The 114270-nt window shown below is 64.0% G+C and carries 105 protein-coding genes, 7 tRNA genes, 1 pseudogene and 1 riboswitch (2 of these 114 only partly in view); of the genes and pseudogenes, 63 read left to right on the top strand and 50 right to left on the bottom strand.

The window, feature by feature from the left end; all coding sequences use genetic code 11:
* The 3 genes from U7114_RS10830 to U7114_RS10820 all read right to left on the bottom strand — a co-directional run.
* A protein-coding gene (locus U7114_RS10830; protein ID WP_323057352.1) for a DUF6421 family protein crosses the window boundary here: on the bottom strand, positions 1-67 show its beginning. It extends 1301 nt beyond the left edge of the window; 67 of the gene's 1368 nt are visible here — the first part of the coding sequence; it begins with the start codon at positions 65-67; its stop codon lies beyond the left edge, outside the window.
* Between the two features lie 143 nt (positions 68-210).
* Positions 211-732 (bottom strand): peptide-methionine (R)-S-oxide reductase MsrB, encoded by a 522-nt coding sequence (gene msrB, locus U7114_RS10825; RefSeq protein WP_157238458.1) that lies wholly within the window; start codon positions 730-732, stop codon positions 211-213.
* Between the two features lie 14 nt (positions 733-746).
* Entirely contained in the window at positions 747-1238 is a 492-nt protein-coding gene (locus U7114_RS10820) for a hypothetical protein (RefSeq protein ID WP_157238457.1), read from the bottom strand.
* Positions 1239-1362: 124 nt separating this feature from the next.
* On the opposite strand from U7114_RS10820, the gene U7114_RS10815 reads away from it, so the two are divergent.
* The gene (locus tag U7114_RS10815) at positions 1363-2643 is read left to right on the top strand and encodes an alpha/beta hydrolase family protein (protein WP_157238456.1); all 1281 of its coding nucleotides are present in this window, start codon (positions 1363-1365) and stop codon (positions 2641-2643) included.
* Here U7114_RS10815 and ybaK read toward each other — a convergent pair.
* From ybaK to U7114_RS10800, 3 genes are read right to left on the bottom strand one after another with little or no spacing between them, the layout of a single operon-like run.
* Positions 2620-3126, bottom strand: coding sequence for a Cys-tRNA(Pro) deacylase (gene ybaK, locus U7114_RS10810; RefSeq protein WP_323057351.1), 507 nt, complete (start codon positions 3124-3126; stop codon positions 2620-2622). The two genes, U7114_RS10815 and ybaK, sit on opposite strands and share 24 nt — an antisense overlap.
* Before the next feature lie 21 nt (positions 3127-3147).
* The gene (locus tag U7114_RS10805) at positions 3148-3606 is read right to left on the bottom strand and encodes a SufE family protein (protein ID WP_197432387.1); all 459 of its coding nucleotides are present in this window, start codon (positions 3604-3606) and stop codon (positions 3148-3150) included.
* Between the two features lie 38 nt (positions 3607-3644).
* On the bottom strand, positions 3645-4568 hold the full coding sequence (locus tag U7114_RS10800; RefSeq protein WP_321215974.1) for a sulfurtransferase: 924 nt from the start codon (positions 4566-4568) through the stop codon (positions 3645-3647).
* Between the two features lie 216 nt (positions 4569-4784).
* On the opposite strand from U7114_RS10800, the gene zapE reads away from it, so the two are divergent.
* Positions 4785-5822, top strand: coding sequence for a cell division protein ZapE (zapE, locus tag U7114_RS10795; protein WP_157238452.1), 1038 nt, complete (start codon positions 4785-4787; stop codon positions 5820-5822).
* Positions 5823-5958: 136 nt separating this feature from the next.
* Here the strand turns inward: zapE and U7114_RS10790 are convergent, their stop codons facing one another.
* From U7114_RS10790 to U7114_RS10765, 6 genes are all read right to left on the bottom strand, one after another.
* Positions 5959-6222: an antitoxin gene (locus tag U7114_RS10790; RefSeq protein ID WP_321215975.1), complete on the bottom strand. Its 264-nt coding sequence runs from the start codon at positions 6220-6222 to the stop codon at positions 5959-5961.
* Between the two features lie 159 nt (positions 6223-6381).
* Positions 6382-6453: transfer RNA gene (locus U7114_RS10785), tRNA-Val, on the bottom strand.
* 40 nt (positions 6454-6493) lie between these two features.
* Positions 6494-6566 (bottom strand) — tRNA-Gly (locus U7114_RS10780).
* Positions 6567-6624: 58 nt separating this feature from the next.
* Positions 6625-6699, bottom strand: a tRNA-Val gene (locus U7114_RS10775).
* A gap of 39 nt (positions 6700-6738) precedes the next feature.
* A tRNA-Cys gene (locus U7114_RS10770) sits at positions 6739-6809 on the bottom strand.
* A 47-nt stretch (positions 6810-6856) separates the two neighbouring features.
* Positions 6857-6929, bottom strand: a tRNA-Gly gene (locus U7114_RS10765).
* Positions 6930-7226: 297 nt separating this feature from the next.
* Between U7114_RS10765 and U7114_RS10760 the strand changes: the two genes are divergently transcribed.
* The 14 genes from U7114_RS10760 to hisF all read left to right on the top strand — a co-directional run bounded on the left by U7114_RS10760 (position 7227) and on the right by hisF (position 18467).
* Positions 7227-7298: transfer RNA gene (locus tag U7114_RS10760), tRNA-Val, on the top strand.
* A 102-nt stretch (positions 7299-7400) separates the two neighbouring features.
* A complete protein-coding gene (locus tag U7114_RS10755; RefSeq protein WP_321215976.1) occupies positions 7401-8261 on the top strand; it encodes a cytochrome in 861 nt (286 codons plus the stop codon).
* A gap of 63 nt (positions 8262-8324) precedes the next feature.
* The gene (gene def, locus U7114_RS10750) at positions 8325-8936 is read left to right on the top strand and encodes a peptide deformylase (RefSeq protein WP_323057350.1); all 612 of its coding nucleotides are present in this window, start codon (positions 8325-8327) and stop codon (positions 8934-8936) included.
* Positions 8933-9853 (top strand): methionyl-tRNA formyltransferase, encoded by a 921-nt coding sequence (gene fmt, locus U7114_RS10745; RefSeq protein ID WP_323057349.1) that lies wholly within the window; start codon positions 8933-8935, stop codon positions 9851-9853. The genes def and fmt overlap by 4 nt, the downstream gene beginning before the upstream one ends.
* Positions 9850-11424: an RsmB/NOP family class I SAM-dependent RNA methyltransferase gene (locus U7114_RS10740; protein WP_323057347.1), complete on the top strand. Its 1575-nt coding sequence runs from the start codon at positions 9850-9852 to the stop codon at positions 11422-11424. Before fmt ends, U7114_RS10740 begins: the two co-directional genes overlap by 4 nt.
* An 18-nt stretch (positions 11425-11442) precedes the next feature.
* Positions 11443-12123 carry a ribulose-phosphate 3-epimerase gene (gene rpe, locus U7114_RS10735; protein WP_323057416.1) on the top strand — a complete coding sequence of 227 codons (681 nt, stop codon included), beginning with the start codon at positions 11443-11445 and terminating at the stop codon, positions 12121-12123.
* A gap of 39 nt (positions 12124-12162) precedes the next feature.
* A riboswitch (FMN riboswitch) is annotated at positions 12163-12312 on the top strand.
* 290 nt (positions 12313-12602) lie between these two features.
* Entirely contained in the window at positions 12603-13670 is a 1068-nt protein-coding gene (gene ribD / locus U7114_RS10730) for a bifunctional diaminohydroxyphosphoribosylaminopyrimidine deaminase/5-amino-6-(5-phosphoribosylamino)uracil reductase RibD (RefSeq protein WP_323057415.1), read from the top strand.
* Complete coding sequence (locus U7114_RS10725) at positions 13670-14314, top strand: riboflavin synthase (protein WP_157238447.1); 645 nt, start codon at positions 13670-13672, stop codon at positions 14312-14314. Before ribD ends, U7114_RS10725 begins: the two co-directional genes overlap by 1 nt.
* Entirely contained in the window at positions 14311-15063 is a 753-nt protein-coding gene (gene ribB / locus U7114_RS10720; protein ID WP_321215980.1) for a 3,4-dihydroxy-2-butanone-4-phosphate synthase, read from the top strand. The genes U7114_RS10725 and ribB overlap by 4 nt, the downstream gene beginning before the upstream one ends.
* Complete coding sequence (gene ribA, locus U7114_RS10715; protein ID WP_321215981.1) at positions 15060-15800, top strand: GTP cyclohydrolase II; 741 nt, start codon at positions 15060-15062, stop codon at positions 15798-15800. Before ribB ends, ribA begins: the two co-directional genes overlap by 4 nt.
* A gap of 68 nt (positions 15801-15868) precedes the next feature.
* Positions 15869-16357, top strand: a complete 489-nt coding sequence (ribH, locus tag U7114_RS10710) for a 6,7-dimethyl-8-ribityllumazine synthase (protein WP_157238444.1) — start codon at positions 15869-15871, stop codon at positions 16355-16357.
* Between the two features lie 101 nt (positions 16358-16458).
* Positions 16459-16722, top strand: a complete 264-nt coding sequence (locus tag U7114_RS10705; RefSeq protein WP_009358176.1) for a phosphoribosyl-ATP diphosphatase — start codon at positions 16459-16461, stop codon at positions 16720-16722.
* A gap of 91 nt (positions 16723-16813) precedes the next feature.
* The gene (gene hisG, locus U7114_RS10700) at positions 16814-17674 is read left to right on the top strand and encodes an ATP phosphoribosyltransferase (RefSeq protein WP_323057346.1); all 861 of its coding nucleotides are present in this window, start codon (positions 16814-16816) and stop codon (positions 17672-17674) included.
* A 16-nt stretch (positions 17675-17690) separates the two neighbouring features.
* The gene (gene hisF, locus U7114_RS10695) at positions 17691-18467 is read left to right on the top strand and encodes an imidazole glycerol phosphate synthase subunit HisF (RefSeq protein ID WP_157238442.1); all 777 of its coding nucleotides are present in this window, start codon (positions 17691-17693) and stop codon (positions 18465-18467) included.
* 73 nt (positions 18468-18540) lie between these two features.
* Here the strand turns inward: hisF and U7114_RS10690 are convergent, their stop codons facing one another.
* Positions 18541-19185, bottom strand: a complete 645-nt coding sequence (locus U7114_RS10690; protein ID WP_157238441.1) for a TIGR03085 family metal-binding protein — start codon at positions 19183-19185, stop codon at positions 18541-18543.
* Between the two features lie 112 nt (positions 19186-19297).
* Here U7114_RS10690 and hisI point away from each other — a divergent pair, with 112 nt between their 5' ends.
* From hisI to pyk, 11 genes are all read left to right on the top strand, one after another.
* The gene (hisI, locus tag U7114_RS10685) at positions 19298-19741 is read left to right on the top strand and encodes a phosphoribosyl-AMP cyclohydrolase (protein ID WP_157238440.1); all 444 of its coding nucleotides are present in this window, start codon (positions 19298-19300) and stop codon (positions 19739-19741) included.
* Between the two features lie 138 nt (positions 19742-19879).
* Positions 19880-21442: an anthranilate synthase component I gene (locus U7114_RS10680; protein WP_321215983.1), complete on the top strand. Its 1563-nt coding sequence runs from the start codon at positions 19880-19882 to the stop codon at positions 21440-21442.
* On the top strand, positions 21439-22074 hold the full coding sequence (locus tag U7114_RS10675) for a Trp biosynthesis-associated membrane protein (protein WP_323057345.1): 636 nt from the start codon (positions 21439-21441) through the stop codon (positions 22072-22074). The genes U7114_RS10680 and U7114_RS10675 overlap by 4 nt, the downstream gene beginning before the upstream one ends.
* 104 nt (positions 22075-22178) lie before the next feature.
* Entirely contained in the window at positions 22179-22466 is a 288-nt protein-coding gene (locus U7114_RS10670) for an HGxxPAAW family protein (RefSeq protein ID WP_157238438.1), read from the top strand.
* On the top strand, positions 22466-23287 hold the full coding sequence (trpC, locus tag U7114_RS10665) for an indole-3-glycerol phosphate synthase TrpC (protein ID WP_321215985.1): 822 nt from the start codon (positions 22466-22468) through the stop codon (positions 23285-23287). The genes U7114_RS10670 and trpC overlap by 1 nt, the downstream gene beginning before the upstream one ends.
* Before the next feature lie 118 nt (positions 23288-23405).
* A complete protein-coding gene (gene trpB, locus U7114_RS10660; RefSeq protein WP_323057344.1) occupies positions 23406-24734 on the top strand; it encodes a tryptophan synthase subunit beta in 1329 nt (442 codons plus the stop codon).
* Positions 24731-25558 carry a tryptophan synthase subunit alpha gene (gene trpA / locus U7114_RS10655; RefSeq protein WP_323057342.1) on the top strand — a complete coding sequence of 276 codons (828 nt, stop codon included), beginning with the start codon at positions 24731-24733 and terminating at the stop codon, positions 25556-25558. Before trpB ends, trpA begins: the two co-directional genes overlap by 4 nt.
* Before the next feature lie 3 nt (positions 25559-25561).
* On the top strand, positions 25562-26716 hold the full coding sequence (gene lgt, locus U7114_RS10650) for a prolipoprotein diacylglyceryl transferase (protein WP_323057341.1): 1155 nt from the start codon (positions 25562-25564) through the stop codon (positions 26714-26716).
* A 264-nt stretch (positions 26717-26980) separates the two neighbouring features.
* Positions 26981-31594, top strand: coding sequence for a glutamate synthase large subunit (gene gltB / locus U7114_RS10645; protein ID WP_321215989.1), 4614 nt, complete (start codon positions 26981-26983; stop codon positions 31592-31594).
* On the top strand, positions 31587-33044 hold the full coding sequence (locus U7114_RS10640; protein ID WP_321215990.1) for a glutamate synthase subunit beta: 1458 nt from the start codon (positions 31587-31589) through the stop codon (positions 33042-33044). Before gltB ends, U7114_RS10640 begins: the two co-directional genes overlap by 8 nt.
* A gap of 63 nt (positions 33045-33107) precedes the next feature.
* Entirely contained in the window at positions 33108-34598 is a 1491-nt protein-coding gene (gene pyk / locus U7114_RS10635) for a pyruvate kinase (protein WP_157238433.1), read from the top strand.
* A gap of 110 nt (positions 34599-34708) precedes the next feature.
* Here pyk and U7114_RS10630 read toward each other — a convergent pair whose 3' ends face one another.
* On the bottom strand, positions 34709-35314 hold the full coding sequence (locus tag U7114_RS10630; protein WP_009358190.1) for an ANTAR domain-containing response regulator: 606 nt from the start codon (positions 35312-35314) through the stop codon (positions 34709-34711).
* Positions 35315-35517: 203 nt separating this feature from the next.
* On the opposite strand from U7114_RS10630, the gene U7114_RS10625 reads away from it, so the two are divergent.
* A tRNA-Leu gene (locus U7114_RS10625) sits at positions 35518-35599 on the top strand.
* Positions 35600-36246: 647 nt separating this feature from the next.
* On the top strand, positions 36247-38397 hold the full coding sequence (locus U7114_RS10620; protein ID WP_323057340.1) for a glycogen debranching N-terminal domain-containing protein: 2151 nt from the start codon (positions 36247-36249) through the stop codon (positions 38395-38397).
* Between the two features lie 362 nt (positions 38398-38759).
* Here the strand turns inward: U7114_RS10620 and U7114_RS10615 are convergent, their stop codons facing one another.
* From U7114_RS10615 to U7114_RS10590, 6 genes are all read right to left on the bottom strand, one after another.
* Positions 38760-39098, bottom strand: coding sequence for a DUF202 domain-containing protein (locus tag U7114_RS10615; RefSeq protein WP_323057339.1), 339 nt, complete (start codon positions 39096-39098; stop codon positions 38760-38762).
* Between the two features lie 12 nt (positions 39099-39110).
* Positions 39111-39503, bottom strand: coding sequence for a YidH family protein (locus tag U7114_RS10610; RefSeq protein ID WP_157238342.1), 393 nt, complete (start codon positions 39501-39503; stop codon positions 39111-39113).
* A 187-nt stretch (positions 39504-39690) separates the two neighbouring features.
* Positions 39691-41130 carry an MFS transporter gene (locus U7114_RS10605; RefSeq protein ID WP_323057337.1) on the bottom strand — a complete coding sequence of 480 codons (1440 nt, stop codon included), beginning with the start codon at positions 41128-41130 and terminating at the stop codon, positions 39691-39693.
* A 76-nt stretch (positions 41131-41206) separates the two neighbouring features.
* Entirely contained in the window at positions 41207-42472 is a 1266-nt protein-coding gene (locus U7114_RS10600) for a CynX/NimT family MFS transporter (protein ID WP_157238341.1), read from the bottom strand.
* 70 nt (positions 42473-42542) lie between these two features.
* A complete protein-coding gene (locus tag U7114_RS10595) occupies positions 42543-43469 on the bottom strand; it encodes an MBL fold metallo-hydrolase (RefSeq protein ID WP_323057335.1) in 927 nt (308 codons plus the stop codon).
* 28 nt (positions 43470-43497) lie between these two features.
* On the bottom strand, positions 43498-44877 hold the full coding sequence (locus tag U7114_RS10590) for an aldehyde dehydrogenase family protein (protein WP_157238340.1): 1380 nt from the start codon (positions 44875-44877) through the stop codon (positions 43498-43500).
* Positions 44878-45035: 158 nt separating this feature from the next.
* Here U7114_RS10590 and U7114_RS10585 point away from each other — a divergent pair, with 158 nt between their 5' ends.
* The 5 genes from U7114_RS10585 to U7114_RS10565 all read left to right on the top strand — a co-directional run bounded on the left by U7114_RS10585 (position 45036) and on the right by U7114_RS10565 (position 49656).
* A complete protein-coding gene (locus U7114_RS10585; protein ID WP_323057333.1) occupies positions 45036-45836 on the top strand; it encodes an SDR family oxidoreductase in 801 nt (266 codons plus the stop codon).
* A gap of 146 nt (positions 45837-45982) precedes the next feature.
* On the top strand, positions 45983-46822 hold the full coding sequence (locus tag U7114_RS10580) for an IclR family transcriptional regulator (RefSeq protein ID WP_157238338.1): 840 nt from the start codon (positions 45983-45985) through the stop codon (positions 46820-46822).
* 164 nt (positions 46823-46986) lie between these two features.
* Positions 46987-47952 (top strand): PDR/VanB family oxidoreductase, encoded by a 966-nt coding sequence (locus U7114_RS10575; RefSeq protein WP_157238337.1) that lies wholly within the window; start codon positions 46987-46989, stop codon positions 47950-47952.
* An 89-nt stretch (positions 47953-48041) separates the two neighbouring features.
* Entirely contained in the window at positions 48042-49241 is a 1200-nt protein-coding gene (locus U7114_RS10570; protein WP_157238336.1) for a cytochrome P450, read from the top strand.
* Positions 49242-49506: 265 nt separating this feature from the next.
* Positions 49507-49656 carry a hypothetical protein gene (locus U7114_RS10565; protein ID WP_157238335.1) on the top strand — a complete coding sequence of 50 codons (150 nt, stop codon included), beginning with the start codon at positions 49507-49509 and terminating at the stop codon, positions 49654-49656.
* Positions 49657-50102: 446 nt separating this feature from the next.
* Here the strand turns inward: U7114_RS10565 and U7114_RS10560 are convergent, their stop codons facing one another.
* Together U7114_RS10560 and U7114_RS10555 are read right to left on the bottom strand one after the other, a co-directional pair.
* Positions 50103-50849 (bottom strand): FadR/GntR family transcriptional regulator, encoded by a 747-nt coding sequence (locus U7114_RS10560; protein ID WP_237429435.1) that lies wholly within the window; start codon positions 50847-50849, stop codon positions 50103-50105.
* A 74-nt stretch (positions 50850-50923) separates the two neighbouring features.
* Positions 50924-52663: an L-lactate permease gene (locus U7114_RS10555; protein ID WP_323057332.1), complete on the bottom strand. Its 1740-nt coding sequence runs from the start codon at positions 52661-52663 to the stop codon at positions 50924-50926.
* Positions 52664-52848: 185 nt separating this feature from the next.
* On the opposite strand from U7114_RS10555, the gene U7114_RS10550 reads away from it, so the two are divergent.
* From U7114_RS10550 to U7114_RS10530, 5 genes are all read left to right on the top strand, one after another.
* On the top strand, positions 52849-53652 hold the full coding sequence (locus tag U7114_RS10550; protein WP_157238333.1) for a (Fe-S)-binding protein: 804 nt from the start codon (positions 52849-52851) through the stop codon (positions 53650-53652).
* Complete coding sequence (locus U7114_RS10545) at positions 53649-55175, top strand: LutB/LldF family L-lactate oxidation iron-sulfur protein (protein WP_254753037.1); 1527 nt, start codon at positions 53649-53651, stop codon at positions 55173-55175. Before U7114_RS10550 ends, U7114_RS10545 begins: the two co-directional genes overlap by 4 nt.
* Positions 55172-55804, top strand: a complete 633-nt coding sequence (locus tag U7114_RS10540) for a LutC/YkgG family protein (RefSeq protein ID WP_157238331.1) — start codon at positions 55172-55174, stop codon at positions 55802-55804. The genes U7114_RS10545 and U7114_RS10540 overlap by 4 nt, the downstream gene beginning before the upstream one ends.
* A 65-nt stretch (positions 55805-55869) precedes the next feature.
* Entirely contained in the window at positions 55870-56208 is a 339-nt protein-coding gene (locus U7114_RS10535; protein WP_157238330.1) for a hypothetical protein, read from the top strand.
* 219 nt (positions 56209-56427) lie between these two features.
* A complete protein-coding gene (locus U7114_RS10530) occupies positions 56428-57126 on the top strand; it encodes a GOLPH3/VPS74 family protein (RefSeq protein ID WP_157238329.1) in 699 nt (232 codons plus the stop codon).
* 760 nt (positions 57127-57886) lie between these two features.
* Here the strand turns inward: U7114_RS10530 and U7114_RS10525 are convergent.
* Positions 57887-59953, bottom strand: a complete 2067-nt coding sequence (locus tag U7114_RS10525; protein ID WP_197432374.1) for a tyrosine-type recombinase/integrase — start codon at positions 59951-59953, stop codon at positions 57887-57889.
* 423 nt (positions 59954-60376) lie between these two features.
* Between U7114_RS10525 and U7114_RS10520 the strand changes: the two genes are divergently transcribed.
* Positions 60377-60556, top strand: coding sequence for a hypothetical protein (locus U7114_RS10520; protein ID WP_197432373.1), 180 nt, complete (start codon positions 60377-60379; stop codon positions 60554-60556).
* Positions 60557-60594: 38 nt separating this feature from the next.
* Here U7114_RS10520 and U7114_RS10515 read toward each other — a convergent pair whose 3' ends face one another.
* The 4 genes from U7114_RS10515 to U7114_RS10500 form a co-directional block, all read right to left on the bottom strand.
* Positions 60595-61788, bottom strand: coding sequence for a tyrosine-type recombinase/integrase (locus U7114_RS10515; RefSeq protein ID WP_157238326.1), 1194 nt, complete (start codon positions 61786-61788; stop codon positions 60595-60597).
* A gap of 1256 nt (positions 61789-63044) precedes the next feature.
* On the bottom strand, positions 63045-64466 hold the full coding sequence (locus U7114_RS10510; RefSeq protein ID WP_323057330.1) for an MFS transporter: 1422 nt from the start codon (positions 64464-64466) through the stop codon (positions 63045-63047).
* Positions 64467-64813: 347 nt separating this feature from the next.
* Entirely contained in the window at positions 64814-65362 is a 549-nt protein-coding gene (locus U7114_RS10505) for an AAA family ATPase (protein ID WP_323057328.1), read from the bottom strand.
* Positions 65359-66006 (bottom strand): bifunctional 4-hydroxy-2-oxoglutarate aldolase/2-dehydro-3-deoxy-phosphogluconate aldolase, encoded by a 648-nt coding sequence (locus U7114_RS10500; RefSeq protein WP_323057326.1) that lies wholly within the window; start codon positions 66004-66006, stop codon positions 65359-65361. Before U7114_RS10500 ends, U7114_RS10505 begins: the two co-directional genes overlap by 4 nt.
* 143 nt (positions 66007-66149) lie before the next feature.
* Between U7114_RS10500 and U7114_RS10495 the strand changes: the two genes are divergently transcribed.
* The 7 genes from U7114_RS10495 to U7114_RS10465 all read left to right on the top strand — a co-directional run bounded on the left by U7114_RS10495 (position 66150) and on the right by U7114_RS10465 (position 72147).
* Positions 66150-67130, top strand: a complete 981-nt coding sequence (locus U7114_RS10495) for a Gfo/Idh/MocA family protein (protein ID WP_323057325.1) — start codon at positions 66150-66152, stop codon at positions 67128-67130.
* Positions 67123-68118 carry a LacI family DNA-binding transcriptional regulator gene (locus U7114_RS10490; protein ID WP_323057323.1) on the top strand — a complete coding sequence of 332 codons (996 nt, stop codon included), beginning with the start codon at positions 67123-67125 and terminating at the stop codon, positions 68116-68118. The genes U7114_RS10495 and U7114_RS10490 overlap by 8 nt, the downstream gene beginning before the upstream one ends.
* Positions 68115-68699, top strand: a complete 585-nt coding sequence (locus U7114_RS10485; protein ID WP_234005568.1) for a VOC family protein — start codon at positions 68115-68117, stop codon at positions 68697-68699. The genes U7114_RS10490 and U7114_RS10485 overlap by 4 nt, the downstream gene beginning before the upstream one ends.
* Positions 68696-69601: a sugar phosphate isomerase/epimerase family protein gene (locus tag U7114_RS10480; protein ID WP_323057322.1), complete on the top strand. Its 906-nt coding sequence runs from the start codon at positions 68696-68698 to the stop codon at positions 69599-69601. Before U7114_RS10485 ends, U7114_RS10480 begins: the two co-directional genes overlap by 4 nt.
* Complete coding sequence (locus U7114_RS10475) at positions 69598-70593, top strand: Gfo/Idh/MocA family oxidoreductase (RefSeq protein ID WP_323057321.1); 996 nt, start codon at positions 69598-69600, stop codon at positions 70591-70593. The genes U7114_RS10480 and U7114_RS10475 overlap by 4 nt, the downstream gene beginning before the upstream one ends.
* Positions 70594-70809: 216 nt before the next feature.
* A complete protein-coding gene (locus U7114_RS10470) occupies positions 70810-71559 on the top strand; it encodes an SDR family oxidoreductase (RefSeq protein WP_321216067.1) in 750 nt (249 codons plus the stop codon).
* Positions 71560-71748: 189 nt separating this feature from the next.
* Entirely contained in the window at positions 71749-72147 is a 399-nt protein-coding gene (locus U7114_RS10465) for a hypothetical protein (RefSeq protein WP_321216068.1), read from the top strand.
* 416 nt (positions 72148-72563) lie between these two features.
* Here the strand turns inward: U7114_RS10465 and U7114_RS10460 are convergent, their stop codons facing one another.
* Together U7114_RS10460 and U7114_RS10455 are read right to left on the bottom strand one after the other, a co-directional pair.
* Entirely contained in the window at positions 72564-72974 is a 411-nt protein-coding gene (locus U7114_RS10460) for a RidA family protein (protein WP_321216069.1), read from the bottom strand.
* Entirely contained in the window at positions 72958-73842 is an 885-nt protein-coding gene (locus U7114_RS10455) for a helix-turn-helix transcriptional regulator (protein WP_321216070.1), read from the bottom strand. The genes U7114_RS10460 and U7114_RS10455 overlap by 17 nt, the downstream gene beginning before the upstream one ends.
* A gap of 142 nt (positions 73843-73984) precedes the next feature.
* Between U7114_RS10455 and U7114_RS10450 the strand changes: the two genes are divergently transcribed.
* Positions 73985-75457, top strand: coding sequence for an MFS transporter (locus U7114_RS10450; protein WP_323057319.1), 1473 nt, complete (start codon positions 73985-73987; stop codon positions 75455-75457).
* 80 nt (positions 75458-75537) lie between these two features.
* Positions 75538-76863 (top strand): MFS transporter, encoded by a 1326-nt coding sequence (locus tag U7114_RS10445; RefSeq protein ID WP_323057317.1) that lies wholly within the window; start codon positions 75538-75540, stop codon positions 76861-76863.
* Here the strand turns inward: U7114_RS10445 and U7114_RS10440 are convergent.
* Positions 76824-77282, bottom strand: a complete 459-nt coding sequence (locus U7114_RS10440; RefSeq protein WP_323057316.1) for a VOC family protein — start codon at positions 77280-77282, stop codon at positions 76824-76826. The two genes, U7114_RS10445 and U7114_RS10440, sit on opposite strands and share 40 nt — an antisense overlap.
* A gap of 44 nt (positions 77283-77326) precedes the next feature.
* On the opposite strand from U7114_RS10440, the gene U7114_RS10435 reads away from it, so the two are divergent.
* Positions 77327-77671: a MerR family transcriptional regulator gene (locus tag U7114_RS10435; RefSeq protein WP_323057314.1), complete on the top strand. Its 345-nt coding sequence runs from the start codon at positions 77327-77329 to the stop codon at positions 77669-77671.
* A 54-nt stretch (positions 77672-77725) separates the two neighbouring features.
* On the opposite strand, the gene U7114_RS10430 is transcribed toward U7114_RS10435, so the two are convergent.
* Positions 77726-78355, bottom strand: coding sequence for a DinB family protein (locus tag U7114_RS10430; RefSeq protein ID WP_323057313.1), 630 nt, complete (start codon positions 78353-78355; stop codon positions 77726-77728).
* A gap of 234 nt (positions 78356-78589) precedes the next feature.
* Between U7114_RS10430 and U7114_RS10425 the strand changes: the two genes are divergently transcribed.
* The 3 genes from U7114_RS10425 (at position 78590) to U7114_RS10415 (ending at position 80383) form a co-directional block, all read left to right on the top strand.
* Positions 78590-79291: a hypothetical protein gene (locus tag U7114_RS10425; RefSeq protein WP_323057311.1), complete on the top strand. Its 702-nt coding sequence runs from the start codon at positions 78590-78592 to the stop codon at positions 79289-79291.
* A 520-nt stretch (positions 79292-79811) separates the two neighbouring features.
* Positions 79812-80018, top strand: coding sequence for a ribbon-helix-helix protein, CopG family (locus tag U7114_RS10420; protein ID WP_246084586.1), 207 nt, complete (start codon positions 79812-79814; stop codon positions 80016-80018).
* Complete coding sequence (locus U7114_RS10415) at positions 80015-80383, top strand: type II toxin-antitoxin system death-on-curing family toxin (RefSeq protein WP_321216074.1); 369 nt, start codon at positions 80015-80017, stop codon at positions 80381-80383. Before U7114_RS10420 ends, U7114_RS10415 begins: the two co-directional genes overlap by 4 nt.
* Positions 80384-80677: 294 nt before the next feature.
* On the opposite strand, the gene U7114_RS10410 is transcribed toward U7114_RS10415, so the two are convergent.
* From U7114_RS10410 to U7114_RS10345, 14 genes are all read right to left on the bottom strand, one after another.
* Entirely contained in the window at positions 80678-82102 is a 1425-nt protein-coding gene (locus U7114_RS10410; protein WP_323057309.1) for a glycoside hydrolase family 32 protein, read from the bottom strand.
* Between the two features lie 239 nt (positions 82103-82341).
* Positions 82342-83898, bottom strand: a complete 1557-nt coding sequence (locus U7114_RS10405) for a glycoside hydrolase family 32 protein (protein ID WP_323057308.1) — start codon at positions 83896-83898, stop codon at positions 82342-82344.
* Positions 83895-84989: an ABC transporter ATP-binding protein gene (locus U7114_RS10400; protein ID WP_323057307.1), complete on the bottom strand. Its 1095-nt coding sequence runs from the start codon at positions 84987-84989 to the stop codon at positions 83895-83897. Before U7114_RS10400 ends, U7114_RS10405 begins: the two co-directional genes overlap by 4 nt.
* The gene (locus U7114_RS10395; protein ID WP_323057306.1) at positions 84986-85948 is read right to left on the bottom strand and encodes an ABC transporter ATP-binding protein; all 963 of its coding nucleotides are present in this window, start codon (positions 85946-85948) and stop codon (positions 84986-84988) included. The genes U7114_RS10400 and U7114_RS10395 overlap by 4 nt, the downstream gene beginning before the upstream one ends.
* A complete protein-coding gene (locus U7114_RS10390; protein ID WP_323057304.1) occupies positions 85945-86883 on the bottom strand; it encodes an ABC transporter permease in 939 nt (312 codons plus the stop codon). The genes U7114_RS10395 and U7114_RS10390 overlap by 4 nt, the downstream gene beginning before the upstream one ends.
* A gap of 11 nt (positions 86884-86894) precedes the next feature.
* Entirely contained in the window at positions 86895-87872 is a 978-nt protein-coding gene (locus U7114_RS10385; protein ID WP_066275479.1) for an ABC transporter permease, read from the bottom strand.
* Positions 87873-88013: 141 nt separating this feature from the next.
* Entirely contained in the window at positions 88014-89690 is a 1677-nt protein-coding gene (locus U7114_RS10380) for an ABC transporter substrate-binding protein (protein ID WP_323057303.1), read from the bottom strand.
* A gap of 78 nt (positions 89691-89768) precedes the next feature.
* Positions 89769-90839 (bottom strand): LacI family DNA-binding transcriptional regulator, encoded by a 1071-nt coding sequence (locus U7114_RS10375; RefSeq protein ID WP_321216082.1) that lies wholly within the window; start codon positions 90837-90839, stop codon positions 89769-89771.
* A 162-nt stretch (positions 90840-91001) separates the two neighbouring features.
* Positions 91002-91964: a carbohydrate kinase gene (locus U7114_RS10370; protein WP_323057302.1), complete on the bottom strand. Its 963-nt coding sequence runs from the start codon at positions 91962-91964 to the stop codon at positions 91002-91004.
* A gap of 27 nt (positions 91965-91991) precedes the next feature.
* Positions 91992-93509, bottom strand: coding sequence for a glycoside hydrolase family 32 protein (locus U7114_RS10365; RefSeq protein WP_323057301.1), 1518 nt, complete (start codon positions 93507-93509; stop codon positions 91992-91994).
* Between the two features lie 23 nt (positions 93510-93532).
* Positions 93533-94444 (bottom strand): carbohydrate ABC transporter permease, encoded by a 912-nt coding sequence (locus tag U7114_RS10360; protein WP_157238223.1) that lies wholly within the window; start codon positions 94442-94444, stop codon positions 93533-93535.
* An 8-nt stretch (positions 94445-94452) separates the two neighbouring features.
* A complete protein-coding gene (locus tag U7114_RS10355) occupies positions 94453-95382 on the bottom strand; it encodes a sugar ABC transporter permease (protein WP_321216086.1) in 930 nt (309 codons plus the stop codon).
* Positions 95379-96839: an extracellular solute-binding protein gene (locus U7114_RS10350; RefSeq protein WP_321216087.1), complete on the bottom strand. Its 1461-nt coding sequence runs from the start codon at positions 96837-96839 to the stop codon at positions 95379-95381. Before U7114_RS10350 ends, U7114_RS10355 begins: the two co-directional genes overlap by 4 nt.
* A gap of 206 nt (positions 96840-97045) precedes the next feature.
* A complete protein-coding gene (locus U7114_RS10345; protein ID WP_323057299.1) occupies positions 97046-98089 on the bottom strand; it encodes a LacI family DNA-binding transcriptional regulator in 1044 nt (347 codons plus the stop codon).
* Positions 98090-98899: 810 nt separating this feature from the next.
* On the opposite strand from U7114_RS10345, the gene U7114_RS10340 reads away from it, so the two are divergent.
* Positions 98900-99103, top strand: a complete 204-nt coding sequence (locus U7114_RS10340; RefSeq protein ID WP_157238219.1) for a hypothetical protein — start codon at positions 98900-98902, stop codon at positions 99101-99103.
* Positions 99104-100108: 1005 nt separating this feature from the next.
* Here the strand turns inward: U7114_RS10340 and U7114_RS10335 are convergent.
* Positions 100109-100378 (bottom strand): hypothetical protein, encoded by a 270-nt coding sequence (locus U7114_RS10335; RefSeq protein ID WP_157238218.1) that lies wholly within the window; start codon positions 100376-100378, stop codon positions 100109-100111.
* 132 nt (positions 100379-100510) lie between these two features.
* On the opposite strand from U7114_RS10335, the gene U7114_RS10330 reads away from it, so the two are divergent.
* On the top strand, positions 100511-100798 hold the full coding sequence (locus U7114_RS10330; RefSeq protein ID WP_323057298.1) for a hypothetical protein: 288 nt from the start codon (positions 100511-100513) through the stop codon (positions 100796-100798).
* Positions 100799-100874: 76 nt separating this feature from the next.
* Here the strand turns inward: U7114_RS10330 and U7114_RS10325 are convergent, their stop codons facing one another.
* On the bottom strand, positions 100875-101654 hold the full coding sequence (locus U7114_RS10325; RefSeq protein ID WP_370460288.1) for a hypothetical protein: 780 nt from the start codon (positions 101652-101654) through the stop codon (positions 100875-100877).
* Positions 101655-102502: 848 nt separating this feature from the next.
* On the opposite strand from U7114_RS10325, the gene U7114_RS10320 reads away from it, so the two are divergent.
* Positions 102503-103096: a lytic transglycosylase domain-containing protein gene (locus U7114_RS10320; protein ID WP_323057296.1), complete on the top strand. Its 594-nt coding sequence runs from the start codon at positions 102503-102505 to the stop codon at positions 103094-103096.
* Between the two features lie 526 nt (positions 103097-103622).
* Here U7114_RS10320 and U7114_RS10315 read toward each other — a convergent pair.
* Positions 103623-104300: an NADPH-dependent F420 reductase gene (locus tag U7114_RS10315; protein WP_157238215.1), complete on the bottom strand. Its 678-nt coding sequence runs from the start codon at positions 104298-104300 to the stop codon at positions 103623-103625.
* A gap of 134 nt (positions 104301-104434) precedes the next feature.
* Here U7114_RS10315 and U7114_RS10310 point away from each other — a divergent pair, with 134 nt between their 5' ends.
* Both U7114_RS10310 and U7114_RS10305 read left to right on the top strand, forming a co-directional pair.
* A complete protein-coding gene (locus tag U7114_RS10310) occupies positions 104435-105013 on the top strand; it encodes a TetR/AcrR family transcriptional regulator (protein WP_321216094.1) in 579 nt (192 codons plus the stop codon).
* A 1183-nt stretch (positions 105014-106196) separates the two neighbouring features.
* Positions 106197-106721, top strand: a complete 525-nt coding sequence (locus U7114_RS10305) for an AAA family ATPase (RefSeq protein WP_323057295.1) — start codon at positions 106197-106199, stop codon at positions 106719-106721.
* Positions 106722-106933: 212 nt separating this feature from the next.
* Here the strand turns inward: U7114_RS10305 and U7114_RS10300 are convergent.
* Positions 106934-107911: pseudogene (locus tag U7114_RS10300) on the bottom strand (BMP family protein).
* A gap of 675 nt (positions 107912-108586) precedes the next feature.
* Between U7114_RS10300 and U7114_RS10295 the strand changes: the two are divergent.
* Positions 108587-109258 carry a GntR family transcriptional regulator gene (locus tag U7114_RS10295; protein WP_323057294.1) on the top strand — a complete coding sequence of 224 codons (672 nt, stop codon included), beginning with the start codon at positions 108587-108589 and terminating at the stop codon, positions 109256-109258.
* Between the two features lie 337 nt (positions 109259-109595).
* Here the strand turns inward: U7114_RS10295 and U7114_RS10290 are convergent, their stop codons facing one another.
* Complete coding sequence (locus U7114_RS10290; RefSeq protein ID WP_157238210.1) at positions 109596-109808, bottom strand: hypothetical protein; 213 nt, start codon at positions 109806-109808, stop codon at positions 109596-109598.
* A gap of 232 nt (positions 109809-110040) precedes the next feature.
* Here U7114_RS10290 and U7114_RS10285 point away from each other — a divergent pair, with 232 nt between their 5' ends.
* The 4 genes from U7114_RS10285 to U7114_RS10275 form a co-directional block, all read left to right on the top strand.
* On the top strand, positions 110041-111381 hold the full coding sequence (locus U7114_RS10285; RefSeq protein WP_323057293.1) for an MFS transporter: 1341 nt from the start codon (positions 110041-110043) through the stop codon (positions 111379-111381).
* A gap of 812 nt (positions 111382-112193) precedes the next feature.
* Positions 112194-112385: a DUF3311 domain-containing protein gene (locus U7114_RS19390; protein WP_157242475.1), complete on the top strand. Its 192-nt coding sequence runs from the start codon at positions 112194-112196 to the stop codon at positions 112383-112385.
* Positions 112382-113908 carry a sodium:solute symporter family protein gene (locus U7114_RS10280; RefSeq protein WP_323057292.1) on the top strand — a complete coding sequence of 509 codons (1527 nt, stop codon included), beginning with the start codon at positions 112382-112384 and terminating at the stop codon, positions 113906-113908. The genes U7114_RS19390 and U7114_RS10280 overlap by 4 nt, the downstream gene beginning before the upstream one ends.
* On the top strand, positions 113908-114270 hold the start of the coding sequence (locus U7114_RS10275) for an amidohydrolase family protein (RefSeq protein WP_323057291.1). 834 nt of this gene lie beyond the right edge of the window; only the first 363 of its 1197 coding nucleotides appear in the window; its start codon is at positions 113908-113910; the stop codon falls past the right edge of the window. The genes U7114_RS10280 and U7114_RS10275 overlap by 1 nt, the downstream gene beginning before the upstream one ends.

Below are 114270 nucleotides of genomic sequence, written 5' to 3'. Positions count from 1 at the left end.
TGAGCCGGAGCCAGTCATTGTTTTCGGCTGAAATCCCGGTGACGGCGGTGGTCAGGGTTTCGGTCATCGTCGGCTGCCTTTCTGGTTGCTTGCTATCTATGGCGAGCGTAGCAAGCAACCAGCAGAGCTAATTGAAAAAGTAGCCAAACATAAGAATTACTTTGGCTCAGAGCCCTTTCCAGTGCCCGGAGCAGGTCTTTCCCTGCGGGATCAGGACTCCTGTTCCGGGCCTTTGACCTGCGGTTCCTCGGCGGGAACCAGCCGGATGGAGATGGAGTTGATGCAGTAGCGCTGGTCGGTGGGGGTCCCGTAGCCCTCGCCTTCAAACACGTGCCCCAGATGGGAGTCGCACGTGGCGCAGCGGACCTCTACCCGGTCCATTCCCAGCGTGCGGTCGTGGATGTAGCGGACGTTTCCTTCGGCAAGCGGGGCCCAGAAGGACGGCCAGCCGCAGTGGGAATCAAACTTTTCGTTGCTGGTGAACAGTTCCGCTCCGCAGGCGCGGCACTGGTACACGCCGGCAGTGTGGGTGTCCCAGTATTCGCCCGTGTATGGACGCTCGGTTCCCGCCTGGCGGAGCACGTGGTATTCCTCCGGCGTGAGCTCCTCACGCCATTGCGCGTCGGTTTTTTCCACGCCGTTGCCCGGGACGCCGGCCCCGGCCGGACGCGCCTCCGTGGCCGGCGGTTCCGTGGCTTTGTTTCCGAAGATGCTGTTTCCGAAGATGCTCATAGACTTGTCAACGCTTACGAGTCGCCGATAAATCCCGAGCCTGCATACAGGTGGAGTACCGGCACGCCCAGTTGGTCCTGTGCCTTGTTGGCCCAGTCCGTATGGAAGGTGTCAGCGACGGCATGCGGCCGGGTGATCACCACGGCCTGCCCGGCGCCGGTTTCACGGACCTTGGCGACCAGCCCGTTGACGGCCCCGCCATCCACTATTTCCCCGGTGACGCCTGTGCCCAGTCCCTCCAGGGCGGCCAGGGATACGGCCAGGGTCTCCGCTGCCTGTGCCCGCTCCTGCGTGGGATCGGGGGTGTGGGCAGTGAGCTCCCTGAATGCCTTGGCAATGTCCAGCATCGAAAGGTTTTCAAGGAAGTCCACCAGCAGGTGCCGCTCGGTGTTTGCGGGCACGAGCACCACCAGGCGCGTTTCCGCCCCGTCCACCAGGCGCTCGATGTTCAGGCGGTCGTCCGCCCCCAGGGGTTCTTCGGTCAGGATGACGATCGGTTCACTCATGGCCCTAGCCTAGTCCCGGAGCCGGTCCATGCGCAGGGGGCGCCGCACCGGCGACGGGCAGGGGCAGGCCTGACGGTCCGCGGCGAAATGCGGGCTTCGGTGCCCGGGCGGTAAGAATAGTTCCATGGCACCTTTCCAGCGAACCCGCCCCGCCCCCGTTCACGGCCCCGAAACCGGTGGAATGTCGTTGCGGGCAAAATGGGCAATCGGGGGAGCGATCGGCGGGGGCGGCCTGGCCGGACTCCTGGGCGCCGGTTCGTCGGCGCTGGCGGTGTACTTCGCACGCCGGGTCATTACTCCCGCCCGGCAGCGGACGTCGGACCAGGAGATGCTTGCCGTCATCAGGGACGGCCAGGGCCAGCGGGCCATCTTTGCCGCGACTGACGACACCACGGTTGACGGCGTCTACGGATTCTTCTTCGACGGCGGCAAGGGGCACGCACGGATCGGCCGCATCGTCTCCTACTCGCCCGCCGACAGGACCGTGCTGCGCGAGGTTGAGGCGGTATACGCCGGCGATCTTTCCGCAGCGCGCCGCGGCTGGTGGAGCGGGGCCGTCTATCCGGACCCTGCCGCCGCCGGAATTCCCTATGAGGATGTAAGCATCGACGTAGAGCGCGGGCAGGCTCCCGCCTGGCTGGTCCGCGCCGGCGGCACGGCCCGAACCTGGGCGGTGATGGTGCATGGACGCGGCGCCACCCGGCAGGAGGCGCTGCGCGCGGTCGGTCCCGCGCTGGAGCTGGGGCTCACCAGCCTCCTGGTTTCCTACCGGAATGACGGCCTGGCGCCATCCGCCGACGACGGCCGCTACGGCCTGGGCTCCACGGAATGGCGTGACATTGAAGCTGCCATCGAGTACGCGCTGGCCAACGGGGCGGAAGAAATCGTGCTGTTCGGCTGGTCCATGGGAGGCGCCATCTGCCTGCAGACCGCCGACCTGTCCCGCTACCGGCACCTGATCCGGGCCATGGTGCTCGATGCGCCGGTCACCGACTGGGTCAATGTGCTGGCCCACCATGCACAGCTGAACAGGATCCCCTCCCTGGTGGGGCGGTATGGCCAGCTTATGCTGGGGCACCCCCTGGGCAGGCGGCTCACCGGACTGTCCGCGCCCGTGGACCTGAAGGTGATGGACTGGGTGTCCCGCGCAGTTGAGCTGCGGACGCCCACCCTGATCCTCCACAGCGTGGACGACGAATATGTGCCCTACGAGCCTTCGGCCCTGCTTGCGGAGCGGAACCCGGAGATGGTGACCTTCGAGCCCTTCCACCAGGCCCGGCACACCAAGGAATGGAATGTCGACCCCGACCGCTGGGAAGGCCAGGTCAAGGCCTGGCTGCGGCAGCAGCTGGCTCCCAGGCTCAACCCGGGGGCCTTGAGCTCAATGGCTTCCGGTGGCGAGTGAGCTGATGGAGGCCGTGACGGCGTCCGTGAGGCGGACCAGGTCCGCCGGTGCCAGTTCGATGTCCAGCCCGCGCCTGCCACCGGAGACCAGCAGGGTGTCCAGCGCCAGGGCGCTGGCGTCCAGCACAGTGGGGGACGGCAGCCGCTGGCCCAGCGGTGAAATGCCGCCGAGCACGTAGCCGGTGCGCCGTTGGGCCGCCGCGGGATCTGCCATTGCCGCCTTCTTGGCTCCCAGTGCTGCGGCGAACGCCTTCAGGTCAAGGGCTCCGCTGACCGGTACGATTCCCACGGCCAGCCGCCCCTCCACTTCCACCATGAGGGTCTTGAAGACCCTCGATGGATCGACGCCCAGGACCTCGGCCGCTTCCGCACCGTAGCTAGCGGCTGCGGGATCGTGGGTATACGGGTGGAGCACAAAGGGAACCCCGGCCGCGGCCAGAGCCGCTGTTGCCGGGGTTCCCTGTGCTGCGCTCTTGCGTGCCATGGGTGCTTTCCGCCGCGGGTGCTAGGAACGTCCGGCAGTAGCCGCAGCGACCCTGCGCTTGATCCTCCCCAGCATCGCGGTCATGCCCCGCATGCGCAGGGGCGTGATGGCCCTGGTGAGCCCCAGGAGCTCGGGCATGTCGTCCGGAACCGAGAGGATCTCCTCGGCGGACAGCCCGTCCAGGCCCTCATGGAGCACGCCGGCGAAGCCGCGTGTTGTGGGAGCCTCCGCAGGGGCCTTGAAGAACAGCCGCACGGCGGCGCCGGGGCCGCCCTCACTCTCCGTCTCGATGGTCAGGAAGAGCGGCGACTGGCACTCCACGACCTGTTCCAGCAGTTCGGGGTGGTCCTTGAGCCGGTCCGGCAGTTCCGGGAGGCCCTGGGAGAATTCCAGCAGCAACTGGAGCCGCTCGGGTTCAGTGAGGGCCTGGAAGTCATCCACGATTGCCGCCAGGGCGGAAGGCAAGGCTTGAGTAGTCATCAGTCCAAGTCTACGCAATTACGCCGCCGCGGGCCGCGTCAGGCGCCGACGGCGGCAGGGACGGAACCGCGTTCCGCACCCTTGGCGATCGGTACGCGCACGGCGTTGCCCCATTCGGTCCAGGAGCCGTCGTAGTTACGGACGGTGTCGAAGCCGAGGAGGTATTTGAGGGCGAACCAGGTGTGGCTGGAACGTTCGCCGATACGGCAGTAGGCCACGACGTCGTCGCCTGCCTTCAGGCCTGCTTCGCCAAGATAGAGGGCTTCAAGTTCCTCCCGGCTGCGGTAGGTGCCGTCCGCGGCGGCAGCGCGTGCCCACGGGATCGACGCAGCAGTGGGAATGTGGCCGCCGCGCAGGGCGCCTTCTTCCGGGTACGCCGGCATGTGGGTGCGCTGGCCGGTGTATTCCTCGGGGGAGCGGACATCGATGAGCGGCTTGCCGAAGTGCGCAAGGACGTCTTCCTTGAAGGCGCGGATGGGAGCGTCGTTGCGCTCAACAACCGGGTAGTCGGCCCTGCCAGGTGCCGGCTTCTCCGTGGTGAGTTCGCGTCCTTCGGCAATCCACTTGTCCCGGCCGCCGTCGAGGAGCCGCACATCCTCGTGGCCGAAAAGGGTGAAGACCCACAGGGCGTAGGCGGCCCACCAGTTGGACTTGTCTCCGTAGATGACCACGGTGCTGTCACGGGAAATCCCCTTCGACGCCGCCAGTTCCGCGAACGCGGCCCCGTCCACGTAGTCGCGGGTCACTTCGTCATTGAGGTCCGTGTGCCAGTCGATCTTTACGGCGCCGGGGATGTGGCCGGTTTCGTACAGGAGCACGTCCTCGTCGGATTCCACTACCACCAGCTCTCCGTTGGCGGCAGCGCCACTTTCCAGGGCGGCAGCAAGCCACTCCGTGGAAACCAGCCGCTCCGGGTGGGCGTAGGCGGCAAACTTCTCATTCTGTTCAACGGGATAGGGCATTTTTCCTGGCCTTTCATTGAGGACACGGGCGGCCTGCTGGACCTGAAGGGGACCTGGTTCCACCCTAGCCAGCGCCCCGGGCCATGTCCGCATTCCGTTAACAGGGCGCAATGTTGCCTTCATCACGCCGGCCGCCACAGGGACCTGCGGCATTAAAAGCCCGGGCGCAATGCCGGTATCCTTTCTGGGGACCACCCACCAGCAGAACGGACCACCTTGGTACAGATCGAACAGCTTGCCGCCCGCACTCCGGCAGTTTCGGTGGATGAACTCCTTAAAGGGTTTTACCCGTCACCGCGATTCGGCCAGGTTTCCTTTGCCAGCTACCGCCCCGATCCCAAGCAGCCCAGCCAGTCCGCCGCCGTGCGGGCGTTGGAGGGCTTTGCCGACGGCGTCGGTTCCAACGGCGGTGGGGGGCTGTTCAAGAAACTGTTCGCGAAGAAGGACGGTTCCCGCGCCGGCATCTACCTTGACGGCGGGTTCGGCGTCGGCAAGACCCACCTTCTGGCCTCGTTGTGGCACGCGGCGCCCGGCCCGAAGGCCTTCGGCACGTTCGTGGAGTACACCAACCTGGTGGGTGCCCTGTCCTTTCGCAAGACCGTTGAGGCGCTCAGCAGCTACAAACTTGTCTGCATCGATGAGTTCGAGCTCGACGATCCGGGCGATACTGTCCTGATGTCCCGGCTGATGCGCGAGCTGGCCGACGCCGGGGTGAAACTGGCAGCCACCTCCAACACGCTGCCAGGATCGCTGGGCGACGGCAGGTTCGCGGCGGTGGACTTCCAGCGCGAGATCCAGGTGCTGGCAGACCAGTTCGACGTCATCCGGATTGACGGGGAAGACTTCCGCCACCGGGGCCTGCCCGCGGCGCCGGCCCCGCTGAAGAACAGCGAACTGTCCTCCCACATGAAGGCGGAGTTCGACGGAAAGACGGTTGCGCAGGACGAGTTCAGCACCCTGATTGCGCACTTGGCCGGGGTGCACCCCAGCCGCTACCGCCAGCTGATCGACGGCATTGACGGGGTGGTGTGGCGCAACGTGCACACCATCACGGAGCAGGCTGTGGCGCTCAGGTTCGTGGTGCTTGCCGACAGGCTGTACGACAAGGACGTGCCCATCCTTGCCAGCGGCGTGCCGTTCGACCAGCTCTTCACCGAGGACATGATGACCGGCGGCTACATGAAGAAGTACTTCCGCGCTGTCTCCCGCCTCACCGCGCTGGCCCGCGAGGGCCAGAACCACGAGCCGTCCTAGGCCTCAGGCGGCTGCCGGCCACCCGCCGTCGTCCTTGAATGCCGGCAGTCCTTAAACGCCAAAGGTGCAGGTGCCGCCTCCCGGCGGGACCTGCACCCCCTTGACGTGCTAGGGCAAGACCCTGGCCAAATCCTTGTTACGGAGTCCTGTCAGCCGGCGGAACCGGGTTGACGGGAGTGACCGGCGGAACCTGCTCAGCGGCAGGTGCCTGGCCCGGGGTTCCGTTCTTGTCAATGAGCTTGGAAGCGCCATTCTGGACTTTGTCGACGTGGCCCGAGTACTTTCCTCCGGTCTTGGTGTCGACGAAATCACCGGCCTTGTTGATGCCGTTCTTGATGGCCTGCTCGTTGCCGCGGATGAGACCCTGAGCCTTGCCCTTTAGATCGTCAATCAGTCCCACGAGCACCTCCCTTCAATCGCGGAGCCAGGTCGCTCCTCCGCGTTCGATCCTAGCCCCGCGGGGAACACCCAACAAGGAAACCGGGGGCTTTGGCCGTTCGCCCGTAGCGGATGCAGGCTACCGGGCAAGAAAAAAGCAGCTCCGGGGAGCTGCTGCATGTGGGCGATACTGGGATCGAACCAGTGACCTCTTCCGTGTCAGGGAAGCGCGCTACCGCTGCGCCAATCGCCCGGAACCGGAAGCCCGGTCTTATGGGATTTTAGAGTAAGAGAGCGGACGACGAGATTCGAACTCGCGACATCCACCTTGGCAAGGTGGTGCTCTACCAGCTGAGCTACGTCCGCGTATGAAGTGCGTTCCGGCCGGAGCCGGTGCGTACTGCATGAAGCAAGTTTCCTTGCTTGGTGGGCGATACTGGGATCGAACCAGTGACCTCTTCCGTGTCAGGGAAGCGCGCTACCGCTGCGCCAATCGCCCATTGCATCCGGTTCAATCCGGAAACCATGGTTTTCACCGAGGTGGGTACGGGATTCGAACCCGTGTATACGGCTTTGCAGGCCGCTGCCTCGCCTCTCGGCCAACCCACCGTGTAAGCGTCGGTTCCGGAGAACTTTTGCTGTGACAGTGTCCTGCGAGCGGACGACGAGATTCGAACTCGCGACATCCACCTTGGCAAGGTGGTGCTCTACCAGCTGAGCTACGTCCGCATTTTGGAGGGTTGATTCCTTGCCGTTCCCGGCATTTCCTCGCGTTCCAACGAGTAAAAACAATATAGGAGGTTCAGGGATTCTCCAAATCGCCCCCGCCAGGTGCGCGCGGCGTGACCGTGCTTCCCAGTGCTGGCGCGGAAGCAGGTGAGTTACAGGGGTGTAATTCACGACGGCGGACGGGGACCTTTTGGCTCTTCCCTTGCCCTGTTGCGGGGCCGCAGCAGGGCGGCCCGGGCGGGTCGAGGCCGGCGATTTTTGAATTACGTAAACGTCGGCTAGCATTCAAATGCATCAGGGCGATTGGCGCAGTGGTAGCGCGCTTCGTTCACACCGAAGAGGTCACTGGTTCGAACCCAGTATCGCCCACCGCACAGAGGTCCGTTTCCGCTCGTTCGCAGCGGAAACGGGCCTTTTTGTTTGCGGATCCTGCCTGCAGATTTTGTCGGCCCCCTGTGAAAGAGTTTTTCTATGACAGCTCCACTCCTCGCCCATGCCACCGAATACGGCCGGATGTACGCCCGCTCCACGTCGGAGCAGTTCTCGGTTCCCTCCATCACCACGGTCATCAGCCAGCAGCCGCACGGACTGGACGGCTGGTTCGGGTACATGGGAGCGAGCAGCCTGGCCAAGGATCCGCTGCTGGCGGACTGCCTGGGGAGCCCGGCCAAAATTAAGCAGGCCGTCAACCGTGCGGCCAAGGCTGCCGAAAACTACCGCGATGACGCGGCGAAGCGCGGGGACCGGGTTCATAACTATTGCGAGCAGGTGGCGCTTCGTGCGTTGGGGCGTCCCCACGCCATGAAGGAGGCCCGCGAGGCCTTGGCCGCCAACGGGGAAGAGGCCTTCGCTGTCCGGTTCGATGAATGGTGGGAGCTGTTCCGGGTGGAACCCATCGCCCCGGAAATCACCGTCTGGAACAACGCCGTGGGGTACGCCGGCACCCTGGACCTGGTGGCCCGCATCAACGGCCGCGTCTGCCTGATCGATTACAAGACCAAGGGCACCACGCGGGACGGCCTGGTCAAGCCGCTCGATGACAAAGTGGTGATGCAGCTGGTGGCCGGCATGAAGGCCGAAGAAAGCCTGGTGGACCCCGAGGCAGGGACGTGGGAGCCCTGGCAGTACGGTGAAAACCCTGTCCTGCTGGCGGTGGCCATCGGGGAGACGGAGGTCCGTCCCGTGCGCGCCAACCCGGAAGTCCTGAAGCATCACTGGTGGAAGTTCTGCGCCCTGCGGCGGGTCTGGGAGCTGTCCGCGGACACCATCAGCGCCGGCGCGGCGCTGCTTCCCATCGCCCCGCCGCCGCTGGCGCAGGTGCAAACGGCCTAGCAGTTTCTCTGCGCCTAAACTGGATTGGTCCCCTTTGCCGTCAATCGTGAGGAACTACAGCGCATGGCTATCCTGAATATCCGCATCATTGGTGACCCTGTGCTGCGCACAGTTGCCGATCCCGTGACGGAATTCGGGCCGGAGCTGGCCAAGCTGGTCGCGGACATGACCGAAACCATGGAGGACGTGGACGGTGCAGGCCTGGCCGCGCCGCAGGTGGGCGTAAGCCAGCGCGTTTTTACCTACCGCATCGACGGCGTCGAGGGCCACATCATCAATCCTGTGCTGGAAAACAGCGAGGACTACCAGCCCGACCATGTGGAAGGCTGCCTGTCCATCCCCGGCCTCAGCTTTCCGGTGCGGCGTTTCCGCGCCACCCGCGTCATCGGCGTCGACATGCACGGCAACCCTGTCACGGTGGAGGGGGAGGGGCTCCTGGCCCGCTGCTTCCAGCACGAGAACGACCATCTGGACGGCATCCTCTACACGGACCGGCTCGAGGGTGAGGACCGGAAGACCGCCCTGCGGTCCATCCGCAACGCCAACTACGACTCCATCGCCGAACGTACGACGACGAAACGCGCCAGGACTGTCGGGTCCAGTTTCGGCGGCCCCGCCCAAGGCTCCCCGCGGGGCTCGAGCTTCGGCGCCGGGGCAGCCGGCGGCGCAGGGTGAGGGTCCTGTTTGCGGGAACCCCCGCCGTCGCCGTCCCTTCGCTGGATGCGCTCGTAAAAGCCGGCTTCGAGGTTGCTGCTGTCCTGACGCGCCCGGATGCCCCCGTGGGCCGCAAGCGCGTGCTCACGCCGTCCCCCGTCGCTGCGCGCGCGGCTGACCTGGGAATCGAGGTCATCCACGCCGCCCGCGTGGACGCGGAGGCAACGGCCAGGATTTCCGGGGTAAACCCTGACGTCGCCGCCATCGTGGCCTACGGCGGACTGGTTCCGCCGGCCGCCCTCGGGATCCCGCGGCACGGCTGGATCAACCTGCACTTTTCCCTGCTGCCGGCCTGGCGCGGCGCGGCCCCGGTACAGCGCGCCATCATGGCAGGGGACGATGTCACCGGAGCGGTGACCTTCCAGCTGGAGGAAGGACTGGATACGGGACCCGTGTTCGGCACCCTCACGGAATCAGTGGGGCCGGAGGACACTGCGGGAGAGCTCCTTGAGCGGCTGTCCCACAGCGGCGCCGTGCTCCTGGCCCAGACATTGTCCGCCATCGAGGCAGGGAAGGCCTTCCCGCAACCCCAGGCGGGCGAGGTTTCCCACGCGCCGAAGTTGACCCTTGAAGATGGCCACCTTCAGTGGAACCATCCGGCGCTGGCGATCGGGCGGCAGGCCCGGGGCGTAACCCCCGAACCCGGTGCGTGGACCTTCCTGGACGGACAGCGCGTCAAGCTGGAACCGGTCCGGCTGCGGCCCGATGTCACCGGCCTTGCCCCCGGGACCCTGTTCCTCGAAGGCAAGAGCGTGCTGGTCGGCACGGGATCGCACGCCGTGGAACTGACCCGCATCCAGCCTGCGGGCAAAAAAATGATGGCTGCTGCCGACTGGGCACGCGGCATGGCTTCCCTTGAAAGTGTGGTGTTCGAATGAGCGCGTCCGGCGGCAATCCAGGCGGAGGCGGCAACGCCGGGCGCGGCGCCGCGGGCGGCGGCCGCGGCAAGGGGGGACCCCGGGACAGCAGCCGGCGGAATGCCCAGGGCCGTGAACGCAACCGCGGTCCGCAGCGCAGCTTCACGGAAAACGCGCCCTCCCAACGGACCCGCCGGGCCGATCCCGCGCGGCTGGTGGCCTTCGAAGTCCTGCGCGCCGTCGCTGCCGAGGACGCCTACGCCAACCTCGTGCTGCCGGCACGGATCCGCCACCACGGGCTGGACAAGCGCGACGCCGGCTTCGCCACCGAACTTACGTACGGTGCCCTGCGGGGCCAAGGCACCTACGACGCCATCTTGGCGCGCTGCGTGGACCGCCCGCTTGACCAGCTTGACCCGGCAGTCCTGGACGCGCTGCGAATCGGAACCCACCAGCTGCTGGCCATGCGCGTCCCTGCACACGCCGCCCTCGACCAGACCGTCGGCCTGGCGCGTGCCGTGATCGGAGCAGGGCCCTCAGCGCTCATTAACGCTGTCCTCCGCAAGGTTGCTGCGCGCACCCTTGAGGAGTGGCTGGACGTGCTGGTGGCCGGAGAGACCGACGAAACAAAAATCGCTGCACTCCGCTACGCCCACCCGGAATGGATCGTCCGCGCCATGCGCCAGTCCCTGGTGGCGCATGGCCGGCAGGCCAGCGAAGTGAACGACCTCCTGGAAGCGGACAACGCCGCCCCCGTGGTCAACCTGGTGGCCCTGCCAGGCCTGGGCAACCTGGACGAGGTGCTGGAGAACGGTGCCATTCCGGGCGAGCTCGTCCAGGGTTCTGCCCTTTCCAGCGGCGGTGACCTGGGGCGGTACTCCTCCGTCCGGGAAGGAACCACCCGGGTCCAGGACGTTGGCTCGCAGCTGGTGGCCCGCGCCATGGCCGCCGTTCAACTCGACGTGCCGGCAGGCGGGACAGGCAATTCGAAGGCGGAGGCGTGGCTGGACCTCTGCGCCGGCCCCGGCGGAAAGGCAGCCCTGCTGGGCGCCCTGGCCAGGCAGCGGGGCGCAACGCTGCTGGCCAACGAACCCGCTCCCCACCGCGCCAAGCTCGTCAGCCAGGCGCTCTCGGCCGTGCCGCCGGAAACCTGGCAGGTCCGGACCGGAGACGGCCGCGAGGTCGGATCCGAAGCGCCCGAATCATTCGACCGTGTCCTCGTGGACGTCCCCTGCAGCGGCCTCGGCGCATTGCGGCGCCGGCCGGAATCCAGGTGGCGCCGTTCACCCAAGGACCTCGCGGACCTCGGCCCACTGCAGCGCGAGCTGCTGGCCTCCGCCCTGGCAGCAGTTCGTCCGGGGGGAGTGGTGGCCTATGTGACCTGTTCACCGCATCCGGCGGAGACGACGGCCGTCGTGGCTGATGCCCTCCGCAAACGCGATGACCTGGAACTCCTTGACGCCGGAGCGGCGCTGGACGCCGTCAGCCTCCCCGGAAAGCTGGACGCCGGGCATGACTCCACGGCCCAGCTCTGGCCCCATGTCCACGGCACAGACGCCATGTTCCTCGCGCTCATCCATAAGAAGCCCTGACCCGTGAAAGGTTCCCCCGTGACGCAATGCTGCATCAATCCGAGCATCCTCTCGGCCGACTTCGTCAACCTGGAGGCCGAGCTGCAGCGCATCAGCACCGCTGACGCCGTGCACGTGGACGTCATGGACAACCACTTCGTCCCCAACCTGACCATCGGACTGCCTGTGGTGCAGCGCATCCAGGAGGTGAGCCCCATACCCCTGGACGCGCACCTGATGATCGCTGACGCGGACCGGTGGGCGCCGGGCTTCGCCGACGCCGGCCTGGCGTCCGTCACGTTCCACGCGGAGGCGTCGATCGCGCCCGTGAAACTGGCACGCGAACTTCGCAGCAGGGGGTCGAAAGCCGGCATGGCAATCCGGCCGGCTACCCCCGTGGAGCCCTACCTGGACATGCTGTCCGAGCTGGACATGCTGCTCATCATGACGGTGGAGCCCGGATTCGGCGGCCAGGCCTTCCTGGACCTCACCCTGCCCAAGATCCGGCGGGCCAGGGCTGCCATCGACGGCTCCGGGATCGGGGTGGCCATCCAGGTTGACGGCGGCATCACCGAAGAAACAATCGTCCGGGCCGCGGAAGCAGGCGCCAACGTATTCGTTGCCGGCTCCGCCGTCTACGGCGCCGAAGACCCCGCGGCGGCCATCGAGAGGCTGCGCCGGGAGGCAGGCAGGACGTTACACGCGGTGACGGGGGAATAGCCGGGAGCCGGTGCCGGTTATGGCACAATAGCAACACACATACGTGCTCCGGGGTCGGTGTAAGTCCGAACCGGCGGTGACAGTCCGCGACCCGCGAGCCGGTGGTTTCCGCAAGGAAATCCCGGCGGACGGTTGAACCGGTGAAATTCCGGTACCGACAGTTAAAGTCTGGATGAGAGAAGCACGTACAGCTGTATCTGTGGGGCCATTCCGGCGCCGCAGCCTTCTGCTGTCGTAAACCCCCGGAGCCATCGCGGTTCGAGAGGGAAGGAACGACACGGAATGAACCCCAAGCGATGGCTCTTCGATGCCAAACACCCTGCCGCTTCACCGGAGGGCGCAGCCGCCGCGCCGGTCGCCGCATGACGGCGGGCAACCCGGCCACGGCTGACGCAATCAGCACGGAGCCGCATCCGGGCCACCCCCCGGGGCACGCTGACGGGGTGGTTACCGCCTTCAGTGCTGCCGAGTCCGGAGCCATGGGGGCTGCCCTCGAGGCAGCCCTGCGGGGTCCGCGGGGGGCGAACCCGTTGGTGGGCGCCGTCGTCGTGGATCCTGCAGGCCGCCACCTCGTCACCGGTTTCCACCGCGGCGCCGGCACCGCGCATGCAGAGGCGGATGCGATCAGCCAGGCAACAGCCGCGGGCCTGGATCTCTCCGGCTGCACCATGGTGGTTACCCTGGAACCCTGCAACCACGTGGGACGCACAGGCCCTTGCGCCGAGGCCATCATTGCCGCCGGAATAACGGACGTGGTGTACGCGGTGGATGATCCGCATGACCCGGCAGCAGGCGGAGCTGCAACGCTGAGGGCCGCGGGCGTCCGCGTCCGCAGCGGGCTCGGGGCCGCGGAGTCCCTGGACCTGAACCGCCAATGGTTTGAGGCTGTGACGGCGAAACGGCCTTTCGTCACCCTCCACATCGCCCAGACGCTGGACAGCCGCATCGCGGCCGAGGACGGCACCAGCCAATGGATTTCCAGCCCGGAATCCCTGGCCGACAACCATGCCATCCGCAGCCGGATCGATGCCATCCTGGTGGGCACCCAGACCGTCCTGGTGGACAATCCGCGGCTCACCGCCCGGAACGCATCGGGAGCATTGGCAGCGAGCCAGCCGGTGCGGGCCGTTATGGGGCTGCGGGACGTCCCCGCCGGCGCCGCCGTACGCGGAACAGACGGACTGGTGGCGCATCTCCGCACCCGGGACCCGCGCGAGGCACTGACCATGCTGTACCGATCCGGGACACGCCACGTCATGGTGGAGGGAGGCTCGCGCATCCTGAGCGCGTTCCTCTCTGCCGGGCTGGTCGATGAACTCATCGTGTATTTGGCGCCCACCCTGCTGGGCTCCGGTACGCCGGCCCTCGGGAGCCTGGGGATCACCACCCTCGCCGATGCCCAGCAATGGGACTGGGACGGGTCCGACGGCGGTGCCGTGCGAAAGCTGGGCCGGGACCTGCGACTTCACCTTAGACCGCAACGGACCGTTGCACTGGATCCTCAACCAACCCGCGACAGCGCGGAGCCAGCCCAGGGAGGCTACTGATGTTTACCGGAATTATTGCCGAACAAGGGCACGTCCTGTCCGTGGAGCGGGACGGGAACGCCAGCGCTACCGTGCGGCTGCACGCGCCCGGCACCACCGAAGGGCTCGCGCTCGGCGGCTCCATCGCCGTCAACGGGGTGTGCCTCACGGCCACGGAGATCAACGGCAAGGAATTCAGCGTTGACGTGATGGGGGAAACCCTGGTCCGCAGCACCATTGGCGAACTTGCTCCGGGTGATTCGGTCAACCTTGAACGCTGCGTTCCGGCCGGCGGCCGGCTTGACGGGCATGTGGTGCAGGGGCACGTGGACGGCGTCGGGGTGCTGCTGGAACGCGAGGCCCTCGGCAACTGGGAGCGGCTTCGGTTCGGCGTGCCCGCCAACCTGGCGCGCTACATAGCGGAAAAGGGCTCCATCGCCATCGACGGCGTCTCGCTCACGGTGACCGCAGTCAGTGAGGCCAGTGAGCAGGCTCCCTGGTTTGAGGTGGGGCTCATTCCCACAACCCTGGCTGAAACCGGCCTCGGCGCCAAGAGCACCGGCAGCCGGGTGAACCTGGAAGTGGACGTCCTGGCCAAGTACACCGAACGCCTGCTGGCGTTCAATGCCCCGTCGCCCGCCGCCGTTGAGGGAGGGACCCGATGAACGCCGCAGTAAAGCTGGAACAGGCAGGGCCGGCCGGATCCGCCGCCCCTGCTGCCCGAACCGGCGGGCCAGCGGCTGCCCTTGGACTCGACACCATCGAAGAAGCCGTACGGGCCATCGCCGCCGGCAGGCCTGTGCTGGTGGTGGACAACGAGGACCGGGAGAACGAGGGCGACATCATCTTCGCCGCCCAGCATGCCACCCCGGCCCTGATGGGGTGGACCATCCGCTACAGCTCCGGTGTTATCTGTGTTCCGCTGTCCGGGGACCGGGCGGACGCCCTGGCACTGCCGCCGATGGTGGCGGTCAACGAGGACGCCAAAGGTACGGCCTACACGGTGTCCTGTGATGCCGCCTTGGGTGTGAGCACCGGGATCTCCGCAACTGACCGGGCCCTGACGGCCCGCGTCCTCGCGGATCCGCAGGCCGGGCCGGCGGCCGTGACCCGTCCGGGGCATATTTTCCCGCTGCGGGCCGTTAAAGGGGGAGTGCGGGAACGCCCCGGCCACACCGAAGCGGCCGTGGACCTGTGCCGGCTCGCCGGACTGGAAGCTGTGGGCGTAATCGCCGAAGTTGTCTACGACGACGGTGAGATGATGCGGCTGGACGGGCTTCGCGCCTTCGCTGCCGAACACGGGTGCCCACTGATCTCGATTGAAGACCTGGTGGCCTACCTCGAGGCAGCGGGCACATCGGTTGGCAGCAATACCCGGGCAGGACGCGCGGGCGGAGAAGAGGAGATACGATGACGGCTTCCGGAGCTTCGGGCAACGGCCACCACCTGTCAGGGTCGGGCAACGGCCACCACCTGGAGGCGGGCAACGGCCAGATGCCCCATCCCGTCAGCGGCGGACCCATCGTGCAGCTGCCGACGGCTTTCGGCGACTTCATTGCCCAGGCGTGGACGGACCTGGTCACCGGCCACGAGCACCTTGCCGTCAGCTCCCCCAACCCGCCCAAGGACGGGAAAGCACCCCTGGTCCGGCTGCACTCCGAGTGCCTGACCGGGGATGTCTTCGGCTCCTACCGCTGCGACTGCGGGGAACAGCTTGCCTACGCCCTGGAGATGATCGGCGAGCAGGGCGGCACCCTGCTGTACCTGCGCGGCCAGGAGGGCCGTGGCATCGGCCTCGCCAACAAGATCAAGGCCTACGCGCTGCAGGAGGCCGGCTTCGACACCGTCGAGGCCAACGAGCAGCTGGGCCTGCCGGTGGATGCCCGCTGCTACAAGGCTGCCGCCCAGGTGCTCGCGGAAATGGGGCTGCACGAGGTGCGGCTCCTGAGCAACAATCCGGACAAGCAGAACAGGCTGGCGAAGGCCGGTGTCAGGGTGGTGGAGATGGTCCCCACGGAGGTGCCCTCCCGCGACCAGAACATCCGGTACCTGCAGACCAAGAAGGACCGCATGGAGCACCGGCTGACGCTCGATACCCACGTGGCCGCCGTCCCCGCCGCCGCTGATTCCTTTGACCACGAACAAGACTGACCACGAACAAGACTGACCGCAGCACAAGACTGACCACACCACGAGACTGAACGGAACAGAACTGACTTATGAGCGGACACGGCGCCCCCGACATCGACCTCACCACCCTCAACCCCGCGGAAACCTCGCAGCTGCGGCTGGCCATCGTGGCAGCAAGCTGGCACACGCAGATCATGGATGGCCTCCTGGACGGCGCCCTGCGGGCCGCCAAGGACGCCGGGATTGCCGAGCCAACTGTCCTGCGCGTCCCCGGCAGCTTTGAGCTTCCCGTGGCTGCCGCGCGGCTGGCGCCGCACTTTGACGCCGTGGTTGCCCTCGGCGTCGTCATCCGTGGCGGAACCCCGCACTTTGACTACGTGTGCCAGGCCGCGACGTCGGGCCTCACTGATGTCAGTGTGCGCACCGGGGTCCCGGTGGGCTTCGGCGTCCTGACGTGCGATACAGAACAGCAGGGCCTGGACCGTGCGGGCCTGCCGGGCTCCAAGGAAGACAAAGGCCACGAGGCCGTCACCGCGGCCCTCGCCACTGCCGTTGTGCTCAAGCAGTACGGCAAGTAGCACGCCCCGCATGGCGGGCGCGTGTGTATTCGCTCACATCGCGCCCGTCATGCAACGGCCCGGGAAGCGCCCTTTGGGCCGCAGCAAGTAGGCTGTAGGGCGTGAAGAATTTCGAGACGCTGTTCGCTGAGCTCAGCGAGAAGGCAGCCACCCGCCCGGAAGGCTCCCGCACCGTCGCTGAATTGGAGTCCGGTGTTCACGGCATCGGCAAGAAAGTCGTTGAGGAAGCAGCCGAAGTGTGGATGGCTGCCGAATATGAATCCGATGAAGCCGCGGCCGAGGAAATCTCCCAGCTGCTGTACCACCTGCAGGTCCTGATGCTCGCCAAAGGCCTCACCCTGGAAGACGTCTACAAGCATCTGTAGCCACCGGCCCGGCGCGCCCCACGCCGCCGGTGCCCGCCGTGGCCTGCATTGCCTGAACACCTAGACCTCCCTCCACCCAGAAAGACCTTCCATGCTGCGAGTAGCCGTCCCCAACAAGGGCTCCCTGTCCGAAGCCGCATCCGCCATGCTGTCCGAGGCGGGGTACCGCCAGCGCCGTGATTCCCGCGAGCTGGTGATGGTGGACCCGGACAACGAGATTGAGTTCTTCTTCCTCCGCCCCCGCGACATCGCCGTGTACGTCGGCCAGGGGACGCTCGACGTCGGCATCACCGGCCGCGACCTGCTCCTGGACGCCGAGGTGGAGGCTGAAGAGCTCCTTCCGCTTGGTTTTGCTGCCTCCACGTTCCGTTTTGCGGGTCCCGTGGGAGACTTCGCCAAGGTTGAGGAACTGGAAGGGAAGCGGCTTGCCACGAGCTACGACGGCCTCCTCCGCGGCTACCTGGCCGGGCGCGGCATCAACGCCAAGGTGGTCCGGCTGGATGGCGCGGTTGAGTCCTCGGTCCGCCTGGGCGTCGCGGACGCCATCGCGGACGTCGTCGAAACCGGCAACACCCTCAAGGCCGCCGGGATGGAGATCTTCGGCGAACCCATCCTGAAGTCCGAAGCCGTCCTGATCCGCCGGACCGGCGAAGGCGGTGCCGCGAACGGCACGGCCAAGGAGATCGAGGTCCTGATCCGCCGGCTCCAGGGCGTGCTGGTGGCCCGCCAGTACGTGCTGATGGACTACGACATCCGCAAGGAGCTCGTGGAACAGGCCGCTGCCCTCACGCCCGGCCTGGAATCGCCCACGGTCTCGCCGCTGCGCGACTCGGACTGGGTTGCCGTCCGGTCCATGGTGCCCAAGAAGGAAACCAACCGGATCATGGACGAGCTGTACGATCTCGGCGCCCGCGCCATCCTGGTCAGCAGCATCCACGCCTGCCGCATCTGATTTCCAGGAGAATCCCATGGCTGTAGCTGTACGAGTCATTCCCTGCCTCGACGTGGACGCCGGGCGCGTCGTCAAAGGCGTCAACTTCGAGGGCCTGCGCGACGCCGGCGACCCCGTGGAGCTCGCCCACCGCTACGACAACGCCGGGGCGGATGAACTGACCTTCCTGGACGTGACGGCGTCCTCCGGCAACCGCGAAACCACGTTCGATGTAGTCCGCAGGACGGCCGAAGAGGTCTTCATCCCGCTGTGCGTTGGGGGCGGCGTGCGGGGAGTCGCGGAGGTGGACAAGCTGCTGCGCTACGGCGCGGACAAGGCGTCCATCAACACGGCGGCGGTGGCGCGGCCGGATGTCATCAACGAGATTACCCGGCACTTCGGTTCCCAGGTCCTCGTCCTGTCCGTGGACGCCCGCCGCACCCGCCCGGGATCCCGGCCAACGCCGTCGGGATTTGAAGTGACTACCCACGGCGGACGCACAGGCACCGGGATCGACGCCATTGAATGGGCCAGGGAAGCCGCGGACCGCGGCGTGGGGGAGATCCTGCTGAACTCCATTGATGCCGACGGCACCAAGGACGGGTTCGACCTCGAACTGATCAAGCTGGTCCGGGCCGCCGTCAAGGTGCCCATCATCGCCTCCGGCGGCGCGGGAGAGCCTGCGCACTTTCCGCCCGCCGTCGCGGCCGGAGCTGACGCCGTCCTGGCAGCATCCATCTTCCACTGGGGCCCGGACAACATGATGTCGCAGGTCAAGGACGCCATCCGGGACGCGGGTTTCGAAGTCCGCTGACCAATAGCAACGCGGGGTCACTTCCAGCCCAAAAACCTTGGTTTATTGAGCCGGATGTGACCCCGCGTTGCTTTTAGAGCCCGACTTCCGCTGACTGGAGCAGCGCGACGGCGTCCGGCTGGCCTTCGAAGGTCACCAGCGCGTGGCGGGTCCGGCCGTGGGCATGCATCAGCAGTTCGCCCGGCTCGCCCACGATGGCCACCGAAACAGGGGCCCGCTTGGCCACATGGCGCGGCCCGGACGGGCGCACCAGGACGATGCCCAGGTCCACACCGCGGTACAGGATCGCGGCGCGTTTGACGAGTTCGTCCCACAGGGCTTCCGAGTAGGCCTCGTCCAGTGCCCGGGGCGCCCAGCGGTCAACCGCCCGGCGGATATCCTCCGTGTGGACGAAGTACTCGATGAGGTTGGAGCTTTCGTCCAGCGCCTTGATGTTCATCGGCGACAGTGCCGGGGGCCCCGCGCGGAAGGTGTTGACGAGTTTCGCGTACTCCTCGGGCGTGGTGAGCTTCGCGGCGAGCCTGGCAGTCGCCTGGTCCGAGGCCTTGGCGAGGCGCTTGATGATCAGGCCCAGGCCCACGGCCGCCTTGCGTTCGCGCAGGTAAAGGTGGGCGGCAAGGTCCCTGGTACGCCAGCCCTTGCAGAGCGTGGGCGCGTCAGGTCCCGCCGCAAGCAGGGTCTCGGCAAGGACTTCTCGGGACGGTTCGACGAAATGCATCACTTGTGAAACTAGCACGACACGCGCAGGGTTGGGCAGCACGTCCGCCCCTGCTGGCGTGCCGTCGTTCACACACAATCGGGGGCCGGGTGGAGGCACTAGACTTGACCTGATGTCTGAGCAGCCCGCCCCCGTCCTGAACCCCGGTATTGCCGCGCCCGCAGCCACTTCGCCCGGCCAGTCCCCGGCTCCGCTGGCGAGCCCGCTTCCCGCGGAGCTGGCAGCCGCGCTGAAGCGTGACAGCGCCGGCCTAGTGGCCGCCGTCGTCCAGCAGTACGACACCAACGAGGTCCTGATGCTGGGCTGGATGGATGACGAAGCCCTGCACCGGACCATGACCACCGGCCGCGTTACCTTCTACTCGCGCTCCCGCCAGGAGTACTGGCGCAAGGGGGACACCTCCGGGCATGTGCAGTGGGTCAAATCGGTGGCGATGGACTGCGACGGCGACGCGCTGCTTGTGCGCGTTGACCAGGTGGGGGCCGCGTGCCACACCGGCACACGCACGTGCTTCGACGGCCGGGACCTGGCTGTTGCCACAGGCCAGGCAGGCTGACCCTTTTTCTGACCGCAGCCCGCTGCGGAAGGGGGCCGGGCCACCCCCTCCAAGCGCAACCACCGCCGGGATTCCCGGCCCCAGGCACCTGGCCCTTCCAGAACCGGCCCCTACCAGAACAGGCGGAACAGCATAGCCATGCAGGACCTTGGAATCATCAGCCCCGGCCTTGAGGAGTTCCGGGAACTGGCCGGCCACAGCCGCGTCATCCCCGTCCGGCTCAAGGTGCTCGCGGACGCCGAGACGCCCATCGGCCTTTACCGCAAGCTGGCGCAGGGGCAGCCTGGCACCTTCCTGATGGAATCCGCTGCGGTGGGCGGCGCCTGGTCCCGTTACTCGTTCATCGGCGCCAAATCCCGGGCGACATTGACCACCAAGGACGGCCAGGCGCATTGGCTGGGTGAACCGCCGGCGGGTGTTCCCGTGGACGGCAGCCCCGTCGACGCCATCCGCGACACCATCGAAGCCCTCCGCACCGACAGGTTCGAGGGGCTGCCGCCGTTCACCTCCGGCCTGGTGGGATTCCTGGGCTGGGAGACCGTCCGGCACTGGGAACGCCTGGTGAGCCCGCCGGAGGACGACCTGCACCTGCCGGAAATGGCGCTGAACCTGGTGACCGACATGGCCGTCCACGACAACGTTGACGGCACGGTGCTGCTCATTGCCAACGCCATCAACTTCGACAACAGCTCCGAACGGGTGGATGAGGCCTGGCACGATGCCGTGGCCAGGGTCAAGGCGCTCCTTGCCAAGGTCAGCAGCCCCGTTGCGCAGCCCGTGTCCGTCCTCGCTCCGGCGGCACTGGACTTCGCCTCCAGCGTCCAGGAACGCTGGGACGAAGCCGAGTACCTGGCGGCCCTGGACCGTGGCAAGGAAGCCATCGTTGACGGTGAGGTGTTCCAGGTGGTCATCTCGCGCCGCTTCGAGATGGAATGCAAGGCGTCTGCCTTGGACGTCTACCGGGTCCTGCGGAACACCAACCCCAGCCCGTACATGTACATTTTCAGCCTCGAGGACGCCGACGGCCGGGAGTACTCGATTGTGGGTTCCTCGCCGGAGGCCCTCGTCACGGTGACCGGTGAAGAAGTCATCACCCACCCCATCGCCGGCTCGCGCCCGCGCGGCAAGACGGTGGAGGCGGACAAAGCCCTCGCCGACGAGTTGCTGGCGGACCAGAAGGAACGCGCCGAACACCTGATGCTCGTGGACCTCTCACGCAACGATCTCTCCAAGGTCTGCGTAGCGGGAACCGTGGACGTCACGCAGTTCATGGAGGTGGAACGCTTCAGCCACATCATGCACCTGGTGTCCACCGTCGTTGGCCGGCTCTCGCCCAAGGCCAAGGCCTATGACGTGCTCAAGGCCACGTTCCCGGCCGGCACCCTGTCCGGGGCCCCGAAACCCCGCGCCCTGCGCCTCCTGGACGAACTCGAGCCGCATCGCCGGGGTATCTACGGCGGCGTGGTGGGCTACCTGGACTTCGCCGGCGACATGGACATGGCCATTGCCATCCGTTCGGCGCTGATCCGGGACGGGCGTGCGTACGTCCAGGCCGGAGGCGGGATCGTTGCTGATTCGGTCAACCCGACGGAGGCCCTGGAAACGGTCAACAAGGCAGCGGCACCGCTCCGGGCGGTCCACACGGCCGGTTCCCTGCAGAACATTTCGGCGGACTCGCTGCCCGGGGCGGACTCCCGGTGACTGGCAGCGGACCGGCGGCAGCGCAAACGGGGACTGCCGGCAGGCGCACGCCGGCGTGGGCACGCAAGTCCACGCTGGTGCTGCTTATTGCGGTCCTGGCGCTGGCGGTCTTCGGCACCACCACCCAAACCTGGATGACCGTCACGCTCGATCCGAACCAGGTGGGCCAGGCCGGGGCCGCGCAGGACGCGCTTGAGGTCCAGGGAAGCAAGGCTGCCACCACCGTCACTGCGCTGGCGCTGGTGGCCCTCGCCGGCGGCCTGGCGGCAGCCATAGCGGGCAGGATTGCGCGGTGGATCATCACCGCCATCATTGTCCTTGCCTCCGCTGGAATTGTTGCCGCAGCAGCAACAGTCCTGGCCAACCCGCTGGCGGCCGCCCAGGGCTCCATTGCGGAAGCGACCGGCATCACCGGAAGCCAGGCGCTTGTTGCCGTCACCGCCTTTCCCGTCCTCGCCGTCGTCGCAGGCTGCCTGCTGGCCCTCGCCGCGCTGGTTATTCCCTTCGCCGCGCGGCACTGGAAGGCGCGGACGAAATATGACGTGCCGGCCACGGGCAGCGTTGCCGCCTCCGGTCCCGTGGATGAAATCGACAGCTGGGACCGGCTGTCACGGGGCGACGATCCCACCTGACCCGGCGGATACGCACCGCCGCTCCCGGCAGGGTCCCGGCGGATAACCGGTCACCGGCCAAAAAATGGCAGAATGTAAGCAGTATTCACCCTGAGGAGATTTCCATGAGCAAAGCACCTGCGTCCGTTTCCAAGTCCGGCACCCGAACGGTGGCCCCCGGCGCCATCGACCACAGCCAGGAACTCGGCCACGGCAACAGCCCCGCAGCCTGGACCTGCGTCATCGTCATGCTGGTGGGCGCCCTCATCGCATCCATTGCCTTCGTGATCGCCAGCACGCCCATCTTCATCGCCGGCGCCGGCGTCATGGTGCTGGGCCTGATCCTCGGATACGTCATGCGCAAGGCAGGCTACGGCGTCGAAGGCAGCAAGCTGAAGAACTCCGGCCACTGATGTCCACTGTTCTCGATGACATCAATGCTGGTGTCAGGGAGGATATGGAGGCCCGGAAGCAGCTCGTTTCGCTGGCCGAACTGAAGGACCTGGCGGAGGCGGCGGCACCTGCCCGCGACGCGTGGGCAGCCCTTGGCGGAACCTCCCCGTCACGGAACGAGCTCAAGGTCATCGCGGAAATCAAACGCCGCAGCCCCTCCAAGGGAGACCTCGCCGCCATCGGCGATCCCGCGTCCCTCGCCCGGCAGTACGCCGACGGCGGTGCCTCCGTCATCAGCGTCCTCACCGAGCAGCGCCGCTTCAACGGGTCCCTGGCCGACCTCGATGCGGTGCGCGCCGCCGTCGACGTGCCGCTGCTGCGGAAAGACTTCACGCTGGACGAGTACCAGATCTGGGAGGCCCGCGCCCACGGCGCGGACCTGATCCTGCTCATCGTTGCTGCACTCTCGGACGCCCAGCTCGCCGAATTCAGCGGCCTCAGCCACGAACTTGGGATGAACGTCCTTGTGGAGACGCACACGGAAGAGGAAATCGAGCGGGCAGTGGCCGCGCAGGCGCGCATCATCGGCGTCAACGTGCGGAACCTGAAGACGCTCGACGTCGACCGTTCAGTTTTCGCTTCCCTGGCCGGGCGGATCCCGGCCGGCGCAGTCGTGGTGGCCGAGTCCGGCGTCCGCGACGCCGGCGACGTCACCCACTACGCCGCCAGCGGCGCCAACGCCGTGCTTGTGGGCGAGGCGCTGGTCAGCCACTCGACGCCGCGGGAGCGGATCGCCGAGTTCAAGGCAGCCGGCGCCGCCGCGATAGCAGCCCGGGGCTGAGGCCAACGCACCTGCGCACAGGCGGGCGGGATGGATCCCCGCCCGTCGAACACGCCCGGCAGGCTGCCCTGCCGGGACGACACACTTTTGCACCACCAACTCGAACAGGACGGGACTGATGGCTGAAGCACCCTCAGGAAACGCTGACAACAACGCCGCAGAAGCATTCCTGCAGGGCGGCTCCCTCAAGCACGCCCCGGGACCCTACTTCGGAGGCTACGGCGGACGCTGGATGCCTGAATCCCTGATCGCCGCCCTGGACGAACTCGAGGAGACGTTCAACAAGGCCAAGGACGACCCCGAATTCCGGGCGCAGATCGCGGACCTCAACAAGAACTATTCCGGCCGGCCGTCGCTGCTGACCGAAGCAAAGCGCTTTTCCCAGCATGCCGGCGGCGTCCGGGTCTTCCTCAAGCGCGAGGACCTGAACCACACCGGTTCGCACAAGATCAACAACGTGCTGGGCCAGGCGCTGCTCGCCAAGCGCATGGGCAAGACCCGCGTCATCGCCGAGACCGGCGCCGGCCAGCACGGCGTGGCCAGCGCAACCGCTGCCGCCCTGATGGGCCTTGAGTGCGTTGTCTACATGGGCGCAGAGGACTGCCGCCGCCAGGCCCTCAACGTGGCCCGCATGGAACTCCTTGGCGCCACCGTCATTCCCGTCACGAGCGGATCGCAGACCCTCAAGGACGCCATCAACGACGCCCTGCGCGACTGGGTGGCCAACGTGGACAACACCCACTACCTCCTGGGCACCGCCGCCGGCGCGCACCCGTTCCCGGCCATGGTCCGCTACTTCCATGAGGTCATCGGCGAAGAAGCCCGCGCCCAGATCCTTGAACAGGCCGGACGGCTGCCCGACGCCGTCTGCGCCTGCATCGGCGGCGGCTCCAACGCCATCGGCATTTTCCACGGCTTCCTGGACGATCCGTCCGTCAGGATCTACGGCTTCGAAGCCGGCGGCGACGGCGTGGACACAGGACGGCACGCGGCCACCATCACGCTGGGCAAGCCCGGCGTCCTCCACGGTGCGCGCTCCTACCTCATGCAGGACGACGACGGCCAGACCATCGAGTCCCACTCGATCTCCGCCGGCCTTGACTACCCCGGCGTGGGCCCGGAGCACTCCTACCTCGCCGACATCGGCCGGGTGAGCTACGAGCCCATCACGGACAGCGAGGCCATGGATTCCTTCCGGCTGCTGTGCCGCACCGAGGGCATTATTCCCGCCATTGAGTCCTCGCACGCCCTGGCCGGTGCCATCAAGGTAGGGCAGCGGCTGGCTGCCGAAGCCGCCGAGGCCGGCGGTTCCGCGCAGGACAAAATCATCATCGTGAACCTTTCCGGGCGCGGCGACAAGGACGTGGCCACCGCAGCCGAATGGTTCGACCTGTTGGACAAGGATTCCGCCGAGTCGGAAATCGGCAAAGAGGGGGAGCAGCTGTGAGCACCGCACAGACCACCAGCAAGTCAGCCGCGGCCATCGACAAGGCCCGTGCTGAAGGCCGCGCCGCGCTGATCGGCTACCTGCCCGCCGGCTACCCCAGCGTGGAGGAGACCATCGCCGCAGGCATTGCCCTGGCTGAGAATGGTGCCGACCTGATCGAGATCGGTATTCCCTACTCCGACCCCGTCATGGACGGCCAGGTCATCCAGGCCGCCACCACCGAGGCGCTTGCCAAGGGCTTCTCCGTGCGCCAGGTCTTTGATGTGGTTGCCGGCATCACCAGCAAGACGGACGCCGCCGTCCTGGTGATGACCTACTGGAATCCCGTGGTCCGGATGGGCGTGGACGAGTTCTCCCGCCGCCTGTCCGAAGCCGGGGGAGCAGGGCTCATCACCCCTGACCTCATCCCCGATGAGGCAGCGGAGTGGATGGAAGCATCGGATAAATACGGGCTGGACCGGGTGTTCCTCGTGGCGCCGTCGTCCACGGCCGAGCGCATGCAGCGCACCGTGGACGCGAGCCGCGGCTTCGTCTACGCAGTGTCCATCATGGGCGTCACCGGCGCCCGGACGTCCGTCAGCACCGCAGCCAAGGACGTGGTGGCGGCGGCACACGCCGCAGGCGCCGAACGCGTGTGCGTCGGACTGGGCGTCTCCTCTGCGGACCAGGTCCGCGAGATCGCCGCCTACGCCGAAGGCGTCATTGTGGGCACCGCCCTGGTGGCCGCAATCCGCGACGGCGGGGTGGACGCAGTAGCCGCCCTCACCAAGGACCTCAGCACCGGACTGAGCCGTGACACCGGACTGACCAGGGAAGAAGCCTAGGCCATGCAGACCCTCCTCCAGGCAGCAGCAATGGTGCCGGCCAGCATGCCGAGCCCGGACTGGTCCGGCTTCGACATTCCCCTGCCGTGGGGAACGCTGCGCATCCACGCCTACGCCCTGTGCATCCTGGCAGGCATTGTGGCGGGCCTGTGGCTCACCTCCGTCCGCTGGGCCAAGCGCGGAGCACCTGAAGGAAGCGTCTGGGACATCGTGGTCTGGGCCATTCCCTTCGGCATCATCGGCGGCCGCCTGTACCATGTGGTCTCGTCGCCGGACGCCTACTTCGGCCCCGGTTTTGACGGCACAGGCGACCTTTCCCTGATCCCGCAGATCCAGCGCGGCGGCCTCGGCATCTGGGGTGCCGTGGTCCTCGGCGTCGTGGGCGCGTGGATCGGTTGCCGCCGCAGCGGCGTCAAGCTCAGCGCCTTCCTGGACGCGGCGGCGCCCGGACTGCTGCTGGCCCAGGCCGTGGGCCGCTGGGGCAACTACTTCAACCAGGAACTCTTCGGCGGGCCCACCACCCTGCCGTGGGGCCTGCAGATTGACGCAGACAACCCGAACTTTCCGGCCGGAACCCCGGCGGACACCCTGTTCCACCCCACGTTCCTGTACGAATCACTGTGGAACGTGGCCGGCGTCGTCATCCTGCTCGCTCTGGACCGGAAGTTCAACTTCCGCCGCAGCCGGCTGTTCTGGCTTTATGCCATGTACTACACGCTGGGCCGGGTCTGGATCGAGGCGATGCGCATCGACGACGCCGAGCAGATCTCCCTGTTCGGCATCACCACCCGCCTGAACGTGTGGACCAGCATTTTCGTGTTCCTGGCCGCGCTCGTGGCGTTCATCCTGCTGGGCATGAAGAAGCGGACAGAGCCGGACAGCCCCTATCTTCCGGGCCGGGAGCCCGCCGGGGATGATGATCGGACGGCGGCCGTGGAGGGCGGCGACGAGGTCCGGGATCCGGACCCTGTTGTCTCAGATAGTGAATCGCGTGATAATCTCCCTGATAACCAAAGCGGTTCCCGGCATGCTTCCGTCCCAACGGAAGAGGCCGCGGCTGCGCCGGCGGGCCCCACGCCCGGACCGGACGCAACAGTTGCCGGAAAGTCCGGCAGCACAGCCACAGGAAGCGCGCCGGAAGCCGGCACTACCAAGTAGCGCGCGGGCCAGGCAGGGCAGCAGAGCCACCGCTCGAAGCGCCCAATCACCACAGCGTCGTGGCAGCGGGGCCGCCCCGGACAGCATGGAAATGCTGTCAGGTGTTGCCCGGGGCAGGGGCCTGCGTAACTGTTAGTTCAGCAGGCCATGCTGACCTACAATTTCCAGTAAATAACACTTTGTTGTGCCCATGTGAGCGGCGCCCGACGAGTGGGGCCAACGGTGTCCCTTCCATACGCACGATCAGGAGGAAGGACGTCTCCCATGACCCAAACTCTTCACACTCCCAGCTGGTCTGAACCAGATCAGCCTGAGACTGCCATGTCGCCGTTCAAGCGCTTCGCGGCCCTTCCGGAGGCACGCGGGCTCTACAACCCGGAGCAGGAGAAGGACGCCTGCGGTCTTGCGATCATCGCCACCCTCCGCGGAGAGCCCGGCTATGACATCGTGGACGCCGCCCTCACCGCCCTGCGCAACCTTGAGCACCGCGGTGCGGTGGGCGCGGATGAGGGCACCGGTGACGGCGCCGGCCTCCTCATGCAGATCCCGGACGAATTCTTCCGTGCAGTTACGGACTTCGAACTTCCCGCCCCCGGCCAGTACGTGGCCGGCACCGCTTTCCTTCCCGCCGAACAGCGCGAGGCCGACGCCGCCAAGGCCGGGATCGAGGGCCTCGCGGCTGACGAGGGCCTGAAGGTCCTCGGCTGGCGCGAAGTGCCTATCGTCGCCGACCTGGTGGGTGCCATGGCACGCGCCTGCATGCCCTACTTCTCCCAGCCGTTCCTGGCCTCCGCCACCGGCGAGGAGCTTGACCGCAACGAACTGGACTCCCGCGCGTGGCGGATCCGCAAACGGGCCCAGAACAAGTTCGGCGTGTACTTCCCGTCGCTGTCCTCGCGCACCATTGTCTACAAGGGCATGCTCACCACTGCACAGCTTGAGCCGTTCTACCCGGACCTTTCGGACAAGCGCTTCAAGACCAAGCTGGCGATCGTCCACTCGCGCTTCTCCACCAACACGTTCCCCTCCTGGCCCCTGGCCCAGCCGTTCCGCACCATCGCCCACAACGGTGAAATCAACACCGTCAAGGGCAACCGGAACTGGATGCGCGCCCGCCAGTCCCAGCTCGCCAACCCGCTGCTGGGCGATACGCCGGAAGAGCTGTACCCGATCTGCACCCCGGGTGCCTCGGACTCCGCGTCCTTCGACGAGGTGGCCGAGCTGCTGTGGCTCTCCGGCCGCCCCATCACGCACTCCATCATGATGATGATCCCCGAGGCCTGGGAAAACCACGCCACCATGGATCCGGCCCGCCGCGCGTTCTACGAGTACCACTCCCTCCTGATGGAACCGTGGGACGGCCCGGCGGCCGTCTCCTTCACCGACGGCAACCTCGTGGGCGCCACCCTGGACCGCAACGGCCTGCGCCCTGGCCGCTTCTGGATCACCGAGGACGGCCTGATCGTCTTCGCGTCCGAAGTGGGCGTCATCGACGTCGAACCCTCCAAGGTGGTCAAGAAGGGCCGCGTCTCCCCGGGCAAGATGTTCCTGGTGGACACCGACGCCGGCCGCATCATCGACGACGAAGAGGTCAAGGCCGAAGTCGCCGCCGCCAACCCGTGGGCGGAGTGGGTCAAGGACAACCTGATCGACCTCAACGATCTTCCCGAGCGCGAGCACGTGGTCCACACCGCCGCGTCGGTGAACATTCGCCAGCGCACCTTCGGCTACACCACCGAGGAACTGAAGATCCTGCTCGGCCCGATGGCCCGCACCGGCGCAGAGCCGCTGGGCGCCATGGGCTCGGACACCCCGGTGGCCGTGCTGTCCAAGCGCCCGCGCCTGCTTTTCGACTACTTCGTGCAGTCCTTCGCGCAGGTGACCAACCCGCCGCTGGATGCCATCCGCGAAGAACTTGTCACATCGCTGACCTGTGCCATCGGCCCCAACGGCAACCTCCTGGACACCAAGCAGGTGCGCCAGCCGCAGGTCCAGCTTCCGTTCCCGGTCATCAACAACGACCAGCTCGCCAAGATCGCCAACATCGAGAACGCCGACGGCGACAAGGTGGCCATGAAGGTCCGCGGGCTCTACCGCCCGGAGGGCGGCGAGAACGCGCTCCGTGCCCGGCTCACCGAGATCTGCGAGCAGGTCTCCGGCGCCATCAACCGCGGAGTCCAGTACGTGGTGCTGTCCGACCGCGACTCCAACGCGCAGTGGGCGCCCATCCCGTCGCTGCTGCTTGTCAGCGCCGTGCACCACCACCTGCTCCGCAGCGCCAACCGCACCAAGACCGCACTGGTGGTCGAGGCCGGCGACGTCCGCGAGACGCACCATGTGGCTGTCCTGATCGGTTACGGCGCTTCCGCGGTCAACCCGTACCTGGCCATGGAATCCGTGGAGCAGCTCATCGCTGCCGGCGACGTCACCGGGGTCACCCCGCAGGACGGCGTCTACAACCTGATCAAGGGCCTCGGCAAGGGCGTCCTGAAGATCATGTCCAAGATGGGCATCTCCACGGTGGCTTCCTACACCGGCGCCCAGACATTCGAAGCGCTTGGCCTGGGCCAGGACCTCGTGGACGAATTCTTCGCCGGCACCCACTCGCAGCTGGGCGGCGTGGGCCTGGACGTCATCGCCGCGGAAGTTTCGGCCCGCCACCAGATGGCCTACCCCGAGGGCGGCATCGAGCAGCCCCACCGCCCCCTGCTGGGCGGCGGCGAATACCAGTGGCGCCGCGACGGCGAGCCCCACCTGTTCAACCCGGAGACCGTCTTCCGGCTGCAGCACGCAACCCGTGAGCGCCGCTACGACATCTTCAAGGCCTACACCCGCGGCGTGGACGACCAGTCGCAGAACCTGATGACCCTCCGCGGCCTCCTCAAGTTCAAGAACGAGCGCCCCGCTGTTCCGCTTGAGGAAGTTGAGCCGGTGTCCAGCATCGTCAAGCGGTTCTCCACGGGTGCCATGAGCTACGGCTCCATCTCCCAGGAGGCCCACGAAACGCTGGCCATCGCCATGAACCAGCTGGGCGGCAAGTCCAACACCGGCGAAGGCGGCGAGGACGTGGACCGCCTGCTCGACCCGAAGCGCCGTTCCGCGGTCAAGCAGATCGCGTCCGGCCGTTTCGGCGTGACCAGCCTGTACCTGACCAACGCCGACGACATCCAGATCAAGATGGCCCAGGGCGCAAAGCCCGGCGAGGGCGGCCAGCTGATGGCGCAGAAGGTCTACCCGTGGGTGGCCCGCACCCGCCACTCGACCCCCGGCGTCGGGCTCATTTCCCCGCCCCCGCACCACGACATCTACTCGATCGAGGACCTCGCGCAGCTGATTTATGACGCTAAGCGCGCCAACCCCTCGGCCCGGGTGCACGTCAAGCTCGTCTCCGAGGTGGGCATCGGCACAGTTGCCGCCGGTGTCACCAAGGCGAAGGCCGACGTCGTCCTGGTCTCCGGCCACGACGGCGGAACCGGCGCCTCGCCGCTGAACTCGCTCAAGCATGCCGGTGTCCCGTGGGAGCTCGGCCTGGCCGAGACCCAGCAGACCCTGATGCTCAACGGCCTGCGCGACCGCGTGGTGGTGCAGGTGGACGGCCAGCTCAAGACCGGACGCGACGTTGTGATCGCCGCGCTGCTGGGCGGCGAGGAGTTCGGCTTCGCCACCGCCCCGCTGGTGGTTGAAGGCTGCATCATGATGCGCGTCTGCCACCTGGACACCTGCCCGGTGGGCGTCGCGACGCAGAATCCTGAGCTGCGAGCCCGCTTCACCGGCAAGCCGGAGTTCGTGGTCAACTTCTTCGAGTTCCTGGCCGAGGAAGTCCGCGAGATCCTGGCGGAGCTGGGCTTCCGCAGCCTGGAGGAGGCAATCGGCCACGCCGAGGTGCTGGACGCCCGGGACGCCGTCAACCACTGGAAGGCCGACGGCCTGGACCTGGACCCCATCCTGCACGGGCTGGAGTTCGACGACGACGCTCCGCTGCGGAACCTGACCGGCCAGAACCACGAGCTGGACAAGCACTTCGACCAGCGCCTGATCACCATGGCCACGGAGGCGCTGACCGACCGCAGCCCGGTGAAGATCGCCGTCGACGTCATCAACACCGACCGCTCGGTGGGCACCATGCTGGGCCACGTCGTGACCAAGACGTTCGGCACGGATGTCCTGGCGACGGACACCATCGACATCACCCTCAGCGGCACCGCCGGCCAGTCGCTGGGCGCCTTCCTGCCCGCCGGCATCACGCTGCGGCTGTACGGCGACTCGAACGACTATGTGGGCAAGGGCCTCTCCGGCGGCCGCATCATCGTCCGCCCGGACCGGACCAACGTGTTCAAGGCGGAGACGAATGTCATCGCGGGCAACGTGATTGGCTACGGCGCCACCAGCGGCGAGATGTTCCTCCGCGGCCAGGTGGGCGAACGCTTCCTGGTCCGCAACTCGGGTGCCACCGCCGTCGTCGAAGGCATCGGTGACCACGGCTGCGAGTACATGACCGGCGGCCAGACGCTGATCATCGGCCGCACAGGCCGGAACTTCGGCGCCGGCATGTCCGGTGGAACCGCCTACGTCCTGGACCTGGACACCGCCCGGGTCAACAAGGAAGCCCTGCAGTCCGGCGAACTCCAGCTCCGCGAGCTGGATGCCGAGGACCGCGACATCGTGCACGGCCTGCTGGTCAAGCACGTTGAAGAAACTGATTCCCAGCTGGCTGCGCGGCTCCTCGAGAATTTCGATGACACCGCAGCCCGCATTACCAAGGTGCTGCCGCGCGACTACGCGGCCGTGCTGCAAACCCGTCTCGACGCCATCGAAGAGGGCCTGGACCCCGACGGCGAAGAAGTATGGTCTCGAATCCTGGAGGTGACCGGTGGCTGATCCACGCGGATTTCTGAAAGTACGCCAGCGGGAAACCCAGCCGCGCCGTCCCGTTTCCGTCCGCATCATGGACTGGAAGGAGGTGTACGAGGCGCAGGAAAAGGGCACGCTGAAGGCGCAGGCCGGCCGCTGCATGGACTGCGGCGTCCCGTTCTGCCACCAGGGCTGCCCGCTGGGCAACCTGATTCCCGAGTGGAACGACCTCATGTGGCGGGACAAGGGCGAGGAAGCTATCGAGCGCCTGCACGCCACGAACAACTTCCCGGAATTCACCGGCCGCCTGTGCCCCGCTCCGTGCGAGGCGTCCTGCGTCCTGGGGATCAACCAGCCTGCCGTCACCATCAAGCAGGTGGAAGTCTCCATCATCGACGAGGCCTGGGACAACGGCTGGGTGGAGCCGCTGCCTCCCGCCCGGTTGACCGGCAAGACGGTGGCCGTCGTTGGCTCCGGACCCGCCGGCCTGGCGGTGGCCCAGCAGCTGACGCGCGTGGGCCACACCGTCGCGGTGTACGAACGCGACGACAAGATCGGCGGCCTGCTGCGCTACGGGATCCCCGACTTCAAGATGGAGAAGGAGCAGGTGGACCGCCGCGTTGAACAGATGAAGGCGGAAGGCACCCGCTTCCGGACCGGCGTCGCCGTGGGCACCGACGTGACGTGGGAGCAGCTGCGCCGGCGCTATGACGCCGTTGTGGTCTGCACGGGCGCCACCGTGCCGCGCGACCTGCCCATCCCGGGCCGGGACCTTGACGGCGTGCACTTCGCCATGGACTACCTGGTCCCGGCAAACCGCGCAGTCGCGGGGGAGCACATCGAAAACCAGATCCACGCCCAGGGCAAGCATGTAGTGATCCTCGGCGGCGGTGACACCGGGGCGGACTGCCTGGGCACCGCGCACCGCCACGGTGCGGCATCGGTGACCACCCTCGCCATCGGCAAGCAGCCGCCGGCCGAGCGTGCCAGCCACCAGCCGTGGCCCACGTTCCCCAACCTCTTCGAGGTAGCCAGCGCCCACGAGGAAGGCGGTGAGCGCACGTACCTTGCCTCCACCGTCGAGTTCGTGGGCGAGAACGGCAAGCTGACCGGCGTCAAGGTTGCCGAGACTGAATTCGTGGACGGCAAGCGCCTGCCCAAGGCCGGCACCGAGCGGATCATCCCCGCGGACCTGGTGTTCCTGTCGCTGGGATTTACCGGCGCCGAGCCCGCCGGGATCACCGAACAGGTCAAGGCTGAGTTCGACGGCCGCGGCAATGTGTCCCGCGACGGCTACTACATGACCAACACCGAGGGCGTCTTCGTGGCCGGCGACGCGGGCCGCGGACAGTCCCTCATTGTGTGGGCCATCGCCGAAGGCCGCGCCGCGGCTGCAGCAGTGGACAAGTTCCTGATGGGGAGCACCATCCTTCCCGCCCCCGTGGCCCCCACGGACCGCGCCATCGCCGTGCTCTAGGCATGCATCGGGGGTTCACCTCCACGACAACTAACCAATGCAAGAGACCAATAGGGTAGGTATATGAGACGCGCAAAAATTGTGGCTACGTTCGGCCCGGCAATCGCCAGCTACGAGAACACCCTCGCGGTGCTGGAAGCCGGCGTTGACGTCGCCCGCATGAACATGAGCCACGGCGACTACTCCGTGCATGACAACACTTATGAGAACGTCCGGAAGGCAGCTGCAGACCTCGGCAAGGCCGTGGCCATCATGGCTGACCTGCAGGGTCCCAAGATCCGCCTGGGCCGTTTCGTTGACGGACCGCACTTGCTGGCTGTTGGAGACACCTTCACCATCACCACCGAGGACGTTCCCGGCACCAAGGAAATCTGCTCCACCACGCTGAAGAGCCTCACCGAGGACGTCAACGTGGGTGATGCCCTGCTGATCGACGACGGCAAGGTGGCACTGCGTGCCATCGCCGTCGACGACGTCAAGGTGGTCGCCGAGGTGACCGTTGGCGGCATGGTTTCCAACAACAAGGGCATCAACCTTCCCGGCGTGGCCGTCAACGTGCCCGCGCTGAGCGAAAAGGACGAGGACGACCTGCGCTGGGCCATGCGCCGCGGCGTTGACCTGGTGGCCCTGTCTTTCGTCCGCGATGCCTCCGACATCACCCGCGTGCACGAGATCATGGACGAGGAAGGCCGCCGCGTGCCGGTCATCGCCAAGATCGAAAAGCCGCAGGCAGTGGAGCAGCTGCCCGAGATCATCGACGCGTTCGACGCCATCATGGTGGCCCGTGGCGACCTCGGTGTGGAGCTTCCGCTGGAGGAAGTGCCGATCGTGCAGAAGCGTGCCATTGAGCTGGCCCGCCGCTGGGCCAAGCCGGTCATCGTGGCCACCCAGGTCCTCGAATCCATGATCGACAACCCGCGCCCCACCCGCGCCGAGGCCTCCGACTGCGCCAACGCAGTGCTGGACGGTGCCGACGCGGTCATGCTCTCCGGTGAGACCAGCGTGGGCAAGTACCCGATCGAAACCGTCAAGGTCATGGCCCGGATCATCGAGTCCACCGAGGTCCACGGCCTGGAGCGCGTCCCCCCGCTGGGCACCAAGCCCAAGACCCGCGGCGGCGCCATCACCCGTGCCGCCGTCGAAATCGCCGACCAGCTGGACGCCAAGTACATCTGTGCGTTCACCCAGTCCGGTGACTCCGCACGCCGGCTCTCCCGCCTGCGCCCCATCAAGCCGGTCTTCGCCTTCACCCCGGTGGAGCAGGTCTGGAACCAGCTTGCGCTGACCTGGGGCATCCAGCCGGTGCTGGTCCAGATGGTGGACCACACCGACGAGATGACCGCGCAGGTGGACCGCAGCCTGCTGGAGATGGACCTCGTTGAGGACGGTGACCTGGTGGTCATCGCCGCCGGTTCGCCTCCCGGAAAAGCCGGCTCCACGAACTCGCTGAAGGTGCACAAGGTGGGCGACCTCGCCGACTCCACCCGCGTCGGCGAAGCAGTCAGCAACAGGGAAAAGCTCGGCCCCTGGCCGGAAAAGAAGAAGAAGGCCTAGGCTTTCGGACACCGAAAAGGACCCCTGCCGGTTGGCAGGGGTCCTTTTCGGTTTGCTCTGTGCTTTGCGGCTGGACCTGCCGGCTTTGCGGCAGGCCCAGCCAGCGGCAGTCAGTTGACCTGGTTGATGATGGTCTCGGCGACTTCGCGCATGCTCAGGCGGCGGTCCATGGACGTCTTCTGGATCCACCGGAAGGCTTCCGGCTCCGTGAGGCCCATCTTGGTGGTGAGCAGGCTCTTGGCGCGCTCCACAAGCTTGCGGGTGGCGAACTGCTCCTGGAGGTCGGAGACCTCGCTTTCGAGGGCCTTGATCTCCTCGTGGCGGGAGAGGGCGATCTCCAGCGCGGGGATGAGGTCCGCGGGGGTGAACGGCTTCACGACGTATGCCATGGCGCCGGCGTCGCGGGCACGCTCCACTAGTTCCTTCTGGCTGAATGCGGTCAGCAGCACGACGGGGGCAATGCGCGCCTTGACGATCTTCTCGGCGGCCGAGATACCGTCCATGACGGGCATCTTGACGTCCATCAGGACCAGGTCCGGCTTCAGTTCCTCGGCGAGCTGGACAGCCTTCTCGCCGTTGTCTGCCTCGCCCACAACGTCATAGCCTTCGCCGCGCAGGATTTCGATGATGTCGAGGCGGATGAGGGTTTCATCCTCCGCCACAATGACGCGGCGCGCCGGCTGGGACGTGGGTTTTGACTCCGTCTGTTCAGTCACGGGATCTCCTTGGAAAGGTACGGCGGGGACATCACTATCTTAGGTGCGCCCGGTCCGGTACTTGATCTGCATGGTCGGTTGCGGCGTCAGCGGCGCGATTCTGGAATTCAGCCTATCTGGATGTAGAGTAATTCCGCGTACGTGAAGCGATCGCGTTGCTCACAATCAGCTGTGGGCGTACCGGTTTGCGTCATGTATTCCGCGCCCGAGTGGCGGAATTGGCAGACGCGCCGCACTCAAAATGCGGTATCGAAAGGTGTGTGGGTTCGAGTCCCACCTCGGGCACAGTGTTTTCGCAGGTCAGAGGCTATTTACCCTATTGAGCGTGTACAAAACTTGCCATATTGGCAGTTTCAGGCGTATACGCAGCCCGACTCTACGTGATGGCAACGTGGCTTGTGGCCCCGATTCAGGTCCGCTTCATAGCCCTGCAGGAACAATCTTATTTCCAGGTCCGTAAGATGCGTACGCTAGGTGAAAGGACGTCCTGGCGATTTAGTCACCTCCAGCTACACGGTCGGCAACGCAGGGTCGTCGCACGAACTCACGCCGCCTTTGGGGACAGCGAACAGCGTTCCGCCTGGAAGGCCGATAATGAAGATTCCATCAAGTTATGGCGACGTGGAGATATGGCATGATGTCGGCGCAAGCAGGGGAGTGGCTCAGGCGATGACCTTGTGACAGCCCTGCGTTCACTCATTGAAAGCTCCATGGCTCACAGAGCCGAAGCGGAAGATACCACCCAAGCGGACATGCCGCCCAGCGGGCATTCTCAAATGATTCTTCGATACCCTCTACGCGGGCGTCTTTCATGAGTCAACGCAGACTCTTGATTCCCCCGACACAAGGGATCATAGTGCTGACTACGGGGTCCGACTGAACTCGTCCACAGTAAATGTTTGGGCGCTTTCGATGGATGTTCTAGGAGGCGCATGATGTCGGGTTGGAACGCCGACAACGGTGCAGGTCCGGCAGGCGCCGGAGCTGTCACAGTCCTTGATGGCTCCTCGTTTTGTTTGACATCGTCCAATGGTGACATGCACCCGGGCAGTCCCCACGGCGCGTTTTTCCACGATACCCGGTACATAGCTGAATGGAACGTCAGCGTTGATGACGCTCCGGTCGAAGCTCTCGCGGCGACCGCATTGGAACCCTTTCGGGCCCTGTTCATCGGCAGGGTAGGCGGCCACGCCGGCAGCGCTGACGTGCCGTCGCTGATTGAACGGGAAAGGGTTATTGGGGCCGGCCTGACCGAAACCATCACCATTGAGAATCATCTGGCCGTGCCGAACACGTTCAAGCTTGCCCTGACCGTTAGAGCGGACTTCGCCGATCTCTTCGAGGTCAAGGATGGGACGCCAGCCAGTCCGGGGAAGCAGCAGGTTCTCATTGAGGGCGATAGCCTCATTCTCGAATGTGTCGGGGCCGGTCGGCGCTATGGGCTGGTCATCCGTGCACCAGGGGCGGCCGTCGAGGCGCATCGGCTTGTCTTCACTCCAACAATTCCTGCACACGGAAAATGGACTCAAAGGTTTACAGCCACGCCCTATCTTGACGGGCAGGAAGTGATTTCGACTGCCTCATACGGCACGACTGAGGTTTCCGCCATGGCCCGGAAACGCCTCTCCTCCTGGCGGATGTCAATGCCTATACCCAATCTCGGCGACGCGTCCGTCCAAACTACAATCCTTCGAAGCCAGGAAGATCTCGGTTCACTCCGGATCTTTGACCCAAACCATCCCGACCGCATCGTGGCCGCGGCCGGAGCTCCGTGGTTCATGGCCCTGTTCGGACGGGACAGCCTGCTCTCATCCCTCATGTCCCTCCTACTCGACCCCTCCCTGGCACTTGGCACCCTTCAGACACTGGCCGACCACCAAGGCAAGGAAGTGAACCCCGCCACGGAAGAGGAGCCCGGCCGAATACTCCACGAGGTGCGTCTAGGTAACACCACAGAGTCCGTCCTCGGTGGCAGCAGTATCTACTACGGAACCGCTGATGCAACCCCGCTGTTCGTAGGGATCCTCAGCGAACTGGGACGGTGGGGTCTGGAACCGGAAGCTGTTCACGCGTTGCTGCCGGCCGCGGACCGTGCTCTGGCCTGGATTGAGAATTACGGAGACCGTGACGGAGATGGCTTTGTCGAATACCAGCGTCAGACTGAACACGGGCTGATAAACCAGGGCTGGAAGGATTCGTGGGACGGCATCAATTTCGCTGATGGTTCCCTCGCCCGAGGGCCCATTGCGCTGTGCGAGGTACAGGCCTACACCTATGGCGCCTATGTGGGGCGCGCCCTCATGGCACTCGACGAAGGCGACACTGAAACCGCTGATCTCTGCAGCGCCAAGGCCGTCCGCCTGAAGGAGGCGTTCAATGAGCGGTTCTGGCTGCCGGACCGGGGATACTTTGCCATCGCCTTGGACGGTGACAAGGAACCTGTAGATGCACTTGCCTCCAACATGGGTCATTGCCTGTGGATGGGAATCGTTGACACAGACAAGGCAAAACAGGTAGCCGAACGGCTGATGTCCCCGGAAATGTTTTCCGGCTGGGGCATCCGCACTCTGGCAAGTAACATGGGCGCCTACAATCCGCTGAGTTATCACAACGGCTCCGTCTGGCCGCATGACAGCACTCTCGCAGCGCATGGGCTGATGCGATACGGCTTTATCGAAGAGGCCCAGCGAATCGCCTACGGACTCTTCGAAGCAGCCGAACACTTTGGCGGCAGACTTCCGGAACTGTTCTGTGGACTGGACAGGACGCGATTCCCAAGCCCGGTACCGTATCCCGCAGCCTGTTCACCCCAGGCGTGGGCCGCGGCGGCACCGATCCACCTGATTCGTATGCTGATGCGGTTCGACCCGGTCCTTCCATGGCATGAGCTGTGGCTGGCACCGGAACTGCCACAGGGCTTTGGCCAGTTCAGGGTTGATAACGTGCCGCTGGCAGGCCACAGGCTGGCCATTGATATCACCCAGGACACCATCAGGGTCGATGGCCTTCCGGATTCTATAAAACTGCGGCTTGAAGCCCGGCCTGCTCTTCGCGAAATCCTGAACCTGACCCGGATGAAGTGACTGCACATGAGCAATTAGCGCCGGTGCCTTGCCTGGGAAGGATACCTGCGAGGACCGGTGGCCTCCGATCGGATGATTCAGTTGAAACATACGCGGACGATGCGGAGGGCTACGTCCGGAGCGTTTCTGAAATGAGGGGAATATACAACCGGAACAAGGCACAGCTACAACCGTGCTGAGCTGTTCTGATCCCCGGAGTTTGCGGCGAAGCGACCGGTGCTGGCGGGGAGCAGTTCTGTTTTGGCCGCCCCTGGTTCTCTGAAGCTACTGCGGCTGCTTTCCACCAGCCCTGCTGGACTCGTATTCTCAACGGTGCCCGCTCGACACGTGCCCAAGCCATGCGTTGCCAAGTTTCACTGATGTCACTGCTCCGATGGAACGAGCAGGACGGTGTAGAGTCCCAGTCCGGCAAGGACGACGACGTTGGCCGCGACGGCGGCGGCTGAAACCAGGTCGGGAGTAATGGCTTCCTGGTTGATGCCGCTGATTGCGCGATGGAAGCGTCGCTTGCGGGAGCTGTGGATGGCGAGTGCTGTGATGAGTGTTGCCGCGACAAGGGTGCCGGCAAACCAGCCGTGGTGCGGCATCCAGCGAAGGAAAACGGCGGCCGCAACCACCATGGACAGGGTGGTGCGCCCCCATGCCAGGTCCGTGCGTTCCGGCTGCAGCCCTGGGTCACCATGGGTTGGTGTTTGACGCATCGAGGTCACGGGTCAGAAGGGGCGCGCGAGGACGAAGACCATCATCGTCGCGGCGACTAGGGCACCGCCGATCGCCAGGATCGGGGCGGTCCAGGGCAGCGGGAGCGGATCCTGTCGGCGCATGGAGCGTTCAACGTTGAGCCAGCGGAAGAACGACCCGCCGCCAATCAGGAGTGCGAGCACGAGGAGTAAAACGGCGACCGATTGACGCAGTCCGTCGTTGAAAAGGTCGGCCGTGAAGGCTTCGATAGCTACACCTCCGGCAAGCAATGCCAACGACGTTCGGATCCAGGCCAGAAACGTGCGTTCATTTGCGAGCGTGAACCTGGGGTCAGGTTCGGTGCCGCCGCGCAGGACTCGTTCCGAGAAGCCAGATCGTCCGCCGCCGGCCTTTAGGTCCTCCATGATTGTCCTTCCGGGTCCATCGTGTGTTCTTCAGTGGGCGTTGATGCGGAGGCCTCAGTGCCGGTGACCGGTTCATGTTTCCGAGGCGTGCGGTCACCGCCCGGTCTCCAAATCCATGCCGGCGTCAGGAGGGCAGGTAAGCGGAAGAGGGGCTGTTGGCCTCTCTTCCGCTTACCTGCCCTCGGACTTATGCCCGGGTGCCCGCTTCCAAGGAGCCAGGCTCCGCGCCGACGGGGGTGGCGGAACCAGTGGGCAGTGAAGCGGCCGCGGGGACGGCAGTTGTATCAAGGCCGAGCCGGCGGCGGTCGCGCTGTTGGTTGACGAAGATTAGGGCAAGGACGCCGAATGTCAGCAAGAGACCCCCGGCCAGGGCGAAAGCTGCACGGTAGCCTTCAGCGGGGGTGGCCGCGCCGCCGATCAGAAAACCCGACACTGCCGGTGCGAACACACCGCCGGTGGTGAGGACTGCATTGGCGATTGAAAGGTTGGCGCCGCGTTGGCCGATGGTCGTTAGCTCTGCGACCACGAGGTAGGTGATGGCGAAGAGTGCCGGGGCGGTGCCGAAGCCGAAGACCATGAGGACGATGGACAGCACGGGGGAGGCGGTCATGGTGGCTGCGACCAGGCAGGCTCCGGCGAAGGTTCCGGCGCCGCCGAGTACCCAGCCGCGTGCCTTCCTGGTAGGGATTCCCTTCAGGTGCAGGCGCTGGGTCAGCGCGCTCAACCCTACCGTGGCAATGGTTCCCCAGGCCGCGGGGAGGGCGATCATGGCGCCGGACTGCTGTCCGCTGAAGCCCAAGACATTCTGGAAGTAGGCCGGTCCCCAGGACATGGCCAGGGTAAACGTCCAGTAGCCAAAGAACGAGGCAAGGACCGCGAAGATCCAGCTGGGGGAAAGAATGGTGCGCCAGTACCGGACCTTGGCCTCTGCCACGACAGGAGCTTCCTTCGGAGCGATACCGTCGATCTCCTGCTCGGCCTTCCGGCTGGTGTACGGGCCTTCCTTGCCGACAATGACCCAAAAAACAGACCAGATCAGCCCTACGATTGCCAGTACCGCGAACGCGGTCTGCCAGCCGAATTGCCCGATGACCCAGGCCAGGACGGGGGCAAATGCCACAATGCCCAAGGTCACGCCGGATGATGCCAGGGCCGCCGGGGTGGCACCCTTCTTCTCGGGGAACCACTTGTAGATGCCATGCATCAGAACCGGTGCGAGCGGGCCCTCGCCGGCTCCAAGCAGCAGGCGACTTGCCCAGAGCGCGGGCAGCGACGCGAACAGAAGGATGGGGACCTGTGCCACAGACCACAGCAGGCACAGGACCAGCAGGATCCACTTGCTGGAGACCCTGTTGGCGATGGGAGCCGCCACGAGCTGGGCCACGCCGAAGGTCAGGAACATGGCGCTGCCCACCAGGCCGAACTGTTCGGGCGTGATGCCCAGCTCTTTCATCAGCGGCACGGCGGCAATGCCGAGCACCGCCTTGTCAGCCCAGCTGAGCATCATGAGGAAGAGGAGGCTGAAGGTCATGAACCAGCCGTAGCGGTTGCGCTTGGCCCGGGACCAGGTGCGGGGATCGCGCGACGTTGCGGAGCCCGGCGTTATGGTGTGGGGAGTTTCAGACACGGTATGCCCAATCGTTGAAGGGGAGATCTTGCCGTTGGAGCGGCATTTCCTTGACTCTAAGCTTGTGTGATCCGCCTTACAGTTCAGCTTTCCGTTGGGTGGAAAGCGGCTTTCCGGAACGCCGCGCGACTCCGTGAATGTTGGCATCACCTTTTCCCATGAACGCCAACAAGGCCATTCCCGCAGTGCTCAGAGCGCAGGTCAGCCACCACGTGGTGCCCCAGCCGCCGGTGCTGATGGCGAGCAGAGCAAACAGCATGGGGCCCAAGAAGTTTCCCACGTTGAAGATCTGCTGCGTCAGGCCCAGTACGGCGGTGACAGAACCGTCTGCGGGGGCAATGCGGACAGAGTACCTGGTCACCGCGGCAGGGATGAGGCCGCCGACAGCGGAGAACACAGCGATGAACGCGAACTGGAAAAGGACGCCATTTCCGACGGTCTCCCAGCCCACGGCGAACGTCGCAACGGACGCTGCAGACATAGCCAGGAAGGTCCAGAACATGATTGTCCGCTCGGAGAGGCCGCGCTGGATTAGAGGTCCTGCGCTGAGTGCGCCGACCGCGTTGACCCCGCCCACAATAGCGCTGAGGATGCCAGGCAACGGGCCTTCCAATCCGGCTGACCGGTAAATTGACGGCAGGAAACCGAGCACAGCAATCCACTGCGCGGTATAGCAGGCGAATACCACCCCAGTGATCCATGGTTGGCGAGTGACCACTGTTCGCCCCACCTTGCGGAGCGCGGACTGCAGTCCGGGGACGGCAGGGGGCATATCCCTTGGTACCCGGCGCAGCAGCAGAGGCACCGGCAAAAGCGTGAGGACGGCCATTACCAGCCACCACTCGCGCCAGCCCGCGGCCTGCAGGAAGAGGGCCCCAGCGGACAGGCCTATCAGCGTTGCCACACCTTGAAATGCGCCCCAGCTTGCCAGCGCAACGTTCAACTGCTTGGGCGGAGTCACCTTGCGGATAAGTGCAGGGGCGACGACGACGGCCAGCAGGAATCCCACGCCTTCCACGGTCCGCGATGCCATCAACAGCTCGGTGGTGGGGGCAAGCGCTCCGAGCACAGAGGCGACACTGAGCAGGGCCAACCCGGTAAGCAGAAGCCTGCGCAGTCCTACCAGTTCACCACAAACGGCCGTTGCCAGCCCTCCGACGACGCTGGCAAGCTGGATGATGCCAAGCAGCAGGCCGGCCTGGATCAGCGTTGTACCTAGATCGGCTTGGATGCCGACCAAGGCGGCAGGGAGCTTCCAGATATGCATGGCAGCAGCGATGCCCGCCGCGAGGACGGCAAGCCAGGCGCTGCCCGCCGTCGTCCTTTTGTTATCTGGTGTCATTGCGGGCGGCGGCAGTCTCAAGAGTTGTCCTTGCGGCAGGTGACAGGGCGGGAGTCCTTGTTCGCCCTCCTCAGGCCGGCGCCAGCACCGGGGTGCCGATGGGAAATCGCTGGCCGCTGACGGCGACGTCCACGGGGCCGTCAAATGCTGAGGCGGCGCGGCTGCGCCACCATTGCGGCTCCGCGCGGCCCGCCAGGTGGGACAGGACAAGGCGGCCCACCCCTGCGGCGGACGCTATCCGGCCTGCCCCTTCCGGCGGGGTGTGTGCGATCTGCTGGTGGTTGAGGAATTCCGGCGAAAAGCCTTTGTCCGCATAGAAGCCAAGATTTACCGCTTCATGCACCAGGACGTCCGCGTCCTTGGCGAGCACCACCATGGCCTCGCATTCTGCTGTGTCGCCGGAGAACACCACGGAGCCGGCGTCGGTTTCGAAGCGGAAGGCCAGCGCAGGTCGCACGGGAGGGTGCTCCACCAGGATGCCGGTGACTTTGACCCTGTCATCCTCGTAGACGTCAAAGGGGCGGTCCGCTTCAGGTGACCTGTGCGCGGGGGTGGCCAGATCCACGGTGCGCACCAGAGACGTCAGGTCCGGGCGGGCCTCGTCGTGGACCCGGATGTCGATGTCATAGGAGAAGGCCTTCAAAGAGTGGGACACCAGCTCACCCGTCCCGGAAAGCCCTGCACCGCCGGTGCGGGTGGCATCCTTGCCCGGACCCACAATGGAGACGGGTCCGGTGAAGCCCTCCACCGGATTGCCCCAGTTCCACAGCAGAAAACCGGGCAGTTCCACCACATGGTCGGAGTGCAGGTGGGTGACAAAACCTGCCACGAAATCCTTGCCCCGGAGTCCCGCCTCGTGGGCTGCGCGGGAGCAGCCCAGACCGAAGTCCACCATGTAGAAGGCATCGCCCACTACCAGTGCGCTGGAGATACCGTTTTCCGGCCCGCGGATGGCCGGTCCGGCGGCGGTGCCAAGAGTGATCAGTTCGACGCTCACAGGAATGTCCTTCTGCAGTGTTGCGGGGTCAGGAGTGGGGACGTGCATTGATGACGCGGGTTTCCAGGTATTCCTCCAGGCCCCAGCGGCCACGTTCACGGCCGACGCCGGAAGCCTTCCAGCCGCCGAACGGGGCGTCCGGTTCCACCAGGGTGTGCTGGTTGACCCACACGGTTCCGGCCTCAATCCGCGAGGCGGTTGCATAGGCACGATCCTGGTCGGGGCTCCAGACGGAAGCGCCCAGGCCGAATTCCCCGGCGTTCAGGCCGGAAATGGTCTCTTCGAGGTTGTCGTAGGCCACGATCGGCAGGGCCGCACCGAACTGTTCCTTTTCCACCAGATCCATGCCCGGCTCGGCATCAATGACCACCGTGGGGGAGAGGAAGTAGCCGGGCAGGTCGCAGCCGGCGCTGCCGCCGGTGATGACACGGGCGCCGGCACCAACTGCGGAGTCCACCAGGGCGCGAACGAGTTTGAGCTGTGACTCGTTGTGCATCGGTCCCAGGGTGGTGCCGTCCGCGATGCCGTGGCCCAGTACGTGACGGGAAGCCTCGGCGGCGACGGCCTCGGCCAGTTCCGCGCTGCGGCTGCGGGGAACATAGACACGCTTGACCGCCATGCAGACCTGGCCGGCGTTGCGGAAGGCGCTGGCGACGATTCCGCGGGCAGTGACAGCGATATCAGCATCATCCAGCACGATGGCAGGATCGTTTCCGCCGAGCTCCATGGTGACGCGCTTGACCGTGGAGGCGGCCTGCTGGGCGATGGAGATGCCCACATCCGTGGAGCCGGTGAAGGAAATCTTGCGGATGCCCGGAGAAGTGCTCAGTGCAACATTAACGGTCCGCCGCGAACTCGTCCGGACTTGCAGCACCCCTGCGGGGAGGACCTCATTGAGCAGGTCCACCAGCGCAATGGTGGACAGGGGAGTGGAGGGGGAGGGCTTGGCGATAACGGTGCAGCCGGCTACCAGGGCGGGGGCGAGTTTCACACTGAGCAGGGAGATGGGGAAGTTCCACGGTGTGATGGTGCCAACAACCCCCACCGGCCGGTACTGGACCTCCAGGCTGCGGTCGGCGCGCGGTTCAAGCTGCTGGGCTTCGTCCCATTTGAGATCCGCATAATATTCGAAAAGGCCAGCAGCCACGGAGAATTCACCCTCAGCGTCCGCCTTGGGCTTGCCCTGCTCCCGGGAGAGCAGGGTGGCCAGCGAATCCAGATCGCGGCGGATCAGGGCAGCGCCTGTGCGAAGGGCAGCACGGCGGGCTTCGCGGTCGGCAGCCCAGCGGGGCGCGGCCCGGCGGGCGGCGGCAACCGCCTGCTCGACATCCTGGTCGGTGTTTTCCGGAGCGTGCCCCACGAGCTCAAGCGTGGCAGGGTCCAAAACCTGATAGTGGGCTGCCGTCATGGCCTGTCCTTTCGGCGGAATGGGATTTCTCATCCCAGTCTCATGGCACCGATCACACTCTGCCCGGACCTTTCCGTCCAACGGAAAGGCTGCGAGAATGGAGTGGTTCCCGTTGTCACTATGGAGTGAATCACGTCACGCACTAACGAGGAGTCTCCATGTTCCAAGAGCAGCTGCCCATCGTCCTTACGGGGGTTTCGTCCGGCATCGGCGCCCGGACAGCACAGATCCTCAGCAAGCGAGGTGTCCCGCTGATCGGCATTGACCGCAACGCTCCCACCGAATTCAGCGGCACATTCGTGCAGGCGGACCTGTCGAGCCAGGCCGGCATCGAGGCGGCCGCCGCAGCTGTCACGGCTGCCGCTCCCAACGGCATCGCGGGCCTGGCAAACATTGCCGGAGTCCCGGGCACCGCCCCGTGGCGCACTGTGCTCTCGGTCAACGTCTTCGGCGTCCGCGGGCTGGTCCGTGCGCTTGCCCCGCTGCTTGGCGAGGGTGCCGCCGTCGTGAACCTTGCCTCCAGCGTTGCCGTGAACTGGCGGGACGTGAAGGCGAAATGTTCCGATTTCGCGCTCGCGGACGATCAGGCCGCCGCCCTGGAAGCGGTTGCGGACGATGACGAGATCACAAGCGAGTCCTATCTCTTCTCCAAGCAGTGCGTGCGGGTGCTCACCGAGCACCTCGCAGCTGAACTGCTCCCGCAGCGCATCCGCGTCAACAGCGTCAGTCCGGGACCCGTGGCCACCCCCATCCTGGAGGACTTCAAGAAAGACCACGGCCGCGACAAGGTGGAAGGTGCCGGCGCCCTGCTGGGCCGTTTCGGTGACCCGGGGGACATTGCGCCGGTTATCGACTTCCTGCTCCGTCCGGAGTCGGGATGGGTGAACGGCTCCGACATCCGCGTGGACGGCGGCCTGGGTGCGTACCGCGGCTCCGGCCTCGCCTCTGTGCCCGGCTGAGTTCCCTCTACCGGAGCATGCATTAGATCACGACGACGGTGTCTCACCGTTCGCGCTAGGGGGCGCCGGCGTCGGGCCTTAAAATGGCAGGTGCGGCGTCGCACCCAATACGGCGCCGAGCTCGCCAGTACTCAGAAGGGTGACTCATGGCAAACCCTGCCCCGGCCGGCCGGTCCACACGCCGCCCGGGTACTACGGCGGCCCACAGACGTCCAGCTGACGACGGCGATGCTGCCGCCCATCAGGCAGCCAGTGTCACCTCACGGGCCCTGGCCTTGTTGGGCACCTTCGACACCGAACACTCGGTTCAAAGCCTGAGCGCAATGGCCCGGCGGGCAGGGCTGCCGGTGGCCACCGCGCACCGCCTTGCCGGTGATTTGGTTGCCTGGGGCGGCCTGGAGAAGCTGAACGGCGAGTACCGGGTGGGGCAACGGATCTGGCGGCTTGGCCTGCTGGCCCCCGCACAGCAGAACATCGCGGAGGTGGCTGCCCCGTTCATGCAGGACGTCCTCTTCGTCACCCACAACGTGGTGAACCTGTTCATCCTGGAAGGGCACGAGGTTCTGCTGGTGGAGCGGATGTCCGGCACTGGCGCCGGCCAGCCCTTCCGGCGGGTGGGCGCGCGCCTGCCACTGCATGCCAGTGCCGCCGGAAAGATCATGCTGGCCTACGGGCCCGAGGACCTGTTTTCAACGGCCGTCCAGCACCTGGAGCCGCACGCGCCCCGCACCATTACCAAGCCCGCAGCGCTGGCGACCGAAATCGAACGTGTCCGGGCCAACGGCTACGCCACCACTGCCGAAGAAGCCGGGCCGGACAACTACGGCCTGGCCGTCCCGGTGTTCCTGCCCAACAAGCAGGTGGTGGCCGCCTTGGGCATCGTGACCCGGGGCCGGTCCGCTCCGGTGGGAAGCGTGGTTCCCGTGCTCAACATCGCGGCGCGGGGCATTGCCCGGCGGCTCGGCGTGGAGCATCTCCCGAAGTAGCTCGGGCTTGCGACAGCTTCCAGCAGACACCCTTTCCGTTGGATGGAAAGCTTCCGGCGGCATGTGTCGTGGAACACCTAACCTCAAGTAAGCGCATAGTCCGGCCGGAGATCCGGCCTAAACCTGCTTTGCCAGGCGAGCCGTTCCAAAGGAAGTGAAGACTGATGACTGCATCTGCAGGAGCCACCATCGACGCTGTTGTCGACCAGGTGGACATTGTGGCGGACCAGGTGGTTTCCCTGGTGCTGCGGCGCGAGGACGGCCAGCCGTTCCAGCCCTGGCAGCCCGGCGCGCACATTGACGTCCATGTGGGCGACGGTTTGGTGCGTCAGTACTCCCTGTGTTCCTCACCGCAGGAGCTGGACCATCTGCGGATCGGCGTGCTGCACGTGCCTGAATCCCGCGGCGGGTCAAAAGCGGTGCATGCCCTGCTCCCCGGTACCCCGATCACCATCTCTGAGCCGCGCAACAACTTCCCCATGCGCGAATCGCGGCGCTACCTTTTCCTCGCAGGCGGCATCGGTATTACGCCCCTGATCCCGATGCTGGAGGCAGCCGAGACTGTCGGCAAGGAATGGACGCTGATCTATGGTGGCCGAAGCCGGAACACGATGGCGTTCGCGCAGCAGTTGGAGGACCGGTACGGCACTGACCGTATCCGTATCGTCGCCGAGGACGAGGTTGGCCGCCTGGACCTCGACCAGATACTCGGCATGCCCCGGGCTCACATGCTGGTGTACGCGTGCGGTCCCGGGGGACTGCTCGGCGCGGTGGAAGAGCGCTGCATGGGCTGGCCTCCGGGTGCACTGCACACCGAACGTTTCGTCGCCTCCACGCTTGGTGCTGCGGCGGCCAACGCGCCGTTCGAGGTGGAACTGGCCAGGACCGGAACAACCGTGACAGTGCCGAACGACAAAACTATCCTCGAGTCCGTTGAAGAGGTGGGCGTGCGCGTCCTGTCCTCCTGCCGCGGCGGGTTGTGCGGCACCTGCGAAACCCAGATCATTTCCGGTGAGCCCGAGCACCGCGACGCTGTGCTTTCGGAAGAGGACCGCGAAGCCGGTGAGGTCATGCTGGTCTGCGTCTCGCGCGCTGCCGCCGGCTGTCCGCGCCTCGTTCTGGATTTGTAGAAAAGCTCTGCCTTTTCGCGGTAGCCCACCTGTGGTCCAGTCGCTGACTGGACCATCCCAGCCAAGTTTCGTCACCAGGAGTGATTCCAATGACCGTAACCACCCATGAAGCCAATGTATTGGGCGAGGACCCCTTCGAGACCGCAAATCTCCTTGATCCGTACCCGTTCCTGGGGCGGCTTCGCGATGCTGGCGCCGTCTCCTATCTGGAGAGCACCGGCAGCTACGCTGTGGCCGGCTACCAGGAGGTATACGAGGTCCTCACAGACTTCGAAACCTACATATCTTCCGGTGGCCTGGGTCCGCGGGACATCCGGAAAGACTCGGGTTGGCGCCCGCCCAGCATCCTCGAATCAGATCCGCCCATCCACACGGTGATGCGCCGCGCCCTGACCGGTGTCATCAACCCCTCCACAGTCCGTGCCCTCAGGGAACCGTTTACGCCACCGGCCGTTGAGCTGACGGAGCAGTTGGCCCGCAGCGAGCGCTTTGACGCCATCACCGACCTCGCCGAAAAGTACCCCCTGCGTGTCTTCCCGGACGCTGTGGGGATTCCCGACGTCGGACGTGAACATCTGCTGCCCTACGGCAACATGGTGTTCAACGCCTTCGGCCCGGAGAACTACATCTTCAAACAGGCTTTCGCCCAGGGCGATGAGCACGCTGCCGCGGTAATGCGGAACTGCCAGCGCGAAAACCTCGACGACATCGGCTTTGGTGCCCAGATCTGGAAGCGCGTGGAGGACGGCCTGATCACCGAGCAGCAGGCCACGCTGCTGGTCCGAGCACTGCTGTCCGCCGGCGTGGACACCACCATCTTCGGCATAGGCAATACACTGTCGGTGCTGGCCCGTTACCCTGAGGCGTGGGCCCGGCTGCGGGAAAACCCCAAAATCGCGAAATTCGCCGTCGATGAAGCTTTGCGTCTGGAATCTCCGTTCCAAAAGTTCCACCGAACCGTCGCTGTGGACACCGTCCTGGGAGGCGTGCATCTCCCGGCCGGAGCGAAAGTGCTGGTCTTCCTGGGCGCCGCGAACCGGGACCCACGCAAATGGGGGGACAATGCCGACGAGTTCGACCTCGACCGCAATGCCTCCGGCCACGTTGCCTTCGGCATGGGCCTTCACCAGTGCGTGGGGCAGCCGATCGCCCGACTCGAAATGGAAATAGTGCTCCAGCAGCTGCTCCAACGGGTAGCAGCAATCGAACCGGACGGCGCGCCCGTGCCGATCCTGCACAACGTTCTCCGAGGGTTCGAGTCCCTGCCGGTGCGGATCACGGCGGCTTAGGCTTCGATTCGGTGCAAACATGGGCCTGCTCTTTCTGGCGTCGTTTGCCATCAGGGATTGAAGTTCAGCATCAGTCCGGCTAACAACAGGGCCGCCTTGAAGTCGACTCAGCCGCAGTGCTGGCACCTGCGTCAATCGCCAAGATTCCGGGGAAAAGATACGCGAGGCCGTGTCGCCCATATCGACCCTCCTGCCGCCGTCGACTCCGCGCCATGTGGATGGGGCGGAGACGGAACGGCTTGTGAGTCGGACTGAAAGGAAGACCATGAATTGCCTGGTTCGCTACCTGGGACTGATGTTCCAGCTGTCCCGCATCCAGGACCTGGCGTTGTGGGAGGCGGAGATGACGGAACCCACAAGGGCATTGACCTCGTCCGCTTGGATCGGCTGGTACGAGGAGGACGCTGCGGGCTGACCTGCGTCAGGGATCGAGATTGTCCCTGCGCGCAATCGTCTCGGAAGAGCATCTCACCGAAGATTCGTTTCAACGGTGATGTGTGTGGCATTGCAGACGAAGGTGCCACTGCAATTATCTCCCCTTGTGGATCGTATGGGCTGGTCAGGAGCTGGTGCTGGTGTGAGCCACGTTGGGCACGTCGGTGCTGTTGTAGCTACTTCCATCAGTTCCAGAGGTCTTGTGCTGTTCGTAGTGTGGCTTTTGTCCAGAAATGGCCGTTTTTCTTCACGGCGTGGTTGGGCGGTTAGAGGTTCACATGAGGAGGGCTTGAGCGCGCAGCTTCAATGACGTCGTTTGGTGATGGCGCTAGTTCATTGATTTTCATGACTTAGCTCCCACCCCGCTGTAAGGGTCGGTCAGTGTGGCGGACGTGCGAAAGCGCCTGCATGAATCGTCACACTAGTTCAGCTCCCGATTTCGGCGGCGGTCGCTTCCTGTGCCTTCTGATGGAACCACTCGATGTGCTCTTGCAGGAGTCGGGCTGCGAGCTCTCCTTCGTGTGACTGGACGGCGTCGAAGATGCCGTGATGCTGGTTTCGAAGTGTGGAGATTACGTCGGGCCAGGCGTCCATGGCGTCCATTGCGCCTTTAACGTAGCCAACAATGGCGCCGCTGAGTGATTCCATCATGGTTGCGACCACAGCGTTCCCTGCCAGGGAGCTCAGGGCGACATGGAACCTGGCGTCCAGTTCATGGAACGTTTCACGACTGATGCCGGGATTGTCCATGGCTTGCAGGAGCTGGGCTGCCTGTTCTAGGTCCTCGTCGCCTCCTGTACGGTTCGCGCCGGCCCGGGCGGTCCAGGTTTCGAGCAGGATGCGGGTCTCGACAATGTCTTCGACCGGCAGTGTGCTGCTGGCGACGTGCAGTCGTAGGGCCGATGACAGGCCCGCGGAGGGGTCGGAGACGACGATTGCCCCGGAGGAGGGTCCGGATCCGACCGAGCTGCGCAGTATTCCCATGGCGTCCAGTACCCGGATGGCCTCCCGCACCGACGCCCTGGAAATCCCGTAGCTTTCGGCGAGGGTGCGTTCTCCCGGGAGCCGGTCCCCGACTTTGATTTTGCCCGAGCGGAGGTCCGCCTCGATGTCCTTCAGGAGCGCGTCATGGGTACGACGGCGGGGTGTTGCTCCTGCTTCGGCGGTGATCACGGGCGGTTCCTTACGGGCGGGCAGTGTGCGGGCCAGGGGGCGGCCCGCACACTGCGTCTTGAGTAGGCTGGACGCTAAGGCAGCATCCAGCCGAGGATGGGAGTGGACTGGAGGTAGGAGAGGGTGCACAGCACCAGCAGCAGCGCCACGCTCCACCCGACTACTTTACGCAGGATCACCGATTCCTTGCCTTCAAGGTTGACCGCGGACGCCGCGATGGCGAGGTTCTGTGGGCTGATCAGCTTGCCCACAACACCACCGGAGGTATTGCCGGCCACGAGAAGGTTCGGATCGATTCCTGCTTTCATGCCGGCGGTCTGCTGCAGCTTGGCGAACAGGGCATTCGCGGAGGTGTCGGAGCCGGTGACGGCCGTGCCGATCCAGCCGAGGACGGGTGAGAGGAAGGCGAAGAAGGTTCCGGTGCCGGCCAGCCAGGTGCCGATGGAAATGGTCTGTCCGGAGAAGTTCATGACGTAGGCCAGTGCCAGGACGGTGATGATGGTCAGGCCTGCCCAGCGCATCCGGTAGATGGTGTTCCAGATTTCTTTCACGGCGTTGCCGACGGTGATGTTGTAGCGGCCGTTTTCGTTGTACTTGGAGTACACGGCGGCGACGATCAGGCCGGTGAGCAGGAGAAGGGTGCCGGGGGTGGAGAGCCAGTGGAAGGAGTAGATGGTGGAGGAGACGGGCTTGCCTGCTGCGTCAACGAGTGCGTCGTGCAGGATCGGCCACGGGATCTTGATGTCGGTGGAGGCCAGGAACGCGGGGACGTTTACACCGAGTTTCCAGAGTTTGGCGATGCCGAAGACGACGATGACCAGGAAGTAGGGGAACAGGGCGAGCCAGGTCCGCATCGGGGTCAGGCGGTCCGCTGCGGTGTCGGGGGTGCTGGTGAGGGTGGTGGCCCGGTGTGAGCCGCCGCCTGTGATGGCGGATTCCTTTTCAACGGCTGCGGCGGCCACACCGAGGCGGTCGCGTGCTTCGGAGCTGCCCTTCGGGGTCCAGACGCGGAAGAACAGTACGGCAGCGCCGAGGCCGGCGAGGGATGCGACGATGTCGGTGAGTTCGTAGGAGAAGTAGTTCGAGCACAGGAACTGCGCGATGGCGAAGGCGAAGCCGACGGCGAGTGCGGCGGGCCAGCAGTCTTTCAGGCCCTTGCGGCCATCGAGGATGAAGAGCAGGATCAGCGGCACGATGGTGGCCAGCAGCGGTGCCTGGCGCCCGACGATCGAGGCGATGTCCGTGGCGTGGAGTCCGGTGAGTCCCGCGGCGGTGGTGATGGGGATGGCCATGGCGCCGAAAGCGACCGGGGCGGTGTTGGCGACCAGGACGGCTGCCGCGGCGCGCAGCGGCGGCAGTCCGAGGGCGAGGAGCATGGTGGCGGTGATCGCGACAGGTGCGCCGAATCCGGCGAGGGCTTCGAGCAGGCCGCCGAAGCAGAAGGCGATCAGGACAGCCTGGAGCCGGACGTCGCCTTTACCGATCACGTCGAAGACGCGGCGGAGGTCCTCGAAGCGTCCGCTGAGGACAGTGACCTGGTAGAGCCAGACGGCCATGATGACGATCCACAGGACAGGGAAGGCGCCGAAGACGCCGCCCTGGGTCGCGGAGAGCAGTGCAAGGCCGGCTGGCATCTGGAATGCCACGATGCCAACGAGCAGGGCCATCAGCAGGGCGAAGGCCCCGGCGACATGGGCTCTGGTCTTGACGACGGCGAGCAGGATGAAGAACGTCAGTAGCGGCAGCAGGGCGACGATGGCCGACCACATGACGCTGTTGAGCACCGGGTCGGTGCTGGGTGTGAACTGGTCCACGGAGTTCCTCCACATTGAGGGGGGTGACAGGGGATATGGTCAGACCTCTGTGGTCGGACCATCAGAGTGTAGCGTAAATTTTCCTGAAAGTGTGAGCGGCTTCACTTGGATTCGCCGGTTGCCAGTGGCGTCGGTCACGTGATCTACTATGGTCAGACCACAAACCCTTAGCCCGAAAGGCTGCCATGCGAATCGCTTTGTTCGCTACGTGCATCGTGGATGCGATGTACCCCGCCACAGCGCGTGCCACCGTGAAAATCCTGGAACGGCTGGGACACGAAGTTGTGTTCCCGTCCGGCCAGGCCTGCTGCGGGCAGATGCACGTCAACAGCGGCTACCTCAAGGAAGCTGTCCCCGTGATCGCCAACCACGTCGCCGCCTTCGACACCGAGGACTACGACGTCGCCGTCGCACCGTCCGGTTCCTGCGTCGCCTCCGTGAAGCACCAGCACCCCATGGTCGCCCGCTCGTGCGGCGACAAGGATCTGGAAACACGTGCCACCGCAGTCGGTGCCAAAACCTATGAGCTCTCCGAACTGCTCGTGGACGTTCTCGGCGTGACCGATGCTGGCGCGCAGCTCGGTTCCTACTTCCCGCACCGCGTCACCTACCACCCGAGCTGCCATGGCATGCGCCTGCTCCGGCTCGGGGACCGGCAGGCGCGGTTGCTGGGCAGTGTCGCAGGGATCGACATGGCCGAACTGCCGGAAGCTGACCAGTGCTGTGGCTTCGGCGGCACGTTCTCGATGAAGAACGCCGACGTCTCCTCCGCCATGCTTGAGGACAAGACGGCGAATATCACGGCAACAGGGGCAAGCCTGTGCGCCGGAGGGGACGCGTCCTGCCTCATGCACATCGGCGGCGGCCTCTCCCGCCAGGGCAGCGACATCACCACCCTGCACCTGGCCGAAATCCTTGCCAGCACCCTCGAGGAGCCCGCGTCCGTCACCGGCGAAGTGCGCATCTCCACCGGAAAGGCCACGCGATGAGCACTTACCTCGGCATGCCCTCCATACCTGTCTATGGCACGGGCAACCTGCACGCCTCCGAGTCCTTCCCGAAGGCCGCCCACCGCGAACTCGGGAACGCCCAGCTCCGGGCCAACCTCGGCCACGCCACCCACACCATCCGTGACAAGCGGATCGCTGTGGTCTCCGAACTGCCGGACTGGGAACAGCTGCGCGATGCCGGTTCCGCGATCAAGGAATCTGTGATGGCACGGCTGCCCGAGCTCTTGGAACAGTTCGAGAAGACCTTCACGGCCCGCGGCGGCGTCATTCACTGGGCCCGCGACGCCACGGAGGCCAACGAGATCGTGGCCGGGCTGATCCGGGAGACCGGTGAAACTGAAGTGGTCAAGATCAAGTCCATGGCCACGCAGGAAATCGGCCTGAACGAGTACCTCGAAGAGCAGGGCATCGCAGCGTTCGAGACCGACCTCGCCGAGCTGATCGTCCAGCTGGACCATGACAAGCCCAGCCACATTCTGGTCCCGGCGATCCATAAGAACCGCAGCCAGGTCCGGGACATTTTCCTGCGCGAAATGGAGGGCGTGGACCCTGATCTGACCAACGAACCGGCCCGCCTCGCCGGTGCCGCCAGGGCGCACCTGCGCCGGAAGTTCCTTACCGCCAAGGTCGCCGTTTCCGGGGCCAACTTCGCACTGGCAGATTCGGGCACCCTCGCTGTTGTTGAATCTGAAGGTAACGGCCGGATGTGTCTGACACTGCCCGAGACACTGATTACGGTGATGGGCGTGGAGAAGCTTCTCCCCACCTGGCAGGACCTTGAAGTGTTCATGCAGCTGCTGCCGCGTTCCTCCACCGGGGAACGGATGAACCCCTATACCTCGCTCTGGACCGGCGTCACCGAAGGCGACGGGCCGCAGAACGTGCACCTGGTGCTTTTGGATAACGGCCGCAGCGCCGCGCTGGCAGATGAAATGGGCCGGTCCGCGCTGCACTGCATCCGCTGCAGCGCCTGCATGAACGTCTGCCCGGTTTATGAGCGCACGGGCGGCCACGCCTACGGCTCCACCTACCCCGGGCCTATCGGGGCGATTCTCTCACCGCTGATGACCGGCATCCAGGCCGAGGAGAACAACTCGCTGCCCTACGCGTCCTCACTCTGCGGGGCCTGCTATGACGCCTGCCCGGTAAAGATCAACATCCCCGACATCCTGGTGCACCTGCGCAGCGTCGATGTGGACAGCAAACGCGGCAAGAAGAAGATCCCCACCCAGATGGATGTCGGCATGAACGCCGCCTCCTGGGCGCTGTCCTCAGGAAAACGTCTCGGCCTTCTCGAAAAGGGGCTGCCGCTGGGACGCCTGGCCGCCGGCCCGGACAAGAAGATCACCAAGCTGCCCGGCATCGCCGCCGGCTGGACCCAAAGCCGCGACATCCCGGCACCCCCCTCGCAGTCCTTCCGGGACTGGTGGAAAAAGGAACACCGGACACCAGAGCCAGACGCTGCCCCCGCCGCGTCCCAAGATCAGGAAAACCAGCCATGAGCGCACGCGAAGAAATCCTCGAGCGGATCCGCACCGCCCTGAAAGACAGCCCCGTGGCGCCCGAGATCCCGCGGGAGTACCGGGCGGCATCCCAGCTGGATGAGGAGGCACTGATCGAGCTGCTGGTGGACCGCCTGATCGACTACAAAGCACAGGTCTCGGTCGTGGACAACGCAGAGGTCCCGGCGCGGATCGCGGAACTCCTCGCCGACGCCGGCAGCTACGTCGTGCCCACAGGGCTCGACGCCGGCTGGCTCACAGGACTCGAACTCGAACACGACAGCCGGCGCCGCCAGGACTCGGCCGCAGCGCCGCTGTCCGTCGCCGAGCTCGACGGCATCGACGCCGTCGTGACCGGCAGCGCCGTCGCCGTCGCCGAGACCGGGACCATCATCCTGGACGGCAGCCCCAACCAGGGCCGCCGCGCGATCACCCTGGTCCCGGACCACCACATCTGCATCGTCAAAACCACTGATATAACCGGGATCCTGCCCGAAGCGCTGCGCCGGATCGACGGCACTCGGCCCCTGACCATGATCAGCGGCCCGAGTGCCACCAGCGACATCGAACTTGAACGCGTCGAGGGAGTCCACGGCCCCCGCAAGCTCGACGTCATTATCGCCCGGTAGGATCCGGGCCGAAAGGCACCAACGCAGTTTCCGTTCCCCTCCGCAGTTGAACGAAAGGTACCCGCATGACTTTCTACCGCCATGACCTCTGGCACACCCTTCTCGGCGCCCTCGTGGAAGTCCGGAAAAACGGCACGGTCGTTCGGGAAGGACTCGTTGAGGATGTCATGCCCGATTCCTCGGCGCTCTGGATCGCCGCCGACGGGCTCACCGGCCGTGTTCTGATCGAAGCCGCTGAAGGACACGAGGTGTGGGTCGAGCCCAGAAAGCTTGAGGGTCAGCGCTCCTACCGGATGACATCGCTAGCACTTCAGGACGGGAGCGGACATCGGGCACGCAGGAACGCCGGCCATGGACGGCACCGCTACCGCGTCAGAACTGCAGTGACGGACAAGGCGTCGTAGACACCTTGCTCCGGCTTTCCAATACCTTCGCCACGAAATGACCGCCTGACCGTAACTAGGGCAGTTATGGCAACAGCCACGGCAGCACGGACAGGGGATCTATCCGCGTTGCCGTGGCCGCACCCCGCGCCGGGACGGCAGACACGCGTCTAGCCAGTCATCTTCTATGAATCAACGCGACTGGTTGTGACGGAACCCTGACGGGAGCACCATGATCTTATGGATCCTCAAACAGCTAATGGCGGAGAGCTGAGCCTTCCACAGGCGTTCCTCCTGCTGGCAACGAACGATATCGACGGCGAACCGGAGCTGCCGTCTTACGTACTCAGGACCACGGTGGCGGGGGCAATCCTGGCCGAACTGGACCTGCTTGGCGCAATCGAACTGCAGGGCAAGAATGTCCGGGCCACCGGTACAGAGCCACAAACACACCTCCAGCACGAACTGGAGATCATCCGCCACAAATCCCGTCCGCACCCACCTAAAAAGTGGGTCTCCATGCTCGAGGGCCGTGCCGAGGTGCAGCGCGTCTACGAGAGCATGGCCTCCCGAGGCATCCTGGATCAAGTCGGCGAAAAGCACCTCGGCGTGTTCAAGAGCGTGCGGTACCCGGAGAAGGACCATACTCCAGAAGCGGCGCTCCTGAAGAGGATCGAGTCGGCGCTGAGCGGTGGCCGCGCCGAATCGGCGTCCGGTTCCCGTGCCGAGCAGTTGGAGCCTTCAGAAACTGCCCGCGCGGAAACAGATCCCAGGAACCGGGCGCTGATCGCACTCCTGCACGCAGCGCGCTTGCTTGAGAAGCTATTCCCGGCAGCCGATCGGAACCGGATTCAGGACCTGACGCATGACCACTGGCCGGCCCGTGCGGTGGAGGACGAACTTCGCGAGCTCAGGGTGGCTGCTGAACCGCTCGTCTAGGAGACCGTGCTACAGCTTGTAACGGCAGGCCCTCCCTCCCGGGAATATCTTGTCTGTGCCTTCGTGGGCCCGGCCAGTTACTGACGAATGGGAGCCGGAGCGCGACAGGACAGCTTGTTCCCTCGGCCCGAGTCCAGACCAGAAGAGGTAGCTGCAACCGAAGCTGTAAGACTGAAGTTTAGGTCGGCCGGGGCGGGTTCGTTCTGGGCGGTTTAGTTCGGTCATCAGGGAACGGTTAACGCTGTGGGCTGCTTGCAGGTCTGATGAGAGTGCTGCGACTTGCTGCTGAGCGTGATGAAGCTCTTGGGTTCTCTCGCTGGTTTGTTTGGAGAGGATGGCGTTTTGATCTGTCAGTTCCTGGACGCGAAGGCTTTGGGAGTGGGCGTCCGTGCCGTCGATTTGGTCCCCGAGCAGTTCGGAGATGCGTCGCTGGTGCCTCTGTAGTTCGTGCCTGAGCCGTTGGTTCTCCTGGCGCAGAAGATCACGTTCGACTTGGAGCGAGCCCGTCGTTGATTTTGTTGTTTCCGGGGATGTCACGGAGCCCGTGGCATGTCGTTTCTGTGCTTTCCTGACCTCGTCCAGGAGGGGTTCCTGTCGGACGAGCCACGGGCTGACACCGGCGAGGCGTGCAACCTCGGCTACCGTGATGGGGCTGCGCGTACGTTCCATGGCCTCAAGGGTTGCCAGAACCGCACCTCGTTGTTATTGCTGTCCTTCTTTCGTTGCCGGACCATGGCGGCCGCGTTGCCCGGATGTTTGCTCACTCGATCTCCTTGCCGTTATCGGTCCTGAGTCTGAGGCTTCCGACCGGGATGAAGGGCTTCTCGACGGCGGTCGGGACGCTGGCGCGGACCCGGCGGAGCACAGCGGAGGCCTCGGCCAGTGACTCCCGCTCGATGGAAGGCAGGTCGGCAAGGCGTGATTCCTGTGCCTGGATAAGGCCCGTGAACGCTTCTATTTCATTCTTGGTGTCCGTGATTAACGAGGGGCGCAGGTTCTGGGCGATCTGCCACGCGAGGTCTTCTTTCATGCGTTCCAGATGCGCCTTGAGGTCAGGCAGGTGGGAAGGATCCGATCTGAAGAACGTACAGCCGCCGCATTGGAAGCGGGCGGGGCACGCCTTGCCTCCTGCTTTGATGTTGGTCGGTTCGGTGCAGTTGCCGAACGGGACGGCCACGGCGGCCATTGAGTAGAGCTCTTCAGCGACGGGGGCGTGGGTGCCGTGGGTGTCGAAGGAGAGTCTTTTGACGGATTCGATGGCTTTACGTTTTCGTGCGTTGGTCACCGTGTAGTACCTGGCTGTGGTGTCCGCGGATCGGTGGTCCATGAGGCGGCGGAGGGTTTCCTGGGCGACTCCTGCGTCGGCCAGCCGTTGGCAGTAGGAGTGGCGGAATGCATAGGCGAAGACGGAGGTTTTGCCGAAAGGAGTCCCCGTTCCGGGGCCGTTTGCCGGGCCGGGCAGGTCCGGGAGCCGGTTATCGATCCAGTCACGGAGCCGGCGGTTGAACCAGGCCGTTTTGAGGTGTTTGTCCCGGGCGCGGGAGCGGAACGTGGGAAACAGCCAGTCCTGCTGCCCGGCAGGCATCGCCTCGATGTGGCGGTCGCGGATGATGAACCACGACTCCAGGGCGTGGGCGGTTTCTGCCCAGATGGGGAGGCGCCTGCCCCTGCGTCTGCCTTTGTCGTTGTGCCACAGCAGGGTGGCTTGACCGGTCCTGTCGTAGCTCAGGCATTCCCTTCGGAGGCTTGCCGTCTCGTTCGGCCGCCTCCCGGCGTCGCGCAGCAGGGTCATGTAGCAGGTGAAGGCTGCTTTATAGACGTCATTGGGGACCGCGGCCGAGGTCGGACTGGCGACACGGGCCGTGGGTAACTGTTTGAAGAGGTACTCGATGACGGGTTCGGGGATTGCCCGTCCGGTCTCGTCGTCAGCGTCTGTCCCTGGGGCGTCTTCTAGCGGGATTTGCAGGTCGTAGTCGAGGGAGAAGGAGAGCGTGGTGTGTTCGAACAGGTCAGAGTTCTTCCGGGTGTAGTCGATCATGCCCGCCACGGTTGACCCGAGAAAGCGTTTGTAGGCGTTGGTCAGGGGTTTTCCGTCGAGCCGCGTCAGGCCGGCCAGTGCATGTGCGAGCACCTTGCCATGCTCGCGGGTCAGTCCGGATGCGTTGGTCGGCGCGGGAAGGCGTCGCGCCGAGCATTGGACGATGAAGTCGGTGCATAGTCTTGCGACGTGAGTGATGAGGGTCGTCGAGGAGGTTTCGGTGGTGGACCGCTCCAGGATCCAGAGCTTGGTCATGTGCCGGGCCCAGTCCAGAGGGATCGGGCGGAAATCCAGGGCAGCCATGGATCGTGCGGAGCCGGATCTGTTTGAAGAGGTCATGAGCAGACCGAACGGGATGAGGTCCGATTGCAGCAGATCACCGTCCGTGGACCACGGGACGTAGCGTTCCAGCAACCTCGCCCGCACCACCCGGAACATGGACCAGGCATTTACGGAACACAGCATATTGCCCTCAGCAAGTGCGTGGGTGTCGGCGTTCAGGAAGGACTTCGTGGCCTGAGGGAATTCCAGCGCCGACTTGATGAGGGCCTTGGTCGTGGTGATGTTGATCGGGAAGCCAATGCGGTCCTGATGCTGAAGGGACCACAGCAGTTCCGTGGCCAGTCCCGGGTGCCGGCGGCGTAGAGGGGCCAGGTTGAGTTCGTACCCGTCGGTTCTCGCCGGCGGCGCGTGGATTTCCCGGTAGCCGTCAGGTTCCAGAGAGACGACAGCTTCGCGTTCAAGATGCAGCGCAAGCTCACTCGGGTCGTGGATCAGCTTGGCGTGCATTCTGCAGATGCCCGTCTGGTTGGCGTGGTGACGTTTGTAGCCGCACCACGGAACTGCGCAATACTCTGGCGCTGCTACCGGATTGGCGGCTTGGGACGCGATCCATTCCTTGATGTCTTCGACTGTGTGGCGTGGTTGGTGGCCCAGACACAGGGGAGGGAGCCGGTCTTTTTGCTGGTGCCATCGTTTGGGGTTCCCCTCCGTCGGGGTCATCAAGGGCACACCAAGTCCCTTGCTACGGTTTGTGCAGTTCGTCACCGAACACAGGATCGGGACGACGCGGGATGCCCAGTTGGTGTCCTGCAGCTGGACTGCCCTTTCGACCCAGGCCTCGGCGGTCATGGCGCCGAGGCGTCTGGTGTGCCGGAGGTAGCGGCCGGTGCAGACGTTGCACAGCCCGCTGCGGCGTGTAAATGAGGGGCCATGGCAGCCAGGGAACCTGCACTGGTTGACGAGCGTGCCCAAGTGGCCAGGAACTCCGGTGAAGACCCAGGCCTCGCTGTCCCATTCCTCCGGCCGCCAATCGTCCCGGATTTCCTGGGCAAGCATGTGCTGGAAGCCTGCAAGGTCCGCGGCCGGGTCGACTGGTTCCGGCCGCGGTAGGACCGGAGAAACATCGAAGATGACTGATTGTCCGCCGCTCATGTGGGCTCCGACGAACGGAACCGGACACGTTCGATGGCCTCGCGCAGGTCCTGGTCGGAGGAGTGCTCATACACGAGCTGGGATGAGGGACTGCGGTGCCCGAGCAGTGCCTGAACGTCCCGCGTCGGCACTCCTGCCCTCTTCCAGCGGGTCGCCGCGGTGTGCCGTGTCATGTGCGGGTTTACCCGGAGCCCAGCACGGCCTGAAGAGCGGTAGAACATCTTCACGGCGTTGGAGTACTTCAACGCTTCCCCGACATGGGACCGGGAATACAGGTTGACGAAGACCATCGGGTTGGAATCCTGGGCCAACCGGTCGATGCGGTCCTCAAGGTACAGGTAATACAGGGTGCAGACCGCTTCAGTGACCGGGACTGTGCGTGGGTTCGAGGATTTGGACAGCGCAGCGTTGGGATTCTGTCGCCGCCGGACGTGGATATGTGGCCCAACGGACACACAACCGACGGCACGCGAGTCATGGAAAAGGTGCAGATCCTCTGTCCGCAGCCCCAAGGCCTCACCGATCCGGACGCCCGTTTCGACCATCAGTGCCACCAGGAAACGGTCACGGTGGTTGGAGACCGCCTCCAGCAACGACTCCGCACCGGTTTCATTCAGCAACTTCGGGGCTTCTTCGATTTCCTTGACGCGAACTGCCCGGGACCTCAACACCTGGCCCGGCAGGAGTCTGTCACCGGAATAGCCGTAGGCGATTCTGGTTTCGTAGAAGCCTGCGGCCGTCTTCTCACTGACCAGATCACTGCGCGCGGCCCACATGTAGAACTGGGTTATTGCCGCGGCATACTGGTTCATTGTTTTCCCGCTCCGGTAGCGCGGCTCACGATATTCCGCGTTTCCCTCCGGGGCGTTCAACGCGGTGACGGCGAGCTCCCGGATGAACCGGGAAACGACAGGAACACCGTCAGTCCAGTCCAACCTCGCCGGACCGAGCCAGGTGAAGAAAGCGGCCAGGCGCTGCGCGTAGGCCCGGATGGTGTTGGCGGACCGGGCAGAACCCAGAAGGTAGTGAAGGTAGGCGCTGGCCTCAGAATGCAACTCGTAGGTGGAGGAGTCCACTACTGCCCAGGACGGGCCTCCAGCCTTGTGGATGACGCTGAACGCGATCCAGCGCCGTGAAATCGGGACGATCGGGTGGGTGGTCGACGGAAACGGAATCAGGGACTGCGGCATACGAACGTACCTCGTCAGGGTAGATAATCCGTGCGTTCCGAGACGACCCTAATGCAGAACCTACATCGCTGTGAACCCCACTTGAGGGCAGATAAACAGTACCTGGACCTGCTGATGCTGCAGAAGTGGAAGAACTTACGTCGTCAACGATGTGAGTAGTCGGGCTTGCGCTGTTGTCGGCTAACCGTGCCCGCCAAGGGTCGAAATACGGCTGTGGACATTGTCCACACTTTCAGCTTCAGATTGTGTCGTACTTCCCTCGAACTGCTTCGGATTGCGCATGTTTCCACGGGCGTCCAGTGTTTGCAGGGCGGGAATGTAGTTCGAGTCCCACCTCGGGCACGACATATCGCCTCGTCAGAGGCGATTTTGCTTTGACGTGTGTACAAAGCTTGATTCTCGTCGCTCTGACGGGTTGGTTCGCGGGCTGTGGCCTGGCCGCCGCGGTGGCCTGTGCAGGTGTGTGGGGTGGCGGGTTCAAGGCCCTTGCTGGTGGGCCTTCCGCCTGCTGTGGCTGCGGTTATGCGGTACCTCGTGTTGGTTGTCTCGGGTTGGCCGGGGGTGGCCTACACCTGTTCATGGACCGGGGGAGCGGGCACAACATGACTTCGCCGATTGCGGTGCGAAACTTCCTTGGACGGCCCCGCTTTTTGGGCGCGGGAACTGGGGAACCGCTGTTTTGTCCTGCCAAAGGAGGTGTGGACAGTGTCAACACTTACTTCTGCCTTAAGGGCCGCTGGGGCCGACTTGTGGGCGTTGCAGCAGATTCCAGATTGCCGGCCGAGCATACCGCCTCGATTCCGCAGGGGAGTGGCCCCATCCAGGTGCTGGAAATGACAGACAGCGACGCTGGATCTGGTTGTACAAAAAGTGCAGGGAGGGGCCTGGCCGCTCTGAGTTCTTGGGGCACTAGCTGGCGGCGCGGCAGCCCTGGCAGTGTGAATTTGTTTGCCTTCCTATGTGCCCATTGACCGGCTGCAGTACGTCCGGACGGGCATGAAACCGTCGAATGACCTGACCGTGTCCTTTTGAGTGGCGTGGCGGTTTGAGCGGAGTCAGAAGTGTCCGGTTTGGGTCTACGAGTTTCTTGAGCCATCGCCACAAAAATGGAGGAGGGGCCCTACTCTGACACCTGGCACACGCCAGCCTGACGTGTGCCTCATCTTGGAGCCGGCCCCGGCCGGGAAGGGGAAAGCCCTCGACCGGAGCGGGTCGAGGGCCTTCTTCATGTGCAGTGCTGGGGAGGAGATGGAGGTCTACGCCTTGGAACCGTTCGCCTGGGTCCCGCCGTGTGGAGTCTCGAAGAGCAGGTGCTCTCCTTCCAGTACTTCGGGGTCTGCCGGTGCGACGGTGGCACGCCCGCCCTTGCTGCCGGTCTCGGGGAGCGTGAAGTAGACGATGAGGGAAAGGGTGACAATGGCGATCATGTAGTACGCAACGAACATGGGCTGTCCGGCGCCGACGAATGCAGCCGCGATAAGTGGTGCGGTGCCACCGAAGACGGCGATGACGATCTGGTGTGCGAAACCGATGCCTGCTACCCGGACTGAGGCCGGGAACAGCTCGGCCTGGATTGTCGGGTAGACGGCCTGCCAAATACCGAGGACTACCCACCCGGATGCCGAAACCAGAACGTATACCCAGAAGCCTGGCTGGTTCAGAAGCAGAAGCAGCGGGTAGAAGAGCACGATCATGCCGATGGCGCCGATGATGGGGAAGATCTTGCGTCGGCCGAGGCGGTCGGAAAGGTATCCGCAGACCGGCACGATGACCACGAGCAATACCAGCCCGATAACGCTCCCGGCCAGGGTGGAGGACAGGTCCCGGCCGGTGGTCAGCTTGGCATAGGTGGGGAGGAAGGTGGCCCAGGTGTAGTAGGCCACTGCCGGGGCAGAGAGTGCCGCTGCCTGGAGCAGAGCCTTCGGGTGTTCGCGGATCAGGTCCTTCAGGCGCGCCCAGGCGGACTTTTGATCGACGAGGGCAGCTGCCTCAAACTCAGGGGTCTCATCCGAGCGGGCCCGCAGGATGAGACCGGCGACGCCGAGAACGCCGCCGATGACGAACGGGATTCGCCAACCCCAGGCTGCGAGTTCGGCGGGAGCAAAGGATGATGTCACGATTGCGGCGGAACCGGTCGCTGCGAGGGTTGCGAGGCCGCTTGCCATGTTGGAGAACGAGCCGAACAGGCCCCTCCGGTTCGCGGGAGCGTGTTCGACCATGAACGCGATGGCGCTTTGCTGCTCGGTGCCGGCCGAGATTCCCTGGAGGATGCGTGCAACCAGGAAGAGAACAGGTGCTGCGTAGCCGATCGTCGCGAATGAGGGGGTGAGGCCGATGATGAGAGAGCCGAGCGCCATTCCGGAGATGGACAGCGTCAGGATGAGCCGGCGGCCGTAACGGTCGGCCAGTGGCGAGATGATGATTCCGCTGAGCGGGCGTATAACAAAACCGACGGCGTAGGTGAGCAGCGCTGCTACAAGGGACGCGAAGGGGTTCTCGCTTGGGAATATCTGTCCCGCGAACACCGCTGCCAGCAGCCCGTAGATGTACCAGTCGTACCACTCCACAAAGTGGCCGATCGTGCCTGCCACCATGTTGACGGAGCGCCGGGGCGGCTCCGGCACTTCCAAAAATTCAGAAGGGCCCGAGCTGTCGAGCGCATCTTTTGAGGTCTTCATTGAACTCTCCATACTTTCACGTTTGCTGAGGAGGGGTTGGGGATTGCACCGGAGGCAATCGGTCCTCCGGCTTTTCACCGGAACCAATAAGATCGATTGCTGAGATCGGTTGCAGAGATCGGTTGCAACAACACTAAGGGTGGCAAAAGAGACTTGTCAACGTCTTTTTGTGAGTCGCGTCGCAGATTCTGGCATTGCCGCCTCCGGAGGACAGCAACCACTTTGTGCACTGGAGGCAGTCGTGCTGCCTCGGTCGATTTAGGGGTGGTGTGGCCAATTCATGCTGCAGGCTGAAAGAGCGGCCAGCGTAGAACTGGCCGAAATGAGCGGCTCTGGCGGCTGAGCCGTCACCCCTCTGCCGGAAGGGGTGTCTCGTTGTTGAAGTCCAGGTACTGCACGCCTGACCACGCGCATTCCAAACTCCCGTAGACGGACCAGTACTCATCCCAATGGGAAAGCTTCCACTGGTCCCGTTCCAGGCCGCGGCGGGTCAGCCGGTCCCGCAGAAGGTCCTGGGGGACCCTCACCCGCACCACCGTGGTCTCAGAAGGTGGCCAATGGAACTTTTCTGCCGCGCGCGTCAGAAAATCCGGTTCGTCAAAGTAGGCTCCGAAAGGGGCATCGAGCACGACGGACCGGCCCAGACGCAGGTTGGCTCCGGCCACGTCCATGAGTGTCTCGTACTCGAGGGGCAGCAGGTTGTCGCGATAGTAGTCGTTGGATTCCCGGTCGGTGGGGTCGTGTCCAGTTGCCTTCAGCGCGAACTCGACGAAGCGTCCGCATATCCGGTCTTTGTCCAGGTATGCCGCGTTGTTTTCTTGTGCTGTTCTCTGCGCGATCGTGGTTTTCCCGGAGCCCGCCGGGCCGATGACAATAAAGACGCTGGGGACTGTCATCGGCGGGCCTCTGCCACTGCGGAAAGGAACTCTTCGGCGGCTTTGGTGACGCGGCCAAAGTCGCCATCGGGCTGCCAAGCTTTGGTCACATAGCTGCCGACGCCGACACCTGCAACGCCCGCGGCAAACCAATCGCTGACGTTCTCCAGCGTTACGCCGCCTGCCGGCATGATCGGCAGGTGTGCCAGCGGAGCGAGCACGGACTTGGCATAGGGGATGCCGCCAGCCTCGGTGGGGAAGAGCTTGAGGATGTCAGCGCCCGCCTCTGCGGAGTTGACAAGCTCAGTTGGCGTGTAGGCCCCGCTGATTGTTGGTACCTGGTACCTGTTCGCTGTCCGGATCATGGCCGGGTTCAGCTGGGGACTAACCAGGAATTCAGCGCCGGCGCGGATGCACTCGTAGGCCGAGTGTTCGTCCAGCACCGTTCCGGCGCCCACGGCTACACCACTGGACCCATGCCTGGCGGAGAGTTTGCGGATGACATCGACGGCGCCGGGGATTGAAAGTGTGATTTCAAGGGCGCGGAAACCTCCGGCGATGGCAGCTTCGGCAACGCGTTCTGCCACGTCGGCGTTCTCCAGGCGGACGATGAGGACGGCGCCTGATTGGTCGATGGTCTGCAGGGTGCGAAGTTTCTTATACATGGTGGCCTTTCTTGGGCCCAAGCGGGTTTGGTTTTGCTTATCGTCTGGGCCGCTGTTGTGGTGTCGTTGACAAACTCTCCCACCATCCATAGTGTTATTGCAACCGATCTCAGCAACCGATCTCATACAAGGGGGTATCGCGGTTGACTCACGAACGCACAATCATTCTTGGTGCTTCCCACTGGCACGTTCCGCTGTACGCACAGGCGATTGCCGAAATGCATCAGGTCGTCGGCGTCAGTGACGACGACGTGTCCCTCGTCCAGGGCCTGGCCGATGGCTGGGGAGCGCCGGTGGAAGCTGACTGGCGGAAGCTGGTTGACCTTCCCGACATTGGGCTCGCCTACGTTTTTGGCCCCCATTCCGACATGGCGGAGAAGTGTCACGCCCTGATCGAACGCGGTATTCCCTTCGTGGTGGAGAAGCCGCTGGGAACTTCCCTTGCCGAACTCTCTGCTGTGCGCAAGGCCGCCGATGCAGCCGGCGTCCCTGCCACCGTCCCGCTGGTCCAGCGGGACGGTCCAACCGACCGATGGCTTGCTAAGGCAGGGCGGCCGACGTACCAGCGAACGTCATTCATTGCCGGACCGCCGTCCCGCTACCTCGACAACGCCAATCCCTGGATGCTCGATCCTGTCAGCGCAGGCGGGGGATGCCTGGCGAACCTGGGCCCCCACTTTGTCGACCTGTTCCTGCAGGGCTGCGCAGAACCGGCGGCACATGTCGACTCGCGGCTTTCGTCGGTTCTGCACGGCGGAGCCGTTGAGGACCACGCCAGCCTCATCATCTCCACGCCGGAGGGGCGGGAAGCCATCGTGGAGGTCGGTTACGCATTTCCCGGCTCCCCGCTTAAGCGCTACTGCAGCTACACCTCGGTCGGTGAAGCAGGATTCGCCTCCGTTGACTCCGATGGCTCTGCTACCTTCACCGCCGTGGACGGGACCACGGAGTCCGCCAAAATCGACGTGGACAGCGACCCGTTGTACGTTCCGTTCGTACGGCGTGTGGCCCAGACACTGGAAGATGGATTCCGGGGCCTGCCGACGCTGGCCCAGCTCGAAAACGTCATGCGCCCCATTTGGCAGGCATATGACGACCAGCACGGAGGAAAAGAACATGCCTGACCTGAGTATTGACGTTGTCGCGAAAGCCGCCGGTGTCCACCGGTCCACCGTCTCCCGGGCATTCTCCCGCCCGGAAGCTGTGAAAAGCGAAACACGCGAGCACATCCTCCGGGTCGCCGAGGGGCTGGGCTACACGATGAGTCCACTCGCCCAGGCGCTTCGACGAAAAACCAGCACCTTCATCCCGCTGATCGTCCCTGACATCACCAACCCGTTCTTTGCAGAACTTGCCAAGACGATGACGCAGGCGGCGGACGAGCGCGGCTACCAGCTGCTGCTCTGCGTAACCAATGGTGACCCTGCCAAAACTGAGGGTTACTTCACCGCCATGCAGGCCATGTATGCCCCGTTCGGGATTGTCGCGCCCTCCACAAAGGTCGATACCGAGGCCTTGAAACGCTTCGACTTCGGACACAAGGTGGTCGTGATCGACCGGGTGGAAGGCGACGATGCGGTCCCAACGGTCACCGTCGACAGCCGCCGCGGAATCATGCTCGCCCTGGACCATCTGCATTCACTGGGGCACACCTCGATCGGCTACGTCTCCGGTATCGCCGGTACACACACCGCCCAGGACCGGATAGAGGCGTACCTGGAGCTGTCAGCGGAGAGCGGCAGCACGCCCGTCGTTTTGGACAGTGGATCGGACTTGGATGCTGGCACGCGTGGGGCAGAGCATTTCCTCGAAATGGACAACCCGCCGACGGCGATCATCGCGGCCAATGACATGGTGGCCTTTGCGGTCATCTCGGCCCTCGGCAAGAGCGGCGTGCGTGTTCCGGAGGACGTGTCGGTCATCGGTTTCGATGGTCTGGCCCTAGGAGCCCGGTTCAACCCTCCTCTGACAACGGTGCGGCAGCCGATCGCCGACATGGGCCACATCGCCATCGAACTGGCTGAGAAGCAGAATATCGACGGCTCCGTGGGCCACATCGTCCTCGAGCCTGAGCTTCTGGTCCGTGGCTCCACCTCGGGACCGCGCGCATGACCGCGCAAATGGATGGCGCCCCGGCAGAAACACTGCGGCGGCTGCCGGGGCTCCAGCACACGGACCACGTCGGCCTGACCGTCCCCAACCTTGAGGAAGGTATCCGGTTCTTCGTCGACGTGCTCGGGGCCGAGGAACTGTACCGCTCAGAGCGGGGTCCCGACGAAGAATTCATGCCCACGAACTTTGACGTCCCGGCAGACGCGAAACTCACGCTGGCCATGCTGCGACTGCCCCCGAACCTCAATATTGAACTCTTCGAATGGAGCAGTGCTGAGCGGCGCGAAACCCCGCCGCGGCATTGTGATGCCGGCGGACACCACCTGTGCTTCGTCGTGGACGATGTCGATGAAGCGCTCGCCGTGCTCCGGGAAATACCTGGGGTACGGGTGCTCGGTGAGCGCAAAGAAGTCGCAGGCGATAGCCCGCGCGTAGCCGGCAACCGCTGGACTTACTTCCTTACCCCCTGGGGCCTGCTGATGGAGATCGTCGACCGGTCCCGCGTCGCAGCCCCACCGCGGCTGGTCGGTCCCGCGGACTGGGCAGCGGCTCCAAACACTTCCAGAAAGGACACTCAATGATGCGGCTTGCAGGTCACACACTCGGAACCCCGGACCACACGGTTCCCCAGGCACTGGCGCTCTTCAAAGCCGCCGGCCTCGACGCCGCGGAGGTTATCTACCAAGACGACTACCTGTCAGGGCTGCCTCTGGGAGATCGGCGCGCCGCGATGGAGGCGTTGAAGGCTTCCGACAGTGAAGGCGTGCCGATCGTAGGCCTGACGCCATACACGACAGCCATCAACTCCCTTGAGGACGTGGAGTGGCGCGGCGCGGTCGATGAATTTCGGGGTGCCATTGAAACCGCGCATATGGTCGGGGCCGATCGGGTCCGTGTCTACGCCGGGTCCTGGCATGCCGGGGACTCCGACCATGCCCGGCGGTGGGCAAAGCTCGTGCATGCGTTGCAGACCCTTGCGCCTGACGCTGAACAGGCAGGCGTACGGCTGTGCGTTGAGAACCACTTCGGCACAATGACCCAGTCAGCGGCCGAAACCGCAGCCCTGGTCCGCGAAGTCGCGCACCCGGCCATCCGCGTTCTGTACGATCAGGCGAACCTGACGTTCACCCACGACGAAAAGTTCGAACAGGCCCTCGCCGTCCAGGGCGACTTGATCGGCCACGTGCACGTGAAGGACCTCGTCTTCACCGATCCCAACGCAGCATTCCGCGCAACCGAAACAGCGCGTGTCAACGCTTCCGAGCGGGCCGTACGGTCCCGCGTCGTAGGAAGCGGCGTCGTTCCCTGGCCCCAAATTCTCGCCGGGCTGGTGCAGCACGGCTACAACGACGTGCTCAGCATCGAACTTGAATACCGCTGGCACCGGCAAGACCTTCCCAAGCCCGAGGACGGATTCAGGGAATCAGCCGACGTCCTGCGCGCCATGCTCTCCGATCCCGCCCATGTAAGGAACGCCCGATGAACACCAACCGCCTCCGCGTCGGCGTCATCGGCGCCGGAAACATCGCCACCATTGCCCAATTGCCCACACTCGTACAGCGGCATGACGTTGAGCTTGCCGCCCTGGTATCACGCCGTGAGGATCCGAGCAGCCTGGTCCGACGCTGGGGCTTCGGCTCCGCCTACAAGTCGGTCGAGGACATGCTGGACTCACAGGATCTGGACGCAGTGTTCGTCCTCACACCCCGGTCCGAACACGCACACGCGGTCCAACTGTGCCTGAACCGCGACGTCGACGTGTTCTGCGAAAAGCCTCTGGCCCCGGCAACCGAGGAGGCAGAACGTCTGGCAGACCTCGCCGACGAGCGCGGCCGCATCCTGATGGTCGACTTCAACCGCCGCTATGCCCCCGTTTACACCGCCGGCCGGGAGCTGTTTGGCACGAAGGGCGCTGCCTTCTGCGTGGCCCAGAAGAACCGCCCCGGATCGGAATACCGCGCAACCTTCGAGAACGCCATCCACATGGTCGATCTGCTCCGCTGGTACTGCGGTGGCGAACCTGTTGACGTGGCGGCGCACGCAGCGGGCGACGACCCGTGGGAGGAAGACGGCGTCGCGGCCATGATCCGCTTCAGCACCGGCAACACCGGCGTGCTCATGGCAGCCCGGACAGCCGGTGCCTGGAGCGAAAAACTCGATGCCTACGGCGACGGCAAGACCGTAGAAGTCAGGGCCCCGGAAACCGTCTCGACCACTGTCCAGGGAGTCACCACATTACGCGAGCTCAGCGCCGAGGCGTACGGCTGGGCAACGGCCACCGACACGCTCGGATTCTCCGCCGCCGTCCATCACTTCCTGGACCGCGTCGCCGACAGGGCCCAGCCGCTGACCTCCGGGCGGGAAGCTGTCCATACCCAGAGGCTGCTTGACCAAGTCCTCGCCGCCTCGGGACTGCCCACAGAAGAACAAGAAGGCCGGGAATGGGCCAGCCACGCCACCAGCGGCAACAGCTAGGCAGCACGGGCACCTGCGCCATTCTGGACCGGGGTCGGCAGAGAACCTGGGCTTCAACAGTGCGGCAGCAGGTCAGGGCGCGGAGCGGCGCTCACTGAAGCAGCCGCGCCCGGAGCGGGGACACCCGTTGAAACACCTCAACTAAGGAGCTGGAAAGATGAAACGAGCAGCCCACCAGCCAGTCGCTGGGCAGCAACGGACAAGCGGAGTTATCAGATGAGCCTTAAAGACCAAGTTGTTCTGGTAACCGGATCAAGCGGCGGAATCGGCGACGCAGTCGTCGACGCCCTCACAGCCGAAGGGGCCATCGTCATAGGTGCCGACCGCGGCGCGAAGGAGGGCCAAGAACTAGCCGGCTTCTTCACGCTCGACATCACCTCCGAAGAACAATGCGCCACCGTCGTCCGTGATGTCACAACCAGGTACGGGCGCATCGACGCGCTTGTCCATGCAGCTGGAGTCCTGGGTGCCACGCCGGACATCATGAAAACAACGACCGAAGAATTCGACTCCATCATGCGGATCAACGGTTCGGGCACCTTCTCCATGGTCCGGGAAACCGCGCAATCAATGATTGGGACCGGAACTGCCGGCGCGATCGTGATCCTCTCCTCCGTTGCAGCTAAAGAGGCACGACTCAACTATTTGCCGTACAACGCAAGCAAACTCGCAGTGCTCCACATCATGTGGTCCTTCGCCGAGCTGCTCGGCCCCAACGGCATCTCGGTCAACGCCATCGCGCCGGGCCCGGTAAACACTCCCATGTGGGCACAATTCGCGAAGGACTCGGGCCCGGATGCAGCCGCCAACCGGGCCAAGCGCGCCGCCCAGCTTCCCATGCGCCGGTTCGCCGAACCAGACGAAGTCGCCCGCGCCATCCTTTTCCTTGCCGATCCGGACAACCGTTACATCACCGGCGTATCCCTTGATGTTGCAGGCGGAGCACATCTGGGAATGGGAACCTGATCCAGGAATCCACCGAAGGACGATGCAGGGCTCCAGGCTGGCTTTGCCTGGCGCAGGAACTGGTAGCGTCTCCCTGCTAATCCCGGAGACCTGAGTGAAGCAACCTTTGATACTCCGTTGCGTGCTTTCTGGACGAACCTCGGTGCCGGTTCCCGCCCGTTGTTAGCGCCGCGCTGTTTTGCAGATGCGATGTCGCCCAAGGACCCCCGCGCTCTTCTCGACCTGATCTACGAACGGACCAAAGGCGCCGGCAAGACCCCCGACAGTGAAGCCTTCGTGACCATTGCGGACGGCCTGCGGACCGGTGCCGTTCCAGCCGAACTTCGCGCCGCCCTCTACAAGGTCGCCGCCCTCATTCCAGGTGTCACACTCAGTGACCGGCAAGCAACCATTGACGGCAGGACGGGCACCGCTATCGGCATTCCATCACCTGATGGTGCGGCAAGGACCGACATCATCATCGACCCGGATTCGGGTCTGGTCATCGGCGAACAAAATGTTCTCCTGAAGGACTACCCAGGCTCTCCTGCTGGCACCGTCACCGGCTGGACCTCGGTACGCACATCCGTGGTGGACTCCGCGCCCTAGCGAACTGGGCGCATGAACACCCCGGAACGGTCGGTCATCATTGGGGGTGACCGGCCGTTCCGGCATCTCCTCGGCTCTTCATTGCGTCTAATGCATCAGAGTACGCACTAAAAGGCCACGCTCAGATCGCGTTCCGGTGAAGGATCCTTTACCCGGCTCCCCACGTGGGGAAGCCGGGTGCTAGGACTCATTGAGGAGTGGTCGTCCCGTCTTAGTAGTAAAGGAACGGTTTCTGAGACAGCCTAAGCGGCCTTGGCCGGAAGGACGGTTCCTTTGATATGTGGAGTTTCCCGATAAATGGCGGCGTTTTGTGATCCCTCTTGTCGCACCATTGCGCGCCGGCTCTCTTGAATCTCTAGGGATTCGAGGCGCAGAGGTTTCGAGACAGATCCTTAGTGTGCTGCAAACCTCAGGCGTTATCCCATGTTGGGAAGATGAACTGTTGCCTCGATCTGCACCTTCGCACCCAGCGGCAAACCAGCCGCTTGGACGGTGGTCCTGGCCGGAAACGGTGGGGTCAGTCGTTGGGCATAGACGGTATTGATGGCGTCGAAATCCTGGTAGTCAGTGAGGTAGATCGTCATGCGGATAATGTGGCTCATCCCCAGTCCCAGTTCATTGAGCAGCGACTCCAGATTGGCCAGCATTGCTGCGCATTGTTCGGTGACGTCACTGGAGACCAAGGCACCGCTTGAAGGGTCTTGGCCGATGATGCCCGCCGTGTAGCCGGTGTCTCCATGCCGTACGAAGTGCGAGAACGGCGCAGTGGACTGATATAGCTGGCTGCTGAAGTGGTGACTGATCGCTGTATCAGACTGCCTGATCAAAATGCGCTCCTTCCCGCGCAAGGGTCAGGGACGGCCGCTGAAGGCGGGCCAGGGCTGTGGCAGTTTCGCTTCCCGGTTCTGCGGTGTAGGTGAGGACGCGGTGGCCGGAATCGTCCGGCATGGTCAGGACCTCGAACCCCAGCTCCAGTGATCCGATCTGGGGGTGGTTGAGTGTCTTGTGTCCCGACATGCAGTTCTCCACGGGGTGTTCGGCCCACATGTTCGCGAAATCCGGGCTTTTGAGGGTCAGTTCTCCAACGAGGGCAGCCAGCTCGGTGTCATCGGCGAACCGTCCGGAGAGCAGCCGCAGGGATGCCACCGCACGCCCGGCTTCGGTGCGCCAGTGCGGGTACAGGCTGCGTGTGGCCTCGTCGAGGAAGAGCATCCGGGTCATGTTCGGGCGTTCAGATGGCGTGTCCGGGGCGTCGAAGCCCAGGTGGGAGGCGACCAGCCGGTGTCCGGCCCGGTTCCAGGCCAGGACTTCAGTGCGCTTGCCCAGCACCACCGACGGGACATTGCCCATGGACTCAACCAGGCGCTTAGTTCCGGGCCGGACGCGATCCGGCCTGCTCCGCGTGGTCTTGGCTGTGCGGCGCTTGGCCCCGGACAGATCCACAAGGTGTTTCCGTTCGACCTCCGTCATAGCCAGGGCGCGGGCCAGCGAGTCGATGACAGCGTCGGAGGCGTTGACGTGCTGGCCCTGTTCCAGCCGGGCGTAGTACGTCACGCTCATGCCCGCCAGCATGGCCACTTCTTCCCGGCGCAGCCCCGGCACCCGGCGCGTGCCGTAATCCATCAGGCCCACATCCGCCGGCGTCAGAGCCGCCCGGCGCTTGCGCAGGAAGTCGCCCATCGCTGATTCGTTCATATCCCCGAGTATTCACGATCAATCGAGAACCTGGGTAGCACTGCCCGTGCTACCCACAACACGGCGTAGCTGTTACTGCCGGCCGTCGGCAAGGTGGAGAGGAAAACCCGCTCACGCCCCCCACGGATTGGATACTCGCGCGATGACAACCAAAGACACCACGCCCCTCCCTCAATTCACCGCACCACCGGAACCACCGATCCAAGACACCCCTGTCCGGATGACGGGGCGGCAACGGCTGATCATGGTCCTGCTGCTGACCGCGAGCTTCACCCTCGCAGTGGACTTCTCTATTCTCAATGTCGCCCTGCCGCGGATCGGGGCAGACGTGGGGTTCTCCCTGGAGCACCTGCAATGGATCGCCACGTCCTTCGCGCTGTGCGCCGCAGGGTTCACCCTGTTCTTCGGTCGGGTCGCTGACCTGTTCGGCCGCAAACGGCTCTTCATCGCCGGCATGGCCCTGCTCGGCATCGGATCACTGGTCGGCGGCCTCGCCACCGACCTCGGCCTCCTGCTCGCCGCCCGCGTCGCCCAGGGCCTCGCGACCGCCGCTGTCACGCCGGCTGCACTATCGCTGCTGACCACGTCCTTCCCGGAAGGCCCGCTGCGGGACAAGGCCCTGGGCCTGAATGGGTCACTGATGGCTGCCGGGTTCACCGCCGGTGCGATCCTCGGCGGGCTCCTGACTGATCTACTGTCGTGGCGGTGGGCGTTCTTCATCAACGTCCCCATCGCCGTCTTCGTCCTAGTGCTTGCAGCCAAGCTTCTCACCGAGTCGGCCCGCGGCAACAGAACGAAGCTCGACGTCCCTGGAGCGGTCACTGTGACACTGGCGCTGCTGCTGCTCGTCTTCGGCCTGACCACTGCCGGCGAAAAGGGCTGGGCCAACAGCCTGGCCTGGGGACCCCTCGCCGGGGGCCTGTTCCTGTTCGTCGTGTTCTTCTTCATCGAGAAAAACACAGCACACGCGCTGGTGCCCGTGGCCATCCTGCGGAGGAACAACATCGCCTGGGGCAACATCGCCGGAATCCTGGCGTTCGCGACTGAAACGTCCCTGGTGTTTGTCCTGACCCTCTACCTTCAACAGGTCCTCGGCTACACACCGCTCGGCGCCGGGCTGGCGTTCGCCGTCCTCGGGGTCGGCACCGTGGTGGGTGGCGTCATCGCCCCGAAACTGATCGGCAAACTCGGCAACAAGAACACCATCATCACCGGCCTGACCATCCAGGCTGCAGCCACCGGCTCACTGCTCTTCATCAACACCGACCAGGCTTCGCTAGTGATCGTGCTGATCGCCACGTTCGTCGGCGGCGTCGCGAACCTTGCAGCGATCGTCGGGTTCATGGTCACCGCCACCACCGGGCTCCCCGACACTGAACAGGGCCTCGCCACGGGGCTGACGACCATGAGCCAGCAGATCGGCATCACGATGGGCATCCCCGTCATGAGCACCATCATCGCCGCGTCCCTGCTCCAGCACGGTACCAGCGACGCCGCCCCGGGACGGGTCCTGAGCGCGGTGCTCCCGGCGATTGGCATCAATGCAGCCCTCTGCCTGGCAGCGGCCGTGATGGTTGCCCTGTTCCTCCGGAAGCCCGCACCCGTCACGGCTTAAACCCCCATCCCGGCGTCCGGCTGGTTGAGGCTTTCGCCTGGCCGGCCGGGCACCACTACCCGGCAGAAAGAAGCGACACAATGCCCCTAGGCTTGATAGCCCTCGCAGCCGGCGGATTCGGGATCGGGCTCACCGAATTCGTCATCCTCGGGCTCCTTCCCGAAGTCGCCTCTGACTTCAATGTCAGCATCCCGGTCGCGGGCTACCTCGTGTCCGTCTACGCGCTCAGCGTCGCCTTCGGCGGAATCTTCGTCACAGCGGTCGCGGCCGGACGGAATCCGAAAAATACCCTCGCCTTGCTCATGGTCTTGTTCATCACGGGGAACCTCATCTCGGCACTCTCCCCCGACTACACCGTGATGCTCATCGGCCGAATCGTGGCCGCGCTGTGCCACGGGGCGTTCTTCGGGGTCGGGGCCGTGCTTGCAGCGAACCTCGTGGAACCGCACCGGAAGGCCGCCGCGGTCTCCATTATGTTTGCCGGGCTCACTACCGCGAACGTCCTCGGCGTCCCGTTCGGTACCTTCCTCGGGCAGAACTTCGGCTGGCGGTCCACGTTCTGGGCCATTACCGGCATCGGGATCATCGCCCTGATCGGGATGCTCGCGTTCATCAGAACCCAGCCCGCCAACCAACCGGCTAATCTCCGGCTGGAGCTCAGTGCGTTCACCAACGTCCAGGTGTGGCTGTCCATCCTTGTCACCGTTTTTGGTTTCGGCGCATTCACCTATATCACCCCGATGCTCACGCAGGTCGCCGGCTTCCCGGAAACAGCCGTGCCGTGGATGCTTGTCCTCTTCGGCGTTGGTCTGTTCGCCGGCAACATTTTCGGCGGCCAAGCAGCGGACAGGAACCTGGACAAGAGCCTGGACAAGAGCCTCCTCGTGCTCCTGTGCGCCCTGGCTGTCATCCTGTTCAGCTTCACGGTGGCCCTGGAGACCCAGTGGACGGCGGCCATCGCTTTGTTCCTGCTCGGGGTCTTCGGGTTCGCAGCCGTGCCCGGCATGCAGGTCCGCGTCCTGCACTTTGCGCAGGAGGCACCCACCCTCGCATCGGGGGTAAACATCTCCGCGTTCAACGTGGGAAACGCCCTCGGCGCACACCTGGGCGGGATCACCATCACCGCGGGAATGGGCTACGCGTCCCCGACCTGGGTAGGTGGCTGCCTAGCCATCACCGCAATCATCTTTATGGTGTCCTCCATACAGCGCCTGAAGTCACGCGGTGCCCGCCACGGAAACCTGAAGAACCGGCTTCGCCGAGCCAGACCATCTCAAGGTAACGCACCGCTAAATCGCGCGCCGCCGTGGAGCAGCAGGTTGGAAGCGGATCAACCAGTAGTGCCTGGTTGGTCTGCTTCCTGGAATCAGGGGCGTTTGAAACCGGATCTGGTGCTGCGTTCCTGAAGGGATTCGACTTCCTGGAACAGTGTGACCTGAAGACCCGCAGGTGCCGCGAGCCTGGAATTCAGCGACTTCCATGGGGTTTCTCTCGGTTCAGCGATCAAGGTGCCGCCGGCTTCAACCAGTTCCTTGGTCTTAGCGGCAGAATCGTCCACTTCGAAGGCGACCCGGATTTTCGCGCTGGGCTGACCATCGGCTTCTACCTGGTCAATCATTTTTACCTGCGAGGGGTTGGAGAGTTCGAGCGTTGCCCTGCCTGCTTCGAGGATCGTGACGCGTGCATCTCCGTCGCCTTCAAAGACCGCCTGCTCTGTCAGTCCCAGCACATCGCGATAGAACGTCAAAGCCGCTTCGTAGTCCTCGGCTTCAACGATGAGTCGCAGCTGCCGGACGGCTGGTTTGGGGCTAGTTTCAGTAGTCATGTCTGTACCGTAAAACCTGACACCAATGTGAGGGGCAAATCCCAATGCGAATCGGCGATCTGGCGGCGGTGACCGGCGTGAGTGTGCGCTCTCTCCGCTACTACGAAGAACAGGGCCTTCTAACCACTGAACGTTCATCTTCGGGCCAACGGACTTACTCACCCGACGCAATTCAGCTCATCGGGTTGATCCGGCAACTCTTCAACGCCGGACTGTGCAGTAAGGCCATCGCGGAACTTCTGCCCTGCATCAATGACCCCTCATCGCGAACACCTGAATTGCGCTCACGGCTCCTGCGCGAGCGTCTAAGACTCAGTAGCGATATCTCCAAAATTTCGCGGAACAGAGATTCCTTGGACCACCTGATCAGCTCACTGGAAGCGAAGTGACTTGGCCTCACCGGAAAGTCCGAGCATAAGCACCGTGCGCGGCTTCACGCCTATTCACCAATGTATAGACGTGCCTCGAGACCTAGCTGTACTGGGCCCGGCCCCGTGGGCTAGCTCTTTCACCCGCAGACGCTGCTCTTCCCACTGACCGGGCGTGAGGTCTGGAATGTTCGGCGCGGATGGGCGCAAACCGATGAACCCGTCCAACTGCTCGCGCACGATGTCCAAGTGTCCAGCATGACGATGACACTCGGCGATCATATGCACCAGGAGGCGTTCCACCGTAGTGTGACGATGCTTTATCCACCAAGGCACCACGGCCGGTGAATCCAGTTCCAATTCGTCGAGCACTGCATCGGCTGCGACGGTTGTCTCCCGATAGATTTCAAGAGCATCGACCAGCGTCATATTCGGCGGCGGGAGGAAGTCTGCCTGCGACTCCTCGGCTTCGATAACGCCCCGGATAGTGGGGTTCTCAATTTCCCGTCCAAGACATGAAATGAAGTACTGGGATTCGGTGACGGCCAGGTGGAGCAGTAGGCCCATGACATGGGTGCCTGTCGGAGTCAGAGGAGTACGCGCTTGGGCATCACTCAAGCCCTCACATTTCCACAAGATTGCTTCGCGGGCATCGTTCAGATACTCACGAAGCTGTGCCCCTCTGTCATTTTCTTCGTTTGGCATGAACTGAACGCTACACGCTAGTTTGTCTCGTATCCCTTGAGATACGAGGCGTCTCGTCCAGAGGAAAGCAACGCGACCTAGGGCTGTGGAGTTTGCCGCTAAATGGCGGCGTTCGGTGCTCGCATGACTGCCCACGCACTGACTTGTACCGCTAGCGTTTCAACACAGGCTGCTCACGTTCCGGCACATTCAGTGTTCGGATCCGCGCTCCTTCATATCCGGTAGAGTGCGTCCATGACATTGGGGGATGCCACGCCCAACACCGACCGCCGTCCGTGGGCTTTCGCCGCAGTCTGCGTCATGGTCGCCTCGCTGACCCTTCTGAGGTTCGGCATGACCCAGGTGCCCGTGATTGAGCTATTACCCGGGTACGTGGGCGCCCACATACTGATCGGAGCATGTATCTTCGGCCCGACCGGCAAACTCCCGTCACTGCGGCAGGCCGTGGTTTTCCTGTTTCCCGGTGCCCTGCTCGTGGTCTTGGCGCTGCTGGACCTGGGTTTTTGGTGTGGCGGCTGGCTGCTGGGGCTCCCGGCCTGGGGGCTGATGCTGAGCCGCTGGGCATCAGTGAAGGCGCTCCGGGCCGCGGACGTGTTGAAATTCCTTGGGCTGCTGGTGTTGGGCCTGGCGGTCTTCGCGTTCAACATCATCTGGGTGATTTTCAGCCTCGGCCTTTTCCTGCTTCCGATCATCCCTCTGGTCCGGCTGGCCTACCCTGAGTACCGGGCCAGGCCTCTGCAGGCGGCCGTGGAGGTCGTTCTGGCCGTGGCTGCCGTCATGGTTGCCTTTGCTATTCCCACACCCGAAGGGGCATGGTCCTCGCCTTGGGTGTACGCGGGTGGGGCCGCGACGGCTGGACTCATGATTGCGTATTGGGCGTGGAGGCTCCCCGGCCGTTCCCAGCGCCGGCAGCTCAATAACGGAGCCATCGTCTAGTAGGGAATGGTCTGAGGCTCTGTCTTATAACTTCCCTGTCTCGAATCCCTAGGGTTTCGAGGCGGTTAAGTTTCGAGACACCCGGCTGGCTGAGAGAAGGGGCCGGTCCGTCAACAAAACCGGGGCAGTCCCGTGTGCCAAGGAGCTTACTCGCTGATGCTAATGGGATCCGGTGCTGGGCCTGCGATTCCTGAGCCACAACGTTACTCCAACAACTACTAGCAGCACTCCGATCGCTGCCAGTGCAAACACCCAACCTCCCGTTGTCTCGGAAAACAAAAGCTATTCAACACACTGCCTCCGCTCTAAATAGCCCAGTTGGAGTGGCGTCTGGACAGGTGTCTTGATGTCTTGGAAAGTTGTCTCGCCGTTTCTTGTCTTAGATAGATGCCCGAGAGGGTTTTCTGAGGCATGATGCCTTCAGGCGAGGTCCGATCCGTATCGGCCACTGAGGTCCAAGGTCTGTCTACCCGACATGGCGTCCAGCAGCACGTGGGTACCGGTTTGGTACCATAGGGGGATGGCTATGAATCTCCGTGTCCCTGAAGACCTCGATCGGCGGCTGGAGAAGTTGGCTGCTGAGGAACATACGTCCAAGTCCGCGCTTCTGTTGCAGGGCGCAGAGTTGGTTCTGCAGCGCCACGCGCACCGGCGTGAAATCAGCGCAGGTCTTGATTTTGTTATGGGTCATGACGCTGATCTGCTGAAGCGCCTTGAAGACGCGTGACAGCGTACCTGGACATTGAGGATGCCCTTCAGGTAGTTGATCGGTACGGCTTCCATATCCGTGATGTCGGGTTGTTGGCCTCAGCATTGGTCAGGCCGGCTACGACTGTCCTGGGCGCGGAAGCCTATCCGGAGCTCGTGGTGAAGGCGGCAGCCTTGTTGGAGTCGGTCGCCCGGTTCCGTCCACTCGTTGACGGCAACAAACGGACGGCTTGGACGCTCATGGTGCTGCTGCTGTGGATCAACGGTCACCGGCATGACTTCACCACGGATGAAGGCTTCGACCTCGTCGTCGGAGTCGCCGCGGGCGCTATCGACCTGCCGAACGCTGCCGCCGAGATTTCCAGGCATCTGGTGCCCCGATAGTCAGATTGCTCGCCTGTTCCCCGGGTATCCCGGGGGGCTATGGCTATGAGCAGGCCCAATTTCCGCCGAGACGCGTTGTATGGGTGTTCCGCTTGGCCACGTGGCATTGTGACCAGGTCTAACCAGTGCTTCGCCCACAACGGTGTCGTTCAGCTTGGCCAGGCGCCCCGAACAGCTTTGAGGTATGTAATGGCTATCTCGAATCGAAGGTGATTGTGAGCGTGTCCTGGCAGGTCTTTCTGCGGACCATGAGCGCGGTCTACGGAAAGACCTGCCGGACAGTCAGGACCTGGACTAATGCGTTGCCTTGATTTCGTGAATGGTCAGGTCCCGGAAAGTGGCGGCTCCTTCGTGGGCGTAGAGGCGGATTGCGTTGTCGCCTTTAAGGGGGAACACCCGGTGCGAGTGCACCACCCGTCCTTCTCCGAGGAACATCTCCACGCTTGTGCTGTCCACGAGGATTCGGATTGTGAGCCGTCCTGCCGAGGGGTCGATCGGGGTCTGGGTTTCGCCTCCTGTTGGGTTGATCGTTGGACGCCTGTTGAGGTAGGCGAAGGGGCCCCGCAGGAATGCACCGGCGGCAACGTGCCTGCCGCCGCCCTCTGCCCGGCATACTTCAAGGCCCACGTTGGCAGGTGGGGAAGCGGGGTCCCACACGAGCTCGCAGGTGAGGTCGTAAGCGGTCGCACGGACGTCGAGGTCACGGGTGCCCTTTACAACTATGTCGCCCAGGAGGTGGGTGCGCTTCACGTGGTTTTCCAGTGCTGACGTGGGCGTGGAGACCAGGTAGTACCCACCGTCCGCCTGTTTGAGGCGGATGTCGCGCACAATCATGTCATCGCCGTTGTACGCGTCCGTCTCAAGGGTCGGTGTGTTGTGGGGGTAGTCCCAGAAGTTCGCCCACCCGATTGCCCGGCGGAGCGTCTCATCTTCCGCACCCGAGGCGTCGTGATGTGGATAGGTGACTGCCCCGTAAAAGTCGTAGCCGTGGTCGAGCCATTCGGGCTCGGGCTGATCAGGCTTGAACGATGTTCCGTCGAAGGCGCCAGTCCAGTACGCGTAGGTGGCGGGCAGGCCACGGGCTTTGCCGTTGGCACTCGTACCGAGGATCCAGCGGGAGGTGCCGTCGTCAGCGGTCATGCGGAAGATGTCAGGGCATTCCAGAAGCCCAAGATCGGTGCGTACAAACTCGCCAACGCGCCGCCAGGACCGCAGGTCGGCGGATGTGTAGAAGCCGAGCTTCTGCCCCTCGGCGTTCGCCATGAACCAGCGTCCGCGGTCATCGTCCCAGATGACTTTGGGATCGCGGAAGTCGTGCACTCCGGGGTTGGGCAGCACCGGGGCCGGACCGGCGGCCCGGAACGAGCGCCCCCGGTCCGTCGAGTACCAGAGGTACTGGGCCTGGCGGCCTTCGGGCGCCTGCGTCACGAGGGCAATCACCGCACCCTCGCCGTATCCGGCGGTATTCCGCTCGTCCACCACCAGAGACCCTGACCAGCAGTCGCCGTTGCCATCGCTGAACTTCGGGATCGCGACGCCGTGGTCAGTGAACGCGACGTGATCCGTAGTGGTCGCGCGGCGCCACGACGTGCCTCCGCCGCCGCGCAGATAGTCGGCATTGTACAGGTAGTAGTAGTGGTATTCCCCGTCTATGTAGACGGGGCGCTGGGGGTCGTTCTTCCAGTTGTCCGGGACGCTGAAGTGAAAGGCGGGACGCATCCGGCGTGATCCTTTCGAAATTGAGCCGTTTGATGCTGGATCTGGTGTCCTGGCCGGTGCGGCTGCGGCGGGTCCGGCGAACGCCGCAGACAGTGCGAGTGATCCGCTGAGTGCAGCCGCGCCGCTTCCGGTGAGGAGTGACCGACGGGAGACCGCGGGTGAATCTTGCATGGGTTCCTTCTTCTTGCTGGGCAGCTTCGATGCTGCTGTAAAAGTTGGTGGTGGTGTACGGCCCCGGTTCAGGGAAGGAGGCTCCGAGCACCGTCAAAAATGTCGGCCATGGTCCATGCGTCGAGGGAGACTACCTGTGCCGTGCCCTCGGCGGCAAGGCTGACATGGTCCCCGCCCAGGGTGGGGTAGACGCGGGCGGTGAGCGGCATTCCGTTGGCAAAAATTTCGACGGCGGACCGGTCCAGGAGGACACGAAGGTGCACCCGTCCTTCGGGCATGGGGACGGGTCCTGACTTGTCTTCCGCATCAACGGCTGGATCAAGGCTGCTGTGGGTGCGGTCCAGGCGGAGCGTGCCATTGACGGTGTCGTCAGCCGCCCTGCGCAGCTCGATGACCGTCTCCTCGCTGGGGCCTCCGGGACTGCCAGGGACAGTGGAGCCCAGTACACCGAGCCGCACCACTGCGCCAAGTGCCAGCTGAAGGTCCAGTTCGAGGTCGAGTTGCCTGCCCGAGACACCGGTTTCCAGGGGCACCAGGTCACCGGTCAGCACCTGCCCGCGCAGACCGGCGTGGTCCCGGCGCAGCTTCTTGATTTCCGGTACGGGTGCGAAACGGAGGGTCCCGTCCTCGGCCGCCGTGACGGTACGCGGCAGGCTCATCACCCCGGACCAGCCGGCCTCCACCATCGCGAGATCACTTCGGCCTTCCTGCAGCCAGCCGAACATGACACGCCGGCCGGACTCATCCTGGAACGACTGCGGTGCGTAGAAGAAACGGCCGCCGTAATCGAGCCGGTGCAGCGCCGCGGGTTCGAAGCTGTCCCCGGCGTACCGGCCGGTCCAGTACAGCGGGTGGCGGGTGTCGCCGTCGTTCCATGCCGAGAAAACCAGCACGTCCGGCGAGCCGGCGGAGGGTGCGGACCCCAGCGAACCCTGTCCCGCCCGGAAAAGGTCCACGCATTCCCACATGGTCCCCGTCCAGTCAGTGTCCGCAGGATCGCCCTGCGAGGCGTCGCCGATGAACAGCGGCCCGATGTAGTCCCATCGCCGCAGGTCCGCTGACTCGTACAGGAACGCTGTACCGCCGCGCTGGCTGATGCCCGAACCCACCAGCTGCCGCCACTTTGTTCCTTCCCGCCAGACGCAGTGATCGCGGTACGCCGTGATGTCTACTCCAGCCGGCGGCGCTGCGATCACGGGATTTCCGGTGTCCTTGGTCCAGTTCAGGAGGTCCGGGGATCCGACGGCGACGCAGGGCAGCTCCTTGCCCTCGGACCGCCCCGAATACACCAGGGTGGGCTTGCCGCCGTCGTTCACCAGGACCCCGGACCAGCAGCCCTCGGCGTCCGGTCCTGGAGACGGTTCCAGGGCAACGGGCTGGTCCTTCCACGTGACCAGGTCCGTGCTGGTGGCGTGGCCCCACTGGATGCGGTGGTGGAACGCGCCCTCCGGGTTGTACTGGTAGAAGAGGTGGTACGTGCCGTCCCATTGGCTGACGCCGTTGGGATCGTTGAGCCAGCCGGCCGGTGAGACGAAATGGAAGCGGGGCCGGAGGGGGTCGGCTTCGGCCCGGGCCACCAGTTCATCCTGTGGAACCGTTGCGAGCGGGTGGGTCAGTTCAGTCATGCGGAAGCCCCTTCGTGAGCGTTCGACGCCGGACGGCTGGGCTGGGTTGGTTCGCCCGCCAGGGCGTGGCCGGCGGCGCCGGCCCACGGCCGGTAGAGGTGGCAGCGCACCCAGTGCCGGTTTTCGGGGTTTCCAACCTGGTGACGCACGGGTTCATCGGCCGAACAGGCCTGGTTCGCGTCGCCGCCGAAAGCGCACGTGGTCGAAGCCATGACGGCCTGCCGCAGTTCGGCCCGGCGGACGGGATCGTACGAGCCTGCGCGTGCGGGGTCCGGGACAGCGGAAACCAGGAGTTGCGTGTAGGGGTGTGCGGGATTGGAAAGCAGGTCCAGGGACTCGCCTTCCTCGACGAGTTCACCGGCGAACATGACTGCCGTGCGGTCCGCCAGGTAGCGTGCGGACGCGAGGTCATGGGTGATGTAGAGCATGGAGATGCCCTGCTCGTCCCGGAGCTTGCGCATCAGGTTCAGGACACCGATCCGGACCGAAACATCAAGCATGGAGGTGGGCTCGTCGGCCAGGATAACCTGTGGTTCAACGGCGAGGGCCCGGGCAATCGCAACGCGCTGGCGCTGACCTCCCGAGAGCTCGTGCGGATACGAGTTCAGCATGTCAGCCTGGAGGCCAACAGTGGTCATGAGCTTTTCGAGCCGCTGCACGGTCTCCTCCGCGGAACCGCCGCCCTTTCCGTGGATCGCCAGCGAACGCCGCAGGAAATGCTCGATCCTGTGGGCCGGGTTCAGTGAACCGAAGGGGTCCTGGAAGACCATCTGCAGCTGGGACCGGAACGCACGGGACGCCTGGAACCGATCGCGCTTGAGGATGTCGACGCCGTCGATCAGGATCGCGCCGCAGGTCGGCTTCTCGAGCCGGGCAACGCAGCGGGCCAAGGTGCTTTTGCCGGAACCGGACTCTCCCACGAGCGCGACGATTTCGCCGCGGTTGATTGTCAGGTCCACACCGTGCAGGGCGCGGACCGACTCCCGGGAGAACAGCCCTCCAATGGGGAACGACTTGCCCAGGCCACGAATTTCAAGGGCCGGAGTGCGTGTGGCGGACGCAGCCACCGTGGATGTCAGGGAGTGGCTCATCGGGTGGCTCCTGCCAGGTCTTCGGAATCAATCACTGCAGCGTCGGCACCCAGCGGAGCCACGAAGTGGCCCGGTGCCGCCTCGGTGAGGTCCGGGATGTTCCGGAACTTCACGCCGTCGGGCAGTCCCGTCAGCGGAACCCGCGGGCCGGTGAGCGGCGGGAACGCGCCCATCAGCGCCTGGGTGTAGGGGTGGCGGGGGTTGGTGTAGACGTCCTGGGCCCTGGCGGTCTCCACGATCCGGCCGCCGTACATGACAGCCATGCGGTGCGAGAGTTCCACCATGAGTGACATGTCGTGGGTGATAAAGAGGACAGAGAAGCCGAGCTCGCGCTGGAGGTCTTTGATCTGGGCCATGATCTCCTGCTGCACCACCACGTCCAGCGCGGTGGTGGGTTCGTCCAGGATCAGGAGGGATGGCTTGAGCGCCACGGCCATCGCTATCACTGCACGCTGACGCATGCCGCCGGAGAGCTGGTGCGGGTAGGACTTGAGGCGTGCGGGGTCTATCCTCACCAGTTCCAGCAGTTCACCGGCCCGCCGGAGGGACTCCTTGCGGGAGTAGCCGGCGTGGGTGGTGAAGATGTCCACGATCTGTTCGCCGATGGTCAGCACGGGGTTGAGTGAGTTCATGGCTGACTGGAACACCATGGCCACGTCCTGCCAGCGGAAGCGCCGCAGCTCCTCCGGGCTCATGGCCAGGACGTCCTTGCCGCCGAAGGAAATGCTGCCGCCTGCGATCTTCGCGGGATCCTTGAGCAGCCGCATGATCGAGTTGGCAATGGTCGATTTTCCGCAGCCTGATTCCCCTGCGAGCCCGAACACCTCACCGGTGCCGATGCTGAAGGAAACGCGGTCCACGGCGGTGGTGGAGCGGGTGTCGCCGATGTACTTGACGGTGAGATCCTTGACGTCCAGGACGGGTTCGTGGGAGCCGAAGGACACTTGGGAGATGGTCATTTGGAGGCGCTCCTTTCGGTATCTTTCGGGGTTTTGATCTTCCGCAGGCGCGGGTTGGTGACCTCGTCCACGGCGTAGTTGATGAGGGCCAGGGCGAAGGCGACCAGTGCGATGCAGACGCCCGAGGGAACGAACACCCACCAGCTGCCGGTCAACAGGGCGCCTTCGTTGCCTGCCCAGAAGAGGTTGTTGCCCCACGAGACCGTGCTGGCGTCGCCCAGGCCCAGGAACTCCAGGCCTGCTTGGGCACCGATGCCGTAGATGACGCAGGCAAGCAGGGTGCCCATCACGATCGAGGCCATGTTGGGCAGGATTTCGCGGAACATGATACGGCCGGCCCGTTCGCCGGAAACCACGGCCGCGGCCACAAAGTCCTTCGAGCGGATGGACAGGGCCTGGGAGCGCAGGACACGTGCCGACCCAGCCCAGCCCGTCACAACGAGGACCAGGATCACGGTTCCCAAACCCGGCGGCAGGAACGCGGCAAGAATGACAAGGAGCGGAAGCCCGGGCAGGAGCAGGAAGACGTTGGTCACCAGAGACAGGGCTTCGTCAATGAACTTGCCAAAGTACGCCGAGGCAAGTCCCACCAGGATGCCGATGAAGGTGGACGCGAAGCCCACGGTGAGCCCCACGAAGAGGGAACTCCGGGAGCCGTGGACGGTCAGGGCGAGCACGTCCTGTCCCTTGGCTGTAGTTCCCAGCCAGTGCTCGGCTGACGGTTCCAGCGACGCCATCGCGGTGATCCGCGACGGGTCGCCGGGGAAAAGCACCGGTGCCAGCAGGGCCAGTGCGATGAAGACGAGCATCACGGCCATGCCTGCCAGGGCCTTCTTGTTGGTGAGGATGCCGTGGACGAAGCTGCGGTTAGGCTTGCGGGCCGCCGGGGTTTTGGCGGCCGTTGTGCCGGGTTGCTTCAGGATTGCGGTTGTCATGATCGCTCCCTCTAGTTGCTGCGCACGCGCGGGTCGAGGCGGACGTAGAGGATGTCCACCAGGAAGTTGGCCAGCAGCACGGCGGCGGTGATGGTCAGGAACAGGCCTTGCATGAGCGGGTAGTCGAGGCCCTGGACGGCGTTGAGGAGCTGGTATCCGACGCCGGGGTAGGCGAAGACCACTTCGGTGAGCAACGCACCGCCCACCACGAACCCCAGTCCCATGCCGAAGCTTGTGACCGACGGGAGCATGGCGTTGCGGGCTGCGTAGCGGAGCATGATGCGGCCCGGACGGAGCCCCTTGGCTTCGGCCATGGTGATGTAGTCCTCGGAGTTGGTGGCGATCATGGTGTTCCGCATGCCCAGCATCCAGCCGCCGATGGAGACCAGCACGATGGTGAGTGCCGGAAGCACCAGGTGGGCGCCCACGTCGCCGATGAACTCCCACGTGAACCCGGGCTCCAGGCCGGCGGTGAAGGCGTGGCGGATGGGGAACCAGTTCAGTACTACGCCGAAAAGGTACAGGGCGCCCATTGCGAGCCAGAAGTACGGGAACGAGCCGATGAATACGAGCAGCGGTGGAAGCGCGGAGTCGATCGCGCCGCCGCGCCGCCAGGCGGCGAGGACGCCCAGCAGGTTACCCACGACGGCGGCAATCACCAGTGCGGTTCCGCCGAGCAGGAGGGTCCAGCCGATCTGGGACGAGATGACCTCGGTGACCGGGGTGGGGAACCGGGAGATGGAGACGCCCATCTGCCCGGTGAAGATGTTGGTCATGTAGCCGATGTACTGCTCCCAGAGGGGCCGGTCGTCAACACCCAGCAGCTTGCGCAGGGCCTCAATCTGTTCGGGCTGCATTCTGTCCTGGGAGCGGGCGAACATGCGGGAGACGGGGTCCCCGGGCATGAATCGGGGGAGCAGGAAATTCAGGGTGATGGATGCCCAGAAGGCGATCAGGTAGAAACCCAGGCGGCGCAGGATGAAGCGCACGGTTTCCCTCCATTCGGGAATTACGGAAAAGTTTGGGGGCTGGCCGCCGGATGATCCGGCGGCCAGCAGTGGTGCGTGATGGGCCCACGCCGCCCGGGTTCCCTGGCCGAAGCGGAGCGAGGCTAGGGAGGCGGTGGGGAGTTACTTGCGCGGTTCCAGCGTGGTCAGCACAAGCACCGTAGAAGGTGAGCGGACCGAAAGGGTTGCGTAAGGGTTGTCCTCGGTGGGCCAGCCGGTGAAGCGGGTGTCATTGAAGGCGCCCCACTCCGGACCGGAGAACAGCGGCACCAGCGGTGCGGCGTCGTCGTATTCTTCCTGCAGCTTGTTGGCGATGTCCTTCTGCTTGGACTCGTCGGACTCTGCAGCGAACTCTGCCAGCAGGGCGTCAGCCTTGGCATCGCCGAAGCGGTGGTAGTTGTCGAACGTCTTGGTGCCCACAGGCTTGACGGTCGACGTGCCCATTGCGGCGTTGAAATACTTGTACGGGCTGGGGTCGTTGGCGCTCCAGACGATGCCGGAGTCAAAATCGCCCGTCTCGTAGCCGGCAACCACGGCAGCCCAGTCCGGGGACTCCACCTTTGCCGTGACGCCGACTTCTGCCAGGTTCTGTGCGATCACGTTGGCCACGGACAGCCAGTCGGAAGAGGATGCGCCCACGGAGATCTTGAACTCGAACGGCTTGCCGTCCTTGAGCGTGCGCTTGCCGTCGGCACCCTTCGGGTAGCCCGCCTTGTCCAGCAGCTCATTGGCCTTCTGGACGTCCAGCTTGGTCCAGGTGCAATTCTCCTTGACCTCGTTGTTCTTCCAGGTCTCGTAGTTGCCGGAAAGCCCGGTGCAGTCCGCAGGCTCGGCGTAGCCGCTCATGCCGATCGTGGTGACCTGCTCCCGGTCAACGGCCATGCTCAGGGCCTTGCGGACGTCGACATCGTTGAAGGGTGCCTTGGTGGTGTTGAGCTGCCAGTTGATCATGGCGCCGGTGGCCGGGAACCAGTAGTGGCGGTGTTCCTTGTCCTTGGAAACGAACGTCTTTTCGATGTTCGGAATGTACTGCGGGGCCCAGTCCACATCGCCGTTCGCGGCGGCGAGGTTGGCGCCGTCGTTTCCCGCAAAAGCGAGCATCTTGATACCGGCGATCTTCTGCTTGCCCGGCTGCCAGTAGTTGGGGTTCTTTTTCAGCACGAACGACTGGGCCTGGAAACTGTCAACCTCGGTGTAGGGGCCTGTGCCGACGGGTTTGGCGTTGGCGTCCTTCTCCGGATCGGCGAGGGCGGACCAGATGTGCTTGGGCAGGATGGTGAGGTGCCCGACGTCGTACAGGGCCGGCGACCACGGCTTGTTGAAGGTGAAGGTCACCTTGTTGGTGCCTTCGGCGCTCACGGAGTCCAGGTACTCGAAGCCACCCTTGATCTTCTTCTGGAGCTCGAAGGTGTAGGCGACGTCCTCGGCCACGAAGGGCTGGCCGTCGGACCACTTAACGCCGTCGCGCAGGGTGAAGGTGATGGACTTGCCGTCGTCGGCGGCCTTCCATTCAGTGGCCAGCCACGGCACGGTGTCACCCTTGGCCGGGTTGAAGATCAGCAGCGACTCGTAGATGGACTGCTGGACCATCGGGTTGACGGTGGGGGCGAACGGGTTGAAGTTCTGCACGAACGTGCCCATGTCCTCACGCGGAATGGTGAGGAAGGCGCTGGCGTTTGCTGCGGCGTCGGTGCCGGCAGCTTTGTTGCCGTTGGCCGCACAGCCGGTCAGCAGCAGTGCGCCCACCGCCAGCCCGGCCGCCGTGGTGCGGGCAGCCCTCAGGAATCGGGGTTGTGTCATGATGGTTATCTCTTTCCTATCTTCATCAGCAAAGTGAAGGGGTGGGGGAGGGGTTGCTCTTCGAAAGTGATTTCGCGGTCAGACCGAAGAGCGTTCTAGCAGCGGACAGCCGACCAATTGCTGGTCGGCAATAATCGGCTGTCCTGCTGTCAGAGCTGCGAGCGTCTGGACTCCCAGGGCGCCCATTTTTTCAAACGGCAACGCAACCGTGGTCAGCTTGGGCCTGAGGTAGGCCGCAATCAGTTCCTGGTTGTCGAAGCCGATCACGGCGATGTCTCCGGGGATGGTCAGGCCCCGTTCCTTGATGGCGTCGTAAGCGCCCATCGCCATGCGATCGTTGAGGCAGAACAGCGCGGTTGGCCTGTCCTCCTGCGGGTAGCGGTCCAGGATGCAGCACGCGGCCTCATACCCGCCGTCGGCCGTTGCATATCCGGGCACCACGAGCTCGGGGTCCAGCTCGAGTCCGGCATCGGCGAGTGCTTCGCGTGCACCCTCCAAACGCCCGATTGCTGCGGGAATGGCCGGGTCCAGGTTGATGACTCCGATCCGGCGGTGGCCGGCCCGGAGCAAACGTTCGACGGCGGTGCGGCCGCCGGCGCGTTCGTCCGGGACGATCGAGGGCAGCTTCCCGTCGGCGTCGAAGCAGTTGATCAGTACGGTGGGTACTTCCTTGGCGGTTTCGGGCACGTGCACGCCACGGTGGAATGTGGCTGCGTATAGAAGTCCTTCCACGCGCTGCTCCAGCAGCTTTTCGGTTGCTGCGTCCTCCAGGCCCTGGTTGGGTCCTACGGCATCGGCCTGGTCGGAGGGCGCGATGAGCAGGAACTTGCGGTCGAGCCAGGCTTGGTCTTGTGCACCTTTGATGATGTCGACGGCGAACGGTGCCGTGACGATCTCGGTGACAATCCCGTACCAGTCACTGCGCTGGGATGCCAGTGCACGTGCTCCGGCGTTCGGGCGGTAGCCCAAGGCCTGGACAGCTTCGTTGATCCGGGTGCGGGTCTCTTCGGAGATGCTGGCATTTTCGCGGTTGCTTAGCACGAACGAAACCGCAGTCCGGGAAACTCCCGCGTGCTTGGCAACATCATTCATGGTGACACCCCGCTGCCGCGCGGCCCCGGCATGGTTCGAGGTGGTGGTTTTCGCCATTGAATGCTCCGGTGATAATCGGTGGTGCTGCCAGGTGGGTAACGCGCGTTACTTGCGCATAGATAGAGGTTACGCGCGTTACTAGATCTGTGTCAAGGGTTACATTTTCGCGTGCGAGGTGACCGCTGCCGACGATCAGAGCAGCCGCACCGAGGGCTCGTGCTAGGCGTGCGAATGCAGCTGGGACTGATGCTGATGCTGGAGCTGTGTGCGGAGTTCGTCTTCGGTGGGGGGCCGGGCGCCGGCCCGGGATACGGTGATCGCGGCCGCGGCGGCCGCCGTGCATCCCAGCTGGTCGAGGACGGAAGGGGCCAGGCCGCCGGTTCCGCGGGTGAGGAGTCCCAGGATCAGGGCCGACATATAGGAGTCGCCGGCGCCGATGGTGTCGACCACGGGGGTCTTCACGGCTGGAATGCTGAGGGCGGTGGTGGGTGTGGCGAGCAAGGAGCCTGATGAGCCCCGGGTGATGACAGCCAGCTCTGCTCCGAGACCCAGGATGTGTGTGGCGGTTTCCTGCAACGCTTTTTCCGGGTAAAGCCATTTGGCGTCCTCATCGCTGAGTTTGACGACGCTGGTGAGCTGCACCAGTTCTTCGAAGGTGTGCCGTGCTTCGGCTTGGGTTTCGAGCAGGGCCGGCCTGATGTTGGGATCGTAGGTGATGATGCACTCGCCGCGGAGTTCCTGGAGGATGGCTTTGACGCAGTTGGCGCCCGGTGACAGGAAGCTTGCGATCGAACCGGTGTGGACGATTCTGGGCGGAGTATGTGCAAGATCCGGTGGTTCGATATCCCAGGTGATGTCGAAGGCGTAGCTCGCTGAGCCGTCGTGGCCGATGGTGGCGGTCGCCGTCGATGTTCTCTCCAGTGAGCGCGAGCCGGGCAGGAGCGCCACGTCGGCGCCGGTGAGGTGCTCTTCAAGTGCATCGCCACGGCGGTCCGCGCCGATTGAGGTGAGCAGTCCGGTGCTGACTCCCAGGCGGGCCAGGCCGTAGGCGACATTGGCCGGTGATCCGCCGGGGTGTTCTGTGGTGCCGTCGGGGGTGGTGACGACGTCGATCAGGGCTTCGCCGATGACGACGACGTCCGGCACCTGCCCGGGAGGGTGGGGCTTGCCGTTGTTGTGCATGTCTTGTTCCTTGCTTTGGGTGCTGCCTTACGCGAGCTGAGTGACCTGAAGGCTGTTGATGGTTGCCCCGCTGCCGACGGCGTAGATGGCGAGGTCGGTGCTGGTCTCGGCCGGGAAGATCAGTTCGGTCATGGTGACCTGGCCGTCCTGGGCAAAGACTTCAACGGAGCAGCGGTCCACGTAGATCGTGAGCTCGTAGGACCCCTGCCTGGGCTGGATGGGGGCGGTGTCAATGGAGCTGAAAGATGCGTGGAAGTCTGTCCTGCCGGATTCGCGCCGGTCCACGAGGAGTGTGGCCTGCCCGGGCCGGATGCCCACACGGGTTCCCTTCCGGCCGTCCCCACGCAGGATGAGGCCGAATTCCTCTGCGCCTCCGGGCGTGAAGCTGACGTCAATCCGCTGGACGGTGCCGGCCGCGTCCGCCAGGACCTGGGCGCCGTCGTGGATGGTGGTGTCGGCGAGGCGGAACAGTTCAGTGTCAGCCAGGGCGGTCCAGTCGGCTGCGGGCTGTTGGACCAGGTGTAGGTTTCCGTCGTTGGTCTGGAGGGCGATTTCGCGGGCGAGGCTCATGGGGCTGCGCCAGGGTGTGGTGGGGATGTGGTTGGCGTATTCCCAGTTGTTCATCCAGGCGATCATGATGCGGCGGTTGTCCGGGGCGTCGCTGAAGGAAACGGCGGCATAGTAGTCCCGGCCCCAGTCCAGCCAACGGTATTCGCCCAGTCGGGCCGGGTCCTGCGGGCCTTCGGTCACGGTGCTGGCGGAGGTGAAGGTGGTGCCGTCGAAGTCACCGATGAAGTATTGGCCGGCGGAGCCGTTGTTGGGCCCGCCGGGATTGAGGTTGACGGTGAGGACCCATTTGACGTTGTCCGGGTCGCCGTCCACGGGCAGGGGAAACAGGTCCGGGCATTCCCAGACCCCGCCGGTGGCATTAGCCGGCCCGAAGGTGCTCAGCAGTTCCCAGCTCTTCAGGTCGCGGGACTTGTAAAGCACCACCTGGAAGTCTGTGGCTTCGACGGCGACCATCACCCAGTAACTGTCCGCGCCGCCGTCGTACCGGATGACCTTGGGGTCACGGAACTCGGCGGATGCGCGGTTAAGAACAGGGTTGCCTCCGTGTTTTGTCCAGCTGTAGCCCCCGTCCAGGCTGTAGGCCAGGGACTGGGCCTGGACGCCCTCGTGCACGGAGCCCGGTTTGAAGGCGCTGGTATAGATCGCCACCAGGGGCGCAGTGGATCCGTTGCCGAATCCGCTGGTGTTGTGACGGTCATGGACGATGCTTCCGGAGAAGATGTCTTCGTTCTCGTCGCAGGCGATGGCGACGGGGTGTTCGGTCCAGGTCAGCAGGTCGGTGGAGGTTGCGTGTCCCCAGGACATGTTGCCCCAGACGTTTCCCAGCGGGTTGTTCTGGTAGTAGAGGTGGTAAACGCCGTTGTGAAAGATCAGGCCGTTGGGGTCATTGAGCCAGGTGTCCTTCGCCGTGTAGTGCAGGGCCGGGCGGTAGCTGTCTGTTGTGGCTGCCGTACTGGCCGAGGTGAGTGTATCCATGAGGTTCCTTTTGGAAGTGCGTGCTATTTGCTCGCGCCGGCTGTGAGGCCTTCGCGCAGGGTGCGTTGGCCGAAGATAAAGACGACCAGGGCGGGCAGCATGGACAGGATCACTCCGGCGAGGACCACCGATATGCTCCCGGTGCCGAGGTTGCCTTGGAGTGTGACCAGGCCGAGGGGGAGGGTGAAATTCTGTTCGCTGATAGTGAGGATCAGTGGCCGGAAGAACTCGTTCCAGTGGAAGTTGAAGGCAAGGATCCCGACGATGGCCATGCCCGGAACGGCCAGCGGCACGTAGACGGAACGGAAGATCCGCCACGGTCCGGCACCATCCAGGGCGGCCGCTTCCGCAAAATCATTTGGCAAGCCAAGGAAATACTGACGCATCAGGAACGTGCCGAAGGCGGTGGGAATGGCCGGCAGGATCAGTGCCAGCAAGGTATCGGACAGACCCATCCCACGGATGAGCATAAAGACGGGGACGATGGTGACCTGCACTGGAACCATCATCGTGGCCAGCACCAGCGAGAAGATGGCGTTCTTGCCCCGGAAGTCCAGGCGGGCGAAGGCGTAGCCGGCCAGAGTGGCGGAGGCCATCTGGCCAAGCGCGATCAGCCCGGTCACCAGGGCGCTGTTCAGGACCAGGAGGCCGACATTGATCTGCTTGAACACCTCCCGGTAGGCGGTGAAGTCAGGGTTGATGGGCAGGAAGGACGGGGGCAGGTTGAACGACTCCGACGGCGTTCGCAGCGAGGTGGACAGGGTCCACAGGACGGGGCCGAGCGTCAGCGCCGCAGCCACCGCCAGCGCGGCGTATCTGCCGACGGTTCCTGCGGCGGGCAGGCGGCGGTTGCGGTAGGGCTGTGGGGTGGCCGGTGTGCCGGCGGTGGAACCCGGATGCTCGTTGGTCCCTGTGTTCAGGGTCTGGCTGGACATAAGGAACCTCACTGGTAGAAGACGAAGCGGCGGCTGAGGCGGAATTGCAGGGCGGTGACGGCCAGGATCAGCACGGTCAGTACGAGGCCGATGGCCGAGGCTTCGCCGAATTCCAGTTGCTGGAAGGCGGATTCAAAGATCACCATGACTGCGGTGCGGGTGGAATCCCCTGGACCGCCGTTGGTCAGTACGTAGGGCTGGTCGAAGACCTGCAGTGCGCTGATGATCGCCATGACGGAGGCGACGAGCACGGTGGGGCTGATCAGCGGAAGGGTGACGTTGCTGAACTGTTTCCAGCCCGTGGCGCCGTCCAGGTTTGCTGCTTCGTGCAGTTCTTTCGGAATGTTGCTCAGGGCGCCGAGGAAGAGGAGGAAGGAGAACCCGAAGTTCTGCCAGACGTACACCAGGACGACGACGGCGGCGGAGGCCACGGGACTGGTCAGCCAGGGTACTGCGGGAATGCCGATGAGGGACAGGAGCCAGTTCACCACGCCAAACTGTTCGTTGAACATATACCGCATGAAGATGGACACCGACGCGGCAGACAGCACCAGGGGAAAGAAGAAGGTGGAACGGAGGAATACCCTGAGCCAGGACGGCATCCTGCCCTGGAGCATGGAAGCCAGGCTGAGTGCAATGCCGAGTTGAAGGATTACTGCGACGACCACGAACACGATGGTGTTGAGGAAGGACACGCGGACGGTGGGGTCCTGTGCCAGGGAAGCGAAGTTGGCGAAACCGACGAATTGGGGTGCCGAAATGATGTCCCAGCGGAAGAAGGCCAGGACCAGCGAGCCGATGATCGGCAGGAAGGTGAACAGGGCCATCCCCAGCAGCGTCGGGGCAAGGAAAATCATCGCCAACCGTCGCTCGACGAACGAGCGGCGCGTGGCCGGTGGTTTTACGGTGTGGCGTGGGGTAGTAGAAGTGGTGGTCATGCGTTCCTCCTGAGGGCCAGTTCGAGATCGCGCTGCAGGGTGCCCATCGCTGTCCGTACGCCGGCGGAGCTGCCGCTGACAGCGGTGGAAACGTTTTTCATCAGGGCAGTTTCGACGGCGGCCTGCTGCGGCGGCGCGGGTATCGGGCCGGACGTGGGGAACCTGTCGAGGGTGTCGTAAAAGACCTTCCAATGCCGGGGCCCGGTGGCGGCGTAAAAGGACTCATTTACCATCGAACGGCGGGTTGGAGTGGTGTTCGGCTTGGGAATGGCCAGCTGCATCGCTTCGCGGCTGGAGCAGAACTTCACCCATTCCCAGGCTGCGTCCTTATCTTTCGCCGTACGCATGATCGCATAGCCGGCAGCGCCGAACTGGTGCCGCTGCGTCCGCCAGCGGGGGAAGAACTGCACATCGAACTGATCGGCCGTCATGCCTGCATCATGCAGACCTTGCGCCCAGTAGCCACCCGCTGGCGTGGTGCCGATGCGGTTGTTCCCGAACAAGCCAACGAGGGCGTTGCCGCCCCCCGATTCAGGCCGCACGCCCAGTCCTTCGGACACGAGTTCGCGCAGGTAGTCGAAGGTCTCGATAACCCGGCCGTCCTCGGCGTTGGGAGCCAGCCATTGATACCCGCCGCCGCGGGTCGCCCGGGCAGGGTCCTTGGGATAAAAGCGGTCCCAGAGCCACTCCCCGCCGGGGGCCTTGCTCTCGGTTAGGAAGCTGGTGTCGTTGGCGTACAGCCATGGCACGACTCCGCCAAAAAGCCGGTTGGTCCAGTAGTACGGGGTGAAGTCGGCCGGGCGCGCTTTCCGCAGGGCGCGGAGGGTGGCGCTGAAGTCATCCTGTGTCCAGTCGTCCTTTGGCCGGTCAAGGCCGGCCTGGGCGAAGGTGGTGGTATTCAAATACATGTTCGCCGCGTTCCAGTCCAGCGGAAGCTGGTACAGGCTTCCCTGGTACATGAAGGCTTCCAGCAGGCTCGGATGAACATCATCGAAGTAGTCGCTCATGTCCCCAGCGTCCCGGCGGACATAATCATCCAGCGGCTCGGCGAGCTTGTCGGCGAACAGCTGGGCGCCCTCGGTGGCTACGTAGACGACGTCCGGCGGTGTTCCGGCGGCTGCCATGGTGAGGATCTTGGAAAAGAAATCCTTCCAGTCCGCGCCTTGGATCGCCTGCAAGCGGACCGGAATATCTGGGTGGGCGGCGGTAAAGGCGTTAACCAGGCCCTGCCGGGCCGCGGCATCTGCTGCCGTTCCAAGGATGGCGATGTTCAGTGCCTTGCTCCCGCGGCCCGGAATGTCACTCCCGGTCAGTCGGGGCCAGGCGCCCACCGTGGCTCCCGCAACAGCGAGGCCAGTAAGGCCCAGCACGGAACGACGCGTGAGCTGCGAAAGTCCGCTGCCGGACCGCGGCGCATACGAGGGGGGTGTGTTCCCCGGTGTCTTTTCAGACGTCATTGTCGGCTCCTCCTAACACGTGTTAAGTAGGGTAAATAGAGCACCTAACACGTGTCAAGTGAGACTTTTGCTGGAGCTTAGATGAACTTGAATTACGAGCGTGAGCTGCTTGACGAAGCGCGGACAGTGGGCTCCCGCGGAGGCTGGGCGAGTCATCCCTGGCATAACTTTTCCGCAGCCAGGCGCTGCGGAAACGGTCCGCCAGGTTAGCCGGCCGGGACCGCTGCAGTGGACGCCCGCGGTATGACCCGGCAGGGCATGTAAAGAGTGCCTGCTTCAACTTGCTCAGCTGCCGGGGCTTTTCCTTCGACCGCATCCAACAGCAGGGACATGGCCGCTGCTCCGATTTCGGCGTGCGGAAGTGCCACCGTGGTAAGGGCGGGAACAAGGTTGGCAGCGAGGTTCTGCTGGTCGTCGTAGCCCACTACGGACAGATCCTGCGGTACGCGCAGTCCTGCGGTCGCCGCGTAGAGCAAAACGCCGGTGGCAACCCGGTCGTTGGAGCAAATGATCGCCGTCGGCCGGTCTCTGCCGCCCAGGACGGAGGAAGCGGCCCGGTAGCCCTCGTCGATGTCCCATCCGGTCGCGTGGACATGCTGTTGTTCGAGGCCCAGCCCCGCTTCGGCCATAGCCTCACGGTAACCCTGTTCACGCTGCGGGGCGGCGGGGGAGCTGAGAGTTCCGGTCAACAAGGTGATGCGGCGGTGGCCCAGGTCAAGCAGCAACTGCGCCGCCGCGCGTCCGCCGTCGATCTCTGCCGGTATCACCGAATGGAGCTGCGAGCCGGTATCAGTGCAATTGGCCAGAACGGCGGGCACGGTGAGCATCGCCGGCGGGGCCGTAATTTCGCGCAGGCTGCCGGTGGCGTACATGATCCCGTCGACCTGTCGGTGCACGAGTTGCTGCGCCGCAGCGCCATCACGGGCCGTGTCATGTTCTGTGTCGACCACCAGGACCATGTATCCGCGGGCCAAGGCCGTGCGTGAGGCGCCGCTGATCAAACGACCGGCGAAAGGGCTGGTAACGATGTCATCCGTGATGATGCCGATCGTCGATGTCTGCTGGTTACGCAGGCTGACGGCAACGGAGTTGGGCGTGTAATTTAGCTCCGCCGCAGCGCGGAGCACCCTCTCCTGGCGTTCGGCGGTGACGTTGCCGTCTGCCCTGCCGTTTAGTACCAGTGACACTGCACTGCGGGACACCCCCGCCCGTCGTGCCACATCCAGTGCTGTTGCTTTACGTTTGGCCATGCCGATCCATCCCCTGCCTTTCGGCCCAGCATACCTAACTCGTGTGAGGTTGAGAGATGCCGTGTTTGGGTCTGCTTTCTGGCGAAGACGAAACGGATGAACGTCTTGTTCGGAGGAGCCGCCGGTAATGGAATTCGATGCGCACTGGAGGAGTAGGTGCTGCGGAACTTAGAAGTACTGCTCCGCTCGTGCCCCAGAGTCGCATCCCTGACCAGGTCACTGTCGTCTTAGCGGCCATGATCTCCTTTAGGTGCCTTCGTCGTAGACGTATGACAGGGGGCCGAAATTGGGTGTGGACATTGTCCACAGTCTTCGTCTCGGATCGGGTTGTACACTGGTCCGGGGTAACGTGGGAACGCCGCGGCAAGTTTTCGAAGTTCCGACCGAGCGTACGATTTGGTTGCGCAGGGGAGCGACGCCAGGACCGAGAAGTACTGACGAGCGACCGGGTCGATGAACGTTGAAGTGGCGCTGAGTTTGAGCAAATCATGAGTCGCATTTCCGAACTTAAAGCTGCTCCGACTTCTCAGTAGTGGAGGATAAGCGAACCTCAGTCTGACTATCCCCGGCGGTTTCGTGACGTCAGGTTTGGGTGTTTCAGCCTCATACCAGCCATTCGGGTTCCGGTTGCTCGGATCACGTCTTCGCGGATTCCCAGTGTTTGGTAGGACTCGAGTGCAGTTCCATGCTTCCGCTGCGTTTATGGAGAAGTGTCCGAAGCCGCCGCCGCCAATGGTGTCGGCGCCGGCCAACCTCCCGAATCGGGACTCCCAAGGGGTAGGGTATGCCCTAGCCGACGAAGGAGTCACGATGAGCTACAAATATCGAACTGTTCGGATTCGTGGTACCGAGCTGGTTGGAACAATTGCCAGGAAGCACGGGAGTTCGGCTGAAATCTACGAAACGTCCAAAGACCTGAGCACATCAGTAGTTCCGGTGTTCTTCGAGGCAACGGGCGAGATCCGTTTCTTCGACAGGTCAGTGTTGGAGGACGTTGTGGCACCAGCTAATTAAGCCGTCTGGGCATACCGGGGCAGTCCCTGGCGGGTGGACCCCTTCTAGGGCAAACGGGGGTGTGGACAATGATGCTCCTATTGGTGTCAATGGTCCCGAGCGCCCCCGTGCCGCGAAGGTTACCGGGGCCGGCCACTCCGGCCTCAAGGGTCTGCGATCGCTGCGCGACGGCCTGCGGCCGCCCTTGACCCGGGAGCCTCTGCCGCCCCCCGGTCGGGTATGCATAGGCCTGGGCGCGACCGAACAGACGGTCGCCCCCCGTGGTGGGTGGCCGCTGGGCCGAAGCTTGGGGTCTACCCGCGGGGCGTAGCTTGAGTTGTAGGGGATTGCCTGTCGAGCCAGGTTTCGTAGCGGTGGTGGGAAGTCTTCGCCGAGATGAAGGCCCTCGGGTATGCGGCCGTGTCCAGCCCAGTTACGCCAACGTCCGGCCCTAACGCAGGGGGCCTGCTGGTCTACCTACTCGATCCGGACGGCAACCCTTGGAAGGATGCCTCCTGCGCCCAGAAGTGCCCGCAGGTCCTGGCGGACACTGTCCACGCCGCTTCGAACTTCACCGGCTCCGCGTCAGTGCCAAAGGCCGGGATGAAGGCCATGCGGGGGGAGTTCGCCGATGGCGCGGTCGATGACTACCTCCTTCAGCTCTGGCTGGCACCTTGGAAGCCCGATGCCATACTCCGGACCGGGACTCCAGGTACTGGCACCAGTCGGTCGGCAACCATCGTCGAGTGTGCGATCCGATGTCTTGGATCGTGGGCACCAAGGTTCACCGGTGCGTCGCCGAACGTATTGCTACCGGGCGACCCCAGGACGAAGGCTAGACCGGGGAACCGGAGTAGCTAGTCCGGGGCCATGCGGGCCCTGATGTTCAGGCCGACTTTCTGAGGTTCCCCCGGGCCGGGGCCGGCGACAGAGAGCCAGTAGTTGAATTCGCCGTCCTTTCCCGCCGGATGCAGATGGTGCTGTTCCCGATGACGTTGGACTGTCGCTTGCACGGTCCGTCGGCAGTCATCTCGACACCAACCCCGAGACTACTGCCGCGACGTCGTTATCGGTGAGCTCTTTTCCGGTCTCCCAGCGGCGCGAAAGACTCGGGCACGGGTTGGTGCTGATGCAGATGAACCGTTCGGGCCGGACAATCTCATCGGTCAGCTTCCAGTCGGCCGGGATGGCGAACCGGCCGGCGCGGGACAGCATGTCAGCGGTTACCTTGTCCTCGGCGGAGCGGACCACGAAGTGCACCGTGACCCCCAGCGCCAGGACCACGGCGAAGACCAAGCAGATCCTGCGCTTTACTGGATCCCCCAATCCGTCCCTATTCCGGTCAGCCTAACCCGCGACTGCGCCTGCTCCCAGGACACGCCCGCCGTCGTCCACCAGACTGTCGGTGCCCGGGAGCACCATGGTCCTATGACGGCTCCAACTGTTGAGGCGGCAATCCACGAACTGATGGATCTGGCCTGGAATGTTGTCTACGACCTGCTCGAGCAGCGGGGACTGCTCGGTGACGGATTGTTCGTCGATGAGTACACCGGGATCCGTTCCTGGGTCGAAGACCTGACTCGCTACACCGTGGTCCACTCCAGGGATGTGGCGATTCTGTTCGTTGACACCCGGCCCGTGGACGCCATTGCCTTCCATCATGACCTGCTGGGTACCGATGATCCGAAGGCCTATTTCAGGCTCCCATGGGCTTAGTGCCGGTATGCCGTATTCTTGCTTGCCCATGCAATGAGTCGGCGCCACAGGCGGGATCGCCTATCGCATCAGCTGGTCACTTGCCGGACCTGAACACGATGGAGTCGAAGACGGCGCGTGCCTCTCTCGTCAGCTCCGGGTTGATCGATTCGTGGAGTTGGCTCACCGCGATCACAGCGCGCTGGCCGTTCAAGTCGACCACCCGGTAGGTTTCGCGTTCAGCCACGCTTGAGTACCAGCGTGAGCATTCGTATGAGGATCCTGAGTGGATGCATAACTTGCCGCCGTCGCAGGCTGTGATGTCCGCGTCGCCCTCGACGGAGTGGTCGAACTCGAAGCCGGAGTAATTGCCCACCATGACCTCGACGGCAGGGGTGCTTGCCGTTGACGTCTGCGACGCCATCGCATCGACGAAGGCCTTAGGCGACGGTTCGACCTCGGCGAGCTTGCCCACCCACGTGCATGCGTCCGTCGCCACATAGTCGGCGGGCCAAAAAGTGAGGTAAACGGCCCATTCATCCGGGTGATCCGGGTCGTCCTTGATCACGCTGTCGCCGTCGAAGGACTTCCAGCCGTCTGGGACGGTGATCTCGAAAGGCTCCGTGTAGCCGGGGACGAGGACGAGGTATGTGCCGGCGTCGATGTCGCCATTCTTCGGCAGAGGTGGGACCGTGCCAGTGTCGCCGCCGTTCGGCAGCGGTGGGGGCGTGCGAACCTCCGTAGTCGGAGTACTGGCGGACGGGAGGGAGACGTCGTCGGACTCATACTGGCACCCGCCGAGACATCCAATCAGTGCGATAGCCACCAGGGGCAGGAGATGGCGCGGCCGCTGAGCGGCCAGTTCGAGGGGTGTCATGGAACTCATCGATCCACCAAGCCGCTACAGGGGTGCTGTGAGGCCCTGCAGCCGGGTGGCCCCCGCGGGCGGTCCGGGATGGGATGCCGTCGCCTCAAGTCTCCTCCGGCACAGAACCCGTGACAATGAAGAGTTGTACGGAGATCAGTTTCGACTCAAGCAATCCCCGAAATGACAGGAACGCGCTGAGGCAGTGTTGAGGAAACGCCAAATATTGGGCAGCTTTTCGCTGCGCGGGTCTAAGTAGCCCGAGACGTCTAGGCGCGGAAGCAAACAGAATCTCACCTGTGGCCGAAAACCCAGGGTGTGCTCCATAAAGCTGAGGACCTGGTGGTGTTCTCATCGTAAGCTTTTCCATAATCCCGTTGATTCCCCTCACCTGGTGTTGCCGGGCTTTTCTCCGGTTAGTGGTTGTGGGTGTCGTTCTGGTAGGGGACCACGCGCTGGGTTGAGGGGCCGAAGTGCAACTTGGGAAACCTGTGTCGGGAGCGAAAACTTCGTTTCGAAGCCATTCCCCTCCGGTCTGGCAAGTTTTCGGTCTTGGGGTCGGCGCGGTAGCGCCCTGGTTGCGCGGAGGACCCGCCCAGCGATCGTGGGGCATATCAGAATGACAAGCAGTTCGTACTTCTGCTCATTCATCTGGGTGCGGATAACAGGCAGCATGACTTCTACGGTGGTTTGATTGGTTGGTGCTTCGTCTCAGACGCCTCGTGGTTCTAATCGTGTTTGCAGTTTGTGTCACAACCGCTTCATTGTCCTGGGCCCTTGGGCAAGCTGGCGTTGAAGCGCGGCGTGCCTTTTCTCCACCGCCGCGAGCGGAGGCTGAGCTTGAGATGCTGCCTGGCGGCATGACCACCGCCGTGAATGTCACCAGAAACCCGGATGCTGACTGGGTTGTCCGGGCTGCTGGGCAGACCGGGATCCCTGAACGCGCGCTGCGGGCGTATGTTGCCGCGGCCGCGACCGTGAATGTTGCTGCTCCGACGTGCGGGATCGGTTGGAACACTGTGGCGGCCGTTGGTTTCGTCGAAACAGCACACGGGACGTACGGCGGCGGCAGCCTGACCGCCGCGGGGGAGGTGAGCCGACCGGTTGTGGGCCCGGTTCTCGACGGTGCCGGTTTCGCCGCTATCGCTGACACAGATGCGGGTGCCCTGGACGGGGATTCCCGTTGGGACCGTGCTGTGGGACCGATGCAGTTCATTCCTTCCACGTGGCAGCTCGTCGGGCGGGACGGGAACGGGGATGGCACGGCGGATCCATTCAATATCGATGATGCCGCCCTCAGTGCGGCGACGTATCTGTGTCCCGGCGGCCGTGACCTCACCACTACGGACGGGTGGACCGAGGCGATCTACGCCTACAACCAGTCCGACGCCTACATCCGTCAAGTACGTCACCAAGCGACTGAATACGCCTCGAAGACTGGCACCAGGGGATGAGCAGGAGTGTGGAGAGCCCATCCCCTCCTTCGTATGAAGAAAACGTCGGACGTGCCTATATGGCGTCCTGGCGGGACCCGAAGAGTCGCGAGCAGCAGGGCCTAACAGTTGCCTCCGAAACTGAGGCTGAAACTCTCAAACGGCTGCTGGACGCGAATGGTCAGTCCTACGAGATCGCCCAGCATGCGATCCTGTCAAACGAGACCCGCGTTCCCACAGTTGCCGAGGTCGTCCAGGAACACATCGATCTTTTGACCCGTCCGTCCAGTGGAACCACCAGGACGTACCAGGTAATGCTGGACCTGCACATCCGGAACATCATTGGTCGACAAAATCGACTACCGGCTCCTCAATCACTGGGCCAAATCGATGATGGCCTAGGAAAAGGCGCCCAAGACTATCCCCAGCGTTCACGGCAGCCATGAATACCGCGGAGATGCTCGGCTATATCGCGCGGAACCCTTGCCATGAGGTGCAGCTTCCGGGCCACTGTGGCGGACGGTGATCTGCTGCCTTGTCCAGTGTCCTAGCGGACGATCTTGAAGTTGAAGGCAGGTGTGCCGAGTGCGCCCCAAAGGCGGAGCCAGACGGGGAGGAGCATTTCGGTGCCCCGCGCTGTCGTGATGTCGCCGAGGTCGATGACATCCTGATGGCCGAACTCCTTTAGCAGTTCCGTGACGGTTTGCTTGGCGGCAGAATCATTCCCGGAGACAAAGACCGTGCTGGCTTCGGGAAGGCTACCCGGACGGGCCATGAGATCGGCGTTGAGGGTGTTGAGCGACTTCACGACTCGGGCGGCGGGGAAAGCGCGCTGGATCTGCTCGCCGAGTGAATCAGTGTCCTTGACGAACAGGGTCGGCGGCATGCCCTGGCTGAAGTCGAGGGGGTTGGCGATGTCCAGAATGACCTTGCCGTCGAGGTGTTCCACCCCGGCCTGGGCCAGGACGTCCAGGGAGGCGGCGCCATTCGTGGCATTGACAATGAGTTCAGCCCCTGCTGCGGCGTCCGCGAAGCCGGCCAGGGCGACGCCGGGGTTCTCCGCTGCCCAGTCGGCGAAAGGTGCGTTGCCCATGGCGTCGGCGTCCGTGCGAGCAAGTGTGGCCTCACGATCGCGGGTGCCGATAGTGACACCGTGTCCGAGTTCGACCAGCCGTGCGGCGATAATGCGGCCTACGGTGCCGGTTCCGAGAATGGCGGTCTTCATGGGCTGTCTCCCGTTGTCGATGACTGGATCCGATGTGACGGATCGTTCTCCCACAGTTTGTGACGGATCGATCCGTCTGTCAAACTTGAAGCAGCAAGACCTCTGGTGAGAGTTCAAATAGGAGTGGGATTTCCGTGGCACGCAAGACCGGCGAAGAGAACCGGCGCAACGTTCTCGAAGTGGCGACCCGCCTGTTCTACCAGCGCGGCATCCGGGCCGTCGGGATGGACACGGTGGTCAAGGAATGCGGCGTCGGCAACGCCACCATTTACCGCCAGTTTCCCACCAAGGACGCTCTCGCCACCGCCTACGTGCAGAGCCGCGCGGAAGCCTGGTTCGAACGGATGCGGCAGGCTGCCGAGGAATTCCCGGACCCCCGCGACAAGCTCGTAGCCGTCTTTGAGGTACTCGCCGGTGACACAGCCGGAGCCTCCTATCGCGGGTGCCCGATGCTGAACACGAACACCGAGTTCCCGGAGGGGGAGCACCCGGCGCATTTGGTGGCCGTGGAGCACAAGCAGAAGGTACGGGACTGGTTCCATTCCCTCGCCGCCGAGGCCGACGCCAACGACTCCGACCAGCTCGCGGATGAACTTCTTCTTATCCTCAACGGCGCCTATGCCACAGGCTCCGTACTCGACGGCGCTGCCTACGGGACACGCGCCCTGGGCCTGGCCCGACGCATCGTCCACGATGCCTGTCCCCGCCCCTAAATCCCGGACTGCTGCTCTGCTGGCCACCCCGGTCGACGCTGGCCGTCTCCAGCAAATCGGCACGGATTTCGTAGCTTTGAACCTGATTGTGAAAGAACACAACCCTTCATGAACCCCGCATCGCACCCTCGTCGTCGTTGCCCGCCCTGATCTGGAAAATTCGCGGATCACCGCACAGCTCACCGCAGCCACCACGGAAATGGATCACGTCACCGTCTGTGTTCTCTCCGCTGCCTATCCGGCGACTGCGTGAAGTGAAATCAAAATGATCCAGGACGAAAGTATGGTCCGGAGCCTAGCGGAAAGTGCCGCAGAGGGTTCCGCTAACGGGCACGAACGGTGCGGTGATCCATGGGCGTGTGACTCGCAGCGAAGTGGAAATCCCTCGACCAGGCATGTGGGGCGGGTTCCGCGCCGTGGAACCGGGCCGCTTAGGGTCGGGGGTCATGAGGCGCATGCCCCGGCCGGGATGCTAGCAGCGCGGAGCCATTTCAAAGCCTCCTGCTCGTCTGTGAAATACCTGCTCGGGCACTTTGGCAGGGGCAGTCCGCGCCGCCCGTGGGCGATGACCCGGTCCACTGACGTGCTGCCGAGGATTGCAAAGGCTGTGACGGTTACGGCTTCACTGAAGACACGGACGGCATCGCGGCTGACATGCTCAACGCCCGTGACCTGCAGTAAGACCGCGCAGCCCGCGCCTCCGGTCAGGGTCAGGAAGCGCTCCCGCACGGAGGTTCCGTCCGCGGCAGTAATCTGACTTCCGGGACGCAACGTAATCCGGAGAATCCGTTCGCTTTCAACGGTGAGGGTGAAGTTCGTCGAGCCGGGCTCTGAGGCTGCGGGTCCGTCCCCGGAGCTTTCGTCTGCCAGAGAACGCTGTTCGTCTTCGGCATGGACCGGTGTGGTCATCGAATCCCCCCGGATGCGGTTCAACGGCGTCCCCGCCGGCGCAGTGAGCCCGGTTTTACCCCAGAGCTTTGCAGGCCAGAGTACCTCGGGGCGGGCCCAGGGTCCATGAAAGACCGGATACTGGTCCGAAGCGCGATCTGGGACCTTGCTCACGGCGACGTCGTGCTGCTCATCGGCTCGCTCCTGGCAATCTGCCCTATGACGATGAGGGTACTAGGCAAACGTGAGAAGAACTTGTCTATGAACGATACTCCGTGACGCTAGAGTTCGCTCCATGATCGTTTGGCTCAACGGCACCCACGGGGCGGGAAAGACGACGACAAGCGCGCTCTTGCAGCCAATGCTGCCCGACGCGCGCGCCCTCGACGCTGAGAAGGTCGGCGAGGTGCTCATGGACATCACACCGGGGCTCCCCGCGACAGATAACTTCCAACACTGGGAGCCATGGCGGCCGCTCGTTGTCGAAACTGCGCGGCGCGTGCTTGAGTTCACTGGAGGCACACTAGTGATGCCGATGACAGTTCTGGTTGAGAGCTACTGGCGGGAGATCAGCGACGGTCTTACTAAGCACGGCATACCGATCCGGCATTTCGTGCTCCATGCCGACCAAGCGACTCTGCGCGAACGCATACAGAACGACAAAGTTCTCGGCCCCTCAACGTTTCGCTTCGCGTATCTGGAACCATACGCTGACGCAGCCCGCACCTGGCTGCACAATGAAGCAGAGGTCATCGACACCACCGACATCACACCGGGACAGGCCGCACAGCAGATCGCAGCTTCGGTGCTTGGCCGCTGAGAAAGCCAAACGTCCGGGATTGTAGAGTCCGCTGAAGTGTCCTTCAGATGGGTCTCCAATAGTTCCTTCACGTCTGATGCCGGCCTTCCGGTGAGTGCCGCCCACAGCTGCGCGGCACTCACAGGGCTCTATATTTAGCTTTATTGAGTCACGGCCGTACATTTCCGGCGACCGTGGCCCAAGTATTGACATACTTACTGCCGGAGCCGGGGCTACTTCACTTCGAATTCCGGGCCAGTATATTCGGTCCTTACGGTAATCTCGTCAGCAGCGATTTTCTTGGCGAGATCATTTATTTTTGCCCTTACCTCCTGTGGAATGTCCTCGCTAAGCGTCAGCCTGACTGCGTCAGGGTTTTCAAGGCCTATGTGGTGGCTGGAGCCTGCCTGGAACGTACCGCCCACCAAGTCTTTTACTGCAGCGAATGCTGCTGCCCCGGAATCAGCAACGGCAGAACCGGCAAATACCTTTGCGTCATCTTGGGTGAAGTCCCGGACGTTTCCAAACTGTCGGGCTCTTCCTGTCTCCTGAATAGCCTGGGTTACTCCTGGGCGCCCAGCGTTGAGCATCGTGAAGATGTAGTCAGCGCCTTCCTCTATCTCCGCGACGGCTATCTTTCATGAGAGCTCAATATCATCCTGATCCCCCGAAAAGTTTGATAGGACGGTCGCTTGAGGGTTTGTGTGAGCTACTCCGTCGACGAACGCCGCCCTACCTTTGAGTCCAGGAATTGGCCGGATGCCCGACATGTGGCCGACGACGTTGGTTTCCGTCAGGAGTCCAGCGGCTGCCCCTGCCAACCACGCAGACTCTTCTTGGAGGACCTCGTAACTTGATAGATTCGGACCGGTGACGTTTGCCTGGGTGACGACAAACATGGTTTCCGGGAAACGTTGTGCTACTGTCTTCGCGGCTTCTGCGTTCTGGCCGCCGTGTGCGATGACCATGTCCACGCCTGAGCTGGCGAGCTCGTCTAGCGCGCTCTCCAAAGCAGCTTTTTCCGGCTCAACGCCTTCCTTGTAGCTGATTTCAACTCCCAGCTGATCGTGGGCGCGCTGAAGTCCGTTGAACCCTGACTTTGAGGCCGAGGACGATGCTGCGTTCTCGCCGGTCTTCGGGGCCACACTCTGGGCACTGCAACCAGTCAAGGCAATCCCAATAACGGCAAGTACTGCTAACTCTCGCTTCATCTTTCTCCTTTGATAGATGTTCTGCATCCAGACGGTCGGTCAACAAAAAAGAGCTGGCATCAATTGATGCCAGCTCATTACGACCCTGCCTGCTGCTCTCAGGTCACGTGACTCGCGCCTCGTTGTTTCAGAAGGATACAGCGACTCATTCAAGGGGTGACGGGTTTATCAGTGTTTATCGAATGTGACCGTGAGCATCCTGCTCCACCCGCCGCCGACGGCAAATACGGCTGGGAAAACTAACCCCATCAAATATGAACCAATCAACCCGCCCGCGCTCACAGCGGCCTAAGATTCCGGCTCAACTAAAACCGGGCAGTCCCTTGTCGTGCACGTACGATTAATTCGAAATTGAAATGCACCTATGCCAGCAATTGGTTCAAGACTGCGGTCATTTCCCAATTGGAGCGCTGAGTGAGAGCAAGGTTTGTGCAGCAAACGGCCGGATAGTCATCGACGCCAAACGGGCAAGTTTCATTCCGCTCAATTCACGACCCGCCCGGCTTTCCGTCGGCACGCGGCCAGCCTGAGGCTTAGCCTGAATCCACCGGTCTGATTCCGTTAACACTTCGGATCCCGCCAGAGAGCGGACCACCGGCAGATAGATTCGGCAGGCATGGTTCGCGCGCGGGTCTTTGTGGACAGCGTGGCCACGGCCAAGGCCTAATCGGGCGCGTGATCATCCCTGTGACCGAGGGCGTCATGGGCGTTGAGGACATCGAAGCCGAACACGGCACCCACGTGGGAGCTGACTTCGCGCCCGGTTCACGGCTTAGGGAACGCGAGCTGTCACAGGCTCTGGACGTTTCCCGCGTGCCCTTCCGCGAAGCCCTTCAGCAGCTTGAAACAGAAGGCTTCACTCAGACCTCCCCGCGGCGTGGAGCCACCGTCAAGCAGACCACCCTGCGGGACGTTAAAGAACTATTCGACGTCCGGCTCAGCCTCGAAGTCGTCGCCGCGCGCCTCGCGGCCCAGGCCGCGGCACGGGGCGAGTCGTCGTCGCGTCTGCAGCAGATGATGGGCAAGGCAGAAGAAGTAACCCTGCACCATGACCATGCGCAGATGCCACTCAAAAACACCGCCCTGCATGCAAAATCGTTTCGATGGGGGGGGGGGGGCCAACTCCCTGCTGGAGTACTCAATGAAGCCTCTGTTGGGCAGGACGCAGTGGCTTTTCACCCTGACCGGGCGCCGCAACCCGCAGGTTCAGTGTGCGGAGCACCTAAGCCTGTGCCAGCCATCTGTAACGGCAAAGCGGACCTAGCGGCAGCCCTGGGCTTTGCCCACGTGGAGCTGGGCCTCGCTCCATCGCTCCAAGGTCTGGCTGGATGTCTTCCAGAGGTCTGACCAATCACCGAAAGAGCGGGCGTTCGGGGTTTCCTGATTGGCTTACGAGGACGTCCTCACGTCGATTCAGCCCTAGACCTGACTGGCGGCGCCGAACGCGCGTTCTTAGCCTAGTGCGCCGAGAGGAAAGGGGACATCGTTGATGAAGTGGCAGTCGTTACTTATAGGGCTGTCCAGCTGGCACAACACCTTTAGCCGGGCCTGACTCACCACTGCCGGGAGTCGCCATCGAAGCCCAGCGCCAGGAATGGCCGGCATGCTGATCGACGCAATTGAGGACAGATCACTGAGCCGCCTGGATTTGCTCCCGCACCTGAATGTGTGGGATTCCCCGCTGCTACATAAGCAGGCGTTCCCGCGTTAGGCCGTAGGGAACCTCGTCGCTGAGTACCACAGTGCACAAGTTCGGCTTATGACGGGTGACCATAATGCCTTTGGTGCCGTCGACGACGGCGCGGGCTATGGCGATGCGTTCGGCTTCGGCGATTTGATGGTCCATAGCCGCTTTGTTCTCCGCAGTGATGGTCATGATCAATTCAAACGCTGCCATTGCTGTCCTTCTTTGTCGGTGCCGGTGTACGGATGCCGGCCATCTGGCCCGTGCTTTTCCGCGTCCCACGGGAAGTCGCTGTTTTGGGGGAATCTCTGATGCCGCCAGAGACGTCTCCCCGGATGGCACGTTGCGGCGCCATGCACGACCCGCTGCATCTACGTTGTTACCAACGCGTGGAGTCCAAAACCCTCGACTACACTTTGGTATACCAAGTCTACAGGAGGGCCCGATGTTGCACCAAGCGGAAGATGTATCAGTGGGCTGCCGTCGGGTGATGATGTTCCGGAATTGGTGGCTGCTTGTCGCCATCACGCTCGTCGCCTTCAACCTTCGTCCAGCAATCACATCTGTGGCAGCAGTTTTAGAAGAACTCAGATCTGTACTGGGCTTGGACCCGCGGGCAATTCCCCTTCTCGTGGCGCTTCCGGTACTGGCTTTCGGACTTTCTGCCCCTTGTGGACCGTGGCTCGCTCGCCGTGTCGGCCCTGGACGCGCCATTGCAGTCGCAATGCTTGTTCTCGCTGCCGCTTTGAGCGGGCGTGTTCTAGGTCCCGTTGTCATGCTCCCCGGCACCTTTCTGGCCGGCGTTGCCATCATGGCGGCGAGCGTCCTGGTGCCCCAGGTACTAAGGGCAAACCGCGGCACAGCATGGTCAACCGGACTGTGGACCATGGGTATCGGTCTCGGTGCGGCGTTGGGGGCAGGATTGACACAGCCTTTGCAGTACCTGTTTGGAGGCAGCGTGACGTGGGCCCTTGCCGTCTGGGCAATACCTGCTTTGGTGGGTGCTCTTCTGATCCAATGGCATGGCGAGCCCGGCCCTTCACCGACGGGCACGGGTGGCATGTCGCCGCTGACCCTGGCAGAGTCCGAAGATCCGCAGGAGGCCGGAGGTGTTCCACGACATAACTGCATCGGCATTTTGGCGCCTCTGCCGTTGCGGAAACAGACGACGGCCTGGGCTGTGACTGCCTTCTTTGGCCTGCAAGCCATGCTCTATTTCTCGCTCACATCAAGCTTGGCTGCTTTCCTCATCTATAAGGGCATGACACCGCTCGCAGCCGCTGCCTTTCTGGGGTGGTTCAACGTGGCCGGGCTCCCCGCCGGTCTGTTGGCCCCCGTGTTAGCGGGCCGCCGCAATCTCCTTGCATTCATGTCATCCGGTTTAGGCATTCTGATGGCCGCAGTCCTGCTAACTATGCTCGCAGCACCGGGGGACCTGCAGTTCGTTCTTGTGGGTCTTTTGGGCGTTGCCCAGGGCGCAGGATTCGGAGTTGCGATGACACTGATCGTTATTCGTTCGGCCGGGCCTCTGACCGCAGGAAAATTATCGGCCATGAGCCAGGGAATCGGATTCGCTTTGGCGGCCATGGGTCCCATAGGTGCCGCCCTGCTTCTCGAGTGGACTCAACGCTGGGAAGCCACCATTTGGGCGCTGGCCGCGGAAGCAATACTTCTTGCGGTAGCCGGACACCTCGCAGTAAAAGGACGCCTCATCTCCGTGGAGGTGAGCGACGAAAGTCTTCCGGGGCCGAGCCGGGCTTCCTCGGCACGAAGTGGCCCGGGTTAGGAAGACGGCCCTTCCCCTCAGGTTCATCGTCTCATCAGCATGCCCGGATCCGGATTGTTCACCCCACGCTTCCCGCCCCTATGCTCGTGGCCTATCGGAGAAGTGCCGGGTGTCCGGGATGCCGGCGGGGGAGGCTATCCAGCGGCTGGAGCAAAATGGATTCGTTGCCGTCCTTCAGCGGCGCAGTGGTGCACCGCGGGACGCTGGCTCTGTCTTAGGGCCGTCGCTGCGAGAGCGGCAGCAATGCGAGTTGCCGACGGCTGTGCAGGGCGCCTGCGGGAGCCCCTTGCGGCCTCGCGTTCGGCGATTGAAGGGGTTCGACCGCATCAGGCCTTGCTGTTCTGCAGTGAAATACATTCGAGAATCGTCCGGCTCCAGGTCGCCGCCGTCTGACGGATTCCATGACGCCGCTTCTTGGACGGACGCGCTGGACCCTCGGGCTGGCGCAGAACCGGAGCAATGAGCCGCAACACGAAGAGCACGCGGCCCTGTGCAGCCCAGTCGGCGAAGGCCGCCCCCTATGCGCTTGTATACGCACACATTAAGTTGAGCCGCGAGTCGCTGCCTGCCCAGCTCAGCAAGACGGTGGACCCTTAGGCCACTCCCATGGCAACTGGCTCCTGTCAGGGGACGTTAACTGGCCCTGTCTCGAATGGTATACCAGAACTAATGTTGGCTCCACTTGAGATAACGGACTCAAACAACAGGCGGGTCAACAGTGCTTCTCGTTCAGTTTGTGCTTCCGCTCATAATCCAACCATCCGAATTTAGGAGTAACTGTGATCGGAAGTCGCTGGTCCTTGGGCGTTGCGATGGGAATCCCTGCCCTGGCCATACTTGTCGGACTCCCGCTAGTTAGTAACAACCCTCATACCGTCATCGGGATACCAATGGTGTTTGCCTGGTTGTTTGCCTGGCTACCTCTGACGTCCCTGTGCTTCTGGATCTCATGGCGCTACTTGGAAAGCGCCGCATATCGTCGACTGGAAGGAGAAACCGAATGATTGCGGTTGTTTTTTTCAGTATCATCGCTCTCTCGATCGGCGTGGCCTTGGCAGCGCGACGCGGCGTGACAACCCGCGGACCCTTGGGCACGTTGATTGCAGGCCGCTCTCTGCCTGGCTGGCTGATCTTTTTCCTCGCGGTAGGCGAGATATACAGCGTCGGAACGATGCTCGGTTTTCCGGGCGGTATCTACGCGAAGGGAGCCTCATACGGAGTCTGGTTCATTGGGTACATTCTCTTGGGCTATGTCTTCGGGTACTTCCTGGCACCTCTGGTCTGGCGCGCCGGCAAGGTTTACAACGCGGTAACCGTGCCGGACGTCATGTATGGCCACTACAAAAACCGGCTTCTCGAAAAGCTGGCCGCGTTCACTTTCGTTCTGGCTCTCATACCTTGGGCTGTGTTCCAGTTCGTTGGACTGCAAACAGTTCTGAGCGGTCTCGGACTGCCGTTGAGCCGGCTCGGCATCATCGTCGGGTCTGCGGTGATTGCCTTCCTGTATGTAGCCATTTCCGGAATGCGCTCGACCGCTTTCGTCGCCATTGTCAAGGACTTGTTTATGTTCTTGGGAATAACCCTTGCTGGAATTGTTGCCGTAATTGCCGCCAAGGGAATCCCCGGGATCTTTGAAGAGGTAGCCACGAGGCCGGACATGACCACGGTTACTGGCGGTGCTCTTATCTTTGCGATGTCGACCATATTCGTACAGTCGATTCAGTTTTACCTGACCTTTCCCGCGCAGTTCCTCTTCGCCGCAAAATCGGAAAGTTCTATCAAGAAATCCGTTATTTGGATGCCCTTGTATATGCTCATGTACCCGCTCTTGGTATTCGCCGCGTATTACGGCATCAGCCACGCGCCCAACCTGTCGAACCCGGACGATGTCTTCCTGGCGGTCACCCGGGATCTCGCGCCCGAATGGATTGTCGGCTTGGTAGCCGCCGGCGCCGGGTTGTCTGCCCTGATTGTCCTTGCGGGGAACTCATTGATGTTCGGCGGAGTCCTTACCCGCAACCTCGTCCCGACACTCTCTAAATCCAAGTCTTCCCATAGCGTGAAACTGGTCATGGGACTTTTTCTGGTCTTCACAGCCACGCTGTCTACTTTCACTTCCTCAATCATGCTCACCTTCTTAAATCTGGCACTGGCTTTGACGGCCCAGCTCGTCCCCGCATGGTTCGGTGTCATGTTCTTCAGGAAGTTCAAGGCGCCCGCTCTCTCTGCGGGAATCGTGGTCGGTTGTACCCTCGTGACGTTCTTCTACGTCACAAAGCTTGTGCCCGGCAACCTCAATACCGGACTTATTGCGCTGGCGGCTAATCTATCGGTTGTCATCCTCCTCAGCCTCATCTTCAAGGGGGGCACGTCCCAACACATGCCGGTTGCTATGCGGGCAAAAGACATCCTCGGCAAAGCCGCTGAGAGTCAGAAACCTGTCCACGAAGGTAGCGACGAGGTCCCTGTTGCACCCGCCGCGGTCACTGTTTCAGGTGCCGGCAGAGCCATCAATGAGGAGGGCTGATGCAGCCAAACACCAACTTGCTTCTCCGGAACGTCCGTCGTCCATCAGACGCCCGGCTGGTTGACATACAGGTCACGGATGGACACATTGTGGCAGTCGGAAGGCTGCATCCCGGACAGACCCAGGGAGAAGTAATCGACTGTCAGGGCGCGCTCTTGCTACCCGGGCTCGTGGACAGCCATTGCCATATCGATAAGACGCTCTGGAGCGGCCCATGGATTCCGCACACTGCAGGTCCCAGTGTCGCCGAGCGTATAGCGGATGAAAGGCTCCGCCGCCTTGATGTTGGCTATCCTTCCTTGGACCGCATCACGGCACTGTTGGAGCAAATGTCCGTGGGCGGAACGACAAGCATCCGAACG

Origin of the sequence: Pseudarthrobacter sp. C1 (assembly GCF_034720455.1) — a bacterium.
GTDB lineage: Bacteria > Actinomycetota > Actinomycetes > Actinomycetales > Micrococcaceae > Arthrobacter.
This window is presented reverse-complemented; position numbering and strand designations above follow the sequence as displayed.

Bases quoted from the DNA above. Each gene is read 5' to 3' on its own strand.
- msrB (WP_157238458.1), bottom strand. From the start codon at position 732: ATGAGCATCTTCGGAAACAGCATCTTCGGAAACAAAGCCACGGAACCG.
- U7114_RS10820 (WP_157238457.1), bottom strand. From the start codon at position 1,238: ATGAGTGAACCGATCGTCATCCTGACCGAAGAACCCCTGGGGGCGGAC.
- U7114_RS10815 (WP_157238456.1), top strand. From the start codon at position 1,363: ATGGCACCTTTCCAGCGAACCCGCCCCGCCCCCGTTCACGGCCCCGAA.
- ybaK (WP_323057351.1), bottom strand. From the start codon at position 3,126: ATGGCACGCAAGAGCGCAGCACAGGGAACCCCGGCAACAGCGGCTCTG.
- U7114_RS10805 (WP_197432387.1), bottom strand. From the start codon at position 3,606: ATGACTACTCAAGCCTTGCCTTCCGCCCTGGCGGCAATCGTGGATGAC.
- U7114_RS10800 (WP_321215974.1), bottom strand. From the start codon at position 4,568: ATGCCCTATCCCGTTGAACAGAATGAGAAGTTTGCCGCCTACGCCCAC.
- U7114_RS10755 (WP_321215976.1), top strand. From the start codon at position 7,401: ATGACAGCTCCACTCCTCGCCCATGCCACCGAATACGGCCGGATGTAC.
- def (WP_323057350.1), top strand. From the start codon at position 8,325: ATGGCTATCCTGAATATCCGCATCATTGGTGACCCTGTGCTGCGCACA.
- U7114_RS10740 (WP_323057347.1), top strand. From the start codon at position 9,850: ATGAGCGCGTCCGGCGGCAATCCAGGCGGAGGCGGCAACGCCGGGCGC.
- ribD (WP_323057415.1), top strand. From the start codon at position 12,603: ATGGGGGCTGCCCTCGAGGCAGCCCTGCGGGGTCCGCGGGGGGCGAAC.
- U7114_RS10725 (WP_157238447.1), top strand. From the start codon at position 13,670: ATGTTTACCGGAATTATTGCCGAACAAGGGCACGTCCTGTCCGTGGAG.
- ribB (WP_321215980.1), top strand. From the start codon at position 14,311: ATGAACGCCGCAGTAAAGCTGGAACAGGCAGGGCCGGCCGGATCCGCC.
- ribA (WP_321215981.1), top strand. From the start codon at position 15,060: ATGACGGCTTCCGGAGCTTCGGGCAACGGCCACCACCTGTCAGGGTCG.
- ribH (WP_157238444.1), top strand. From the start codon at position 15,869: ATGAGCGGACACGGCGCCCCCGACATCGACCTCACCACCCTCAACCCC.
- hisG (WP_323057346.1), top strand. From the start codon at position 16,814: ATGCTGCGAGTAGCCGTCCCCAACAAGGGCTCCCTGTCCGAAGCCGCA.
- hisF (WP_157238442.1), top strand. From the start codon at position 17,691: ATGGCTGTAGCTGTACGAGTCATTCCCTGCCTCGACGTGGACGCCGGG.
- U7114_RS10690 (WP_157238441.1), bottom strand. From the start codon at position 19,185: ATGCATTTCGTCGAACCGTCCCGAGAAGTCCTTGCCGAGACCCTGCTT.
- hisI (WP_157238440.1), top strand. From the start codon at position 19,298: ATGTCTGAGCAGCCCGCCCCCGTCCTGAACCCCGGTATTGCCGCGCCC.
- U7114_RS10680 (WP_321215983.1), top strand. From the start codon at position 19,880: ATGCAGGACCTTGGAATCATCAGCCCCGGCCTTGAGGAGTTCCGGGAA.
- U7114_RS10670 (WP_157238438.1), top strand. From the start codon at position 22,179: ATGAGCAAAGCACCTGCGTCCGTTTCCAAGTCCGGCACCCGAACGGTG.
- trpC (WP_321215985.1), top strand. From the start codon at position 22,466: ATGTCCACTGTTCTCGATGACATCAATGCTGGTGTCAGGGAGGATATG.
- trpB (WP_323057344.1), top strand. From the start codon at position 23,406: ATGGCTGAAGCACCCTCAGGAAACGCTGACAACAACGCCGCAGAAGCA.
- lgt (WP_323057341.1), top strand. From the start codon at position 25,562: ATGCAGACCCTCCTCCAGGCAGCAGCAATGGTGCCGGCCAGCATGCCG.
- gltB (WP_321215989.1), top strand. From the start codon at position 26,981: ATGACCCAAACTCTTCACACTCCCAGCTGGTCTGAACCAGATCAGCCT.
- pyk (WP_157238433.1), top strand. From the start codon at position 33,108: ATGAGACGCGCAAAAATTGTGGCTACGTTCGGCCCGGCAATCGCCAGC.
- U7114_RS10620 (WP_323057340.1), top strand. From the start codon at position 36,247: ATGATGTCGGGTTGGAACGCCGACAACGGTGCAGGTCCGGCAGGCGCC.
- U7114_RS10615 (WP_323057339.1), bottom strand. From the start codon at position 39,098: ATGCGTCAAACACCAACCCATGGTGACCCAGGGCTGCAGCCGGAACGC.
- U7114_RS10610 (WP_157238342.1), bottom strand. From the start codon at position 39,503: ATGGAGGACCTAAAGGCCGGCGGCGGACGATCTGGCTTCTCGGAACGA.
- U7114_RS10600 (WP_157238341.1), bottom strand. From the start codon at position 42,472: ATGACACCAGATAACAAAAGGACGACGGCGGGCAGCGCCTGGCTTGCC.
- U7114_RS10590 (WP_157238340.1), bottom strand. From the start codon at position 44,877: ATGACGGCAGCCCACTATCAGGTTTTGGACCCTGCCACGCTTGAGCTC.
- U7114_RS10585 (WP_323057333.1), top strand. From the start codon at position 45,036: ATGTTCCAAGAGCAGCTGCCCATCGTCCTTACGGGGGTTTCGTCCGGC.
- U7114_RS10580 (WP_157238338.1), top strand. From the start codon at position 45,983: ATGGCAAACCCTGCCCCGGCCGGCCGGTCCACACGCCGCCCGGGTACT.
- U7114_RS10575 (WP_157238337.1), top strand. From the start codon at position 46,987: ATGACTGCATCTGCAGGAGCCACCATCGACGCTGTTGTCGACCAGGTG.
- U7114_RS10570 (WP_157238336.1), top strand. From the start codon at position 48,042: ATGACCGTAACCACCCATGAAGCCAATGTATTGGGCGAGGACCCCTTC.
- U7114_RS10565 (WP_157238335.1), top strand. From the start codon at position 49,507: ATGAATTGCCTGGTTCGCTACCTGGGACTGATGTTCCAGCTGTCCCGC.
- U7114_RS10550 (WP_157238333.1), top strand. From the start codon at position 52,849: ATGCGAATCGCTTTGTTCGCTACGTGCATCGTGGATGCGATGTACCCC.
- U7114_RS10545 (WP_254753037.1), top strand. From the start codon at position 53,649: ATGAGCACTTACCTCGGCATGCCCTCCATACCTGTCTATGGCACGGGC.
- U7114_RS10540 (WP_157238331.1), top strand. From the start codon at position 55,172: ATGAGCGCACGCGAAGAAATCCTCGAGCGGATCCGCACCGCCCTGAAA.
- U7114_RS10535 (WP_157238330.1), top strand. From the start codon at position 55,870: ATGACTTTCTACCGCCATGACCTCTGGCACACCCTTCTCGGCGCCCTC.
- U7114_RS10530 (WP_157238329.1), top strand. From the start codon at position 56,428: ATGGATCCTCAAACAGCTAATGGCGGAGAGCTGAGCCTTCCACAGGCG.
- U7114_RS10525 (WP_197432374.1), bottom strand. From the start codon at position 59,953: ATGCACGCCAAGCTGATCCACGACCCGAGTGAGCTTGCGCTGCATCTT.
- U7114_RS10520 (WP_197432373.1), top strand. From the start codon at position 60,377: ATGGCAGCCAGGGAACCTGCACTGGTTGACGAGCGTGCCCAAGTGGCC.
- U7114_RS10515 (WP_157238326.1), bottom strand. From the start codon at position 61,788: ATGCCGCAGTCCCTGATTCCGTTTCCGTCGACCACCCACCCGATCGTC.
- U7114_RS10510 (WP_323057330.1), bottom strand. From the start codon at position 64,466: ATGAAGACCTCAAAAGATGCGCTCGACAGCTCGGGCCCTTCTGAATTT.
- U7114_RS10505 (WP_323057328.1), bottom strand. From the start codon at position 65,362: ATGACAGTCCCCAGCGTCTTTATTGTCATCGGCCCGGCGGGCTCCGGG.
- U7114_RS10500 (WP_323057326.1), bottom strand. From the start codon at position 66,006: ATGTATAAGAAACTTCGCACCCTGCAGACCATCGACCAATCAGGCGCC.
- U7114_RS10490 (WP_323057323.1), top strand. From the start codon at position 67,123: ATGCCTGACCTGAGTATTGACGTTGTCGCGAAAGCCGCCGGTGTCCAC.
- U7114_RS10485 (WP_234005568.1), top strand. From the start codon at position 68,115: ATGACCGCGCAAATGGATGGCGCCCCGGCAGAAACACTGCGGCGGCTG.
- U7114_RS10480 (WP_323057322.1), top strand. From the start codon at position 68,696: ATGATGCGGCTTGCAGGTCACACACTCGGAACCCCGGACCACACGGTT.
- U7114_RS10475 (WP_323057321.1), top strand. From the start codon at position 69,598: ATGAACACCAACCGCCTCCGCGTCGGCGTCATCGGCGCCGGAAACATC.
- U7114_RS10470 (WP_321216067.1), top strand. From the start codon at position 70,810: ATGAGCCTTAAAGACCAAGTTGTTCTGGTAACCGGATCAAGCGGCGGA.
- U7114_RS10465 (WP_321216068.1), top strand. From the start codon at position 71,749: ATGTCGCCCAAGGACCCCCGCGCTCTTCTCGACCTGATCTACGAACGG.
- U7114_RS10455 (WP_321216070.1), bottom strand. From the start codon at position 73,842: ATGAACGAATCAGCGATGGGCGACTTCCTGCGCAAGCGCCGGGCGGCT.
- U7114_RS10450 (WP_323057319.1), top strand. From the start codon at position 73,985: ATGACAACCAAAGACACCACGCCCCTCCCTCAATTCACCGCACCACCG.
- U7114_RS10445 (WP_323057317.1), top strand. From the start codon at position 75,538: ATGCCCCTAGGCTTGATAGCCCTCGCAGCCGGCGGATTCGGGATCGGG.
- U7114_RS10440 (WP_323057316.1), bottom strand. From the start codon at position 77,282: ATGACTACTGAAACTAGCCCCAAACCAGCCGTCCGGCAGCTGCGACTC.
- U7114_RS10435 (WP_323057314.1), top strand. From the start codon at position 77,327: ATGCGAATCGGCGATCTGGCGGCGGTGACCGGCGTGAGTGTGCGCTCT.
- U7114_RS10430 (WP_323057313.1), bottom strand. From the start codon at position 78,355: ATGCCAAACGAAGAAAATGACAGAGGGGCACAGCTTCGTGAGTATCTG.
- U7114_RS10425 (WP_323057311.1), top strand. From the start codon at position 78,590: ATGACATTGGGGGATGCCACGCCCAACACCGACCGCCGTCCGTGGGCT.
- U7114_RS10420 (WP_246084586.1), top strand. From the start codon at position 79,812: ATGGCTATGAATCTCCGTGTCCCTGAAGACCTCGATCGGCGGCTGGAG.
- U7114_RS10410 (WP_323057309.1), bottom strand. From the start codon at position 82,102: ATGCGTCCCGCCTTTCACTTCAGCGTCCCGGACAACTGGAAGAACGAC.
- U7114_RS10405 (WP_323057308.1), bottom strand. From the start codon at position 83,898: ATGACTGAACTGACCCACCCGCTCGCAACGGTTCCACAGGATGAACTG.
- U7114_RS10400 (WP_323057307.1), bottom strand. From the start codon at position 84,989: ATGAGCCACTCCCTGACATCCACGGTGGCTGCGTCCGCCACACGCACT.
- U7114_RS10395 (WP_323057306.1), bottom strand. From the start codon at position 85,948: ATGACCATCTCCCAAGTGTCCTTCGGCTCCCACGAACCCGTCCTGGAC.
- U7114_RS10390 (WP_323057304.1), bottom strand. From the start codon at position 86,883: ATGACAACCGCAATCCTGAAGCAACCCGGCACAACGGCCGCCAAAACC.
- U7114_RS10380 (WP_323057303.1), bottom strand. From the start codon at position 89,690: ATGACACAACCCCGATTCCTGAGGGCTGCCCGCACCACGGCGGCCGGG.
- U7114_RS10375 (WP_321216082.1), bottom strand. From the start codon at position 90,839: ATGGCGAAAACCACCACCTCGAACCATGCCGGGGCCGCGCGGCAGCGG.
- U7114_RS10370 (WP_323057302.1), bottom strand. From the start codon at position 91,964: ATGCACAACAACGGCAAGCCCCACCCTCCCGGGCAGGTGCCGGACGTC.
- U7114_RS10365 (WP_323057301.1), bottom strand. From the start codon at position 93,509: ATGGATACACTCACCTCGGCCAGTACGGCAGCCACAACAGACAGCTAC.
- U7114_RS10360 (WP_157238223.1), bottom strand. From the start codon at position 94,444: ATGTCCAGCCAGACCCTGAACACAGGGACCAACGAGCATCCGGGTTCC.
- U7114_RS10355 (WP_321216086.1), bottom strand. From the start codon at position 95,382: ATGACCACCACTTCTACTACCCCACGCCACACCGTAAAACCACCGGCC.
- U7114_RS10350 (WP_321216087.1), bottom strand. From the start codon at position 96,839: ATGACGTCTGAAAAGACACCGGGGAACACACCCCCCTCGTATGCGCCG.
- U7114_RS10345 (WP_323057299.1), bottom strand. From the start codon at position 98,089: ATGGCCAAACGTAAAGCAACAGCACTGGATGTGGCACGACGGGCGGGG.
- U7114_RS10340 (WP_157238219.1), top strand. From the start codon at position 98,900: ATGAGCTACAAATATCGAACTGTTCGGATTCGTGGTACCGAGCTGGTT.
- U7114_RS10330 (WP_323057298.1), top strand. From the start codon at position 100,511: ATGACGGCTCCAACTGTTGAGGCGGCAATCCACGAACTGATGGATCTG.
- U7114_RS10325 (WP_370460288.1), bottom strand. From the start codon at position 101,654: ATGACACCCCTCGAACTGGCCGCTCAGCGGCCGCGCCATCTCCTGCCC.
- U7114_RS10320 (WP_323057296.1), top strand. From the start codon at position 102,503: ATGACCACCGCCGTGAATGTCACCAGAAACCCGGATGCTGACTGGGTT.
- U7114_RS10315 (WP_157238215.1), bottom strand. From the start codon at position 104,300: ATGAAGACCGCCATTCTCGGAACCGGCACCGTAGGCCGCATTATCGCC.
- U7114_RS10305 (WP_323057295.1), top strand. From the start codon at position 106,197: ATGATCGTTTGGCTCAACGGCACCCACGGGGCGGGAAAGACGACGACA.
- U7114_RS10290 (WP_157238210.1), bottom strand. From the start codon at position 109,808: ATGGCAGCGTTTGAATTGATCATGACCATCACTGCGGAGAACAAAGCG.
- U7114_RS10285 (WP_323057293.1), top strand. From the start codon at position 110,041: ATGTTGCACCAAGCGGAAGATGTATCAGTGGGCTGCCGTCGGGTGATG.
- U7114_RS19390 (WP_157242475.1), top strand. From the start codon at position 112,194: ATGGGAATCCCTGCCCTGGCCATACTTGTCGGACTCCCGCTAGTTAGT.
- U7114_RS10280 (WP_323057292.1), top strand. From the start codon at position 112,382: ATGATTGCGGTTGTTTTTTTCAGTATCATCGCTCTCTCGATCGGCGTG.